Below are 114,818 nucleotides of genomic sequence, written 5' to 3' on the forward strand. Positions count from 1 at the left end.
ATGGTTTGAGCATTGCCGAATACCGAAAAGTCAATGTAGCGTGAGATTGAAACTGTCCAAAAAACGTCCGCATCCTCTTTTGACCCTTAACCCCAGAGTGACGCAGAACGTTGAGGCCATAGATAAGGCCGAAGGGGGGCGCGGTGCGATTAGCTAGATCCAAACAGCTAGATCGTTCGGATTTGGGCCGAGAAAGCAACGATCTAGTCGTTGAGAACTAGTCAATCGGGAAGCGGCGGGCCGGCCGGTCTAGCGCGGCACTGCAGACTTCGGATTCCCGCGGAAGCACCATGCCGTAGCGACTCCGAAGAGGGCGGCGGCTGTGGCGACAAAGAGAATGACCACCTCGTGCGCGTGGGTGTACGCAGGAGAGGCGAGCGGGTTGGTGGTGGGGTTGAACATGGCGTCCATGCCGGCGCTAGCAAGCTCGGGCGGCAGGTTGGACGCGTAGACGGCAGGCAAAATGGAGCCAGTGATGGCGACGGTAATGAGTGTGCCGAACTCGTAAGAGACTTCCTCAACGCCGGCGGCCATGCCGGAGCGCTCCAGCGGGGCAGCACCGATGATGGCGATGGAGGACACCGACATGATGAAGCTCGAGCCCGCACCCAGGATAAGAAAGCCGGCGAGGAAGAGCGGGAAACTGTCCGATTGGGATCCCCACCAGGACATGACGGCACCGAGGGCGTTGGCGAGAAAGCCGGAGCCAATGATGCTGAGGAACCCGATCCGATCGAGCAACGCCCCGCCTGCAATGGAGAACGGGAATGCCACCAGTGCGACTGCGGCGATGGAGAGGCCGGCGTGGAAGGGGGAGAAGCCGTCGACAAGCTGAAGGCGTTGGGTGGAAGTCATCTCCATGCCGATGAGAACGAACATGCCGCCCGTCGCTGCGAGGACGCCGCCGGCGAAGATGCGGCTGCGGAAGATGTCGAAGGTGAGAAGGGGGTCGTCGAGACGCTTCTGCCGCTGATGGAAAGCGACAGCTCCAACGACTGTTGCGATCACAGCACCGATGAGAAGCGCGTTTCCGGACCCGGTGCGGGTGGCTTCCTTGATGGTCATGGTCAGGCCCGACAACGCCAACAGGGCGTAGGCCGAGCTGATGAAGTCCCAATGTTTGGCGGGGTTGGCCTTATTCGGCGGGCCGAGGAGGACTGTACCGGCGAGTGCAACGGCGACGATGGGGACATTGATGAGGAAGACGGAGCCCCACCAGAAGAACTCGAGCAGGAGACCGCCGACAAGCGGGCCGGCAGCTGCGCCGATGATTGCTGTCGACGCCCAGATGCCGATGGCGACGTTGCGCTCGTGCTCCTCGATGAAGATCTGGTTGATCAACGCCAGTGTTGCCGGCATCATCGCAGCAGCCCCGGTGCCGAGCACCGCACGCGCCGCGACAAGCGCCCACGCGGAGGGGGCGAATGCGGCAGCGAGCGAGGCGAGACCGAAGATGACTAGGCCGATGAGGAACATTCTTTTGTGGCCGATCTTGTCGCCAAGCGTGCCCGTCCCCAGCAACAGTCCGGTGATGAGAAGGGGATAGGCGTTGATGATCCACAGCGATTCCAGCGGAGTGGCGCCGAGCTGCGCGTTCAGCGCTGGAAGCGCGGTGTACAGGATCGAGTTATCCAGCGCGACCATGACCAAGCCGAGGGAGATGACCGTGAAAAACGGCCAACTACTTGCGGTGGGGACACGATCGCGGGACACCCGGTTAACCTACCCCGCGAAACCGCGTCGGGCAAGTCGAGCCCCGAACCACCCGGAGCTTGTGGGCGCTTTGTCCAGTTCTACTGCAACAGCAGTTAGCCTGGATATGACCCTGACTGTTCGCAGTTTCGCAGATTCGCAGTTTCGCAGCAGAGACGTTAAGACGCTAAGGAGACTCCCATGGCTGGATTGCGCCGCCGCAGTATGGCGCTCATCGTTGCCGCACCCGCACTCGCATTGGCGGCCACGCCGTTGGCGCACGCTCACGACTCAGTGGTCGGCGCGACACCGGGCATTGAGGAAACGGTGACGGAGTTCCCCGAGGAATTGACGCTCGAGTTTTCCGGGAATCCGAAACCGGACTTCAACACTTTCGCGCTGTCGCGCATCTCCGACGACGAGGTACTGTTCAGCGGCGAGCCTGAGATAGACGGCCGCAACGTGAGCATCGATGTGCCGGACGGTCTGAACCCAGAGCCGGGCGACTACCGGATCGGCTTCCAGATCACGTCCTCCGACGGGCACGCGACAAAGGGCATGACTTCGTTCACCTATGCCCCCGACGGAATGCAGGCTGCCCAGGAAACCGAAGACGCGACCGTGCACCAGGAGGACTCTTCTGAAGTGGGGTCTGACGAGACATCGCAGAACTCCGATGAGGTGACCGACGGGGGCTACACCTGGCTGTGGCTACTCATGGGTGTCCTGCTGCTCGGTGGTGTGGGCATTGCTGCGATGGGCAAGCGCCAACAACATAAGAAAGCGGATAAGCGGATCCGCGACTTGGACTACAACGAAGCAAAAGAAGGCAACCAGTACAACCGCTCCGGCCACACCGGAGCCGGCTACACGGCAGGGGAAGGCACCCAGGGAGCCGGCACCGCCGAGCGTGAAACCGACGGAGAAGACGGTGTAGATCCGCGCAACTAGCAGGTCTGTGATCGGCCCGGGGTAAGATCGCACACGCGAAGCACCAAGACCAGTGCCAGCGGCCAGGTATGCCGCCGGTGCGCGAGCGCAAAGGAGCGCTGAAACAGATATGTCGAGCGGGATGTCCCCAGCCCCAGCTTTCGAGCCTTTCGAGGTTCCTGCCGGTACCCCGGTCGGGGCGGCAATGCGGGAGTTGAACCTACCGAATAAGGGTGAAGACGCCATTGTGGTCGTCCAGGATGAGGAAGGCACTCTCAAGGACCTTTCCCATGTGCCCGAGGAAACTGCAACCTTCATGCCGGTAGCGGCTAACACGGAACTGGGTCGCAGCGTCATCCGCCACTCCTGCGCGCACGTGCTGGCGCAGGCTGTCCAGGAGGAATTCCCCGACGCGAAGTTGGGTATCGGCCCCGCGATTAACGACGGCTTCTACTACGACTTCGACGTTAAGGAGCCGTTCACTCCTGAGGATCTGAAGACGCTGGAAAAGCGGATGAAGAAGATCATCAAACAGGGCCAGAAATTCGTCCGTGGTGTCTACGCCTCGACCGAGGAAGCAGCGGAAGACCTGAAGAACGAGCCGTACAAGCTTGAACTGATCCAGGACAAGGGCTCGGTCGATCCGAATTCTGACGAGGCCACTGAAGTTGGTGCCGGTGACCTGACCCACTACGACAACGTCAACCCGCGTACCGACGAGGTCGTCTGGCACGACCTGTGCCGCGGCCCCCACGTGCCCACCACGAAGTACATTCCAGCCTTTGCGTTGACCCGTTCGTCGGCAGCCTATTGGCGCGGCGACCAGTCCAACGCCGGTCTGCAGCGCATCTACGGCACTGCCTGGGAAACCAAGGAGAAGCTCGAGGAGTACCAGCACATGCTGGAGGAGGCGGAGAAGCGCGACCACCGCCGCCTCGGTGCCGAGATGGATCTGTTCTCCTTCCCGGACGAGGTCGGCTCCGGTCTGCCGGTCTTCCACCCGGACGGCGGCATTGTGCGCATGGAGATGGAAAACCACTCCCGCAAGCGCCACCTGGAGGCGGGCTACTCGTTTGTCAACACCCCGCACGTGACCAAGGGTGACCTGTTCCAGCAGTCTGGTCACCTGGACTGGTACGCCGACGGCATGTTCCCGCCAATGCAGCTCGACGGTGAGTGGGATGAGGACGGCAACTGCGTCAAGCAACCGGTGGACTACTACGCCAAGCCGATGAACTGCCCGTTCCACAACCTCATCTTCGACTCCCGCGGGCGGTCCTACCGCGAGCTGCCGCTGCGCCTATTCGAGTTCGGCACCGTCTACCGCTATGAGAAGTCCGGCGTGGTGCACGGCCTGACCCGTGCCCGCGGCTTCACGCAGGACGACGCGCACATCTACTGCACTGAGGACCAGCTGGAGCAAGAGCTGACTGACGTCCTCGGGTTCATCATTTCCCTGCTGCAGGACTACGGCCTGGATGACTTCTACCTGGAGCTTTCGACGAAGGATTCGGAGAAGTACATCGGCGACGACGACATCTGGGAGCGTTCGACGAACATCCTGGAGTCCGTGGCTACCAAGTCGGGCCTAGAGCTGGTGCCGGACCCGGCGGGTGCTGCCTTCTACGGTCCGAAGATTTCGGTGCAGGCGCGCGATGCGATCGGCCGCACCTGGCAGATGTCCACCGTTCAGCTGGACTTCAACCTGCCGGACCGCTTCAACTTGGAGTACACGAGCTCCGATGGCACCAAGCAGCGCCCGGTGATGATTCACCGCGCCCTGTTCGGTTCTATCGAGCGCTTCTTCGGCGTGCTCCTAGAGCACTACGCCGGCGCGTTCCCCGCCTGGTTGGCACCGCGCCAGGTGGTGGGCATCCCGGTGGCAGACGAGTTCGCGCCGCACTTGGATGCCGTCACTGACAAGCTGCGTAAACGCGGCATTCGCGCGAGTGTGGACCACTCGGATGACCGCATGCAGAAGAAGATCCGCAACCACACCACCGGCAAGGTGCCGTTCATGCTGCTCGCCGGCGCGCGCGATGTGGAGGCGGACGCGGTGAGCTTCCGTTTCCTCGACGGCAGCCAGGTCAACGGTGTGCCCGTGGATGAGGCGATCGAGCTGATCAGCCAGTGGGTAGACAGCCACAACAATGAGCAGCCGAACGAGGTGTCCATTGAGGCACAGCGACAATAACGGCCAAGCGTACGTCGACCAGGGCGTGGGCGAGCCGGACCGGCTCACGCGCCTGTGGGCACCGTACCGCTCGAACTACATCTCGAAGATCCCTGGCCAGCAGAAGCGACACGAAGACCCCTTCCTAGCTGCCCCGGAGGAATCGGATGAGGACGGGCTGATCATCGCCCGCGGGGAGACGGTGTACGCGCTGCTCAACCTGTACCCGTACAACGCCGGGCACCTCATGGTCGTGCCGTACCGCAAGATTGCGGATCTTGAGGAGCTGTCGGAAGAGGAGACGGCGGAGATGGCTGTCTTCGCCAAGTTGGCGGTGCGCACCCTTAAGCGCGTGTCCCAGCCGGAGGCGATCAATGTCGGACTCAACCTAGGCAAGGCCTCCGGTGGTTCGGTCGGTGACCACCTGCATCTCCATGTCGTACCTCGGTGGGCAGGGGACTCGAATTTCATGACCGTCATCGGTGGCACCAAAGTGTTGCCGCAGCTGCTCAAGGACACGCGCGCACTGCTTGCGGAGGCGTGGGCCGAAATCTGCGATGAGGACGCCCGTGCTTAGTGTGCATGGGAGGAAGACGGCGGCGCCGGTGGCTGAGCCCGTCGCAAAGCTTCTTCTGCGCATGGGCCTGAGTCCCAACGCCGTGACGCTGCTGGGAACGCTTGCCGCGATCGCCGTCACCGTCGTGCTCATTCCTGCGGATCAGTTGGTGTGGGCGGCGGTACTCATCGCGTTCTTCTCCGCCTTCGACATGGTCGACGGCACGATGGCGCGTCTGCGCGGAGGCGGTACCGCGTTTGGCGCGACGTTGGACGCGAGTTGCGACAGGCTTACCGACGGCGCACTGTTCGGCGCCATCTGCCTCTGGCTCATCTACGTCGACCAGGCGCACCCGGCGCATATCGTCGTTGCCCTTACTGTCCTCGTGCTCTCGCAAACCATTAGCTACATCAAGGCGCGCGCGGAAGCGGGCGGTTTGAAAGTCGACGGTGGCTTGGTGGAACGCCCCGAGCGGCTCATCGTGTCGCTGGTCGGACTGTTCTTAGAGGGGCTTGGTGTACCGCACGCGATTGAATGCGCGCTATGGCTGCTCATGGTTGGCTCCGTGTTCACGGTGGTGCAGCGGTTGATCATAGCCTCCCGCGATCCCCGCGCGCAGCAGCGCATTGCCGCGCCCGCCGGCACTCCGGAGGCAGCCAATGTCTAAAGAGAGCATCGGCGAAAAGCTCAGCGCCGCGGGTTACATCGCCGGGTGGAAACTCGTGCGCCGCATGCCGGATCCTCTGGCAGTCGCGGTGTTCAACGCGGGTGCGGATTACGCTTCCGGCAAGGGCACGGGGCCGGAGATGCTGCGCCGCAATCTCACCAGGGTTGTGGGGGCGGAGAATGTGACGCGGGAGTTGGTGCGGGCGTCGATACGCTCGTACGCGCGCTATTGGCGCGAAGCGTTCCGCTTGCCGGCGATCGCGGGGAATGAGGCACTCATGGCGCGGCTTGACGAAGACGTCACTGGCCGCGAGTACGTCGATGCCACCCTCGCGCGCGGCAAAGGCCTCATTCTCACGCTGCCGCATTCCGGGAACTGGGACATGGCGGGCATGTGGTTCGTGCAGCGCTACGGCGGCTTCACCACCGTCGCAGAAAGGCTCAAGCCCGAAGTGCTTTTCGACGCATTCGTGGACTACCGGCAGCAACTCGGATTCAACGTTCTCGCCGCCACAGGGGAAAAGGTGCCGCCGTACCAGCAGATGAAAGAGGTACTGGCTGCCGGCGGGGTGGTGTGCCTTATGGGGGAGCGCGACATGACGCCGCGGGGTGTGCCCGTGTCCTTCTTCGGTGAGCAGGCGACGTTCCCGGCAGGCCCGGCGAAGCTCGCTTTGGAGACCGGCGCCGGGCTGCATGTGGCGCACTCATGGTTCATGGGTACGGACCGTGATCCGCGCTGGGGGCTTTCGGGCTCCCCGGGGGTGGAGGTGACCACCGTCGAGGAGACAACGCAGCGCGTGGCGGATCTTTTCGCCGCGAACATCGCCGCCCACCCCCAGGACTGGCATGCGCTGCAGCCGGTCTTTCTTGCCGACAAGAAAACCCGCAAGCCTCGCACGTACGGGGAGTGAGGCCGGAATGCGAATTGGCATGGTGTGCCCGTATTCCTTCGACCACCCCGGCGGGGTGCAGGCGCACATTCTCGACCTCGCAGAGGTGTTCATCAGCCAGGGGCACGAGGTCGCTGTGCTCGGGCCGGGGACGGACCCGTCAGAAGTGCCGGACTACGTGACGCTCGGTGGGGGCACTGTGCCGCTGAGCTACAACGGCTCGGTGGCGCGCATCGCGTTCGGGCCGAAGACCTTCCGGGTCGTGCGGGACTTCCTTCGCGCCGGGGACTTCGACGTCCTTCACCTGCATGAGCCGAACGCCCCCAGCTACTCCCTCGCCGCGCTCATCGTGGCACGCGGCCCGGTGGTGGCGACGTACCACGCGTCGGCGGTGTCATCGACCTTATTGAAACTCGCCAGGCCGTTCCTGCGGCCCGCACTGGAGAAAATCGACGCGGGGATTTCCGTCAGCGAGATGTCCCGCCGTTGGCAAGTGGAGCAGCTTGGTGGGGACCCGTTGCTCATCCCCAACGGGGTGGAGAGCGCACGGTTCCGTGACGCGCAGCGACACAGTGACAGCGGCCCAGTGAACATTGTCTTTCTTGGGCGTCTCGACGAACCCCGCAAAGGGCTGGACGTTTTCCTCGATGCGGTTGCGAGGTTGCGGGCCATGGTGAACTGCGACTTCCGCGTCACCGTCGTCGGGGGAGGCACCCACCGCGAGGTTCCCGGTGTCGACTTCGCTGGACGGGTCACCGAGGAGGAGAAAGCGCAGATCCTCGGGGAGGCGGACATCTATGTCGCACCGAACACCGGTGGGGAGTCCTTCGGCATCGTCCTCGTGGAAGCAATGGCTGCAGGGTGTGCTGTTGTTGCCAGCGGCATTGAAGCGTTCGCTGCCGTCTGCGACACAGAATCTGACACCCCAGCGGGCCTTCTCTTCCCGGTGGGGGACTCTGATGCTCTTGCCGCCACCCTTGCCGGACTCATCCAAGACCCATCGGCGCGCGTACAGCTGGCCCGCGCCGGGCAGGCCCGCGCTCTTCGCTACGACTGGGATGTCGTCTCCCGCGAGGTGATGGAAGTGTATGAAACCGTGATGGGAGGGCAATCGTGGAACCATTGATCGCGGTTGTGTGCGTGATTGTTGCTGTCCTAGCGATTGTGTCCCTGTGGGCAGTGCTCACGGCCCGCCGTCTCGACCGGCTCCACATCCGTCTCGACCGCGCGCATGACGGCTTAGGGGCAGCTCTGGACCGCCGCATGGCGGTTGTCGCCGCCCTGTGCCCGCCGCTTGCGCCTGCAGCCCGGGAGGCGGAGAGCATCGGGTTTGCCCCAGCACAGTTTCATGACCGGCTTCTGGCGGAAAGGCGCGTGCTCGACCAGCTACCCACCCTGTCGTCCCGGGTGCAGGCGGCGGAACTCGCGCGCGCCGACGAACGCGTGGGTTTAGCGCTGCGCTTGTACAACGATGCTGTGTCAGCGGCGCGCGCCGTGCGCCTCAAACCGGGGGTGAGAGCGCTGCGGTTGGCCGGTACAGCACCAATGCCGGAATTTTGCCCGCAGCCTCCGAGAGAGGTTCACTCGGGCTAAGGTGTTTGTTCATGGACTTCGTAGTACCCACCATTGATGAGATCCTGAATCTGGAGCAGCTGGACTCCGACATCTTCCGCGGCACGGGCGTATTCACCGGTCTGCAGCGCACCTACGGTGGACAGGTCGCCGCGCAGTGCTTGTCCGCGGCCACGAAAACAGTGGAGGACGACAAGATCGTTCATTCCCTGCATGGGTACTTTGTCCGGCCCGGCCAGTCCGACAAGGACACCATCTTCGTTGTTGAGCGGGTGCGTGACGGCCGCAGCTTTGCCACCCGTGTTGTGCGCGCAATCCAGGACGGCAAGGCCATCTTCCACATGGAGGCCAGCTTCCACGTCACCGACAATGACGGCATTGAGCACTCCGACACGATGCGCACCGTCCCGGACCCGGAGAACGTGGTTCCGCTGGAGCAGGTGGACGGCCCGCTGAAATTCTTCAAGCTGTGGGCGAAGGACTGGGACGTGCGCATCGTGCCCGAGGACGAGTTCGACCACAACAAGTACACGCCCAGCCAGCAAGTCGTGTGGTTCCGCTCCAAGAAGGAGCTTCCCGACGACCAAACATTCCACATCTGCACCCTGGCCTATATGTCGGACCTGACGTTGTTGCACTCCGCGCTGGTTCCGCACCGTGATGCGCATGTGCAAATGGCGTCGCTGGACCACGCGATGTGGTTCTTGCGTCCTTTCCGCGCCGACGAGTGGATGCTCTACGACCAAGTCTCACCGTCAGCGCACGCTGGCCGCGCGTTGACCCAGGGCCGCATCTTCGACCGGGAAGGCAACCTAGTAGCAATGGTTGTGCAGGAAGGGCTCACGCGGACACTGGAGGAAGGCAAACCGGCCTTCAAGTAAGTGGCTGTGGCACCCCTCCGTATACTGAACAGCCGACACTTCATCACCGCGTAGAGGGGAGAGGCACATGGCAGGCCACTCAAAGTGGGCAACCACGAAGCACAAGAAGGCGGCTAACGACGCGAAGCGCTCCAAGCTGTGGGCGAAGCTGATCAAGGACATTGAGGTCGCGGCACGCACTGGCGGTGGTGACCCGGCGGGCAACCCGACCTTGGACGACATGATCAAGAAGGCCAAGAAGGCCTCCGTTCCCGGCGACAACATTGAGCGTGCACGCAAGCGCGGTTCCGGCGAAGAAGCTGGCGGTTCCGACTGGGAAGACATCACGTACGAGGGCTACGGGCCCAACGGCGTGGCCATGTTGATTCAGTGCCTGACGGACAACCGCAACCGTGCGGCCACTGAGGTCCGCACCGCCATGACGAAGAACGGCGGCAACCTGGGAGAGTCCGGTTCTGTGGCCTACATGTTCGCCCGCAAAGGCGTGAACACCGTGACCAAGGGCGAGCTGACTGAGGACGATGTCCTTCTGGCAGTGCTTGAGGCTGGTGCCGAGGAAGTCAACGACCTGGGTGAGTCTTTCGAGGTCGTCTCCGAGGCAAGTGACCTGCACGCCGTGCGCGACGCACTGCAGGAAGCTGGCATTGAGGTCGAGGAGACCGAGCAAGACTTCCGCTCTTCGGTCGAGGTCGATCTGGATCTCGATGGCGCGAAGAAGCTGGAGAAGCTTATCGACGCGTTGGAGGACTCCGACGATGTCCAGAACGTCTACACCAACATGACGCTTTCCGACGAGGTGGCGCAAGCTCTGGCCGCAGAGTAAGCAGAGTAAGCAGAGTACGTCGGTTCCCGGTTGTGTCCACACCGTGTGGTAGAACAAATGTGTGACTCCGAAGGTCGGGGTGGACAAGGGGAGCGATGAACCTCGAAGGCCTGCGTGTGATGGGCATTGACCCGGGCTTGACCCGGTGCGGCCTGTCTGTCATTCAGGCTGGGAAGGGACGCCAGGTCATTCCTGTGGCGGTGGGTGTTGTGCGCACCCCCTCCGATGCTGAACTGGCGCACCGTCTGCTGCGTCTGTCGCAGGCGGTGGAAGAGTGGATCGACGACTACCAGCCGGACGTGATCGCCATGGAGCGCATTTTCGAACGCGGCAACGTCTCCACAGTCATGCATACCGCCCATGCGGTGGGCGTGATGGTGCTGGCGGCGGCGAAGCGCGACATCCCCGTGCACATGTACACCCCGTCCGAGGTCAAGAAGGCTGTCTCGGGAAACGGGCGCGCGGACAAGAAGCAGATGACGTCCATGATCACCCGCATCCTCGGGCTGGGCGCGCCACCGAAACCAGCCGACGCCGCTGACGCGCTAGCAATCGCTGTGTGCCATTGCTGGCGCGCCCCGTTGCTCGCGCGCGGCAACGCCGCAGCGTTGGCTTTGAACTCCACCACAGGAAAGGCGTAGTGAACCCATGATCGATTCGCTCAACGGCGAGGTCATCTCCATCGGCTTGGACCACGCGGTCATCGAATGCGCTGGGGTGGGGTACCGTTTCCTGGCCCCGCCGCCGACGCTGGCCCGTCTAGTCCGCGGGGAGACCACCCGTGTGCTGACCACTTTGGTGGTCCGCGAAGACGACATGACGCTCTACGGGTTCACTGACGATGACGCGCGCAGCATGTTTCATCGACTCACCGCAGTCTCGGGGCTCGGACCCAAACTGGCCATCGCCGCTTTGTCTGTCTTCACCCCAGGTGAGTTGGCCGCCCACATCACTTCCGGGGACGCGAAGACGATCCAGTCGATTCCGGGTGTGGGCAAGAAGATGGCTGACCGCATGGTGCTCGAGCTCAAGGACAAGCTCCAGGGGCTCTACCCGGGGGCAGCTCAATCGGAGGCGCCGCAGGGCGCTGGGGAGGTGCCGCCGATAAGCGGAAGCTCGTTCGCGACGGAGCAGGTCGTGGAAGCTCTTGTCGGACTGGGCTTCCCGGAGAAGAGCGCGCGGGCTGCTGTCGATGCTGTCGCGGCAGAGAACGACGGTGCTGAATCTTCTGTCTTGCTGCGCGCTGCGCTGAACAGATTGGGGAAGAAGTAAATGTCGGATGTGGAAAAGACTGAGTTCGAACTTCCGCCGGAGCTCGCGCGCCAGGTCAATTCGCCTATCGACGCCACTGAGCACACCGAGGAACGCGACTTCGAGAAAGCACTGCGCCCGAAGTCGATTGATGAGTTCATCGGTCAGCCGAAAGTCCGCCAGCAGCTCGGTCTCGTGCTCGAAGGCGCGAAGAAGCGCAATGTCGTTCCCGACCACATTCTGCTGTCCGGCCCGCCCGGCCTGGGTAAAACGACGATGGCGATGATTGTTGCGCAGGAGCTGGGGACGTCGCTACGCATGACGTCTGGTCCCGCGCTGGAGCGTGCGGGCGATCTGGCGGCGATGTTGTCGAACCTCATGGAAGGCGACGTGCTCTTCATCGACGAGATTCACCGCATCGCCCGGCCCGCCGAAGAAATGCTCTACATGGCAATGGAGGATTTCCGCATTGACGTCATCGTCGGCAAAGGGCCGGGAGCAACATCGATCCCGCTGGATATTCCGCCGTTCACCCTCGTGGGCGCCACCACGCGAGCGGGCATGCTCACCGGGCCGCTGCGCGACCGCTTCGGGTTCACTGCGCAGATGGAGTTCTACGACGTAGACGACTTGACCCGGGTGATCACACGTGCGGCATCGATCCTCGGGGTGGACATCGACCGCGACGCCGCGGTGGAGATCGGCTCCCGCTCGCGCGGCACACCCCGTATTGCCAACCGTCTTCTGCGCCGCGTGCGCGACTGGGCTGAGGTCAACGGCGACGGCCGCGTCACGGTCGAGGCGGCCCAACAAGCTCTCGAGGTTTTCGACGTCGACGAGCTCGGACTCGATCGCCTTGACCGGGCCGTGCTGGAGACTTTGATCAAGTCTCATGGGGGTGGCCCGGTGGGCGTGTCCACGTTGGCGATTGCGGTCGGGGAGGAACCGTCGACAGTTGAAGAGGTCTGCGAACCGTACCTTGTTCGCGCTGGGTTAATGGCGCGCACAGGACGTGGGCGTGTGGCTACTGCCTCGGCCTGGCACCACCTTGGAATGACACCGCCGCCGGAAGCGCCGGGACAGCTCCATTTGTACTGACTGAGCTATGCCACAATGAGGAGCCATGGATTTAATTCTTCTGCTTCTTGTTTTCGCCCTGTTCGCGCTGCCCATGATTGTGATGTCGCGGGTGAACCGCAAACGCATCGCTGAGGCCAAACAACTGCAGGCGTCTGCGAAGCCGGGCGATCGCATCCTCACTGTCTCCGGTTTCTACGGAGAGATTGTCGGCGGCACCGAGCAAACTGTGGAAGTGGAACTCGCCCCGGGCGCTGTCGTGACCATGGACCGCGCCGGTGTGATGAAGATTATCGACGATGAAACAGTGCAGCCGGGCGCTGAGAATGCCGGTAGTGCTGACGGTTTTAGTGCTGACGATGGTGAGCACCCCGAGGGCTACGTGGACCCGGAGCAGGATCCGCGCCCGTAGCACCCGGCCGGAACCGGCTTATTCAAATCCGGGTCCATGCCGTACGATCACCTTTTGAAGATTTTTCCCCGCCATGCCCCGGGGCCGACCATGGCTTGCGGAGCACGGCGGGGTTGACGCAGCAGGTTATGAGGAGAGCACGTACGTGACTTCGAAGACTTCCAAGAAACGATCCTCCCGCGAGGGGGGATCGAAACGGGCGTGGCCGGCACGTGCGCTGGCGCTGTTCGCGCTCATTGTCGTGGCTACCTACGCCCTAGTGTTCTTCACTGGGGATAGGACGGCTTCTCCGAAGCTGGGTATCGACCTGCAGGGAGGTACCCGTGTCACACTGGTGCCTCAGGGCGAGCAACCCACGCAGGAGCAGCTCGATCAGGCCCGCACCATTTTGGAGAACCGCGTCAACGGTATGGGCGTGTCCGACGCATCTGTTGTCGTCGACGGCAACACCTTGGTGATCACGGTCGCTGGTGAGGACACCTCCGAAGTACGCAACATCGGCCAAACCTCCCAGCTGCTGTTCCGCCCGGTCGGCCAGCAAAGCCCGATGATCGATCAGGAAGCGTTCCCGGACGTTTTCGGTGAGATGGCCAACCGCTGGGTCGAATACCGCGTACTCACCCCGGAGGAGGCGGAGACTACCGTCAAGCAGTTCGCTGACGGCATGAATGAGCAGATCGAGGCCATGAAGAAGGCTCAAGAAGAGCAGGGCGAAGAGGTCCCGGAAGGGATGGAACTGCCAGAGCCGATCGAGGCCCCGGAGATCACCGCTCAGCCGAAGCCGGAACCGGACAACACCCTCGAGGCGTCTGACTTCCGCCAGGAGACTACGGAGATGCTCCGCGAGGACCGTCAGTCTGATGACCCGACGAAGCTGCAGGCCGCCACCATCCTCATGCAGGCTCTGTGCACGCCGAAGGGCGAAGATGGCACTGTCCCGGCCGATCCGCTGGCGGGTACCGACGATCCGACCAAGCCCCTGGTGGCCTGCGATTCCAGCGGCGGCCAACCGATGCTGCTCGAGGCCGTTCCACTGCTGCAGGGCGTGGAAGATCCCGAGGGACCGCGCCTGACCGGTAGCGAGATTGACACCAACCGTCCGATCACGGGCGGGTTCAACCCGCAGACAGGCCAGATGGAGATCAACTTCGCCTTCAAACAGGACGGTGAGTTCAACGGCTCGTCCACCTGGGCTGAACTGACTGGTGCCATGGTGGGCCAACAGGTCGCCATCACGCTCGACTCGCAGGTCATCTCGGCCCCGCAGATTCAGTCGCCGACGCCAGTCGGTTCCGCGACCTCCATCACCGGGCAGTTCACCGAGGAGGAAGCTGAAACTCTGGCGAACAACCTGCGCTACGGTGCATTGCCGCTGTCGTTTGCCGGTGAGAACGGCGAACCGGGTGGAACTGCAATGACGGTTCCGCCGTCACTGGGTGTCGCCTCCCTCAACGCAGGCATCATCGCAGGTCTCGTCGGCCTGTTGCTTGTGGCCGCCTACGTTTTCTACTACTACCGCCTGTTCGGTGTGATCTCACTGTTCACCCTGTTCGCCGCTGGCGCCTTGGTGTACGGCGCCCTCGTGCTGCTGGGGCGCTGGATCGGCTACACGCTCGACCTGTCGGGTGTGGCCGGTTTGGTCATCGGTATCGGTACCACCGCCGACTCCTTCGTGGTCCTCTACGAACGCATCAAGGATGAGGTCCGCCGCGGTAGAACTTTGCGTTCTGCAACCCTCAATGGCTGGGATCGTGCGAAGGACACTATTGTCACCGGTAACATCGTCACGCTCATTGGTGCCGTGGTGATTTACATCCTCGCTGTCGGTGAGGTCAAGGGATTCGCCTTCACCATGGGTCTGACCACGATCTTCGACCTGTTGGTGACCTTCCTGGTCACTGCACCGCTGATGATTCTCGCGTCCCGCAACCCGTTCTGGGCCAAGCCGTCCGTCAACGGTATGGGCAAAGCGTTCGAGGCAGCGAAATCCAAGAATGCCAACCCGAGGAAGTCCGTGCGCCGGGCAAAGCAGCCGGCACTCGTCGGCGCCGGTGCTCCGGTGACCGCAGGAGCCAACGAGGACCTGGAAGACAGCGATCTCAAGATCGTCGAAACATCCCAGGACACGACCGGAGTCCCGGTCAGCGACTCTGATCCCAGTACCGCACCGGCCTCCATCCGCACCGATGCTACGCGCGGCAGCACGCGCTTTACCGCCGGCAACGAAGAGGAGAAGTAACCATGACTACCTCCGTCAACGCTCACGACAACGGAGCTACTACCTCCGACTCTGCTGCCACGGCGGCAAAGACCACGCAGACGAAGCAGACCACGGCCACCAAGGGTATGGAGCGCCTGTATGAGGGATCCGGTGCGATCGACTTCGTCGGCCGTTCGAAGCTGTGGTACCTGATCACCGTCGCCCTGCTGGTCATCTCGATTGCGGCCATGCTCATTCGCGGTTTCAACCTGGGCATCGACTTCGAGGGCGGCACCAAGATGACGATGCCGGCCGGCGATCTTGTGGCTGAGGAAGTGGAGGAGACCTTCGTCGACGCCACGGGTGTCACCCCGGAGCTGACCCAGATCGTCGGTGCGGGTGACGCGCGCTCGCTGGAAATCAACTCCGAGCACCTTACTCAGGAGCAGATCGACGCCGCCCGCCTGGCCATCTACGAGCAGCACCAGCCGAAGGATGCTGCCGGCGAAGCGACCCCTGACGCCATTGGCGACTCGACTGTCTCCGAATCCTGGGGTTCCACGATCACTCAGCGCATGATCCTGTCGATGGTGATCTTCCTCATCGCAGCCGCCGCGTACGTGGCTATTCGTCTGCAGCGCAATATGGCGATCGCGGCCATGCTCGCCCTGCTTATCGACGGCATTATCATCATGGGCATCTACTCGCTCTTCGGCCTGGAAGTCACCCCGGCGATGATCATCGGTCTGCTGACCGTGCTGACCTTCTCGATCTACGACACTGTCATCGTCTTTGACAAGGTCAAGGAGAACACGGAAGGTGTCTTGGACTCGCGCAGGTCGACGTACGCCGAGGAAGCGAACCTGGCGGTCAATCAGACTGTCATGCGTTCTATCTCCACCTCTGTCATCTCGGCGCTGCCGATCATCGCCCTGATGGTTGTCGCCGTGTGGATGCTCGGCGTGGGCACCCTGCAAGACTTGGCGCTCATTCAGCTCATCGGCGTTGTGGAGGGCATTTTCTCCTCCCTGTTCCTGGCTACTCCGCTGCTGGTCAGCCTGACCAACATGAAGAGCAAGTACAAGCGGCACAACCAAGCGGTGGCTGACTACCGCGCCGGCAAGAACGGTGCGGAAGACGACGATGACGACAACGCTGATGTTGCTGGTGGAAAGCCCAAGCGCACGGTGACCTCTCCGGTGACGTCGGCTTCCTACAATGAGGTCGAGACCGATGCGGCACGCACAACCACCACGACGTGGAGGCCGAGCCAGCGCTAGTGTGCTGGTTTGTAGCCTAAGTTCAAACGCTATCGAGACAATGTCCGGAAGGAAGGGGAACTGCCCGTGAGGTGGAACCGTGGAAAGCAGGTCGCGGCTATACTTGCCGTGTCAGCGATGGTGTTGAGCGGGTGCAGTGAATCTGAAAAGGACTCCTCCGGCGCTGATGCTCTTGATTCCTTCGGCTACCAGCTGTCGGACCCGCTGGTGACCACGAACGCCGGGTCAAACGTCGGTGATTCCCTGAAGATGCAGCGCTTGTCTGGCCGCGTGTTTCCCGGAGTCTTCGTTCCCGGGCCGTCCGGTCAACGCATCCCGAACACCGACCTGATGGAGACGCAGGTTCTCCCTGGCCCGCAGCGCCAAGTCGTGTACACCCTGTCCGATCAGGCTGTGTTCTCAGACGGTGAGCCGGTGACGTGCGACGACTACACCCTTGCCTACACGGCTGGTGCCAACCCGCAGATTTTCTCCTCCCACATGCCGCAGATGCAGCAGGTGGAAAGTGTTGACTGCAAGCCGGGCGCGAAAGAATTCACGGTCGTGTTCCAGGAAGGCAAGGGTGGACGCTGGCGCGAACTCTTTGGCGCCGGAACGGTGCTGCCGGCGCACGCGATCGCGCGCAAGCTGGGGATGAGCAAAGCCGAACTGACTACCGCGCTGCAAGACATGAATGAAGACGTCCTCGCAAGGACGGCGGATGTGTGGCGCTACGGCTTCACCATGGCTGGGTTCGATCCAGAGCTGCAGGTGTCCTTCGGCCCGTACTCGATTGAGAGCGTGGGCGAGGGCGGTGAGGTCACCTTAGTCCCCAACGAGAACTACTACGGGGACGCACCGGAGATGGACCGCATCGTTGTCTGGCCGCCGTCGAAGGATTCGACAGAGTTGCAGAACGTCGGCGCTCTCATGGTCGCTGACCTCAATGACCACAACCCGGAGTGGTTCCACGCTGAGCCGCTGCCCGATGAGGGGGCGCACGCCGACGACGCGGTGGCCGGTGACAACCCCGACCACACTGAGCCGGCTAACGAGGATCAGTCCGTGGAGGACAGTGACGCTCCGGAAAGCCACCAGGAGCTGCAGACCGTGATCGGGGAGATGACGGACACGCTCGTGTTCGCCGACGCAGGCCCGTGGGCGACCAAGGAGAACCGTCAGGCGTTGTCGAAGTGCATTGATAATAAGGCGGTGGCGGAAGCGTCGTCACGCGTTGCCGGGATTGAAGTTCCCGTCTCGCCTGTGCACGTGCTCAACCACAACGATCCTTTGGCGCGCCGCCTGGGCGACATTGCGAACCGGCACATAGAGCAGAACATCGAGGAAGCGCAATCTGCATCGGGCCTCGAGCTGCGCGTGGGGTACGCGACGCCGAGCCCGCGCATGCAAGCCATGGTGGAAGAGATGCGGAAAGCGTGTGAACCCGCCGGCATCACTGTCACCGACGTGACGGGCCCCGGGAAAACCCGCGCCGACCTGATGAAGCTTGAGCCGGCCTGGAATGACCGCGCTGAATCTGAGCCGATTGACGCGTTCCTTGGTGCCGTGGACCCGATGAGCGAGTATGACACCTCCAACGCTCGCTCCGAAGAGCTGAGCGGCCTGCGCTCGGAAGAAGAGCGCCTCTGGGACGAGGTCCCATCGATTCCGCTGTCGGCGCAGCCGCGGACGTTCATTGTGAACAAGAACATCCAGAACGTCGTGGTCTACACTGGCCCTGTCGGGATTGGCTGGAACATGGACCGCTGGCTGGTCCCCGGTTCGGAATCCTGAACCCCCGCCTAGCCGTATTGAGCCCGCGCAATCCACGTAAGGACGCTGTCGCACCGTGAATACCCCTGCCAACAACCCTGAAGAAGCCCTCGCTAACGAGCACGGCAGTAAGCCGAAGTACCGCAGCGCGCGCGAGGCATTGGCTGACAAGATGCGCTACGTGCAGGACTTTCCCGAAGAGGGAGTGTTGTTCGAGGATTTGACGCCGGTGCTCGCAGACGGCGACGCGCTCCACATCGTCATCGAAGAGATGGCCCAGGCGTCCCAGAACCTCGGTGCCGACATGATTGGCGGTCTGGACGCCCGCGGTTTCCTGCTCGGCTCCGCGGTCGCCTATGAGATGGGGTTGGGTATCTTGGCCATCCGCAAGAAGGGCAAGCTGCCTCCGCCGGTGATCAGTGAGGAGTACTCGCTCGAGTACGGCGAAGCAGCGCTGGAGATTCCGGCGGAGGGCATGAATGTCGAGGGCAAGCGCATTGTGCTTGTCGACGATGTCTTGGCCACTGGTGGCACCCTCGTCGCCGCCCGCCACTTGATTGAGCGTGCTGGCGGCACTGTCGCCGGATGCGTGGTCGTGCTCGAGGTGTCCGGTTTGGGCGGACGTGAGCGCTTGGGCGATGTTCCGCTCGTGGTCATTAACAGCGGTGAGCCGGACGCAGCCTAGAATGTCCGTATGACGTCGACCGACAAGCCCCAACGCCGATCGGGCGCGTCCATGCGCAGCGTTTCCGCCCGCCTCGCGCGGTCGCTGACCGGTGGACGCCCGAAGACTAACCCGGTGCTGGAGCCTCTGTTCGCGATCCACAAGAAGTACCACCCTAAGGCCGACGCCGAGGTTCTCACCCGCGCCTACGACACAGCAGAACGCCTGCATGAGGGCGTGTCGCGCAAATCCGGTGACCCGTACATCACCCACCCGCTGGCAGTGGCCACCATCTGCGCGGAGATCGGTATGGACACCACCACCGTTGTCGCCGCACTGCTGCACGACACGGTGGAGGACACCGACTACTCGCTCGCGGATCTCACGGACGACTTCGGGCCTGAGGTCGCACGGCTTGTCGACGGTGTGACCAAGCTCGACAAAGTCGCCTTCGGCTCCGCCGCTGAGGCAGAGACAGTACGCAAGATGGTCGTGGCCATGGCCCATGACCCGCGCGTGCTGGTGATCAAGGTGGCCGACCGCCTGCACAACATGCGCACGATGCGTTTCCTTCCCCCGGAGAAGCAGCAGAAAAAGGCCCGCGAAACCTTGGAGGTCATCGCTCCGCTGGCGCATCGCCTGGGAATGGCAACGGTCAAGTGGGAGCTCGAAGACCTGGCTTTCGCCATCTTGTACCCGAAGAAGTACGAGGAGATCGTGCGCCTTGTCGCCGAGCGCGCCCCCTCGCGCGACCGGGCCCTGAAGGAGATCACCGCGGAGATTCAGACCGAGCTGAAATCCAACGGTGTCAGGGCCGACGTCATGGGCCGTCCGAAGCACTACTGGTCGATTTACCAGAAGATGGTGGTGCGCGGCCGCGACTTCAACGAGATCTTCGACCTGGTGGGCATCCGGATCTTGGTGGACAACGTCAGCGACTGCTATGCGGCGATCGGCGTGGTCCACTCCATGTACTCGGCGATGCCGGGACGGTTCAAGGACTACATCTCCAACCCGCGCTTTGGCGTGTACCAGTCGCTGCACACCACGGTGATGAACGATTCGGGCCGTCCCCTGGAGATCCAGGTGCGCACGCACGAGATGCACTATAACGCCGAGTTCGGCGTGGCCGCGCACTGGCGCTACAAGGAGACGAAGGGCTCGCACAAGGGCGACCAGGCCGAGCTGGACCAGATGACCTGGATGCGCCAGTTGCTCGACTGGCAGAAAGAAGCGGCCGACCCGAACGAGTTCCTCGACTCTCTACGCTACGACCTGACATCCGCCCAGATCTTCTGCTTCACCCCGAAAGGTGACGTGATCAACCTGCCATCGGGGTCCACTCCGGTAGACTTCGCCTACGCCGTCCATACGGAGGTCGGCCACCGCTGCATCGGCGCGAAGGTCAACGGCAAACTGGTCGCGCTCGAGTCGACACTGAAGTCAGGCGACCGCGTGGAGGTGTTCACCTCTAAGGACCCCAACGCCGGACCGTCGCGCGACTGGCAGGACTTCGTCGTCTCGCCGCGTGCGCGCAACAAGATCCGCCAGTGGTTTGCCAAGGAGCGCCGCGAGGTGCACCTGGAAGCCGGGCGTGACGCGCTCGCCGCTGAGGTGCAGCGCGGCGGTTTGCCGTTACACCGTCTGTTCACGACGGATTCCATGAACAAGGTTGCCGCTCAGCTGCACCACGACAGCATCGATTCGCTCTACGCAGCCATCGGTGCCGGCCAGGTCTCCGCCAAGCACGTTGTGAGCATGCTCGTCGAGATGTTCGGCGACGAGGATGACGCCGTCGATGCGCTCACCGCGCGCACCCCGATGTCAGAAATGACCAAGGCGCCCAGCAGCTCCGACGGGCCCGGCATTCTGGTGCAGGGATCCCCGGATGTCATGGCGAAACTTGCACGTTGCTGTCAGCCAGTGCCGGGGGACGAGATCTTCGGTTTTGTCACCCGCGGCGGGGGAGTCTCGGTGCACCGCTCCGATTGCACGAACGCCGACAAGCTTCGAGCGGAAGAAGCACGGCTTATCGACGTCGCCTGGGACCGCGGATCCCGCCACGGCGGCGTCTCCCTGGCCACGATGCAGTTGGAGGCGCTGGACAAGCAAGGCTTGCTCGCTGAGCTCACCCGTGTGCTCAACGACCAGAAGCTGCCTGTCGTCGCGTTCAACCATCGCTGCGACGACGACCACATCGCCACCGTGCGGTTCACATTCCAGGTCTCAGACACCAAACAGCTGGGCACCCTGATGAACCAGGTGCGCAATATCGAGGGCGTTTTCGACGTCTACCGCGTGACCGCCTAAAGCGCCCCCACCGCAATGAAAAAGACCGCCGGGAAATCCCGGCGGCCGGATGGCCTCATACTAGGCGCCGATCAAGGGTGATGCCCTAGAACTTGATGTCGAAGTTCTTGTCGAGGAACTTGATTAGAGCGCCGACGGCGGTAAGGAGTGCGGTGAACACACCGATCCAAGCCGAGATTTTCTTCGGGTCCCAGTTGCCGTCCTTATCGGAGGAACCCGCCTTCAGGTCCTCGCCGAACTTCTTGAACGAGGAGCCCTCTTCGTTACCTTCGGTGGTGGTGTCGTCGGTGGCCTCAACGGCGGTAGCGGGCTTGTCGCTGCTCGCGGCGAAAGCCGGAGCGGTCATGCCGGAGATGGAAACGGTTGCTGCGGTTGCAGCGGCGAGGAGGCCCTTGCGGATCTTCATGTGGATGCCTTTCAGAAGAAGCTCGTTATGACGGTTGTTACCTTACATATCGCGTATCAGGCGGGCAAGGTGGTTCACAGGGAATTCACCACATTTGGACGGATTCTGCTTTGGAACCGGGCAAATCTGTGTTTGAGCTCGAAAGTTACTGGTAGAGCGGTCCATTCCTTGTCCGGTCGGAGAAAAACCAACTGACATGGCGATTGTCTATGTGCTTGAAGGAATGGTGGATGTTTGCCGTGGGCGAGCTGGGAGCGTCGTAAAGCGAAAAGCAAAAGGAAATCCCCCGCCACTGTGATGATCATCACTGTGCGGGGGATCGCATATGTGGGGTGTTATCCGACCGTTGCGGAGGTGATCCGGACTTCCTCAGCCGGGGTGCCGTCGCCCGGGCTCATCATGCCCATCGCCTCTTCTTCATTCTCCGGCTCCTTCACGCCCTTCTCGGCGATCTTGTCCAGAGTCGCCAGGCCTTCGTCGCTGATGGTGCCGAAGTAGGTGTACGCCGGCGGGAGCGGAGAATCCTGGTAGTTGAGGAAGAACTGGGAACCATTCGAGCCCGGTCCGGAGTTGGCCATCGCGATGGTGCCGCGCTCGTAAAGGGAGGTCATGTTCTCGTTCTCGGCTGGGTCATCGACCGGGTACTCATCGGCGAACTTGAAGCCCGGTCCGCCGGAACCGGTGCCGGACGGGTCACCGCACTGCAGGACATGAATGCCTTCAGTGGTGATGCGGTGGCAGATGGTGTCGTTGTAGTAGCCCTCTTTTGCCAGGTATTCGATCGCGTTGACCGTGCACGGGGAGACGGAACGGTCCAGCGTCATGCCGATCGGGCCGGCAGACGTGTCCAGGGTGATGTCCACCGTGCCCTGGGTGGAGACGTTCTCCTGCTCCGGCAGGCCCTTGAAGAACTCGTCCGTGCCGTCCTCTTCGTAGGTGCAAGAGACTGTCTCTTCCAACGGCTCGGAGCGTTGGCGGGACAGGGCCACCGGGTCCATCTCCTGCTGTTCCTCGGTCTGCTCTTGTTCCTGCTCCTCGGCCGAGATCTCTTCGTCATCACTGCCCCAGGTTGCGGCCAAGTAGATGCCGCCACCGACAAGTGCAATCACCAGCAGCGACAGGGCCGCAATAGTCCAGGGGCGCTGCTGCTCCTTGCGGTCGCGCGCCTTGATCTCGCGGTCGAGCTCTTTCAGAGCATCCTTACCGCGCTGTGCATTGTTGGTCACGTGAACTCCCTTTAAGTAATGGGCCTAGGTGGTCGAATGCATAAAAAGACTAGTCGGTGGGTGCTTCGCGGGGGTGCGATGGGTCGCGAGTCGAGTGTTCAGCGATCGTGGCGGGATTGCGCGCCCTTATTTACTGTGGGGCGCATGGCTAAGGTGACATTCCGCAACGAACCGACCACGACTTCCGGTGAATTGCCCGCAGTGGGCTCCGCAATCCCGTCCTTCGAGCTCGTCGGCGGCGACATGGGCACTGTCCGCGACTCCGACTTCGCTGGCAAGAAACTAGTGCTCAACATCTTCCCGTCCCTGGACACTGGCGTCTGCGCTCAGTCCGTGCGCACGTTTAACAAAGTGGCCGCTGATGTCGACGACACCGTGGTCCTGTGCATTTCCAAGGACCTGCCGTTTGCACAGCAGCGATTCTGCGCGGCTGAGGGGATCGACAACGTTGTTGCCGCCTCCGCATTCCGCTCCACCTTCGGCGAGGACTACGGCGTGGTCATGCAGGGTTCGCCCATCGAGGGGCTGCTCGCGCGCTCCGTCGTGGTGACCGATGCGGACCACAACGTCGTGCACACCGAACTCGTCGGCGAGATCGCGAACGAGCCCGACTACGACGCGGCCAAGGAAGCGCTGGGCAAGTAATGCAGCTTTCTGGTTTCACTGCCGGGCCATTTCAGACCAATACCTACGTCGTGGTCGGCACGGCGGACGGGTCTGACCGGCCGGCGGCGTTTGTTGTGGACCCGGGGCTCGGCACCGTCGATAAGGTGCGCGAACTTTTGGGGCAGTTCGGTGCGCAGCTTGAGTGCGTTGTGCTCACCCACGGCCACATTGATCACACGCGCGAGTGCGCTGAGTTCGACGTGCCTGTCTACATCCACCCTGACGATGAAGTCATGCTCGACCCGAAGTGGGGCGCACCCGGCCAGTTCGCGCAGCTTTTCCGCACCGACGACATGAAGATGCCGGAAGATCTGCGCCACCTTGAGGCTGGCTCCACGATGACGTTTGCTGGGATCGACTTCCGGATCGTTCACGCGCCCGGCCACTCACCGGGGTCATCGATCCTTGTCAATGACGAGGAGAACGTGGCATTGACTGGCGACGTTCTTTTCGCCGGGACGATCGGCCGCACAGATCTACCACTCGGCGACCCGGCTGCAATGAATGAGTCTTTGGCGGGGCCCGTGTGGGACCTCGACGACTCGCTCACCCTTTTACCCGGCCATGGCGCAGCCACCACAATGGACAAGGAACGTCGGACGAACCCGTTTCTCATCGAGGCACGCTCCGCGCGCTAAGATCGACCGACGTGAGCAACACTGGCCAGCCCGAAAAGACCGAGAAGTTTCAGCCGCTGAGCGCCCCGAAGGGCGTGCCGGATTACGTCCCGCCGACGTCCGCCACGTTCCATGCGGTCCGCTCCGAGTTCGTCCGCCAGGCGCAGCTGGCTGGTTACCAGCACATCGAGTTGCCGATTTTTGAGGACACCACGCTCTTCGCGCGCGGTGTCGGCGAGTCCACCGATGTGGTTTCGAAGGAGATGTACACCTTCGCCGACCGCGGTGACCGCTCTGTCACACTGCGCCCGGAGGGCACAGCTGGCGTCATGCGTGCCGTCATCGAGCACAATCTCGACCGCGGCCAGCTGCCGGTCAAGCTCAACTACTACGGCCCGTTCTTCCGCTACGAGCGCCCGCAGGCCGGCCGCTACCGCCAGCTCCAGCAGGTCGGTGTGGAGGCGATCGGTGTTGATGATCCGCTTCTGGACGTCGAAGTGATCGCCCTGGCAGATCGCTGCTACCGCGCAGTGGGCCTGACCGGTTACCGCCTCGAGCTGACCAGCCTGGGGGATAGCACCTGCCGCCCGGCCTATCGCCAGAAACTGCAGGACTTCCTCCTGGACCTTCCGCTGGATGAGGAAACCCGTCACCGCGCGCAGATCAACCCCTTGCGTGTCCTGGACGACAAGCGCCCCGAGGTCCAGGAGATGACCGCGGACGCGCCGCTCATGCTCGACCACTTGAGTGATGAGTGCCGTGCGCATTTCGAGACGGTCAGCGGCTCGCTCGATGACCTCGGCATTGCCTACACCATCAACCCGCGCATGGTCCGCGGCCTGGACTACTACACCAAGACGTGCTTCGAGTTCGTTCACGACGGCCTTGGCGCACAGTCCGGCATCGGTGGCGGCGGGCGTTACGACGGCCTGATGGCCCAAATCGGCGGCCAAGACCTCTCCGGCATCGGCTTCGGCCTCGGCGTCGATCGCACTGTGCTCGCTCTGGAAGCTGAAAGAGTGAAGATCGAGGGCGTTGACCAGCGCGTTATTGCATACGGTGTGGGCATTGGCGAGCAGGCCCAGAAGCGCATGGCATTGCTTATCGATGAGCTCCGCGCCAACGGCATCTCCGCCGACATGTCCTACGGCGGGCGCGGCCTTAAGGGAGCGATGAAGGGAGCAGACCGCTCCGGCGCGGCTGCAGCCCTCGTGCTCGGCGAACGCGAGCTGGAAGCAGGAGAGATCACCGTCAAGAACCTCGAGGACCAAACTCAGAAGACCGTTGCCCTCGACGTTCACGAGATCATCGACGCGATCTTCGTCCCTAACGACACCGACGAGCAATAATTTGCCCCGGTTGACGCGGGGGTAGTGGGGGTGAGTAAGCCCATAGCTGCAGAATGCCTTGGAAGTGAATCGCCGATGTTAAGGTCAACCTAAGGTTTGATGAAAACTAAACCGATGGGTTCGCCGGCTAACAGAGGAGAAGCATATGGCAACGGTGATCTACGACAAGGCCACGAGGATTTATCCGAAGGCGGTCAAACCAAGCGTCGATAAGCTCGATCTTGAAATCGCGGACGGCGAGTTTCTTGTTCTCGTTGGGCCGTCTGGCTCCGGAAAATCCACCGCGCTGCGCATGCTCGCAGGCTTGGAGGAGACGAACGAGGGACGCATTCTGATCGGCGACCGCGATGTCACGAACGAGTCGCCGAAAGACCGCGACATCGCCATGGTCTTCCAGAACTACGCCCTGTACCCGCACATGACCGTGCGCGAGAACATGGGTTTTGCCCTGAAGATCGCGGGCATGGATAAAGGCGATATCGACCGCCGCGTCGAGGAAGCCGCGAAAACGCTCGACCTGACTGAGTACCTCGACCGCAAACCGAAGGCGCTGTCCGGTGGTCAGCGTCAGCGTGTGGCCATGGGGCGCGCCATCGTACGCGAGCCGCAGGTCTTCCTCATGGATGAGCCACTGTCCAACCTGGATGCGAAGCTGCGTGTGCAGACTCGTACCCAGATTGCCAGCCTCCAGCGCCGCATGGGTGTGACCACCATTTACGTCACTCACGACCAGACCGAGGCCTTGACCATGGGCGACCGGATCGCCGTGCTCAACTTCGGTGTGCTGCAGCAGGTGGGCACTCCGCGCGAGCTGTACGAGGAGCCCGTCAACGTCTTCGTCGCCGGCTTCATCGGTTCCCCGGCGATGAACCTGTCCACGTTCAATGTTGAAGGCAATGTGGCGCGACTCGGCGATGCATCCATCCCGCTCGCACCTGAGCACGTTCAGGCTCTCACGCCGGAGGACAACAACCAGATCATCATCGGGTTCCGCCCGGAGGCTCTGACCGTTGTTCCGGAGACCACCGAGCACACTGTGCCCGTTGAGGTCGATTTCATCGAGGAACTCGGCTCCGATTCCTTCATCTACGGTCACCTGGTCGGCGGCGAGTGGCGCGAAGAGGGCGTGGACGATTCCGCAGCCGGCCAGATTGTGGTGCGCGTGGCACCGATGTCCGGGATCAAAGACGGTGACATCATTCACGTCACCGTCAATGAGGGCGGTCTCCACGTGTTCTCTAAGGCCACCGGGAAAAGGATCTAGAACAAGCCGCGCTTTCCGCGCGGGGTGAAGTGACCATGTCAGAGAAAATGAGCATCCAGTCGCCGGCGTATGCCAAGGTGCTGCTTCGCCTGCCATGGTCCACCCCGCTGGAGAACTGGCCTTCTGAGCTGCTCGCTGCGCACCCGCGGGGCATCTCGCGGCATACGGTTCGACTGATTTCTGCCGGGGGAGCGGCTCTGGCCATCAAAGAGATCGGCGAGTCGGTGGCGTACCACGAGTACCGCACGCTGAAAAAGCTCCGTACTCTCGACATTCCGTGTGTGACTCCCGTCGCTGTCGTGGCTAACCGCACCAGCGCGTCGGGGGAAGAGCAACTCACACCGTGCCTGGTCACGGAGCACCTGGAATTCTCGTTGCCGTACCGCGACGTGTTCAGCCGGGCACTGGGTCCAGAGACGGTGAGCAAGCTGATTCGGGCACTTGCGGTGCTGCTCGTTCGCCTTCACCTGCTGAACTTCTATTGGGGCGACGTGTCGTTGTCGAACACCTTGTTCCGCCGCGACGCCGACGAGTTCTCCGCGTACCTCGTTGACGCTGAGACTGGCGAGTTTCACGAGCCGCTCTCGCGCGGACGCAGGCTTTACGACGTCGAGCTCGCCCGGGTCAACATCATCGGCGAACTCATGGACCTTCAAGCAGGTGGATACATCGACGCCGCTGTGGATGTCATCGCCCTCGGCAATGCCGTCGACGCGACCTACCACGAACTGTGGGGCCTCATGACGGAGGAGCTGGTTGTCGAAGGCGATGCCTTCGCCCAAATTGCCGAGCACGTGGAAAAGATTCACGCCCTCGGCTTCGACATCGGTGAGACCGAGATCAGCCATGAGAGTAGGACCGGGGCTGACAACGAGACCGTCGATGTCTACCGAGTGAGCATCGAACCGGCAGTGTTCTCCACCGGCTTCCACCGCCGCAAGCTCAAACAACTCACTGGGTTGGACGTCCAGGACAGGCAAGCGCAGCGATTGCTGGGTGAGATGGAGGTCTACCGGGCGCTCCACCACGACGGTGCTCTGTCCCAAGAGGAAGTCGCGCTCGACTGGTTGGTGAACCGGTACGACCCGATCGTCGCGCTCACGCCGCCCGCATTGCGCGCGAAGCTTGAGCCCGTCCAAGTATTTCACGAAATTCTGGACCACCGCTGGTTCGTCTCCGAAAATGAGTCGCGCTACGTTCCCCTCGACGAGGCAGCCCAATCCTACTTCCGCACCATCCTGCCCGCCCGGCCCGATGAGGCGCGCATTTACACTGCTGAAACCCAAGATCTTGAAACGACGATCGATAATGAATGAGGTGCATTCCATGCAATCGACCACCCGCGTACTGGCGGCTGTTGCCGCCGTCGGGTTGAGCGCGTCGCTGCTCACTGCCTGCGGGCAAAACAACGGCCCGAACGTGTATTACCTGAACTTCAAACCGGAGCAGGCCGAGGCATTCGAGGAGATCGCCGAGGAATACACCGCAGAGACCGGAGTGCCGGTCAAAGTAGTCACCGCCGCCTCCGGTTCCTACATGCAGACGCTCAAGGCCGAGATGGCCAAATCCAACGCGCCGACGCTGTTCCAGATCAACGGCCAAGAAGGATACGGCATCTGGAAGGACTACCTGGCCGACATGTCCGACTTCGAGATTGCCACATCGCTGCAGGATGACGCGCAGCCCATCACTGATCCGGACGGCAAGATCGTGGGCGTTCCCTTCGCGATGGAGGGCTTCGGCATTCTCTACAACGAAGAGATCATAGAAGCCTACTTCGCGCTTCCTGACGCGAAGGTCACCTCGATGGAGGAGCTCAATTCCTTCGACGACTTGAAGGCCGTGGCGGAAGACATGCAGGCGCGCAAAGACGAGCTGGGCATCGAGGGCGTGTTCGCAGCGACCTCGCTCGGAGCCGGTGAAGAGTGGCGGTGGACGAACCACCTTATGAACGGCCCGCTGCACTACGAGATCGAAGACCGCGGTGTCCAAGACTTCTCTGATCTGCGGGAGCTTGAGTTCACTTACGGCGAGAACTACCACAACCTGCTCGACTTGTACCTGGAAAACTCCACGGTCAACCCTAGCTTGGCGCCTGCCCGCGCAGTGTCCGACGCGATGGCGGAATTCGCCACCGGTAAGGCCGCGATGGTCCAAAACGGCAACTGGGCCTGGGGCCAGATTTCCGGGGAGGGCGGCAACACCGTCAAAGAGGACAAGATCAAGTTCATGCCCATGTACATGGGTCTGCCGAACGAGGAAAATGTCGGACTCAACGTGGGCACCGAGAACTTCCTGTCGGTCAACAACAAGGCCAGCGAAGAAGACCAGAAGGCCACGCAAGACTTCCTCGACTGGCTCTTCCTGTCCGAGCGCGGCAAGGAGCTCGTCGTCAACGAGCTGGGCTTCATCGCCCCGTTTGAGAACTACGGCATCGACGACGTTCCAGATGATCCGCTTGCACGCCAAGTGCAGGAAGCGCTTAACGACGACACCGTCGAGGCCCTCCCGTGGGACTTCCAGTATTCACCGAACCAGCAGTTCCGCGACCTGTACGGCCAGAACCTTGCGCAGTACGCCAACGGCAACATGTCGTGGGAGGACCTCGTGCGCAAACTCAAAGAGGACTGGACGTACGAGATGGACAACCAGATCGCCTTGATGGATTAGGCGGACCGGGAGCAACCAAGGGACCACACCATGCAAGAGACACTGAAGAAATATTTCCCCATCTTCGTGCTGCCGACACTGATCGCATTCGGCATCGCGTTCTTCGTGCCGTTCCTCGTCGGTACGGCGCTATCATTCACTGACTTCACCACTATTACCGATGCCACCTGGGTCGGCCTGGACAACTACGCGCGCGTTTTCTCCGAGCGTGAAGGGTTCGTTTCAGCTCTGCTCTTCACCATCCTGGTGGCGGTGGTGTCCATCATCACCGTCAACGTCATCGCATTCGCAATCGCGTGGACGCTGACGCGGAAACTGCGCGGCACCAACTTCTTCCGCACGGTGTTCTTCATGCCGAACCTGATCGGCGGCATCGTGCTCGGTTACACCTGGCAGTCGATGATCAATGCTGTGCTGGCGAATTACGAGACCACGATCGCCGCGGACTGGCGCTTCGGATACGCCGGCCTGATCATGCTGATGAACTGGCAGCTCATCGGGTACATGATGATCATCTACATCGCTGGGCTGCAGAACGTCCCGCCGGAACTCATCGAGGCCGCAGAGATCGACGGTGTGTCCAAATGGGAAGAACTGCGTCACGTGACCATTCCGCTGATGATGCCGTCAATCACCATCTGCTTGTTCCTGACGCTGTCGAACACGTTCAAGGTCTACGACCAGAACTTGGCGCTTACCGACGGCGCACCCGGAGGCGAGACCGAAATGGTCGCCCTCAACATTGTCAAGACCATGTTCAACCGCGTGGGCGCCGAAGGCGTGGGGCAGGCGAAGGCAGTCATCTTCGTCGTCGTAGTCGTCGCCATCGCAATGTTCCAGCTGCGCGCCACCCGCAGCAGGGAAGTGGAGGCTTAAACCATGACTACCAGCATCAACGCAACCGATAAAGCTGTCGAAGAAGAGACTGAAGCAGCCGGGGTGAAGGCGCCGTCGAAAAGCGACAAACGCGCCGCTGCCGACGAATCCACAGTGTCCGGCGGTGCGAAGGTCCTCATTTACGCAGTGCTGATCTTCCTGACCGTTGTGTTCCTCGGGCCGATCTTCTTCATCCTGTTGAACTCGTTCAAAGACCGTTTCGCCATTTCCACCAACCCGTTCGCGCTGCCGGTGGGTGAGCTGTGGGCTGGGCTGACCAACTACGTCACTGGTGTGCAGGGCGAAGGGTTTGGATGGGCGATCGTGTGGTCGTTCGTGATCACGATTAGCTCTGTCGTGGTGATCGTGTTCTTCTCCGCGATGACCGCCTACTACATCACCCGTGTGAAGACGTGGTGGACCAACGGCCTGTACTACGCCTTCGTGTTCTCGATGGTCATCCCGTTCCAGATGGTCATGTTCCCGACTGTCGTCATCGCCGACCGGCTCGGCTTGGCCAACCCGCTGGGCATGGTCGTGCTCTACCTCGGCTTCGGTGCCGGATTGTCCGTGTTCATGTTCTCCGGATTCGTGAAATCCATTCCGCTCGAGATTGAGGAGGCCGCCTACATCGATGGGTGCTCGCCGCTGGCGACGTTCTTCCGCGTTGTCCTTCCGATGCTCAAGCCCACGGCCATCACCGTGGCCATCCTCAACGCCATGTGGATCTGGAACGACTACCTCCTGCCGTACCTGGTCATCGGCCTGTCCACCCCGTACCGCACCATCCCGGTTGTCATCCAGCAGTTCATCGGATCCCAGGGCGACCGCGACCTCGGTGCGATGATGGCCATGCTGGTGCTGGCCATCACCCCGATCATCATCTTCTACGTCGCCGCACAGAAGCACATCATCGAAGGCGTCGCCGCAGGTGCTGTGAAGGGCTAGCTGCGAGAGCACATGCAGATCTTCCACCCCGACTCGAAGTTCATGGCGGCGTTCACGCTGCTCGCGGACATCGTGATCCTCAACATGCTGTTGGTGGTCACATCCTTACCGGTGGTGACCGGGGGTGCCGCGTGGCGCGCCGCGAACGCCGTGGTCGGGGACATGGTGCAGGGGCGGGGATCCCGTTATGGGCTCATGTTCATCCGGCACCTCACCGTGCGGTGGAAGAGCGTATCCCTCTACTGGATCCTGCTGCTTCTGGCGGGTGCGCTGCTGGTTTACCAGCAATTCGTGGTGTTCCAAGCTGGTATCGACGGTGCTGCACTCACCGTCATTCAAGGGCTTGCTCTCTCCGGGGCGATCATGATCGCCGGCATCACGGTGTGGTTCTTTGCCCTCGCCTCATTGCCTGCGGAGGAGGACCGGGATGGTTTCGTGGAACTGGCTACAGCTGCGATTCAGAACACGTTCCGGTTCCTCGGCCGCACAGTCATCGCTGTCCTTGTCGTGGCAGGAGCAGCGCTTGTCGCGATCAAACTGCCGGTTGCCCTATCAGTGCCACTGGCGTTCTTCTTCATTCCCGCCGTTGCGCTGTACCTCGTGCGACTCGTGCTGGCGCGCCCGCTCGGGCAGGAGCTCGCTGATTAAACCCGGGGGCCGGGGTGGCGGGCGCGAGCGCGTTCAGGGAGCCGCATTTTCGTGCCGTCCACGCGTCAAGTAACTCCTGTCCCATAAGTAACAACTGAACTGGGCGTTTGTGCAGCCGATTTCAACGGCACGAAAATCACAAAGCCTTTATATGTTCACGGCGGGGCGGGATGAACCGGGAGCGTTCGTTCCGGGGGCTGCGGTGAGGGGCCGGGGGCTAAGCGGCGTCGAAAAGCGCGGGCAAATTGGAGGCAGTAACCACGCACAGCGGCTGCTGGTTCGGGTTCCCGTGCTCGGTGATGATGACCAAGCGGGGGAGTGTGCGCTCGTTGCCGGGCGAGGTGAGCGCGTGAATGACCTCGACTGCAGTGGCAGTGCGCGGCATGAAGATCGCGTGGTCTTTGGGCTCATTGTGGGAGAGGATCTCTCCGACGGGCTTGGCGCTAATGGTGTCGTCTTCAGCCAGGTCCTCAGCGAGCCAGCGAGCGATGGTGTTTGTGGTGAGGACACCAATGCACTGGCGGTCGTCGTAAACGGGGAACTGGGAGATACCGGTGTCACGGATGACGCGCAGGGGCTCGTGAATGTCGTCATCGGGTGAGAACGTGATCACGTCCTGGTGGCCGAGGACGTCGATGGCCAGCGGGGGATCGAGAAGCTGGTCGCGGATCCGCTCGATCTCCGCGACCGTCTCCGCCAGCGGCTCGGCGATGGGGCGGAAGTCCTGCCACTCACCATGGCTAATGGCGTTGCGGAGGCTGGCGAACTCTTTCAGGTCGTTGGCCTGGGCGGGGGTGACAATGTTCTTCTTCTCCGCCTTGGAGACCATCCAGTTGAAGCTGTCCGACTTCTTCGCGTCCAAAGCGGTGCGGAGAAAGCTCTCAATGTCGTTGAAGGCGGCCATGAAGGGGACGGCACGGTTGGTGGGTTCGCTCATAACTACTCAGTGAAAGGGGTCTACTTGTAGGCGCCGCGGTTTAGGGTGTCGCACTGGGACATGGAGCCGGAGCTGTAGCCGGCGAGGAAGAGCTGCTGGCGCTGCTCGGATGAACCGTGGGTCCACGCGTCAGGGTTGACCTCGCGGCCCGACTGCTCCTGGATGTGGTCGTCGCCGATCGCGCGGGCGGTCTGGACTGCTTGCTTGACCTGCTCTTCAGTGATCGGTTCCAGCATGGCGTCCTCGCCCTTGTCGGCGCGGGATGCCCACACACCGGCGTAGCAGTCGGCTTGCAGCTCAATGGCGACCGCAGCAGAGTCTTCGCCTGGGTTGTTGTAGTCACTCAGGCCCAGGGTGCCTTCGAGGTTCTGAAGGTGGTGGCCCCACTCGTGGGCGACGACGTACATCTGTGACAGAGAGCCGTCAGAACCGCCCATGCGCTCGAGCTGGTTGTAAAAGCTCACGTCAATATAGATCGTCTTGTCCCGCGGGCAGTAGAACGGGCCGGTGTCAGCGCTGGCGAAACCGCAGCCGGTCTGTACGTCGCCTTCAAACATGCGCATGTTCGGCATGGAGTAGTCGATGCCCGCCTGCTCCGGCAGGACCCCGCCCCAAATGTTGTTCAAAGAATCTGCGGTGGCAGCAGCGCGGCACTCCGGAATCTCGTTGACAGCACCTTCGCGCTGGCACTGGGCCAGATCGAAGCCGTCGCCACCCTGCTCGCTGTGCTGGCCCTGGCCTTGCGGGGCGGGCGATGTACCGCCGCCACCGCCCCCGCCGCCCAGCAAGAGGAACAAAGCGACGAGGACCAGGGTGCCCAGTCCGCCGCCGCCAACCATGATGGGCATACCGCCACCGCCACGGCGGCCGCTGCCGCCGGAGGTGCTTACACCTTGACCCGTCGGGGTCACACCGCTCTTGAACGTCATACGTGAATTGTGCCACAGCATCGCGCCACTGCTGCCGTGAACTGCCACAGCACCGGGTCATAGTCGACGCGAACCGTGGAGAACAGCCGTTCGTGGGAGTGGTCGGGCCATTGGGTAGACTCGCGGGAGTTAAACGCAATCGTTCAAGCTCGAAACGTGGAAGGACGTGGAGTACACCGTGCTGCGCACTCACCTTGCGGGAGATCTCCGTAAAGACATGGACGGCCAGACCGTCACCCTCACCGGCTGGGTTGGTCGTCGCCGTGACCACGGCGGCGTGATCTTCATTGATTTGCGTGACCGTTCCGGTTACGCGCAGGTGGTCTTCCGTGAGTCTGATGTCGCTGAGGCCGCTCACGACCTGCGCAGCGAGTTCTGTGTCAAGGTCACCGGTGTGGTGGAACCGCGTCCGGAGGGCTCTGCAAACCCGAACCTGGCCTCTGGGGAGATCGAGGTCAACGCCACCGAGCTTGAGGTGCTGTCCAAGTCTGCGGCCTTGCCGTTCCAGGTCGAAGACTTCTCTTCCGGCGAGGTCGGCGAGGAAACCCGCCTGCGCTACCGCTACCTGGATCTGCGCCGTGAGCGCCAGGCCGAAGCCCTGCGTTTGCGCTCGAAGGCCAACAAGGCTGCCCGCGACGTGCTGAGCAAGCACGAGTTCGTGGAAATCGAAACCCCGACGCTGACGCGTTCCACCCCGGAAGGTGCCCGTGACTTCCTCGTCCCGGCCCGTCTGCGCCCGGGTTCCTGGTACGCGCTGCCGCAGTCGCCGCAGCTGTTCAAGCAGCTGCTCATGGTGGCCGGCATGGAGCGCTACTTCCAAATCGCGCGCTGCTACCGCGACGAGGACTTCCGCGCCGACCGCCAGCCGGAATTCACCCAGCTGGATATTGAGGCCAGCTTTGTCGACCAGGACGACATTATTGAGCTCGCCGAGGAAATCGTGGTGGAGCTGTGGAAGCTCATCGGCTACGAGATCCCCACACCGATTCCGCGCATGACCTACAAGGAAGCGATGGAGAAGTACGGCTCCGACAAGCCGGACCTGCGCTTCGACATCGAGCTGGTGGAGTGCACCGACTTCTTCAAGGACACCACCTTCCGCGTCTTCCAGAACGAGTACGTCGGCGCCGTCGTCATGGAGGGTGGTGCCTCCCAGCCGCGCCGCCAGCTCGACGCTTGGCAGGAATGGGCAAAGCAACGCGGCGCCAAGGGCCTGGCGTACATCCTCATCGGGGAGGACGGCGAGCTGTCTGGTCCCGTGGCAAAGAACATCACCGACGCTGAGCGCGAAGGCATTGCCGCGCACGTGGGCGCGAAGCCGGGCGACTGCATCTTCTTCGCCGCCGGCGACACGAAATCTTCGCGTGCGCTTCTCGGTGCCGCACGCGGTGAGATCGCCAACAAGCTCGGGCTTATCGACGATGACGCGTGGGCCTTCACCTGGGTCGTCGACGCCCCGATGTTCGAGCCCGCAGCGGACGCCACGGCATCCGGCGACGTCGCATTGGGCAACTCCCAGTGGACGGCCGTGCACCACGCCTTCACCTCGCCGAAGCCGGAGTACCTGGACAGCTTTGACAAGGAGCCGGGTGAGGCTCTGGCCTACGCCTACGACATTGTCTGCAACGGTAACGAGATCGGCGGCGGCTCGATCCGTATCCACAACCAGGATGTGCAAAAGCGCGTCTTCGACGTCATGGGCATTGGTGATGAGGAAGCGCAGGAGAAGTTCGGCTTCCTGCTCGACGCTTTCTCCTTCGGAGCCCCGCCCCACGGCGGCATCGCCTTCGGCTGGGACCGCATTGTCTCCCTGCTGGGCGGCTTCGACTCCATCCGCGACGTCATCGCTTTCCCGAAGTCCGGCGGCGGCGTCGACCCGCTGACGGACGCTCCGGGACCGATTCCGGCTGCACAGCGCAAGGAGACCGGAGTTGACTTCAAGCCGGAGAAGAAGCCGAATGAGGCTGCTGCGGGCGCGGACAACGAGGTGAAACTCGGCGACGAAGCGTCCCTCAATGAAGCAGGCACGCCCGGCCAGTAGCGAGGGCACACGCCATGTTGGACCAGCAGCAGATCATTGCCGTCGCCGAAGCGGTGCTCACGCAGCGTTACGGCGGGCAACAGCACCTGACTGAACCGGAGGAACTCTCTGGCGCCAGTGGCACGGTGGTGCTGCGACTGCGTGTGGCCAACAACCCCTTCCTGTCGTACCGCTCCGTCGTGGTCAAGTACTCGCCACAGACCGATGATCCGATCGATGACGCTGCTTTTCTGCGGGAAGTGGTGGCGTACCAGTTCACAACGTCGTTAAGCGAAGAAGCGCGTCCGGGGCCCGTGATGCTGGGCTACGACCTTGAGCAGCACGCGATCATTCTCACCGACTCTGGCGACGGCGACACGCTGGCTACCTTGCTGGAAAACTCGGACGAAGAGCAGCGCATTCGGCTGTTGCGCAACCTTGGCACGTCGCTGGGCAAGATGCACGCTGGCACGGCAGGCGCGGAGCTGAGCTTCAACACTCTGCTGGCCCGGATGGTACGCGCGAGGGACGGTGCCCGAGAGATTCAGGCGATGCGCGAATCGATGCTGGAAAACCGCATTCTCGACGGCTTGGAGATCGTCCGCCGCGCTGGGATTGATGTGCCCGCGGACGTCGCCGACATTGCCGGCACGGTGCAGGTGCACATGCTGCACGGCGAATCGCGCGCGTTCACGCCGTTCGATCTCTCGCCGGACAACATCATTTTCGCCGACCGCACCCAGTTCCTCGACTATGAGTGGGCCGGGTTCCGTGACGTCATCTTCGACGTAGCTGGTGTCATCGCGGGCTTCCCGCAGTACATTTCCGCCCGCCCGATCAGCGAGGCGGAGACGAAGGTGTTCCTGGAGGCGTGGATTGCCGAGGTCGCCGGCGTGTGGCCGGCCTTGCAGAACACTGAAACACTGCACTCCCGCATTACAGCTGCGCTGGTTGGCTGGGCGTTCTTCAGTGTCTCGCTGCTGTACCTGGACGGCGAAGAGCCGCGCGGAACGACGCGTTACGGCGGCGGCTGGAGCATGGCGGACAACGGCAACTACGAGCTCGTCCAGGATCCCGAGGCGCTGGAAGAAGACGTGGAGCGTGGCGCGAGTGTGTTGCGTTCCCCAGCCCACACCGACTTCACCGCGGTGGAGAAAGCGATCCGCCGCGACATCGGCGATGCTTTCTCTGCGTTGGCGTGGTACGCCGCAGCCGGCGACACACCGCGCAACGCCGTCATCGCTGATTTCGCCTCTCACGTCGCGGAGCGGTTGAAGTGACGCAGGGAGGGCTGTTCTCCGACCTCTCTGACGCCGCGGCGTCCGCAGGGGAGCGCGGCACTGCGTTCTTCGAGGCTGGGGCGTCTGCGCCGCTGGCAGCACGCATGCGCCCGCGCACGCTCGATGAGCTCGTCGGACAGGACCACTTGCTCGGTGAAGGCCGCCCGCTGCGCCGTCTCGTCGAGGGATCGGGTGAAGCGTCCGTGATTCTCTACGGACCGCCCGGCACGGGCAAGACTACGATCGCCTCCCTCATCGCGGCGGCGATGGGGCAGAACTTTGTCGGTTTGTCGGCGCTGTCGTCGGGTGTCAAGCAGGTGCGCGAGGTGCTGGACGGCGCTCGGCGCAATCTCGCCCGCGGCCAGCGCACAGTACTGTTCATTGACGAGGTCCACCGTTTCTCCAAAACACAGCAGGACGCGCTGTTGGCCGCGGTGGAAAACCGCACGGTGCTGCTTGTCGCGGCGACCACGGAGAACCCCTCATTCAGTGTGGTGGCGCCATTGCTATCGCGGTCGCTGTTGCTGCGGCTTGAGTCGCTTTCCGACGCTGATATTGCCTCCGTCGTCGACCGCGCCGTGTCCTCGGAACGAGGCCTGAATGGCTCGGTGACCTTAGAACCGGAGGCGCGGGAGCAGCTGGTGACGCTCGCCGGCGGTGACGCCCGCCGCGCGCTGACGTACCTTGAGGCGGCCGCAGAAGGGGCCGATGGGACGATCACCGCTGATGTGGTTTCCCGCAGCGTCGACCGCGCTGTGGTGCGCTACGACCGTGATGGCGATCAGCATTACGACGTCATCTCAGCCTTCATCAAGTCCATCCGTGGTTCCGATGTCGATGCGGCCTTGCACTACCTCGCCCGGATGATTGAGGCAGGGGAGGACCCGCGGTTCATTGCCCGCCGGCTGGTCATTCACGCCTCCGAGGACATTGGCATGGCCGACCCGTCCGCGCTGCAAGCAGCCACCGCTGCGGCCGAGGCGGTGCAGTTCATCGGCATGCCGGAGGGCCGGCTCCCGCTGGCGCAGGCCACGATTCATCTCGCGACAGCGCCGAAGTCGCCGTCGGTCATCAAAGCGATTGACGCCGCGCTTGCTGACGTCCGCGCTGGCAAATCCGGGACCGTCCCACCCCACCTGCGCGACGGCCATTATGAGGGGGCTAAAAAGATCGGGAACGCGGTGGGGTATGTGTATCCGCACGACGATCCACGCGGTGTGGTCAAGCAGCGCTACATTCCAGAGGGGCTGGATGAAGCGCGCTACTACGAGCCCACCGGGCACGGCGCCGAAAAGCGCATCCAGGACTACGCCGAGCGACTGCGAGGAATGGTCCGCGGGTAAAGTAGCTGGACGAGAAAAGTCCAACGACCCGCAAAGGACACGTCTGTGCAGACCCACGAAATCAGGGACCGCTTCACCCAGCACTTCGTCGACGCCGGCCACATCCCGGTGCCCAGTGCCTCGCTGATCCTCGACGACCCCACCCTGCTGTTCGTCAACGCAGGCATGGTGCCGTTCAAGCCGTACTTCCTCGGCCAGCAGACCCCGCCGTTCGACAGCGGCACGGCCACGTCCATCCAGAAATGCGTGCGCACTCTGGACATTGAGGAAGTGGGCATCACCACCCGCCACAACACGTTTTTCCAGATGGCGGGCAACTTCTCCTTCGGTCAGTACTTCAAAGAGGGAGCGATTGAGCTGGCGTGGTCGCTGCTGACCAATAGCCAGGCCGACGGTGGCTTCGGCCTGGACCCCGAGCGCCTGTGGGTGACGGTGTACACCGAGGACGATGAGGCTGCTGAGATCTGGGAGAACAAGATCGGCGTGCCGGCAGAGCGCATTCAGCGGATGGGCATGGAGGACAACTTCTGGTCCATGGGCGTGCCTGGCCCGTGCGGCCCGAGCTCCGAGATCTACTACGACCGCGGGCCCGAGCACGGCAAGGAAGGCGGTCCGATCGCTGACGACAACCGCTACATGGAGATCTGGAACCTGGTCTTCATGGAGTCCATCCGCGGCGAGGGCGACAAGAAGGGCGGCTTCGAGATTCTCGGTGAGCTGCCGAACAAGAACATCGATACCGGCCTGGGCATTGAGCGTCTCGCCTGCATCCTGCAGGGTGTGGACAACGTCTACGAGACTGACTTGCTGCACCCGGTCATTGAGGCGACGGAGAAGCTCACGGGCACCACGTACGGTGCGGGGGGTAAAGAAGGGGAGCTTTCCGACGTCCGCTTCCGCGTCATCGCCGATCATTCCCGCACCGCAATGATGATCATCCTGGACGGTGTCACGCCGTCGAACGAGGGGCGCGGCTACATCTTGCGCCGCTTGTTGCGCCGCATTGTCCGCTCGGCGCGCCTGCTCGGTGCGCAGGGCACCACCATCGAGACGTTCATGAACACGATCATGGACACGATGGCCCCGTCTTTCCCGGAGATTGAGCAGAACCGCGAGCGCATCCTGCGCGTGGCCGTCAACGAGGAAAAGGCCTTCCTGAAGACGCTGGAGTCCGGTACCCACCGTTTCGACGAAGCCGCGGCGACCGTCAAGGGTTCCGGCCAAACCGTTTTGCCGGGTGGGCAAGCGTTTGAGCTGCACGATACCTACGGCTTCCCGATTGACCTCACCCTTGAGATGGCCGCCGAAGCTGGCCTCGAGGTGGACATGGCTGCGTTCGATGCTGCGATGAAGGAGCAGCGCGACCGCGCCAAGGCTGATAGCAAGGCTAAGAAGACGGGAAATATCGACGAGTCGCTGTACCGCGAATGGGTCGACGCGCACCCCACCGAGTTCGTTGGCTTCGACACTCTTGACCATGACTCGAAGGTCATCGGGCTGGTCCGCGGCGGTGAGAAGGTCGGTGAGGTCGGCCAGGGTGATGAGGTCGAGGTCATCCTGGACATCACCCCGATGTATGCCGAGGGCGGCGGCCAGCTGGCTGACCGCGGCCGCATTGTCGTGGGCGACACCGTCCTGTCCGTGCACGACGTGCAGAAGGTGGGCAACAAGAAGCTCTGGGTCCACAAGGCGACCGTGGAAAACGGCGGGCTCGACCTGGGTCAAACAGTGCGCACGGAGGTGAACCCGACGTGGCGCCACGGCGCCCGTCAGGCGCACACCGCCACCCACCTCATCCACGCCGCGCTGCGCCAGGTGCTCGGCCCGACCGCTGTCCAGGCTGGGTCGATGAATAAGCCGGGCTACCTGCGCTTCGACTTCAACTACACCGATCAGCTCACCTCGGCGCAGCTCGACGAGATCGCAGTCATTGCCAACCAGGCGGTGGACGCCGATTTCGCTGTGAACACGTTTGAGACATCTCTTGAGCGCGCGAAAGAGATGGGAGCGATGGCGCTGTTCGGTGAGAACTACGGCGATGAGGTCCGCGTCGTGGAGATCGGCGGCCCGTTCTCCATCGAGCTGTGTGGCGGTACCCACGTGGAGCACTCGTCCCAGATCGGCCCGGTGGCTGTGCTGGGTGAATCTTCCGTCGGTTCCGGTGCGCGCCGTATTGAGGCCTACTCGGGCATGGACTCTTTCGCGTTCTTCTCCAAGGAAGCAGCACTCGCTAGCGGCCTGGCAGAGGAGCTGAAGACCCCGACCGACCAGCTTCCAGAGCGCATCGCCCAACTCACTGAGCGCCTGCGCGCGGCGGAGAAGGAGATCGAGAACCTACGCAAGAAGGAGCTGGCCAACCAGACCGGCGAACTGGTCAAGCAGGCGGAGACGATAGGAGACATCAAGTTCCTTGCCGTGAAGCTTCCGGACGGCCTTACTGGCGGCGACATGCGCACCATGGCCACCGACCTGCGCGGCCGCTTGGGCAGCGATCCGGCTGTCATCGTGCTGGCATCTAGCACCGACGGCAAGGTGCCGTTCGCGGTGGCGGCAACACCGGGTGCCGTCGATAAGGGCATCAAGGCTGGTCAGTATGTTGGCATGTTCGGTGGCTACGTCGGCGGCAAGGGCGGAGGAAAGCCGGACCTGGCGCAGGGATCCGGTTCCGACGCCTCCGGAATCGAGGCTGGATTCACGGCCCTGCGTGAAGAAATCGGAAAAGTATAAGCTAGGGTGCTGTTAGGTCACAGATCGATCACGACACTGACAACATAGGAAAGACGCTGCGTTCTCCGTAGTTTCCATAGCAATATTGAGGTCCACGACATGAAGATCCAGCCGGATACCCCCGGGGTCGACGATCCCGGTCCGGGGCGCCGCATCGGTATCGATGTGGGCACTGTTCGGATCGGTGTGGCTTCTTCTGACCGGGATGGTCTGTTGGCCACCCCGGTGGAGACTGTGGAGCGCGTGACCGGTTTCAAAGACCGCGATGGTGCGGACATTGACCGCTTACTCGACATCATTAGCGAATATGACGCTGTAGAGGTCGTCGTCGGATTGCCGCGCGATCTGAAGGGAAACGGTTCCTCAAGCGTCAAGCACGCCAAGGAGATTGCTTTCCGGATTGGTCGCCGCAACCCGGACGTTCCTGTCCGCTTCGCAGATGAGCGGCTCACCACCGTCGAGGCAACCAATGCGTTGCGCTTGTCTGGGGTGAACGCCCGCGACGGTCGTGCTGTGATTGATCAAGCAGCCGCTGTGGCTATTCTCCAATCGTGGCTGGACGGCCGCGCTAATCAGCTCAACCTCAAGGAGACGACAACGTGAGCTCGGCTAGGACTTCCCAAGGGCGCACCCGCGGCATCGCGGTGCTGGTGGCGTCTATTCTGCTCATCATCGGAGCGATCGTCTACATCGCCGTTGCACGCTCGATGTCTAACGGCGGCGACTTCCAAGGTGCCGGCAACGGTGTGGAGAAGGTCGTCGAGATCCCCGAGGGCACGACGCTAAGCCAAATGGGCCCAGCGTTGCAAGAGGAGGGCGTGGTCCGCTCTGACCAGTCTTTCCAAGCTGCGGCAATGTCGACCCCGGACGCCGACAGCATCCAGCCCGGTTTCTACCGTCTGCAGGAGAAGATGAGTGCTGAGGCTGCTGTTGCAGCACTGCTCGACCCCGCCAACAAGATCGACTTGCTGAAGATCCCGGGTGGTTCGACGTTGATGGATGTCCGCGTTGTCGGTGGAGAAACGCGCTTTGGTATTTACTCCAACATCTCCACAGTCACCTGCGGCCCAGACGGCGATGCCGAGGGCTGCGTGAGCGCTGAGCAGCTTCATGACGTCGCTGCCAACGCCGACCCTGCCTCCCTCGGCGTGCCTGAGTGGGCGATCCAGCCAGTCGAGGCGCGCAAGGGCGACCCGAAGCGTCTCGAGGGCCTCATCGCCCCGGGCGAATACATCGTCGACCCGAGCGCTGACGCCCAAACGATTCTCACTGATCTGGTCACTCGCTCGGCCGACAAGTACAACAGCACCGACATTGTCGGCCGTGCCCAGGCGATCGGCCTGAGCCCGTACGACCTGCTCGTCGCTGCCTCCCTCGTGGAGCGCGAGGCACCGGCAGGGGAGTTCGACAAGGTTGCCCGTGTCATCCTCAACCGCCTCGACGAGCCGATGCGCCTCGAGTTCGACTCCACCGTCAACTACGACCTGGAATCCGTGGAGCTGGCCACCGGCGACTCTGACCGCCAGAGGCAAACGCCGTGGAACACCTACGCTAAGGAAGGACTGCCGGAGACACCGATTGCCTCTCCGTCGGATGAAGCAATCCACGCGATGGAGCACCCGGCTGACGGCGAGTGGCTGTTCTTCGTCACGATCGACCACGACGGCACCACGATCTTCACCAACACCTTCGAGGAGCACCAAGCTGAAGTCCAGAAGGCCTACGACTCCGGCATCCTCGACTCCCAGCGTTAGACCATGAGCACTGCGATCACTGGCGGAAGCGAGGCTACGAGCAAGGCCGCCGTTTTGGGCAGCCCGATTGAGCATTCGCTCTCGCCGGTGCTTCACGGCGCAGGATACGACGCTGCGGAACTCACGGGCTGGTCTTACGAACGCATTGAGTGCACCGCCGAGCAACTGCCAGGCATTGTCGGCGGAGCAGACAGTTCCTACCGCGGATTCTCCGTGACCATGCCGGGCAAGTTCGCCGCACTCGAGTTCGCCGACGAGGCGACGGAGCGCGCGCGGGCGATCGGTTCCGCGAACACGCTCGTCCGCCTAGACGACGGTCGCTGGCGCGCCGACAACACTGACTGTGAGGGCATCGACGGAGCGCTCGACCAGCTCATCGGGCAGGCGCGCATCGGACACGCCATTGTCATCGGGGGTGGCGGGACCGCGCGGCCGGCGTTGTGGGCGTTGGCGCACCGCGGCGTCGATAAGCTCACCGTGCTCAACCGCACAAACCGCAGCGAAGAATTGCTGCCGCTGCTGCGGGAGACCGGTGCCAGCGCGGAGGCGGAGTTCCTGGACTTTGAGCGCGACCTCGAGCCGATTGCGCTCAGCGCAGACCTGATTGTGTCTACGGTTCCGGCTCACGTGATCGAACCGTGGGTCAAAGAGCTCGGCCACGCACCGGTACTCGACGTTATCTACGACCCGTGGCCCACACCGCTAGCCACGGAGGCGGCGTCGAACGGCCACCTCACCGTCGGTGGACTGACGATGCTCGCCTGCCAGTCCTATTCGCAGTTCGAGCAGTTCACCGGCATCCCCGCCCCGCGCGCGGACATGCACGAAGCGCTCATGCGCCACGTCGGGTGGATCTCACCAACCGGGGTCAAACGTCTCGGCGGTTAGATTCATGGTGGCGGGGGGAATTGTTGCGGGGGTCTGGTCAATTGCGCTCGTGCTTTACGACGTCTCACAGCGCCGCCTCCCAGACTTTCTCACCCTTCCAGCAGCCGCGCTGGCCTTGATCTTCTGCGTGTTCTATCCGCAAGGGGTGTGGGGGCTTGTGTGGCCGGCGCTGTACCTTCTCCTTGCTGTACGCGGCAGCTCTGACCGAAGCACTGATGCAGGCATCGGCGGCGGAGACATCAAGCTCGCGGTGCCGCTGGGGGTCGCCCTGGCCGGGGTGGGAGGTGCGCTCGCCGTGCTCGCCGCCATGCTGCTGGCAAGTGCGCTGACCATCGTGTTCTTGCTGATCAAGCGTCTGCCCGACACAGCGCACGGGCCGGCCATGCTGGCGGCCGCGTGGATAGTGGGGCTTGCATGCACGAACAGTTGGTCTTTATGAGACAATGCCTCCATGCTTCGTTGGACTACTGCAGGTGAATCCCACGGTCAGGCTCTGATCGCGATGATCGAGAATATGCCGGCCGGGGTGCCCGTCTCAAAAGAAGAGATCGGTTACCAGCTGGCCCGCCGGAGGCTCGGATACGGCCGCGGCGCACGCATGAAATTCGAGCAGGATGAACTGACCCTTCTCACCGGCATTATTCACGGCAAGACGATTGGCAGCCCGATCGCCGTCATGATCGGTAACACCGAGTGGCCAAAGTGGACGACGATCATGTCGGCCGAAGCACTCGACATGGAAGATCCCGAGGTGCAGAAAGCTATGAACTCCGGCCGGGGCGCGGCGCTGACCCGCCCGCGCCCGGGCCACGCGGACTTCTCCGGCATGGTCAAATATGGTTTCGACGCGGTTCGGCCGGTGTTGGAGCGCTCGTCGGCACGCGAAACAGCCTCGCGCGTGGCAGCAGCCGCGATCGCGCGCTCGTTCTTGCGGGAGGTGCTTGGCGTCGAGGTTTTCTCGCACGTCATCTCCATTGGCCAGTCGCAGCCGTACGACGGCCCGCTGCCCAACTTCGACGACCTGGAGCGGATCGACGCTTCCCCCGTCCGCGCCGCGGGTGAGGCTGCCGAGGAGTCCATGATCGCGCAGATTGAAGCCGCGAAGAAGGACGGCGACACTCTTGGCGGCATCGTCGAGGTCATCGTCGACGGCCTCCCGATCGGCCTGGGCTCGCACGTCTCTGGCGATACTCGCCTAGACGCGCAGCTCGCAGCAGCGCTGATGAGCATTCAGGCGATCAAGGGCGTCGAGGTCGGAGACGGTTTTGAGGAAGCCCGCCGCCGCGGCTCGGAAGCGCACGACGAGATGGTGCGCGACGTGCAGGGCGTGCACCGCACGACGAACCGTGCCGGCGGCCTAGAAGGCGGCATGACCAATGGCGAGGCGCTGCGCGTGCGCGCCGCAATGAAGCCGATCTCCACGGTGCCGCGCGCACTGAAGACGCTCGACATGGTCTCCGGCGATGAAGCCACTGCGATCCACCAGCGTTCTGATGTGTGCGCGGTGCCCGCTGCGGGCGTCGTCGCAGAAGCGATGGTCGCGCTCGTGCTCGCCCGCGCCACGCTGGAGAAGTTCGGCGGTGACAGTGTCGAAGAAACCAAGCGCAATGTCGAGGCCTACAAGCAGTACGTCTCGGAACGTCTCGCCTTCGGGGACGGTGAGAACAACAATGACTGATCCGACCGCTGATTCCCAGCGCCCGGCAAAGTTCCCCGCCACCGCTGGCACACCCACGCCCGGAAACATGCCGATGAGCAACGCCTCATCCGATCCGGCGGACATGAGCACGATGGATGAGCCCGTGGTGCATGCCTCTCCGCGCGTGGTCCTGGTCGGCCCGCCCGGAGCAGGCAAGTCGACAATTGGCCGGCGTCTGGCGCGCGCTATGAATCTGCCGCTGGTGGATTCTGATGAGCTCATTGCCAAAGGCGAAGGCAAGCCCACCGGCGAGGTGTTCTCAGACCTGGGGGAGGAGCGCTTCCGTGAAGTGGAAGCCGAGTACGTCGCGCGCTCTCTCGCCTCGGGCGGCGTGGTCAGCTTGGGCGGCGGTGCCGTGCTCACAGAGTCCACTCGCAGGTTGCTTGCAGCCCACAATGTGGTGTGGATCGACGTGTCTGTGGAGGAGGGCGTGCGCCGCACGGCGGGCAACGATTCCCGCCCGGTCCTCAAAGCAGACGACCCCGAGGCGCACTACCGCGCTCTATTAGAAGCCCGCGAACCGTACTACCGCGAGGTAGCTATGCACCGCGTGCGCACCGACTCGCGTCCGCCGCAGCGCCTCGTGGCCGAAATCCTCGCGCTCATCGAATCGCGCTAACAACCCCCCCGCTAGGAGCACCCCCATGGCTGTCATCGACGTCACCGGCCCCAACCCGTACCAGGTCCACATTGGCCGTGGGTTGAACGAGCAGATCGCCCAGCGTGCGCAGGAGACCGGCGCACGACAGGTGATGATCGTGCACCAAACGCCGCTGGCGGATACAGCCGAACAGCTGCGCACCCTGATCGAGGCCGCAGGCCTGAACGTCACACTCGCACCGATCCCGGATGCGGAAGACGGCAAGACCCTGCGCGTCGCAGGGGAGCTGTGGGACACGCTCGGCGCGCAGAACTTCTCGCGCCAGGACATTGTCATCGGCCTTGGTGGCGGGGCGACAACAGACCTCGCTGGCTTTGTCGCTGCGGCGTGGATGCGTGGCATCAAGGTCATTCAGGTGCCTACGACGCTGCTGGCCATGGTCGACGCTGCCGTGGGCGGCAAGACCGGTATTAACACCGACGCCGGTAAGAACTTAGTCGGCGCGTTCCACGAGCCGGACTCCGTGTACATCGACCTAGACCGCCTGGACACCCTCGCGCATGAGGAGTTCGTCGCCGGCTCCGCAGAGATCATCAAGACCGGTTTCATCGCTGACCCGGTCATCCTGGACATCTATGAAGAAGCGGCGCAGAGCCCGGAGGGTGACGTTCCGAAGGACCGCATCGCCGAGCTGATCGAGCGTTCCGTCGCCGTCAAGGCCCGCGTTGTCGGCGAAGACCTCAAGGAATCCCACCTGCGAGAGATCCTCAATTACGGCCACACGCTGGGCCACGCCGTCGAAAAGCGCGAAGATTACCGCTGGCGCCACGGCAACGCTGTCGCTGTCGGCATGATCTTCGTTGCAGTGCTGGCGCGCAACCGTGGGCTCATCGATCAAGGGGTCGTTGACCGCCACCGCAGGATCTGCGCATCGGTCGGTTTGCCCACCACGTACGATCAGGATGCCTTCGAGGAACTATATGAAGGCATGACGCACGACAAGAAGAATCGCGACGGCCGCATCCGCTTCGTCGTGCTCGAAGGTATTGGTGCCACGACGCGCCTAGAAGATGCGACCATGGAGGAGCTGCGCGCAGCCTATAGTGAGTTGGCATGAAGGTACTCGTGCTCAACGGCCCCAATCTCAACCGTCTTGGCAAGCGGCAGCCCGAGATTTACGGCTCCGTGACGCTCGCCGATATCGAGGAGCGACTGAAAACGCGCGCGGGCGATCGTGCCGAGATTTACTTCCGGCAGTCGAATCATGAGGGCGTGCTTATCGACGCGATTCATAACGCCGCCGACAACGACTGGCCCGTCATCATCAACCCGGGCGGGTACACCCACACCTCCGTGGCTCTGCGCGACGCGCTCGTGGAACTGCAGAACGGACCCGGCTTCGTCGAGGTGCACATCTCGAATGTGCACGCGCGCGAGCCGTTTAGGCAGCATTCCTTCCTCTCGCCAATCGCGACCGGAGTCATCGCTGGCCTGGGGGCTGACGGTTACGAGCTGGCGTTGGAATACTTCCTGAGGAGGGCATGATGGGTTTCGCCGATTCCCGTTTCCTGACCCGCCGCCGCAAACTCTCGGCGGAACTGGCTGGTCAGCGTATTGACTCGTTTTTGTTGACCCACCCGGTCAACGTGCGGTATTTCTCCGGTTTCTCCGGCTCCAACGGTGCGCTGCTGGTGAACAAGGACCTCTCCGCCAAGATCGCCACCGACGGCCGTTACACCATGCAGATCGCGGCCGAAGTTCCGGACATTGAGGCAGAGATCGTCTCCACGCCGGCGGAAACTCTGATCGCCGGTGTGGCTGACGGCTGGCGCGTGGGCTTCGATGCCGCGCACATGACCGTCGACGGGTTGAACCGCCTGCAGAAGGTCTGCCCGGAGGGCGTGACACTCGTCCCGGTCACTGGAGTCGTCGAGGACATTCGCCTGATCAAAGACGGCTTTGAGATTCGACGTTTGACGGAGGCCGCCGACATTGCGGTGGGCGCGCTGACCGCGCTTATCGACGCTGGCGAGCTCCGCGCCGGCCGCACCGAACGCGAGATTGCTGCCGACCTCGAATACCGGATGCGCCTCGGTGGGGCAGAACGACCTAGCTTCGACACCATCGTCGCCTCCGGCCCGAACTCTGCCCTGCCGCACTACAGCGCCGGCGACCGGGTGCTTGAGGACGGTGATCTGGTCACCATCGACTTTGGTGCGCACTACCGCGGCTTCAATTCCGACATGACGCGCACGTTCTGCATCGGCCACGCCACAGATTTCTCCCGCGAGATCTATGGGGTGGTGCTCGACGCGCAGATGGCCGGGGTGAAGGCAGCGACGCCGGGGAGGGGACTGGCTGACGTCGATAAGCACTGCCGCGACATCATCGCTGATGCCGGATACGGCGAGCACTTCGTGCATTCCACCGGCCACGGCATTGGCCTGGACGTCCACGAGGCACCGTACGCGCGTGTCAAGGGTGTGGGCACGCTTGAGGAGAACATGACGCTCACCGTCGAACCGGGCATTTACGTGCCGGATAGGGGCGGCGTGCGCATCGAAGACACCGTGGTGATCACCTCTGGCGCGCCGCGGATCATTACCGAGTTCCCCAAGGAACTCACAGTCATTTAGTATCTAGCCTTGTTCGTGTAGCATGGGCATGTTTTGACGGCCCCCACAAGGAGGATTTCACGTGGCAACTACCGCCGACTTCAAGAACGGCCTTGTCCTCAACGTTGATGGCAAGCTCCAGCAGATCATCGAGTTCCAGCACGTCAAGCCGGGCAAGGGCCCCGCATTCGTGCGCACGAAGCTCAAGGATGTGGTCACGGGCAAGACCGTGGACAAGACCTGGAACGCCGGCGTCAAGGTGGAGACCGCGACTGTCGACCGCCGCGACATGACCTACCTGTACAACGACGGCCAGAACTACGTGGTCATGGACGACAAGACCTACGAGCAGTACGAGCTGCCCGAGGACAAGTTCGGCGACGCCGCCCGCTTCCTGCTGGAAAACATGCGTGTGCAGGTCTCCTTCCACGAGGGTGAGGCGCTGTTCGCCGAACTGCCGATCTCTGTCGACCTGGGCATTCAGCACACCGACCCGGGCCTGCAGGGCGACCGCTCCACCGGCGGCACCAAGCCGGCCACCTTGGAAACCGGCGCTGAGATCCAGGTTCCGCTGTTCCTCGAGACCGGCAACGTGGTCAAGGTGGACACCCGCACCGGCGAGTACCTCTCCCGCGTGAACAACTAAGATGCCCGACTACAAACGTCACGGCGCCCGTTACCGTGCGCGCCGCCGCGCTGTGGACATCCTCTTCGAGGCAGAGACCCGCGACGTCGACCCAGTGGCGATCGTGGAGGACCGCGCCGCTCTGGCCGGCGATCCCACGAACGCCGTCGCGCCTGTGGCTGACTACACCCGCGAGATCATCGCGGGTGCGGCCGCCGCCTTGGACGAGATCGACAACGCGATCGAGCGCTTCCTGTCCGACAACTGGGAGCTCAACCGGATCCCCGCCGTCGACCGCGCCATCCTGCGCGTGGCCACCTGGGAGATTCTCTACAACGACGAGGTTGAGCCGCCCATTTCCATCGCTAACGCTATGGAAATGTCCACCGAGTACGCCGGCGACAATGCGTCACCGTACATCCACGCCGTGCTCGACGACATCATCCAGGCACACGCGTCCAATGCGCCCGAGATCGCCCAGGAAACAGACGAGTTCGGGCAGTTCACCGACACCGCTGAAGCCGCGGTAGTCACAGAGAACACGGGCTTGGCTGCGACGTCGCTTATCGACGCTAATGCTGCGGAGCCAGCTGTGCCTTCCGAGGCGGAAGAGCCTTCCACCTCCGCCGAGACATCGAAGGAGCAGCAGCCCACCGATGGCCAAAGTAACGATTGAGGAGGCAGAGTCCCTCCGCGTTGGGCCTGACTTCGAGATTGCCTCCGTCGATCCGGCATCCACGCCGGGGCTTTCCGACGGCAACGTCGACAGCGCCTACTCCGACTTCGACGAAGAAATCGCCGAACTGCAGGAGTGCCTCTACGCTAACGGCCGCGCCGGTAATGAGAATGCTGGCTCGGTCTTGCTCGTCCTCCAGGGCATGGACACATCCGGTAAGGGCGGCATTGTCCGCAACGTCGTCGGCGACGTGATGGACCCGCAGGGTGTGCACATCAAGGCCTTCGGTAAGCCGACGGAAGAAGAGCGCAAACACGATTTCTTGTGGCGCATCCGCCCACACCTGCCGGAGCCGGGCGTGGTGTCTGTCTTCGATCGTTCCCACTACGAAGACGTCTTGGTCCAGCGCGTGAAGAACATGGCCCCGCCTGAAGAGATCGAACGGCGATACGAGGCAATCGTCGACTTTGAGAACGAAGCCGCTGCGAACGGCACCAAGATCATCAAGGTCATGCCGCACATCTCCAAGGACTTCCAGAAGGAGAACCTGCGTAAGCGTCTCGAGCGCGAGGACAAGCACTGGAAGTACAACCCTGGCGACATCGACGACCGTCAGCTGTGGGACGAGTACCAGAAGGCCTACGAGATCGCGATGACGCGTACCTCCACCGACGTCGCACCGTGGTACTGCATCCCGTCCGACGACAAGGATTACTGCCGCACCGTAGTCAAAACTCTGCTGGCACGCGCATTGCGCGAGCTCGACTTGTCCTGGCCGGAACCGGACTTCGATATCGAGACCGAACTCACGCGCCTCGAGGAGTCTTAGAGCCCGCGTCACCGGGGCGTGATTTGCCGGGCGATGTCAGGAACGCGCTCGGAATCCGGGTGGTCATCGAGCAGCCGGAGGTAGTCGCGTAGTTCACGCTCATTGTCAGCGGTCCGGCACTCCAGGTGCGCGTTCCAGAACCGGACGAGCGTCTCCGCGGCGATGTCCACGGCGTCGGGCAAGTGCACGATCGGGTGCAGATATTCTTCGACGAGAGAAAACACCCAGCCCATCGGCGCGTGCGAGGGGAGTACGTCGACGACGTACTGAATGAACTGATGATACTCGGAGGCGTTGTCGCTCTTCCACTCGTAAGCGAGCCCCGTCCAGCAACTGGGTGGATACGCGGACAGCTCGTCCATCGCGCTGTCGGCGTCAAGCGCATAGAAAGCCCCCATGACCTCGAAGAAGTCAACATCGTGCAGCGCCATGTGTCTTCAGGGGGCTACAGCGCTAAAAACTGCGCGTGGTGGTCACGGACGTGGAGGTGGAGGTCGGTGTCGACTCATCAACGGTCGCGAAGAGCACACCGAAGCCAATCACGAACGCTAATCCGCCATTACGGCCGTCGTGGGGTGGCTGGTTCCACTGATTCGACATGCTGCACTCCTCCCGCGATCAGGTTCAGCGTACATGACCGCCGCTCAGTGCTACTGCTCGAGTTCAGAATCTCCGCTGCTGCGCTCGGTTTCGGCTTGTTCCACTTCGGCCTGCGCCGCTTCGATCTGCTCGGAGAGGACAACCATCGCGTTGTGCGCGCTGACCACCTTGTCTACCGCGTCTGTGACAGTTGCGCGCAGTTGCGGATCGTTCATGCCCGCTGCGCAATGCACTTCGGACTCGGTGCGCACGATAAGATTCTCGGACCGGTTGCCGACAATCGCACGCGCGCCCACCAACGTCGAATTGACCTCGTTGGCAGCCAGGTACAGCGTCGCTTCCGGCGTGTCGGCGGGGGTATCGGTGGCGGAGTCAGCCCGGGCGATGAAGACGGAGTCCAGCAGCACGATCATGATTTGCAGGTCCTCGTGCAGCCCCTGGGCAACGCGGCCGGTGGAGTCTGCCTCTACACCGATGCCCGCTTGAGCAGCGGCGTCCACAATACGGTCAATAGTGACAGTCGAAACGTTGTTGTCGCTCACGGTTACTCCTCCCATGTCACAGCGGTCGGGAATGATTCAGCCAAGAAGTCGAAGGCCTGCAATGTCGCGTCGATCGAGGTGACCACGAAGGACCCGAGCTGATCGTCGGAAAGCCCCTGGGAAACGTCCAGCGAACGGATGCCGGTAATGACCAGGGTGTTCTCTTCGCTCTGGAAGAAACGCAGCGTCGGCGCGAAACGCGTCTGGTTGTACTCGTTCACAGCGAAGAGCAGCGACGAGGCGTCCATCGGGGTGAACTCGCCGCGCCACACGGACTCGAACACCAGCCGGCCGTCGTCGAAGGCGAACACCATCGCCGCGTTGACGAAGCCGGTGCGCAGCACCGTACGGGTTGGTTCGCCGGGGCCAGCGTCAGCTTCTTCGATGCGGTACTCGAGGTTTTCAGCGTCGAGCACAGCCGCAATGTCATTCACCGTGATATCGCGGGGCGTATCGACGTCCCCGTCTTCACCATTAGTTGGTCGTGTCACAGTAGTTCCTCCTTGCCGAGTTCGTGGTCGAGTGCTTCCTGCAGGGTGGGGTAGCGGAAGTGGTGGCCGAGCTCATTCAATTTTGCCGGCTCAACGCGCTGGTCGGCCAGCGCGAGCTCGCGGGCGCCTTCTTCACCCAGGAGCACCTTTGGGCCGAGCGAGGGGATGCCCATCAGCTCGGGGCGGTTGAGTGTCAAGGTCAGCGCCTTCGACATCTCGGCGTTCGTCACCGGGTTCGGGGCGGTGGCGTTGACGGGGCCGGAGAGCTGATCGTCGAAAAGCGCGCGGATGTAGATGTCCGTCAGGTCGTCGATGGCAACCCACGACATCCAGAAGTCGCCGTCGCCGAAGCGCGCCGACAGGGCAGTCGACGCGGAGAAGCGCAGCACCGGCAGCAGTCCGCCTTCACCGGACAGGACGAGCCCGGTGCGAATGTTCACGGTGCGCACACCGGTGTCGTGGGCGTAGTCGGTGGCGGCTTCCCACTCAGCAACGACCTCGGCGAGGAACCCATCGCCCTGGCCGTCAGCTTCGGTGTGGACGCGGTCGCCGGCGTTGGTGCCGTAGAAGCCGACGGCTGAGGCGGATACAAACGTCTCCACACCGGCGTCCGCTGCGGCTTGGGCCAGCTTGCGCGTCGGGCCGATGCGCGAGGAATAGATCTTCGATTTATGGGTGTCGGTGAACCGGCCCATGATGGACTCGCCGGCAAGGTGGATGACGGCATCGATGCCGCTGAAAAGCGATGCGTCCGGGTTCTCCATGTCCCAGTGGCGCTGGCCCTCCTCTGCGTCGCCGCGCACAAGCTGAACGACGGTGTGGCCGGCGGTCGTCAGCTGCGCACTCAAGGCGGAACCGACGAGCCCGCGCGAGCCGGTCATCGCGATCGTCTTCGGAGCGACGTCGGCAATCTGCTCGAGCCGGTCTTGGAACGCGAGGTCTTCGACGAGCTGGCGTTGGCGGTAGGCGAAGGCCGCCTTGAGCATGGCCTCCGGCACGCGCGTGTCCACGGTGTCGGTGATGCGGGTGCCGCTGTCTGCCTGCTCGAAGAGGTGGGTGTGCTTCCATTGGGTCGCCTGTTTGACGGGGGTGTTCTCTGCCACGTCGACGAACTGGGAGCCCTCGATGTATTCCTCGGCAACGTGTTGCGCGATCCATTTCTGGCCGGCAGGCAGCTTGAGCACAGTGGTGCCGTCGCGCAGCGATTCAGCGCCGGAGACAACGCTCATCGGAAGAAAAGGCGGGGTCAGGCGCTGCACGGCGCCCGGGCGGGTATGCCACTCCCAGACGCGCTCAAGCGGCGCGGGCACGAGGTGGGTGGTGGTGATCGACAATGGGAACCTGCTTTACGCGTTTGAGTGATAATCTTGCGGGTGTCGTTCAAGAGCTGGTTTCCAGCTTAGACACGCACACAGAAACGCATCCTTTAAATTCCGCACAGAGAGGCGGGGAAGGAGGTTCGATGAGTGCCACACAGTTGCTCGACGCCAACGACGTGTCGCGCACGATTGCACGCATCGCGCATCAAATCATCGAGAAAACAGCGCTTGATGCACCCGACGCACCGTCGGTTGTTTTGCTGGGGATTCCGTCGGGGGGAGTGCCGCTGGCAAAGCGCATCTCCGCGGCGATCGCAGAGTTCGCCGGGGTCACCGTCCCGGTTGGCAGTTTAGATGTCACGCTGTACCGCGACGATCTGCGGGCACGTCCGCACCGTGCGCTGTTGCCCACCGACATTCCGGTCGACATCAACGACGCGATCGTGGTGCTTATCGACGATGTCTTGTACTCCGGCCGCACCATCCGCGCCGCCCTCGATGCCATTGCGGATATCGGGCGACCGCAGGTCATTCAGCTGGCGGTGCTTGTTGACCGCGGACACCGCGAGCTGCCGATCCGCGCGGATTACGTGGGCAAGAACATTCCCACCTCGCGCAGTGAGGATGTCGAAGTCACCCTCACGCCGATCGACGACTCCGACGGCGTCACCTTGATCAAGGACGGTGAATGATGAAGCACCTGATCAGCATCGCGGACTTGTCCCGCGAAGAAATCATCGGCCTGATGGATGAGGCGGACCGGTTCCGCGAAGCCCTCGACGGCCGCGAGATGAAAAAGCTGCCGACGCTGCGCGGGCGGACGGTGTTCACGCTGTTCTACGAGAACTCCACGCGCACACGCTCGTCTTTTGAGACAGCGGGCAAATGGATGAGCGCCGATGTCATCAACGTCTCTGCCTCTAGCTCGTCGGTGAAAAAGGGCGAGTCACTCAAGGACACCGCCCTGACCATCGAGGCGGTCGGCGCGGATGCGATCATCATGCGGCACCCGGCCTCCGGCGCGCCTAATCTGCTGCGCCAGTGGGTGCCGGATGCGAGCATCATCAACGCCGGCGACGGCCAACACCAGCACCCCACCCAGGCGCTTCTCGACGCTGTGACGATGCGCCAACACATCGGCGACCTAGAGGGCAAGAAAGTGCTCATCGTCGGCGACTGCTTGCACTCGCGCGTGGTGCGGTCGAACGTGGACTTGCTCTCGGCGCTTGGCGCGACGGTTGTGCTGGTCGCCCCGCCGACGCTCTTGCCGGCCGGTGTGGAGACCTGGCCGTGCAAGGTGTGCTACGACTTCGATGCCGAGTTGGAGGGCGGTGCTGACGGGGTCGCGCCCGATGTGGTGATGATGCTGCGCGTTCAGGCGGAGCGCATGCTCGGCGGGTTCTTCCCGTCCCACCGCGAATACGCCACCTTGTACGGGTTGTCGGAAGCTCGCGCTGACAAACTGGGTAGTGATGCCCTGATCATGCACCCCGGCCCGATGCTGCGCGGCATGGAGATCAACTTCGCCGTCGCCGACCGCCCCAACGCGGTGGTTCTGAACCAGGTGACCAACGGCGTGTACACCCGCATGGCGGTCCTATTCACCTTGCTGGCGAGCGGAGAGGAGATCTAGATGACCACGCTTGCGATCAACAACGTCCGCCCTTACGGCGAGGACACGACCAACATCCTCATCCGCGACGGTGTCATCGCGGAGATGGGGGATTCCCGCTTTGACGCCGCCGACACGATCGACGCTGATGGCCACGTGCTGCTGCCGGGGCTCGTCGATATGCACGTGCACCTGCGTGAGCCCGGCCGCGAGGACACCGAGACCATCGCTACCGGCTCCGATGCCGCCGCCAAGGGCGGTTTCACCGCCGTGTTCACCATGGCGAACACTCAGCCGGTCATTGACCAGCCTTTCCTCGCCGAAGCGGTATGGGAAAAGGGCCAGGCCTACGGTAAGTGCGACGTCTACCCGGTCGGCTCCATCACGCAGGGCCTGGAGGGCAAGCAGCTCACCGAGATCGGGCTGCTCGCCCGCAACCACGTCCGCATGTTTTCTGACGACGGCCGCTGCGTCAACGACCCGCAGCTGATGCGCCGCGCGATCGAGTACGCCAAGGCTCACGACGTCGTGCTGGCACAGCACGCTGAAGACCACCGAATGACCGAGGGCGCCAGTGCACACGAAGGCGCCAACGCCGCCCGCCTCGGCCTGCGCGGTTGGCCGCGTGTGGCCGAAGAGTCCATTGTCGCACGCGATCTCATCATGACCCGCGACTACGGCGGCCGCTACCACATCTGCCACGCCTCCACCGAGGGCACCGTGGCGCTGCTGCGCTGGGCTAAGGAACAGGGGATCGAGGCCACCGCCGAGGTCACACCGCACCACCTGCTGCTCACCGACGCCAAGCTGGAAACCTACGACGGCCTCTTCCGCGTCAATCCGCCGCTGCGCGAACACCGCGACACCATCGCGCTGCGCGACGCGCTTCTCGACGGCACCATCGACGTCATCGCTACCGACCACGCCCCCCACGGCTCCGAAGACAAGTGCGTGGAATTCGAGCACGCGAAGCCGGGGATGCTCGGGCTGGAGACGTCGTTAAGCATTGTGGCGCATGTATTTGTCGAGTCGGGCCTGGCTGACTGGCGCTTTGTCGCGCGCGTCATGAGCGAGCGGCCCGCCGAAATTCTCGGCCTATCCGACCAGGGCCGCCCCATTGCGGTTGGGGAGCCGGCGAACCTGACGCTCGTCGACCCGGACGCCGGATGGACCGCGCACGGCGCGGACATGGCCTCGAAGGCGAACAACACCCCCTACGAGAACATGAACTTCAACGCCTGCGTGAGCGCCACCATCCTCCGCGGCACCCCGACATTCCTGCGCTAACCAGCACTCAAGAGACAAAAGGAGCACTACAATGAGCACCACCCGCATCCCGGCCGTGCTGGTCCTTGCCGACGGAAAGACCTTCCCCGGTTTCGCCTTCGGTGCCAGCGACGCCGCAAACCCGGTCTTCGGCGAAGCCGTGTTCACCACGGCCATGACCGGCTACCAAGAGACCATGACCGACCCGTCGTACCACCGCCAGATTGTCGTGGCAGCCGCCCCGCAGATCGGCAACACCGGCTGGAACGACGAGGACAACGAATCCCACGACAACCGGATCTGGGTCGCCGGCTTGGTCATCCGTGACCTGTCGCGCACCGTGAGCAACTGGCGCGCGCAACGCAGCCTCGACGACGAGATGAAGTCCCAGAACATCCCCGGCATCTACGGTGTGGATACCCGCACTCTGGTGCGCCACCTGCGCAACTACGGCTCGATTGCTGCTGGGATCTTCCTTGGTGAGGAGGCAGGTGAGTCCGTCGATAAGCTTGTCGCGCGCGTGAACGAGCAACCATCGATGGAAGGCGCCGACCTCGCCGGCGAAGTTTCCACCGACGAGACCTATGTCATCCCAGCGGAGGGGGAGAAGCGCTTCACAGTTGTCGCCTATGACATGGGAATTAAGACCGCCACGCCGCGGCATTTCGCGCAGCGCGGGATCGAGACTGTCGTCGTGCCGGCCAACACGCCGGTCGACGAGGTACTTGGCCACAACCCCGACGGCGTGTTCATTTCCAACGGCCCGGGCGACCCGGCAACTGCCGACACGATGGTCGACGTCACGCGCGGCGTCATCGAGAAAGGCATTCCACTGTTCGGCATCTGCTTCGGCAACCAGATCCTCGGCCGCGCGCTGGGACTGGAGACCTACAAGCTCAAATTCGGCCACCGGGGTGTGAACATCCCGGTGAAAAACCACGTCACCGGCAAGATCGACATCACCTCGCAGAACCACGGCTTTGCCTTGCAGATGCCGGACGGATTCACAGCAGACGATGTCAAGGACAGCCGCACCTTCGACACTGACTTCGGCCCTGCCGTGGTCACCCACACCTGCTTGAACGACGATGTCGTCGAAGGTGTCGCCCTGGAAACCGGCATGGCCTACTCCGTGCAGTACCACCCCGAGTCCGCAGCCGGGCCGCACGACGCAAACCCGCTTTTTGACCAGTTCATCGGCCTGATGGAGAACCACTCGGCCAATGGGAAGGATGCTTAAATGAAACGCGAAGACATCAACCACGTCCTGGTCATCGGCTCCGGTCCGATCGTCATCGGCCAAGCCTGCGAATTCGACTACTCCGGCACCCAGGCTTGCCGCGTGCTCAAAGAAGAAGGCCTGCGCGTCACCCTGATCAACTCCAACCCGGCGACGATCATGACCGACCCGGAGTTCGCCGACCACACCTACGTCGAGCCGATCACGCCGGAATACATCGACATGATCCTCGCCCGTGAGGCGGAACAGGCCAACCCCGTCGACGCGATTCTCGCGACTCTCGGCGGCCAGACGGCGCTCAACGCCGCGATTCAACTGGACCGCCAGGGCATCCTGGACAAGCACGGCGTGGAGCTTATCGGTGCCAACATCGATGCGATCGAACGCGGCGAAGACCGCCAGATGTTCAAGGACATCGTGGAGAAGATCGGCGGTGAGTCCGCGCGCTCCCGAGTCTGCTTCAACATGGACGAGGTCCGCGACACTGTCGCTGAGCTGGGTCTACCCGTCGTCGTCCGCCCGTCGTTCACCATGGGCGGCCTCGGCTCTGGCCTGGCGTTCACCATGGAGGACCTCGAGCGCATCGCCGGCGACGGGTTGGAAGCATCCCCGGAAGCGAACGTCTTGATCGAGGAGTCCATCCTTGGCTGGAAAGAATTCGAGCTGGAGCTCATGCGCGACGGCGATGACAACGTTGTGGTCATCGCGTCGATCGAGAACGTCGACGCGCTCGGCGTGCACACGGGCGACTCTGTCACCGTCGCTCCAGCGCTGACGTTGACGGACCGCGAGTACCAGACGATGCGCGACCAAGGCATCGCGATCATCCGCGAAGTCGGCGTGGATACCGGCGGCTGCAACATCCAGTTCGCGGTCAACCCGGTCGACGGGCGCATCATCACCATCGAGATGAACCCGCGTGTGTCCCGTTCTTCGGCATTGGCGTCAAAGGCGACCGGTTTCCCGATTGCGAAGATCGCCTCCAAGCTCGCCATCGGCTACACGCTCGACGAGATCACCAATGACATCACCGGCGTCACCCCGGCCGCGTTCGAGCCGGCGCTCGACTACGTGATCGTGAAGATGCCGCGTTTCGCCTTCGAGAAATTCCCCGGCGCCGATGACACGCTGGGCACCTCCATGAAGGCAGTCGGCGAGGCCATGGGCATCGGCCGCAACTACATCCAGGGCCTGAACAAAGTCATGCGCTCCATGGAGGACAAGCCGAACGGTTTCTGGACGCGCCCGGATGCTTACTTCGCCGAAGGCCGCGAAAACGACCTCGCTGCGGTGCTCGATGACCTGCGCGTGCCCACCGATAAGCGCCTTTATGACGCAGAACTCGCGCTGCGGCTTGGCGCCTCCATCGACCAGGTCTACGAAGCATCCAGCATCGACCCGTGGTTCCTCGCCGAGCTCAAGGCGCTCGTCGACTTCCGGCAGACGCTTATCGACGCCCCCGTGCTCGACGCTGAGCTGCTGCGCGAGGCCAAGGTCTACGGGCTGTCCGACGCTCAGATCGCAGCCCTGCGCCCGGAGCTCGCCGGCGAAGACGGCGTGCGCTCCCTGCGCTGGTCCCTGGGCGTCCACCCCGTGTACAAGACCGTGGACACCTGCGCCGGCGAGTTCGAGGCGCAGACGCCGTACCTCTACTCCGCGTACGAGTACGACCCGAACGCCGAGTCCGAAGTCTCGTCTTCTGGCGCGGGCGCTGGCGACAATTCCCGCGAGAAGGTCATCATCTTGGGCTCCGGCCCGAACCGCATTGGCCAGGGCATCGAGTTCGACTATTCCTGCGTTCACGCAGCACTAGAGCTCTCGCGCGTCGGCTACGAAACGGTCATGGTCAACTGCAACCCGGAGACCGTGTCCACGGACTATGACACCGCCGACCGCCTCTACTTCGAACCGTTGACGTTCGAGGACGTCATGGAGATCTACCGCGCGGAGCGGGAAAGCGGCACTGTCGCCGGCGTGATTGTTCAGCTCGGTGGCCAGACCCCGCTCGGCCTTGCGCAGAAGCTTGCCGCCGCCGGCGTCCCGGTCGTGGGCACTACCCCCGAAGCCATCAACCTGGCCGAAGACCGTGGCGAATTCGGCAAGGTGCTCGAGGCCGGCAAGCTGCCCGCCCCGGCGTTCGGCACCGCGACCTCCTTCGAGGAGGCGCGTACGGTGGCTGGGTCGATCGGTTACCCGGTGCTGGTCCGTCCGTCCTACGTGCTCGGCGGCCGCGGCATGGAAATCGTGTACGACGAGGCCAGCCTGGAGGACTACATCAACCGTGCCACTGAGCTGACCCCGGATCACCCGGTGCTGGTGGACCGCTTCCTGGAGGGCGCGATCGAGATCGACGTCGACGTACTGTCCGACGGCACCGACATTTACCTCGGCGGCGTCATGGAGCACATTGAGGAAGCCGGCATTCACTCCGGCGACTCCGCCTGCGCGCTGCCGCCGATGACGATCGGCCCGGAGGACATTGAGAAGGTCCGCCGCTCCGCCGTCGCACTCGCCGAAGGCATCGGTGTCAAGGGTCTGATGAATGTGCAGTTCGCTCTGAAGGACGACATTCTCTACGTGATTGAGGCCAACCCGCGTGCGTCGCGCACGGTCCCGTTCGTCTCCAAGGCGACCGGCGTGCACATGGCGAAGGCTGCCTCGCGCATCATGATGGGCTCCACCATCGCTGAGCTTATCGACGAAGGTCTGCTTCCCCGCACCTACGACGGCGGGTCCTTGCCACTCGAGCACCCGATCGCAGTCAAGGAAGCAGTCTTGCCGTTCACCCGATTCCGCAGCCCAGAGGGCAAGGTCATGGACACCACTCTTGGCCCGGAGATGAAGTCCACCGGTGAGGTCATGGGCCTGGCACCCAGCTTCGGTGTGGCCTACGCCAAGGCCGAGGCGGCTGCTTTCGGCGCGCTGCCGAAGGAGGGCACGGTGTTTGTGTCGGTGGCCAACCGCGACAAGCGTGCGGTGATCTTCCCCATCCAGCGCCTGTTCACGATGGGCTTCCGGATCGTGGCCACCGGCGGTACCGCCCAGATGCTGCGCCGCAACGGGATTGACTGCGAGACCGCGCTGAAGGCCTCCGAGGTGCGTGACGGTGCCGACGGCAAGTCGATCGTCGACCGGATTTACGACGGTGAGATCGACATGATCCTCAACACCCCTGCCGGCTCCGGCAGCGCCCGCCAGGACGGCTACGAGATCCGCGCAGCCGCCGTGACCAGCAACGTGCCGCTGATGACAAACGTGCAGGGCATCGTCGCTGCGGTCCAGGGCATCGAAGCTCTGCGCGCCAACGAGATTACCGTGACCAGCCTGCAAGAACTCGAGCACACCCCCGCAACTACGGAGGCGAAGTAGTGGCGCGCGCACCTTTTGGTGAGCGGCTCGCCGCGGCAGGCGACGACTTCGGTCGGCTCTGCGTCGGCATCGACCCGCACGAGTCGCTCCTGCGTGACTGGGGCTTGAGCTGCGACGTCGACGGCCTGCGAGAGTTCTCGCGCCGGTGCGTGGACGCCTTCGTCGGCCACGTCGCGTTGATCAAGCCGCAAGTCGCCTTTTTCGAGCGCTTCGGCGCCGCGGGGTTCGCGGTGCTCGAGGAGACGTTGGAGCAGATCCGCGAAAGCGAGAGCTTGAGCTGCGCCGACGCGAAACGCGGCGACATTGGCTCGACGATGGAGGGCTACGCCTACGCCTGGCTCGACGACCGCTCGCCGCTGCGGGCCGACGCGGTGACACTCACCCCGTACCTCGGTGTCGGATCGCTCGAACCAGCGATTGAGATGGCGGGGCGTGAAGGCCGGGGCGTGTTCATCATGGCGGCGAACTCGAATCCGGAAGCCGAAGCTCTGCAGTCGCAAACGCTGTCCGGCACCGGCACGACGCTCGCGCAAACCATGGTCGATGAGTGCGCCGACTACAACCGCGGTATGCGCATCGGGCACGTCGGGGTGGTGGTGGGTGCGACCGTCGCAAAGCCTCCCGTGCTTGACGGACTCAATGCTCCCGTGCTCATGCCCGGCGTCGGCGCGCAGGGCGCAACGCTTGACGACGTCACCCGCATCGCCGGCGATAACCTGGCCTTTCCCAACGTTTCCCGCTCGGTTCTCAGCGCCGGACCCGACACCTCTGAACTGCGAAAACGTGCGAAAGCGCTGGTGGGGCGCGCGTAGTGGCGACCCTAGTTAACAGCTCAACTAAAACTGCTGGTAGGTTATAGGCGTTGACGCGGCCACATGCGCTGACATGGCAAAATGCAGTCGTGTCGATCGCGTCAGAAAATTCCCAGTGATACACTTGCCCGAAGTCGGCGGATTGCAGCGATGTAATTCGATGCGTCGGCGTTGGACAGGATCATCCCTGGTCCGTTTTCACCAGACCCAACAGACCCCAATAGACATGGAGGAACCCAGTGGCCCTTCCCGAACTGACCCCGGAACAGCGCCAGGAAGCACTCGCTAAGGCTGCCGAGGCACGCAAGCAGCGCGCCGAGCTCAAGGCATCCCTCAAGCGCGGCGACACCGACCTCAAGCAAGTCCTGGACAAGGCTGAGTCCGACGAGATCATCGGCAAGACCAAGGTCTCCGCACTCCTCGAGGCAATGCCGAAGGTGGGCAAGGTCAAGGCTCGCGAGATCATGGAGGAACTCGAGATCGCCCAGACCCGCCGTCTGCGCGGCCTCGGTGACCGTCAGCGCCGCGCTCTGCTCGAACGCTTCGGCTTCGACGCTTAAGGCACAGTCCGTGACAAACGTGAACGGGAAGGGCCGGCTGGTAGTTTTGGCTGGCCCTTCCGCCGTTGGTAAGTCAACCATCGTGCGGCGGCTGCGCGAGGCTGTCGAGGACCTATATTTCTCCGTTTCCATGACCACCCGCGACCCGCGGCCCGGGGAAGTGGACGGCAAGGACTACTTCTTTGTCACCCGGGAGGCGTTCCAGAACCGCATCGACTCCGGCGAGATGCTCGAGTGGGCTGAGATTCACGGCGGCCTGCAGCGATCCGGAACTCCGGCCCAGCCCGTGCGCGAGGCGCTGGCGGCTGGCCGGCCGGTTCTCGTTGAAGTCGACCTGGAAGGCGCCCGCAACATCAAGGCGATCATGCCGGAGGCAGTGACCGTCTTCCTGGCGCCCCCGTCTTGGGAGGTGCTTGTCGAGCGTCTTACCGGCCGCGCAACCGAGTCCGACGACGTCATTGCGCGTCGACTTGAAACGGCCCGCGCCGAGCTCGCCGCCCAAGACGAGTTCGACGACGTCATTATCAACAACGACCTGGATGACGCGGTCCAAGAGATCAATGATATTCTCTTGAGCGTCCGCCGTCCGAACAACGAATAGGTGTGAGCATGACCAACGACCTAGCTAATGCAGAAGTCAACGAGCACGTATACGACGCGCCCGAAGGCATCACCGCCCCGCCTATCGACGAACTGCTGACCAAGGTCTCCTCCAAGTATGCCCTGGTGATCTTCGCCGCTAAGCGCGCCCGCCAGATCAACAGCTACTACCAGGAGCAGGACGAGGGCGTGTTCGAGTTCATCGGCCCGCTGGTCACCCCGCAACAGGGTGAGAAGCCGCTGTCCATCGCTCTCCGCGAGATCGAAGCAGGCTTGCTGGAGCACGAAGAGGGCCAGTAAGCACCCACGTTTTATTGCGCGAGCTCATCGACGAACAACGTCGGAGCCCGCGCCTTTTACTATTTCGGCTGTTTTCGGGCGCGCCGGATTGCCCGGTGGCCGCTGCGCGGTCCGGGTCATACGTAAAGGTGTTTAACTAGCTATCGCCTGGCCGGCTCGCGCCTTTGGCGTTGGCGAGTCGCCAAAGAGGGTCGTCATCGCGCCGTACGGGTGGCGTTTGTTCGCCCGCGGGTGACCGGTCGGAGAGACCCAGGTGGGGCGCCCGTTATTGATGGCGATGCGGCCGCGTTTGTGGATGTGGTCGTCATCGTCGTTAATGCGATTGTGGTAGCTGCACAAAACGGTGAGGTTGTTCATGTTGGTGGGCCCGCCGTTCTTCCACGGGTCAACATGGTGGATCTCGCAGTGCTCAGCCGGCATGCGGCAATCCGGGCTCGCGCAGATGGGTTGCGTCGCCTTGGCCAACGTGCGTTGCTTCGGGCTGGCGAAGCGGCGGCTGCGGTAAAGGTTGACCGGGCCCTCCGTGGGGTGGAACAAGGCGACTTCGAGGCCGTGCACGCCGTTGGCGAAGTACGAGGCCAGGAAATCGGCGCCGGTGATCGTGGTGCCGTCGGTCAACCCAAGGACGATCTCATCCCCTTCACCTGCGATGATGCGTGACAGCTCCGGTGCAGGCACGAGAATCACCGGCCTGGGCGCTGCGTGAGGAACACCCGCACCGCTGCGCATGAGCTGCTCGAAGGCGGCGGCCATCTGGGGCCCGGCGGGGTGGCCGGCGTCGATATCTGCTCGTAGCGCGGCTTCGAGGTCGGCCATGACGTGCTCGCATGCGGTGATGACCGCGGTGCGCAGTCCGTTGCATGACGCGCTGACGCGGACGGACTTGCCCGGGCTCGGCTTTCTGGCTGGGACGATGCTTCTGGCGAGGCGGTGGAGCGCCTGGCACGTCGTCACGCTTGTCGACGCTTTAAGCAACCGCCCCCTAAACTCCGCGCGCTGCGCGTCCGACTCAAGATGGCTGATGCTGCGTTCAATCACGGCAAGCATGTCGAGGCTAATCGCAGCCTCGCGGGCCGCCGAAGCCGCGTCACGTTGATCCCGGGCCGCTTGAGTCGAGTGCGTGGGCCCGAAGTACGCACTGTGGACGAGTTGCCATTCGCCAACGCGCGCGGGGGACAAGCCCGCAGCGAGCGCGGCAGACCGGTCGAAGCCCGACAAGGCGTCTAACGGTGCCTCTGCCACAGCTTGTATTAGCGAAGTGAAGTTCATGTTTCTCAGGCTAACGACGCCTCAAGACCCGGTAAAGCGTGCGTTGCGCACTACAGTGTGCAACGCAAACGGTGTTAGGGATCGCAGGTTGCAGCTTCCTTCTACGCCCGGAAAGTGCATCTAGCCAGCGTAAATGTCGAATCAAGACGCTGGTTACCCTAATTTGGGGGTGCCGCCGATTTTGTTTGTTTTGATGAGTTTTCCGTTATGCGACACGCGTTCCCACCTGCCATTAGCTGATGGTTGCCTGAGCAATCAAATTTGTATGCAGAGCGCTTCCGGTCGCGCATCCTGCGGCACCGGATAAGATCATTTTCACCACCAAGGTTAGGTCTAGGGGTCTGAACACCGAGGTGGTAGCTAGCCAGAGTCAGCACTAACCGACGATGATCCGCCGCGCTGGGAAAGGACGGGGGAAATGAGAGATCGGGGGTTCTCCATCGTCATTGGGGTTATGTTGGCGCTAACTCTAGCTGGCTGCGGTTTGGAAGTTCAGAACTTGGGCATACCAGCCCAGGGAGACAACCAGACCGAGGGCGGTTTACCGGCCACAGGGGAACCGGAAGTGGAACGCCCAGCGTTCCACTTCCGGAGCGGAACTCTTGAGCTAGGGGACTTCGTTTACGAAGACATCAAAGATAACCTCTTTGACCCCTGCCAAGAGATTTCCGCTGAAGAATTTGCACAAATCGGATTCGAATCAACGGGGCAAAGCCGCTACTTGATCCACAACGGTGGTTGGGGTTGCGCACTAGAAGGGGGCGATCCAAACCTTATCTACTTGGTCGCAACCGCATCTTCAACGAAGGATGAAATTGTCGCAGGTGCGGAACGGGTATCAGTCGACATGTCTGATGTCGTAGACGACGCTGTCACGTACCGCGGATTCGACGACGAGGAAGAGTCTTGTATCGCAGCCGTAGATACCGTACGGGGGCAATTCTCGGTTCTAGCAGGACGGTTTGAAGGCTCGGTCACTTTTGAGGAGCTTTGCAATGAGGCAGTGACCGTTCTCGATCACTTATACGAGATCTAGATGGATCTACAGGGGGAGGAATCATGAATGTTGTTGTTGATGTAGCCTCGATCGAGTCAGCAGCCGAAACATTGAAAAATGCGAGCCGATCATTGGCTAAAGATACGAGGTTTTCGTCTTTCGGAGGAGCGGCAGCATATTCGCAGGTTTCGGGACTTGATCATGCTGGTTCGATGCACAACGCAATCAGTTCCGTCAGTGAGCCGGAGGCTACTAAGGCTTTGGCTGAGCTCCTTAAAAACGCTGCGGACATATTGCGGTTCAACTCGGCTGCGTTTCGAAACATGGACTTAATGAACGCCACTGCGTTCGACCAGGTCGATGGCGGTGCAGCGCGTGCGCGCACGGAGGAGAAGATCGATTCGCTCACCGTTGCTAAGCCGACTACGAGCCTGTTCGCGGCTTTGAACCCTTTTGCTGGACGTCCCTTCAGTCTGGAGACCCTATTTGGCCAGCTCATCGCGACGGATGTTGGTTCGATGACGGGTATCTCGGAGAACTGGCTCGGTACAGCCACATCCGTCGGGGACGCTGTGAGCGCTATTCCGCAGGCGCTCAGTCTGCTGGCATCGTCGTCGGAGACTCCCGCAATCCAGCGTGCCATGTCTCATCTCAGTTCGGTGGAAATCGCCGGCACCGCGTATTCGGCCAGGGCGGGGATATTGGCTTCGCATACTGCAGACCTTGTTCTTGTGACGGAATCCAATTCACTTCAAACGGCGTCGGCGTTAGCGGTGATGAGGGCGTCAGGGAGTCCAGGCCTGGCAAAGGCGTTCGAAGAGACGTTTCTTGAAACATTCTCCCCGAAACTGACGGCCGAATTGGTGCCGGTAACCCCCAGCTTTACGCAACTGCTCTTGCCTTTGGATTCTCCAAGCGGTGGCGGTTCCGGGGTGACGGCGCCGGACGTTCAGGCCGGTCGTGCTTTCGAGTCGATTCCGCTGCCCAAGGTGATGCAGGACGCGTTTGCGGACGCCGGCTACGGTGAACTTGCCCGTGCTACAACGCCAGCCGAGGTCATCTCTCAAGTCGGCCGCCCCAACCCCGACATGTTGCAATCTATCGCTGCCGGTGCGACTCCGACCCAGGCGGCGAGTGCGGCAGCGCCTTCACTTCCGCCTCTGCCGGCGGGCGCTGGGGCTTCTTTGCCGGGTAGCTTGTCGGCACCAGTCGGTGGCGCAATGACTGGTGGCGGGCCTGGCTTGGCAGTGGCACCGATGGGGAATCCGGGCCGTGCCGGCGGCGGGCCGGCAGCTGCTGCGTCAGGCTTTGGTGGCGTGCCGTTCGCTGGCGCGGGGGCCGGCACAGGAGCAGGCACTGGCGGAGCCCGGGGGACAGGTGGACTCGGCCGCATGGGTGCTGGCGGCTTCGGCACTGGCGGCTTTGGAGCCGGAGCAGGCGCAGGCGGGCTTGGTGCCGGATCGGGCTCCGGTGCGGGAGCCCTGGGAGCAGGTGCGGGTGCCGGAGCGGGAGGTCTTGGTCCCGGTGTGGGCGCTGGACCGGGCGCAGGAGCAGGTGCGGGTGCTGGCGGCGCGGGGTCGAACACCTTCATTGGCGGTCAGGGCAACCAAGCAGCACGTGGTGGTGCTGCGGGTGTGCCGGGGGCCTACGGCGGTGGAGCCAACCGCGGCCGGAAGGGCAAGAAGGGCCGGGTGCAGGCGGTCACGTCTGCTGTCGAGCGCGAAGGCAACCTCAAGGCGCTGCTCGGCGAGGCACCCGAAGTGGTGCCGGGCGTGATCGGCGCGTGGGTGCGCGAACCGCGCAGATAGCCGCGACCGGGCTGTGGCCAGGCGGATAGTTGCGGCCGGGCAGTGCGGGAGGAGCGACCAGATTATGGCCGCTACTGCAGGTAAGCTCGGACCACATGAGCGACCAGTCTGCAGAGATGATCTCCGAGCACACGCCCCTTAATGTCGTCGTTGGTGTTGCCGGAGGCATTGCGGCCTATAAGGCGTGCCACCTCGTCCGCGAGTTCACCGAAGCGGGGCATAGCGTGCGCGTCGTGCCTACCCCGGCCGCGCTGAGCTTCGTCGGCGCCGCAACGTTCGAGGCTCTTTCGGGCAACCCGGTGGATACAGGCGTGTTCGCGAAGGTGGATGAGGTCCAGCACGTCCGCGTGGGTAAGGAGGCCGACCTCATTGTCATCGCGCCGGCGACAGCGGACACCATCGCGCGCATCGCAGCAGGCAGGGCGGATGATCTGTTAACGGCAACAGTGCTCGTCGCCACGTGTCCGGTGGTGCTCGCCCCGGCAATGCACACGGAGATGTGGGAGAACCCGGCTACGCGCGACAACGTTGCGACGCTGCGCCGCCGCGGCGTGATCGTGCTCGAACCCGCCCACGGCCGGCTGACGGGCACGGACACTGGTGCGGGTCGCATGTTGGAGGCGGAGCAGATTGCGGAGATGGCGCGCACCGTCGTCAAGCGGGGGCGGTTTGAGCGCTCGCTGGAGGGCAAGAAGGTCGTCATCAGCGCCGGCGGGACGCAGGAGAATATTGATCCCGTGCGCTTCATCGGTAACCGGTCCTCGGGGCGCCAGGGGTTTGCGCTCGCGGACATCGCTGTACACCGTGGGGCGGACGTCACGATCGTCGCCGGTGCCACGGATGAGCTGTTCACCCCACCGGGCGCGAACATCGTCAGGGTGCGCTCCACCCGTGACATGGAACAGGCGGTCAATGACGCGGCGGAAGGCGCAGACATCGTCATCATGGCCGCCGCCGTTGCCGATTACCGCCCAGAGGAAGAGGCGACCAGCAAGCTGAAGAAGGGCCAGGCGGACGACTCGCTCAGCACCGTGAAGTTGGTGGAGAACCCGGACATTTTGAAGGGGCTCGTCGACAAGCACGTGCCTGCGACGATCGTGGGATTCGCGGCGGAGACAGACACCCCGCTCGAGCACGGCAAGGCGAAACTCGCGCGCAAGGGCGCGGACATGCTCATGGTCAATGACGTCAGTGGCGGCAAAGTGTTCGGTGAGAAGCGCAACAGCGGCTGGCTGCTGTCGAAGGACGGCGGCGTTGAGGAGGTCGCCGACGGCACAAAGCACGAGGTGGCGGCCGGTATTTGGGACGCGATAGAGAAGCTGTTGCCCAATTAGACCGCTTGGTCTATTCTTGGGCACCATGACTTTCCACCGCCTTTTCACCAGCGAGTCCGTGACCGAGGGCCACCCGGACAAGATTTGTGACGCCATTTCTGACACCATCCTCGACGACATGCTCGCCCAGGATCCGCATTCGCGTGTGGCGGTGGAAACGCTCGTGACCACCGGCCAGGTGCACGTGGTGGGCGAGGTGACCACCCAGGCCTACTCGAACATTGCGAAGCTGGTGCGCGACAAGCTCGTCGAGATCGGATTCACCTCTTCGGAGGTCGGATTCGACGGTCGCACGTGCGGTGTGAACATCGCGATCGGCGACCAGTCCGCGGAAATTTCCGACGGCGTGACAGATTCGCTCGAAGTCCGCTCCAACGAGTCGACCGAGGCGGAGGACAAGGCCGGTGCCGGCGACCAGGGCCTCATGTTCGGCTACGCCACCGACGAGACGCCCGAGTTCATGCCGCTGCCGATCTCCACGGCCCACCGCCTGTCGCGCCGCCTGACGCAGGTGCGCAAGGACGGCATTGTGCGCGGCTTGCGCCCGGACGGCAAGACGCAGGTCACCTACGCCTACGACGGTGACACACCCGTCTACCTGGACACTGTGGTCATCTCTACGCAGCACGATCCGGACTTCACGGGCCAGGAGCTTGTCGACGCACTGCGCACCCACGTCCTCGAGCACGTCCTCCGCGAAGCGGGCCTGGAAGACTTCTTAACCGACGAGACGAAGCTGCTGGTCAACCCGTCGGGATCCTTCGTGCTCGGCGGGCCGATGGGGGATGCTGGGCTGACCGGCCGAAAGATCATCGTGGACACCTACGGTGGCATGGCCCGCCACGGCGGCGGCGCGTTCTCCGGCAAGGACCCGTCAAAGGTGGACCGTTCGGCAGCGTATGCGATGCGCTGGGTGGCCAAGAACATCGTCGCCGCAGGCCTGGCCAAACGCGTCGAGGTCCAGGTCGCCTACGCGATCGGCCGGGCGACGCCGGTGGGTCTGTATGTGGAGACCTTCGGCACCGCTGCCGACGGACAGACCAGTGAGTCTATTCAGCAGGCTGTGGAAAAGGTCTTCGACCTGCGCCCCGCGGCGATCATCCGCGAGCTCGACCTGCTGCGCCCGATCTACGCGCCGACGGCGGCGTATGGCCACTTCGGCCGCACCGACGTGGACTTCCCGTGGGAGGCGCTGGACAAGGTCGACGACCTGAAGGCCGCCGCAGGAATCTAGTCGCGCGGTTCGCGCTCGTCGCGGGTTTCGCCCCATTGCCGCTTCTGCGCCTCCGATTTCCGGTGGTTGCGCAACGCGACAATGCCCACCACGATGCCGACGACAATCGGCAGCCAAATATTGCTGTGCTCGATGACCACTTTCACCCATTCGGGCAGCTCCGGCAGGTCCGGGATATCCAGGGAGAAGTCAAAGGTCGGCAGGTTCATCTGTGGCAGGTTCGGCACCGGCAGATCCATCTGCGGCGGCGAAGGTAGGGTGATGTCTGGTATCTCCCAGTCCGGAAGCAGCCGCGCCAGCAGCGGCCCGAGCAGCAGGATCAGCAGAGCCCAGCCACCTTTGCCCAGCCCCTCGAGGATAGGGATTGCGGTGCGCTTCAGGTCGCTCGACTCCATCGCTTGACGACGTTTCTCACCCCGACTCCCCGGCGGCGGATCGAACTCCACAACTGTGTCGCCTTCGCGGAAGTCGATCTGGAGGATCTCCCTGAAGGGGCTCACGACGACCTTCAGGTTGGGTTTGCTGCGGTCGACACCGAGGGTCGCCATGGGGCGCAGTTCGTCTGGCGCGCCTTGGGAGGGAGCGCGGACGAATAGGTGAAAGCGGTCGGATTCGAGTTGCTCGAAGCGGTGTTGGGGGCGGCCGTCGACAAGCACTTCGACGCGGGTGCGCGGATTGCGGAACCTCGATTGGGCGCGCTCAACGAGCGACGAGTCTGCGGTGAGCTGCGTGCCGCCGCTCTTTTCGTCGTCACTGCTGCTGGGCCAATCGGAGTGGATGTCCCGGAACTCCTGGTCGAAACCGGCGCGGACCTCAATGAGGCCGTATTCGGGGTGGCGCAAACTCCACGTTTCCATGGGTTAAGCCTCCTCGGGGCGCGCAGGCGCCTTTGGTGACAGCGTCGCGCCAATCGCCGCAGCCGCCGCGGTGAGGAGGAAACACCCGAACGCGTATATGAAGGTCCCGTCGTTGAAGTAGAGGATCTTGGCGATGGCGAAGCCCGCGCCGGTGAAGAAGGGCAGCGACCACGTGAACCGGTGGGTGTAGCCGTCGATAAGCCCGGCGATGGCGGCGGTGGCGAAGATGAACGCAATGACGAGCGCGACGCTGCCGAGGGGAATGAGCACGAGCGGCCCCACCACGTAGGCGGCCATCACGATGTAGGGGGTCGCTTTAGTCCAGCCAGTTCTCTCTTCGTCCATGGCCTCACACTCTAGGCGCTGCCGGGGGCCGGGCGTGAAGGTGCCTAAGACGCGGGGGTGAATTTGTTGGTGTAGGTCCTGCCGGCTTCCGGCTCGGGAATCATCTCGTCGAGGCTGACAGGGCGCAGGCCTTTCGCGCGCAGCCCGTCAATGATGCACGGGACGGCGTCGACGCTTTCTGTGTGGATGTCGTGCAGCAGAATGATCGAGCCAGGCTGGGATTGACCGACGGCGATATCGCACGACGTTGCTGCGTTGTGGTGCTGCCAGTCGTTGGTGTCCACATCCCACATTGCCAGCGAGAGACCGCGGCTGCCGGCGATGGAGGCCACACGGGCGTCCATGTCGCCATAGGGCGGGCGCAGCCAGCGCGGACCCCAGAACACGGCATCCTTGATGTCGGCGTTGGTCACGTCGAGCTCGTTCATAATGCCAGCGTCGGCGAGCGTGGACAGCGGCGGGTGGTTGCGCGAGTGGTTGGCGATGGTGTGCTTGTCGTTGAGCATGCGGCGCAATATGCCGGGTCGTAGTTCGGCACCCGTCCCGATGACAAAGAAGCTGGCCTTGGCGTCCATGTCGCGCAGAATGTTGAGCAGGCGGACGGTCTCGTCGGAAGGGCCGTCATCAAACGTGACCGCCACGCAGTCGGAGCAGTCCTCCGACGGGACATCGAGCTTCGGCATGGCCTCGCCGGATGGCTCTGGCACGACGCTCATCGACGGTGTTTGCAGCGTCTCGGTGTCGAGCGTGAGCGCGGGGTCAGCAGAGCTCGGGTCAGCCGCTGCGGGGGCGGCAGGCGCCGCTAGGGGAACTACACAGACGGCAGCCGCAAGCACGGAGAATAGAGAGCGTTTCATCATGTTCCGGGGCACAACAGGGTAGAGACAGTCAGCGCGCAACTGAATGCGCACTGCACACAGCTGCATTGAGTATGCGTCGGTGGTGTCCAGGGGTCAAGCTACGATGTGGGGCATGCCTAAGACGCTCGCCACGGACAACCCTGTTGCGCGTGTCTTGCCGCTTCTGGGTTTGCCGCATTTGGACCGGCCGTTTGATTACCTGGTGGCCGAATCAGACTCGGAAGCCGCGCAGCCGGGCGTGCGTGTGCGCATTCGTTTTGCGGGGCGGCTCGTGGATGCGCTGGTGCTCGAGCGCGCCGCCACCAGCGATCACGAGGGGAAACTGCGGTTCATTGGGCGTGTCGTCTCCCCGGAGGTGGTTTATCCAGAGCGCATGCGCTTGCTTATCGACGCATTAGCCGACCGATACGCCGCCACCCGGTCCGACCTCATCCGCACCGCTATCCCGCCGCGCCACACCAAAGCCGAGGAAACGGACACCACCACAGCGTGGGAAGAGCTGGGCGAGGCAGCCGAGCCGGACTTGAGCGCCTGGAGCGCCTACGAGCACGGGGAATCCTTTGTTGATGCCGTCATCGGCGGAACACTCGCGCGGGCGGCCTGGCAGATTGCGCCTGGCGACGATTGGGCTGCCGCGCTGGCGGCGCTGGCCACGAAGGTGGCGAAGGACGGCGGGGGAGTCCTCATTGTCGTGCCCGACCAGACGGACGTGGACACGGTCGATGCAGCCCTGCGCGAGCTGGTGGGGCCGCGGCAGATCACCACGCTCACGGCTTCGCTCGGCCCCCAGGCCCGGTACAGCCGGTTCCTGTCGGTGCTGCATGGGCAGGGCCGGATTGTGGTGGGGACGCGGTCGGCGGGGTTCGCGCCCGTCGAAAAGCTGCAACTAGCCGTCGTGATGTTCGACGGCGACGATTCTCTCGTCGACCCGCGCGCCCCGTACACCCACGCGCGAGAGGTGCTGACTACGCGCTCAGCGATCGAGAAGGTCTCGCTCATCATCGGTGGCCACGCACGCACGGCGGAGACGCAGTTGCTTGTGGAATCCGGGTGGGCGCACGACTTGGTGGCGCCGCGTGCGACGGTGCGGGCTCGGTCGCCGTTCATTCACGCTGCTGGCGACAGCGACTTCGCGTTGGAGAAAGACCCGCGCGCGGCCGCTGCCCGCATCCCGTCTGTCGCGTTCGAGGCCGCACGCAAGGCGCTGGCCGCCGACAAGCCGGTGTTGTTCCAAGTACCGCGCACCGGGTATGTGCAGTCCTTGGCGTGCGGAAATTGCCGCGAACCAGCTCGCTGCCGCGCGTGCAACGGACCGCTGGGCCTGCCCAGTGGCGGGGAAGCCGCCGCACCGACATGCCGCTGGTGTGGGCGGATGGACTCGTCGTACGTGTGCCCCGTGTGCGGCTCGCACCGCCTGAGGGCCGTCGTGCTGGGAACGCAGCGCACCGCGGAAGAACTCGGCCGCGCCTTCGCACCGGCCAAGGTGATCATGTCCTGGGGAGAGAAGATTCTCAAGGAGGTGCCGGGCGGGCCCGCCATCGTCGTCGCCACGCCGGGGGCAGAACCACGCGCCAGCGGAGGTTATGGTGCCGCTGTCCTGTTAGATACGTGGGCGTTGCTCGGCCGCCCGGACATGCGGGCGAGTGAGGAGGCGTTGGCGAAGTGGATGGGGGCGGCGGGGCTCGTCGATAAGCAAGGCGACGTTGTCGTTGTCGCAGACCCCGCGCTGCCCGTCGTCCAGCACCTCATCCGCTGGGATGCGCCCGGATATGCGGCCCACGAGCTGGAAGCGCGGCGTGAGGTGCGGTTCCCGCCCGCGGTGCACATGGCGGCGGTGGATTCGCCTAGGGAGTCGCTGACGGATTTCCTGGCGCACATCGATTTGCCGCCGCACGCGGAGGTGCTCGGCCCGGTTGACCTTGGTGACGAGACCTATCAACAGCGCGTGCTCATCCGCGCCCCGCTGTCGACGCGCACTGCGCTGGGCAAGGCGCTGCGGGCGGCGAACGCGAACCGCGCCACCCGCAAACAGGAGGCGCCGCTGCGCATCACCATCAATCCGATGGACATTGGTTAGACTCGCGCCCATGACAGTTCGCCCCATCAGGATCTTCGGGGATCCGGTGCTCAATTCCGAAGCCACCCGCATCGACACGTTCGACGAAGCGCTACGCACGCTGGTCAGTGACATGCTGGAGACGATGGATGCCGCCGGCGGCGTGGGCTTGGCTGCCAACCAGATCGGGCTGACCAAGCGCATTTTTGTCTACGACTGCAACGGCATGCGCGGCGCCCTGATCAATCCGGTGTGGGAGCCGATCGACGACTACGTGCAGATCGGCCCAGAGGGCTGTTTGTCCATCCCGGGCATTCAGGCTGAGGTGGAGCGGCACGAGAACGTCATCGCTCGCGGCCAAGATGAGTTCGGCCGTCCGGTGGCAATCCGCGGCAACGGCTTGCTGGCGCGCTGCATCCAGCACGAAACAGACCACCTGGACGGGGTGCTGTTCCTGCGGCGTTTGGAGCCGGAGGTGCGCAAGGAAGCCATGGCGGTTATCCGCGGTGCGGATTGGTACCAGGCACAGGGGGAGCTGGTTGAGGAAGGAGACAGGGCATGAGATTGATTTTCGCAGGCACACCCGAACCGGCCGTCGTCGCACTGCAGAAGCTCATCGCCTCCGATCACGAGGTCGTCGCAGTGCTCACCCGCCCGGACGCGAAGAAGGGCCGCGGCCGCACCCTGCATCCGTCGCCGGTCAAGGCGCTGGCTATGGAGCACGGCATCGAGGTGCTCACCCCAGAGACGCTTCGCGATAACGAGGAGGCGCATGCCCGACTGACGGAGCTGGCCCCTGACGCTATCCCCGTTGTCGCCTACGGCAATCTCATCCCAGAGGACTTTCTGACCATTCCCCGCCACGGCTGGATCAACCTGCACTTTTCGCTGCTGCCGCAGTGGCGCGGGGCCGCCCCCGTGCAGGCGGGGATTCTCCACGGCGACGAATTCAGCGGCGCCACGACGTTCCGGATCGACCAGGGCTTGGACACCGGCGACATCATCGGTCAACAGCGAGAAGAAATCCGCGCCACCGACACGGCGGATGACCTGCTGACGCGCCTGGCCTATGACGGTGCTGACCTGCTTGTCCGCACCATGGATGACCTGGAATCCGGCACCGCGATATTCACCCCGCAGGAGGGGGAGGCGACCTACGCGCCGAAGATCACGAAAGATGATGCCCGCATTGACTGGCAGTCCTCCGCGGCGGAGATTGACCGCGCCGTTCGCGCCCACACACCGGGCCCCGGAGCGTGGACAACGCTTGGCGACGCCCGCTACAAAGTCGGCCCCATCACCCCCTCCCACGAGCAACTCGCGCCGGGGCATGTGGCCATTTCCAAGGACGAAGTGCGTGTTGGCACCGGCGACGGGTCCGTTGTGCTGGGCATGATCCAGCCCCCGGGAAAGAAGATGATGCGGGCCACCGACTGGGCCCGCGGCCTCCACACCTCCGGCTCTGAAGACAGGTCTGGAGCTGGTGCGGAGGTGGTCTTCGAGTGAGCGGCGGATTCCGGTCGCGCACGAAGAGCGCGCAGCAGGGCAAGCCAGGGCAGTCCCAGTCCAGGCAGGGAAAGCCGAAGCAAAGGCACAACACGCAGAAGCGGCCGCAGGCGCACTCGCGCATTGGCGACGCTGCACGCGAGGCCGCGTTCGACGCGGTGCTGCGCGTGGAGACGGAGGACGCGTTCGGCAACCTGGTCCTGCCGCAAATCCTCCGTGAACGCAAAGTCAAAGGCCGCGATGCTGCTTTTGCCACCGAGCTGGCCTACGGCACGTTGCGGACGCTGGGGGTGCTCGACGCGGTCATCGCGGAATGCTCGTCGCGTCCCCTGACTGAGCTCGACCCAGCCGTGTTGACGGCGTTGCGATTGGGCACCTACCAGCTGCTGATGACGCGGGTGGATGACCACGCTGCCGTCGACACCTCAGTGCGCCTCGCGGAGGCCGCAGGCCAAGGCAAGGCGAAGGGCTTTGTCAACGGCATCTTGCGCACTGTCGCCCGCACGTCGGCGCATGAATGGATGGATAAGCTCGCGCCGTCCGACGAGCCGGCGGCGACCGCGTTTCGCACCGCGCACCCGGAATGGATCGCGCGCTCGTTCGCGCGGGTGTTACCCGCAGAAGAATTGGAAGCGGCGCTCAAAGCTGATTCGGAGCGGCCGAAAGTGCATCTCGTTGCGCGGCCGGGGGAGATGAGCGCGGAGGGGCTCGCACTGGTCACCGGTGGCGAGGAGGGGCGCTACAGCCCCTACGCTGTCTACCTCGACGGCGGTGACCCAGGATCACTCGAACCGGTGCGCGACCGCATGGCGGCGGTGCAAGACGAGGGTTCGCAGCTCATCGCCCGCGCGGTGACCGAAGTGCCCGTCGAGGCTGACGGCGGCGACCACGGCCGTTGGCTGGATCTGTGCGCAGGCCCAGGCGGCAAGGCCGCGCTCATGGGCTCCATCGCCGCGATCGACGGCGCAACGGTCGATGCGGTGGAGATCGGGGAGACCCGCGCTGAGTTGATCCGCAAGAGCACCGAAGGCTTGCCGGTGACGGTCCACGTCGCCGACGGGCGCAATCCCGGTCTCGAGGCGGGCTTTGACCGCGTGCTTGTGGACGCCCCGTGCTCCGGCCTAGGTGCCCTGCGCCGCCGCCCTGAAGCCCGGTGGCGCAAGAGCGAAGACGACGTTGCTGAGTTGAACACGCTGCAGGAAGAGCTGCTCGCCTCCGCCGTGAATCTGGCCAAGCCCGGTGGTGTGGTGGTGTATTCCACGTGTTCGCCGGATGCGCGGGAGACGCGGGGGATCGTCGAGAAGCAACTGGCGAAGGGGGACGTTGAAGAGCTGGACGCACGCGAGTTCCTTCCGGAGATGGGCGAGCTTGGTGAGCACCTCAGTGCGCAGATGTGGCCGCACCGACACGGCACGGACGCTATGTTTCTGTCCGTTCTCCGTAAGATGAAGTCATGATCTACATCGCCCCGTCGATCCTGGCCGCCGATTACGCCGCGCTCGGCGCGGACGTGGAAAAGGTACCCACCGCCGACTTGATCCACGTGGACATCATGGACGGCCACTTCGTGCCTAACCTGTCATTCGGGCCGGACGTGACCAAGGCCGTCAACCGCGTCACCGACCAGTTCCTGGACATCCACATGATGATCGAGGAGCCGGAGCGCTGGTTCGAGACCTACATCGATGCTGGCGGCGACCGTCTCGTCTTCCACATCGAGGCAACGAACGACCACATCAACGCAGCAAAGAAGCTGCATGACTTGGGCGTCGAGGCTGGATTCGCGATCAAGCCCGGCACGCCGATCGAGCCGTATCTCGGCGACCTCGAGCACTTCGAGGAAGTCATGATTATGAGCGTCGAGCCCGGTTTCGGCGGCCAAAAATTCATGCCGGAGGTCTTAAACAAGGTGGTCACGTTACGCGAGCACATCGCAAACGCTGGCTTATCGACGATCATTGGCATCGACGGCGGCATCGGCGAATCCACCATCAAGCAAGCCGCTGAGGCTGGCGTGGAGTCTTTCGTCGCGGGATCGGCGGTGTTCGGCGCGCACGACCCGGCAGAGGCAGTGGAGAAGCTGCGCGGGTTGGCGACCGAGGCCCGCCCGGCGGATGCTGTATGAGGCACTACACCCACACATTCACCGAACAGGAAGAAACAGCGCTGTGGGAAGCGCTCGACGCCGGTGCTGAAGTGCGGGGCACGACGAGCCCCAACCCGCCTGTCGGGTGCGTCATCTACCGCGAGGTTGAGCCGGTGATCGTGGACGACTGGGACCAGGCCGAGCCGGAGATCATCGCCACCGGGGGAACCGAACCTGTCGGCGGACGGCACGCGGAGATCGTCGCCCTCGACGCGGCGCGTGAAAAGGTCGGGGATGACGGGCTGAGGGGCGCGTGCATGCTGGTCACCCTTGAACCGTGCAACCACACCGGGCGGACAGGGCCGTGTGCGGAAGCGATCGTGGCGGCCGGTATCGCCAAAGTCGTCTACATCGAGCCGGATCCGAATTCGGAGGCATCCGGCGGTGCCGAGTACCTGCGCCGGCACGGGGTGGAAGTGCACCACAAGACCTACGACGTGACCGGACTTGCGCCATGGTTGACGGCGGTGCGCCACGGCCGGGTGTCGGTCACCGCCAAGTTCGCCGCTACCCTTGACGGGTTCGTGGCTGCGCCGGATGGGTCGAGCCAGTGGATCACCGGTCCGATCACCCGCGAGTGGGTCCATGAGGATCGCTCGCGGGTGGACGCGATCATCATCGGCACCGGAACGGCCCTGGCTGATAACCCGTCGTTGACTGCCCGGAAAGCTGACGGAACGTTAGCGGAGAGGCAGCCGCGCAGGGTGGTCGTCGGCACGCGTGAGGTACCGGAGGGCAACCTGACCCGGCTTGGGTTCGAGCAGTACGCCACCCCGCAGGAGGCGCTCGACGCGTTGTGGGAGACCGGGGCGCGGCACGTCATCGTAGAAGGCGGGCCGACGCTTATGCGCAGCGTGTTCGAGCTCGGCGTCGTCGACGCGATTCACGCATACGTCGCCCCGATGCTTTTCGGGGCTGGACGCAGCATGATCGATGGACCATTGGTGGGCACGCTTACGCAGGCGCAACGCTATGAGATCGACTACGTCGACTACACCAGCAACGACGACGTGCTCATTGCGCTTCGCCGTTGCGAAGAGTGCGAGGAAGAGGAGACTTGATGTTCACGGGCCTGGTGGAGGAAGTGGGAAGCGTCGAGAAGCTGGAGCGGCTCGATGAGGCCGTGCGACTCACGGTGCGCGGACCGAAAGTCACTGCTGATGCCCAGCCGGGCGACTCGATCGCCGTCGACGGCGTGTGTCTAACGGTCGTGGAGGCTGCAGGTGGCGTGTTCACCGCCGACGTCATGCAGGAAACGCTGAACCGCTCCCGCTTGGGCAGCTACGAGGTCGGCTCGAACGTCAACCTCGAGCGAGCCCTGGCGGCGGGGGCGCGAATGGGTGGCCACATCGTGCAGGGGCATGTCGACGGTGTCGGCGAGCTCATCTCCCGTGAAAGTTCAGAGCACTGGGACGTGCTGCGTTTCTCGCTGCCGGAGCAGCTCGCGCGCTACGTCGTGGAGAAGGGCTCGATCGCGCTCAACGGCACCTCGCTGACAGTCTCTGCGGTAAGCGCGGACTACGTGGAGGTCTCGCTCATCCCGACGACGTTGGCTGAAACGACATTCGGTGAGTTGGCCGTCGGCGAGCCGGTGAATATGGAAGTTGACGTGGTGGCCAAATACGTCGAAAAAATGGTGGCGGGCTACCATTAGTCCCCATGAGCGACACCCTGCGACTGGATTCTATTGATCACGCCGTGGCAGCCATCGCCCGCGGTGGGGCGGTCGTGGTTGTCGACGATGAAGACCGTGAGAACGAGGGTGACCTCATCTTCGCAGCAGATCACGCGACGCCTGAGCTCGTTGCGTTCATGGTGCGCTATTCCTCCGGCTACATCTGCGTGTCCATGGAGGACTCCCGCGCCAGTGAACTGAACCTGCCGCCGATGGTGGCGCAGAACGAAGACGCACGCGGCACGGCCTATGCCGTGACCGTGGATGCGGCGACGGGAACGACGGGGATTTCAGCCCGCTCGCGTGCGGAGACGATCCGCCGGCTCGCCGACCCGAGCTTTGGCCCGGAGGCGTTCACCCGACCCGGTCACATTGTTCCGTTGCGTGCCCGCGCTGGCGGGGTGCTCGCCCGCGACGGGCACACCGAGGCCGCTGTCGATCTTTCCCGCATGGCCGGCTGTGCGCCGGTGGGCGTGCTGTGCGAGATCGTGTCCGAAGACGACCCGACCGACATGGCGCGCGGGCCTGAACTCCGCCGCTTCGCCGACGAGCACGGCCTACCAATGATCTCGATCGCGCAGCTCATCCAGCACCGTCGCCGCACCGAGCCAATGGTCGAGCGAGCAGCTACGACAACATTGCCCACCGATTACGGCGTGTTCACGGCGTACGGTTACCGCGCGCTTGTCGACGGCACCGAGCACGTCGCCCTCGTCGTCGGCGACGTCACCGAGGCGGGCGGGGACGACGATGTGTTGGTCCGTGTCCACTCGGAGTGCCTGACGGGGGATGTGTTCTCCTCGACACGTTGCGACTGCGGCCCGCAGCTGCACGAGTCCATGCGCCGGATCCAAGCCGCCGGGCGCGGTGTGATCGTGTACGTGCGCGGGCATGAGGGCCGCGGCATCGGACTGGTGGCTAAACTGCAGGCCTACCGTCTGCAGGACGACGGGCTCGATACCGTCGATGCGAACTTGGAGCAGGGTTTGCCGATCGACGCGCGGGAATACTCCGTTGCCGGCCACATCCTCGCCGATCTCGGCGTAGCCTCGGCGGAGGTGCTGTCCAACAACCCGGACAAGGTGGAGGCCTTGAGCGGTTTTGGACCTGTCATTGCCGGGCGCACCCGCATTGAAATCGCCCCCTCCCACGACAACATCTATTACCTGCGCACAAAGCGCGACCGGATGGGCCATGACCTGCCGCTGGTCACCGAATGGGAACGCACGCACGGTGTGTGAAGCTCTGCTTCACACGGGTAAAAGAAGGGAAAGAAACCGTATGGCTACGACCGGAGCGCCCCAGCTCGCACAGTTGAATGCCGAGGGAATGTCGGTGGCGGTGGTGGTGACGAAGTGGAACGCAGGCATCGTCGATAAGCTGCGTGACCGCGCCGTGACCGCCGCACGCGACGCTGGTGCGAAGGTCGAAGTCTTTTCTGTCGCTGGCGCGCTGGAGCTGCCGGTTGTCGTGCAGGCGTGCGCGAAGCGTTTCGACGCCGTCGTCGCCCTCGGCTGCGTCATCCGCGGTGAAACGGCCCACTTCGATTATGTCTGCGATTCCGTGACGGAGGGCCTCACCCGGGTGGCGCTCGATGAGGAAGTGCCTGTGGGCAGCGGCGTGCTCACCGTCGACAATGAGCAGCAAGCACTTGACCGCGCCGGCGGCAAAGGCGCGAAGGAAGACAAGGGCGCAGAAGCTGTTGCTGCGGCGCTCGGTGCAGCTAAGACGCTGGCGCAGGTGCGCACATTCCCGCTTTTGGCCCGCGACTAGCGCGAGCACTAGGATGGCCAGTGAGATGAGCCCTGACACCAGTTCCGACAGCCCCGAGATGACCAGCCCTGACAAGCGGGCGCCGTTGAGCGATGAGGAACTCGCATACTTCAACGCCCTCGACCCCCATGCCGTGACCTCGACGAAGCCGTGGAAGTTCGAGGCAACGTCTCCGGCACTCAAGCGCATTGCGGTGATCGCCATCGTGGTGATCATGGCTGTGCACATCTTCATGGGGGCAGTCGTCGACATCGAGTTCACAGGCGCCGCTATCACGACACTGGACAAGCTCGCTTTCCCGGGCATCGGCCTGATTCTGTCCGCATTCACCTGGTGGGGCTTGTCGCGGCCACGTGTGCGGGCGAACGAGGACGGCGTGGAGGTGCGCAACATCATCGGCACACGCTTCTACCCGTGGGTGGTCATCTACGGTTTGGCATTCCCGCGCGGGTCGCGCATGGCGCGGTTGGAGTTGCCGGAGTTCGAATACGTGCCGCTGTGGGCGATCCAGTCCGCCGACAAAGAACGCGCTGTGGCTGCGGTGAAGGACTTCCGCGAGCTCGAAGCCCAGTACATGCCCGAGGACTAGATGGCTAACCCAGAGTCCTACCGCCCGGCACCGGGAACAATCCCCACTGATCCGGGCGTCTACAAATTCCGTGACGGCGCCGGCCGCGTCGTCTACGTGGGCAAGGCGAAGAACCTGCGCTCCCGGCTGAACAACTACTTCCAGCCGCCGCAAACGCTCCACCCGCGCACGCGTCAGATGGTCTTCACGGCTGCCAAGGTCGAGTGGACGGTCGTAGCCAGCGAGGTCGAGGCGCTGCAGCTCGAATACACGTGGATCAAACGGTACGACCCGTGGTTCAACGTCATGTACCGCGACGACAAGACCTACCCAATGCTCGCGGTGAGCGTAGGGGAGAAGTACCCGCGGGCGTTCTTCTACCGCGGTCCGCGGCGCAAAGGCGTGCGTTACTTCGGCCCCTTCTCGCATGCGTGGGCGGTGCGCGAAACCTTGGACCTGCTCACGCGCGTGTTCCCGATTCGCACGTGCTCCAACGGCGTGTTCAACCGGCACGAACAGCTAAGGCGGCCGTGCCTACTGGGGTACATCGACAAGTGCTCGGCGCCGTGCGTGTCGCGCGTGAGCGAGCCGGAGTACGACGACATTGTGAACGGCTTCATGGGCTTCATGTCCGGCCGCACCGATGCCGTAGTGAAGGGTCTCACCTCCCAGATGATGGAGGCGAGCGAGAACCTCGAGTTCGAAAAAGCCGCCCGGCTGCGCGACGATCTGGGCGCCGTGAACAAGGTGATGGAGAAGCAGACGGTCGTGCTGTCCATCGACACTGATGCGGATGTCATCGCCTTCGACACCGACGAGCTCGAGGCCGCCGTGCAGATCTTCACTGTCCGCGACGGCCGCATCCGTTCCCAACGGGGGTGGGTCGTGGAGAAGACCGGTGATGAGCCGGGCTCCATGGAGCGTCTCGACGAAGGCCAGGACGACCCCGCCCTGCCCGTCCTCATGCAGAACTTCCTCGTGCAGTACTACTCCGATGCCGTTGAGCGGATGGAGCAGGAGCAAGCTGAAGACGAGCGTTTGGCTGCGAAGAAGGTCCGCCGCCGCGGCGTGGACCAAGAGTCGCGCGCACAGGTGAAGCAGCCGATGCCGGTGCCGCGCGAGATCCTCGTGGAGGTCATGCCGGCGGAGGCGGAGGAGACCCAGGCTCTGCTGGAGAAGTTGCGCGGCGGGCCAGTGTCATTCCGCGTGCCGCAGCGCGGCGACAAGAAGTCTCTCATGGAGACCGTGCACCGCAACGCGAAGGAGTCACTGCGCCAGCACAAGCTCAAGCGCGTCGGCGACCTCACTGCGCGCTCCCAGGCGTTGCAGGACATTCAAGACGCGTTGATGATGGACGAGGCCCCGTTGCGCATTGAGTGCACCGATATCTCCCACATCCAGGGCACTGATGTCGTGGCGTCTCTCGTCGTCTTCGAAGACGGACTGCCCAAAAAGGCGGACTACCGCCGCTACCGCATCAAGGAAGCCGCGGGCGACGGGCGTTCGGATGACGTCGGCTCCATTGCGGAAGTCACCCGCCGCCGCTTCAAGCGCCACAACGAAGATAAGCTGGCCAACCCGGAAGAAAGCGACCAGGTCTTCGACGACGAAGAAGACTCAGCAGTGGAATCCACAGGCAACAAGCGCTTCGCCTACCCGCCGCAGCTGTTCATCGTCGACGGCGGCAAGCCGCAGGTCAACGCCGCCCAAGCGGTGTTCGATGAGTTGGGCATTGTAGACGTCACTCTCATCGGCCTGGCCAAGCGCCTCGAGGAAGTGTGGGTGCCCGACGACGACGAACCGCTCATCCTCCCGCGCAACTCCGAGGGCATGTACCTGCTGCAGCAGATCCGCGACGAAGCCCACCGCTTCGCCATTACCTACCACCGGCAGCAGCGGTCGAAGCGAATGCGGGCGTCTGCCCTCGACGGCATCCCCGGCCTCGGCCCAGCCCGCCGCAGCGACTTGGTGAAGCACTTCGGCAGTGTGAAGAACCTCAAAGCAGCCAGCGCCGAAGAGATTGAGGAAGTGCCGGGAATCGGCCCGAAACTGGCGGAGACGGTGTGGCAGCATTTGCGCAAGGATCCGTCGTCAAGCGAATAGCTTAAAATGGTGTCCATGGCATCTGAACTGCGACCAGTGATCATCACCGGCATGTCCGGCGGAGGGCTGTCCTCGGCGGCGCGCGTCTTCGAGGACAAGGGGTACTTCGTCTCCCAGAACCTGCCGCCGCAGCTGATCATCGAGCTGATGGACCTCGCGGCGGAGAAAAGCTCGCCCGTGGACAGGCTCGCCGTGGTGACAGATGTGCGCGCCCGCATCTTCAAGGGTTCGCTCATGGACGTCATCGACAAGGCGCACGAGCGCGGTTACAACCCCTTCGTGCTCTTCCTCGAGGCCCGCGATGATGTGCTGATCAGGCGGTTCGACAGTGTGCGCCGCACCCACCCGCTGCAGGACGACAATCCGCTGCATGTCGGGATCACCCGCGAGCGGGCAGAGTTGGCGCGCGTGCGTCAGGCAGCAGACGTGATCATTGACTCGTCCAACCTGTCCATCCACGATCTGCGGCGCGCCATCGAAGCGTCTGTCGGTGACCTGGATTCAACGAAGCAGCACGTGACCATTGAATCCTTCGGTTTCAAGCATGGCTCGCCGCGCGACGCGGACCTTGTGCTCGATGTGCGCTTTCTGCCGAACCCGTACTGGATCGAGGAGCTGCGTGATTTCCGCGGCATTGATGCCCCTGTCAGCGATTATGTGCTGTCGCGGCCAGGCGCTGATGAGTTCGTCGACGGTGTGGTGAACCTGCTCAGCTCCATGATGGCTGGTTACAAGCACGAGGGCAAAGACTTCGTCACCGTCGGTATTGGTTGCACCGGTGGGCATCACCGATCTGTCGCGGTGTCGGAAGAGATCGGTCGGCGGTTGAATGAGCGTGGCGATGTCGGTGTGTCCGTCATGCACCGCGACCTCAACCGGAACTAAACGCCACGCTAGGAAAGAGGAGATCACTCCCATGACCGAACATCGCGATGTTCTCAGCGTGGCCAGCCTAGGCGGCGGTCACGGCCTGCACCAGACTTTGCTCGCCGCGCGCGAGATTGCGGGGGCACAGCTTGGCGACGGCTGCAGCCCCGAGACCTGCCGCGTCAACGCGATCGTCACCGTCGCCGACGACGGCGGCTCCTCGGGTCGCCTGCGCCGCGAATTGTCCATTGTGCCGCCGGGCGACCTGCGCATGGCGATGGCCGCGCTGACACCGCCCACCGAAGAAGGCGCAGTGTGGAAGAAGGTGCTGCAGCATCGTTTCGGCGGAAACGGCGCCATGGCGGGGCACGCCGTGGGCAACCTGATGATCGCCGGCATGACCGAAGCCTCCGACGACATTCAGCTCGCCTTGGACACCGTGGGGTCATGGACAGACAGCACTGGGCGCGTTCTGCCGGTTGCGCTGCAGCCGCTCGACATCGAGGCTGAGGTCGCCGGGCTTGACGACGACTTCCGTGTCCTCCGCGCCGTGCGCGGGCAGGTGGCTGTGGCGACGACACCGGGCTCCGTCAGGCGTGTGCGCTTGATCCCAGAGGAGCCTGCGGCGAACCCTGCCGCGATCGACGCCATCATGAGCGCCGACGTGGTCACCATTGGTCCAGGCTCGTGGTTCTCGTCGGTGATCCCGCACCTGCTGGTTCCGGAGATCGTCGAGGCGCTACGCAATACTCCAGCCAAGGTCGTCGTCATCCTCAACCTGTCGCCGGAGCAGGGGGAGACCCCTGGCTTCACCACCGAACGCCACATCCATGTGTTCAACCAGCACGCCCCGGAGTTAAAGGTGGACTACTTCCTCGCCGACTCCAATATTCAGCTCTCGCCAGGAGAGCGTTCCTACCTTGAACGGGCGGCAGAAGGCGCCGGTGCTGCGATCACTTTCGCCGACATGTGCGAGCGCGACGAGGAAAACCAGTGCACGAACAGGCACGATCCGGAGAAACTTGCAGCTGCCATCACTTCGCTGCTGCGCGGAAACTAAGCTTTTGGGGAGATTGTCCCCATCCGACACGAAGAGAGGCGACACGGTGGCATTGACAGCACAGGTCAAAGATGAGCTGTTGGGTGTGAACCCCTCCAGCACTGACGCGCGCATTGCCGAAGCAACCGCGATGCTGCGCGTCGCCGGAGAATTCGACCAGGGGCTGCGCGGCATTGAGTTGCGCGCCGATTTCGCGGAACGCTCCGTCGCCGACCACTTGGCCGCCACCATCCGCGACGTGTGTGACGTGAAAGTCGACGTGACGTCCTCTTCGCCGGGGAGCCAATCCCGCGACGTGCGCTACGAGGTCAAGGTCAGCGACGGTGCCCGTGATGTCATCCGCCGCTTCCGATTGGTCACCGCATCCGGACACCCCGTGGTGGGCTTACCGCGCCACATCATCTCCGGCACCATCGCAGAGGTGGAAGCAGCGTGGCGCGGGGCCTTCCTGGCGCGCGGCTCGCTCACCGAACCCGGCCGCACCTCAGCGCTGGAGGTCGTCTGCCCGCGCCAGGAGACAGCACTGGCGTTGGTGGGGCTCGCCCGCCGCCTGTCCGTCGCTGCGAAGACGAAGGAGACGCGTGGCACCGAGCGCGTCTACCTGCGCGACGGCGACGCGATCGGGATTCTGCTCTCCCGCATGGGCGCACCCCGCGTGCGCCTCGAGTGGGACGAGAAGCGCAAGAAGCGCCAAGCGAAGCAGTCCGCTAGCCACCACGCCAATTTCGACGACGCGAACCAGCGCCGTTCGGCCCAAGCTGCTGCAGCCGCGGCTGCCCGCGTCGACCGAGCGATGTCGATCCTCGGCGACGACGTGCCGGAACACCTTGCCGACGCTGGCTATCTCCGCGTCAAACACCGTCACGCGTCGCTGGAGGAACTCGGCCGTCTCGCGGACCCGCAAATGACCAAAGATGCTGTCGCCGGCCGCATCCGCCGCCTGCTGTCGTTGGCCGACAAGCGGGCGAAAGAGCTGGGGATTCCCGACACAAATGCCGCCGTCGCTGAGGACAGTTAGAGCCGCGGAAAAGCACCTGCAGGGGTGCCTGCAATTCTCTACACTTGGGTGGTGAGGGCACGACGTGCCACGACACCAATCCGATAAAAGGAGAAATTCAGTGACCACCCGCATCGGCATTAACGGTTTCGGCCGCATCGGCCGCTCCGCATTCCGCATCATCCTGGAAAACTACGCGGACGAGCTCGAGGTTGTGAAGATCAACGATCTGACCGACAACGAGACCCTGGCTCACCTGATCAAGTACGACACCGCTTACGGCCAGCTGGGCCACGAGGTCGAGTACGACGACAACTCCCTGACCATCGACGGCAAGCGCATTGAGGTCACCGCTGAGAAGGACCCGGCGAACCTGGCATGGGGCGACGCTAACGTCGACATCGTCCTGGAATCCACCGGTATCTTCACCGACGGCGAGAAGGCGCAGGCACACATCGATGCTGGCGCCAAGAAGGTCATCATCTCCGCACCGGGCAAGAACGTCGACGGCACCTACGTGTGGGGTGTGAACCACACCGACTACAACGCTGACTCCAAGATCATCTCCGCCGCATCCTGCACCACCAACTCCCTGGCTCCGGTTGCCAAGGTGCTCAACGATGCATTCGGCATCCAGAACGGCCTGATGACCACCATCCACGCCTACACCGGCGACCAGCGCCTGCAGGACGCTCCGCACAAGGACCTGCGCCGCGCCCGCGCTGCTGCCCAGAACATCGTTCCGACCACCACCGGCGCTGCTAAGGCTGTCGCCCTGGTTCTGCCGGAGCTGGAAGGCAAGCTTGACGGCTTCGCGATGCGTGTGCCGACCATCACTGGTTCCGCCACGGACCTGACCGTCAACGTTGGCCGCGACGTCACGGTCGACGAGGTCAATGAGGCTGTCAAGAACGCTGTCCAGGACCCGGAGTTCGGTCGTGCGCTGGAGTACACCGAGGACCCGATCGTCTCCTCCGACATCATCGGCAACTCCCACGGCGCCATCTTCGACGCTGGCATGACCCGCGTGATCGACGGCAACCTGGTGAAGATCATCTCGTGGTACGACAACGAGTACTCCTACACCTCCCAGTACATCCGCATGACCAAGCACGTCGCTGACAACCTCTAAGCAGGGGCGCGCACCCCGTGCGTCCCTAGCTTGAAGCCCGGGGGAGTGCTCACTCCTTCCCGGGCTTTCACTTACGCTGACACACTTCAAGGAGATAGACAATCATGGCTGTACGTTCCATCGACGAGCTGCTCAAGGAGGGCGTCGACGGCCGCCACGTGCTCGTGCGCTCCGATTTCAACGTCCCGCTCGACGACGACGGCAACATCACCGACGCAGGGCGTATCGACGCATCTCTGCCCACCATCCAGGCGCTTATCGACGGTGGCGCCAAGGTCATCCTCACCGCCCACCTGGGCCGCCCGAAGGGTGAGGTGAACCCGAAGTACTCCCTCAAGCCGGTTGCTGAGGCTTTGTCCGAGCGCCTGGGCCAGTACGTCGCACTCGCATCTGATGTGACGGGCGAGGACGCGCATGAGCGTGCCAACGGCCTGTCCGAGGGCGATGTGCTGCTCGTCGAGAACGTGCGCTTCGATGCCCGCGAAACCTCCAAGGATGAGTCTGAGCGTGAGAGCTTCGCCGACGAGCTCGCAGCTCTCGCAGCTGATGACGGTGCGTTTGTTTCCGACGGTTTCGGTGTGGTGCACCGCGCGCAGGCCTCGGTGTACGACGTGGCCAAGCGTTTGCCTGCATACGCCGGCTACCTCGTCCAGGACGAAGTGGACAAGCTCGCCGCGATCAAGGACAATCCGACCGCCCCGTACATCGTCGTGCTCGGCGGCTCGAAGGTCTCTGACAAGCTCGGTGTGATCGAGGCACTCGCGGAGAAGGCCGATCACGTCATCATCGGTGGCGGCATGTGCTACACCTTCCTCACTGCTCAGGGGCACAACACCCAGGAGTCTCTGCTCCAGGAGGAGATGGTGGACACTTGCAAGGAGCTCATTGAGAAGTACGGCGACAAGATCGTCCTCCCGGTCGACCTGGTGGCCGCTTCCGAGTTCGACAACGACGCTGAGCGCAAGACCGTCGACCTCGACGGCATCCCGGAGGGCTGGCTCTCCCTCGACATCGGCCCCGAGACCGCTAAGAAGTACGCGGAGATCATCGCCGACTCTAAGACCGTGTTTTGGAACGGCCCGATGGGTGTCTTCGAGAAGCCGAACTTCGCCGACGGCACCCGCGCTGTCGCACAGGCGATGATTGACGCTACCGCCAATAACGGCTCTTTCACGGTCGTCGGCGGCGGCGACTCCGCAGCGTCGGTACGCGTGCTCGGGCTCGACGAGGACGGCTTCTCTCACATTTCCACCGGCGGCGGCGCTTCTCTCGAGCTCGTCGAGGGCAAGGAACTGCCCGGCGTCTCCGTCCTCGAGCAAAACTAAGCGGACCAACGGATAAGCCGAAAGGAAGATTTTCATGGCACGTAAGCCCCTTATCGCTGGCAACTGGAAAATGAACCACGACCACCTCGAGGCGATCTCCCAGGCGCAGCGTCTCGCCTTCGCACTGCCGAAGGACTACTACGAGGACGTTGATGTCGCACTGACCGTCCCGTTCACCGACCTGCGTTCCCTGCAGACGCTCGTCCAGGGCGACAACCTGCAGATCACTTACGGTGCGCAGGATGTATCCGCACACGAGTCCGGCGCCTACACCGGTGAGATCTCCGCGCCGATGCTGGCCAAGCTGGACTGCACGTGGGTTGTCGTCGGTCACTCCGAGCGCCGCGAATACCACGCCGAGTCCAATGAGCTCGTCTCCCAGAAGGCGAAGGCCGCACTGTCCCAGGGCGTCACGCCGATCATTTGCGTCGGTGAGCAGCTCGATGTGCGCGAGGCAGGGGACCACGTGAACTTCGTGGTCGAGCAGACCCGCGAGTCCCTGGCCGAGCTGGAGACCTCCCAGCTGTCTGAGATCGTCATTGCGTACGAGCCGGTCTGGGCTATCGGAACCGGGAAGAGCGCATCCGCTGAAGATGCTCAGGAGATCTGCAAAGCTATCCGCGGTCTGATCGCCGAACTCGCAGGGGATGAGGTCGCAGCCGGCATCCGTATCCTGTACGGCGGCTCGGTCAAGACCGACACGATCGCCGACATTATCGGCCAGCCGGATGTTGACGGCGGCCTGGTCGGCGGCGCATCGCTCGACGGCGAGGACTTTGCCAAGCTCGTTGCAGCCGCTGGCGACGCAGTCCGCGCCCAGGCATAAACGAATACCGAACACCAGCACCGTGCGCGCCGATTCAGGGCGTGGCACCGTGCTGGTGTAACATGTGAACGGTTAACCGCACCCAACTTCGGAGGCACACACCCCATGACGCTGGCTCTTCAGATCATCCTGGTCATCACCTCGCTTTTGATGACTATTTTGGTCCTGCTCCACAGGGGCAAAGGCGGCGGCTTGTCCTCCCTGTTCGGTGGCGGCGTTCAGGCGAACTTGTCCGGTTCGACTGTGGTGGAGAAGAACCTCAACCGCTACACCGTGGCAGTCGCGATCATCTGGATCGTCTGCATCATTGCGCTCCTTCTGATTCAGGCGTACGGGCTGTAAGCAGTCAGACAAGCACACGAACAAAGGCCGGGAATGATCCCGGCCTTTTCTGCTGTCTGCGCCTAGTTCGTGGATTCGCCGTAGGCGTCGTCGGTGACGAAGAGGGTGGTCTTGGCCAGCTCCGGGACGCGGCTGACGGGCCACTGCGGAGTCGGGGAGTCCTTCAGCAGGGCAGCGGTGGCCTCGGCTTTCTCGGAGCCAGAAACGAGGAGCCAGACCTCCTCGGCGCGTGAAATGCCCGGGTAAGTGAGGGTCAGGCGCTCGGCCGGCGGCTTCGGGGACTCGGTGACGGCGACGACGAGCTTTTCGGTCTCATCTTGCTGCTCCGAGTTGGGGAACAGCGAGTTGACGTGGCCATCGGGTCCCATGCCCATCAGGTGCAGGTCGAAGCCTTCGGGGGCGTGCCTGCGGATGGCATCCTCGTAGTTCGAGGCCGCTTCATCGAGCTGCCCGCTGCCCGGGCGGTACCCGTGAATGTGCGCCTCCGGAATATTGACGTGGTTGAGCAGCGCGTAACGCGCCTGGCCCTCGTTAGAGTCCGGGTCGTAGACGGGCACGTTGCGCTCATCGCCGAAGAACACGTGGACGCGTGTCCAATCGATCTTGGCGCGGACAAGGCGGGACAAAAGCTTGATGCCGGCGCCGCCGCCGGTGAACACTACGCGCGCGATCCCGTCCCTGTGCACCCCACCGGTGGGGGTAGACACGATGGTTTCGATGGTCTCGACGAACTGGGTAGATGCTTCGTCGATAAGCACATCGAGATTGGGGACGTTCCTGACGGTAGTCATTGTGATCGCTCCTTGAAAGCCTTGAAAAACAGCTCGTCTTCGACTCTAGACAACTTTAACGTTGGGCAGAGACTTGAGTGCTTGAGAGTACGCCCAGTCGGGGTCGAGGTGGCGCAGTTCCTCCGCGAGACAGTCAGCGTCGCTGCGCACGCTCATGGCCACGAACGCTTCCGCAACCCCTGGGATTTTCACACTCAGCGTCTTGTCGTCCTTGACTTCGACCTTCACTGGCCCGGAGTCACGGTGCAGGGTGAGACGGCGAACGGGGAACAAGCGTGACGGCTCTGAAGCCGACTGCTCGCTCGCGATACGCCGCACCTCAACGCCGAGAGAGGCGGAGAGCCAGCCGGCGGCGATATCGACACTCGGGTTGTCGTCCGGGCCGTCAATGTCGACGGAGGTGACCGGGTCACGCGGGTACGCGTCGAACGCGGAGGCCACCACACCGCGCCAGTGGGTGATGCGCGACCACAGCATGTCCGAGTCCCCGGGCGCGTAGCCGTTCTTCAGACGCAGCAGGGCGTTGCCGCTAACGTTTTCGCGGACGTTGGTAATGCGGCGGTGCGCGATGCGGCCGAGCGGGTGCTCACTCGGGCGCGCCGGCGCCGTCGACGGCCACCACGCGACAATCGGGGTGTCCGGTAAGAGCAAAGGCGTGACGACGGAATCGAGGTTCCGCGCGAGCTCGCCGTGCAGGTCCATCACGACGATCTCGGAGGCCCCGGCGTCCGCAGCCAGGATGGCCTGCGCATCGAGCGAGGATGGGCCGTCAACATTGCCGGTGATGAGCATGAGCACACGCGAGGGGTGCTCATGGGAAGCCACGCGCACCTGGTCGAGGATGGACTCGACATCATCGTTGATGTCGGCAACGACGATGAGGGTGAGCACGCGGCCAGTAGCCAACGAGTGGTTCTCTTGCGTGTCCAGGAGAAGCTTGGCGATGTCCCGGGTGGACGTATCGGAGAGGGTGACGTACATGGTGTTCCTTCTCTGGTTCTTTCCTGCTAGGGGCGGCGCCAGGTGCGGCCGGTAGCGTGCATCATCTCATCGGCGGATGACGGACCCCACGTGCCGGCGGGGTACTCGTCCGGGCGGCCGTTTTCAGCCCAGTAGTCCAGGATCGGGTCGAGGATCTCCCAGGAGCGCTCGACCTCGGCGGAGGTGGGGAAGAGGCCGGTTTCGTCGAGAAGCGCGTCGAGAATGAGGCGCTCGTAGGCTTCCGGCGACTCCTCGGTGAACGCTTCGGCGTAGGAGAAGTCCATGTTGACGTCGCGGACCTCCATCGTGGAGCCGGGCACTTTGGAGCCGAAGCGCAGCAGAATGCCCTCGTCCGGTTGGACACGGATGACCAGGGTGTTTGCGCCAAGCTGGCTGGTCAAGCCAGGATCGAACGGCTGGTGCGGGGCTTTCTTGAACACGAGGGCGATCTCCGTGACGCGCCGGCCCAAGCGCTTGCCTGTCCGGAGGTAGAACGGTACGCCCGCCCAGCGCCGCGAATTGATGCCCAGGGTGCAGGCAGCATATGTCTCGGTGGTGGATTCCGGGTCGAAGCCCTCTTCCTCGCGCAAGCCGACGACCTGCTCCGAGCCCTGCCAGCCGGCGGTGTACTGGCCGCGGGCCGTCGTCTCTTCAAACGGGCCAATGGGCTTGGTGGCACGCAGGATCTTCAGCTTCTCGTAGCGCAGCTGGCGCGGCGAGAAACTGACCGGCTCGTCCATAGCCACAAGCGCCAAAAGCTGCAGCAGGTGATTCTGGATCACGTCGCGGGCAGCGCCAATGCCGTCGTAGTAGCCGGCACGGCCGCCCAAACCGATGTCCTCGGCCATGGTGATCTGCACGTGGTCGACGTAGCGCGAGGACCAGATCGGCTCGAACAGCTGGTTGGCGAAGCGGAAGGCGAGGATGTTCTGAACGGTTTCCTTGCCCAGGTAGTGATCGATGCGGAACACCGCGCGTTCCGGGAAGACAGAGTTGATCGTCTCGTTGAGCTCCTTGGCCGATTCCAGGTTATGGCCGAACGGTTTCTCAATGATGACGCGGCGCCACTGCTCGTCCGTTCCGTGGGCCATGCCGGTGCGGTCAAGCTGACTAACCACGTTGGCGAAGTACTCGGGCGGCACAGAGAGGTAGAACGCCCAGTTGCCGGCGGTGCCACGCGTGGCGTCCATCTCTTTGAGGAGCTCGGCCATGTTGTCGAAGGCCTGATCGTCATCGAACGCGCCCTGGACAAAGTGCATGCCCTCAGCGAGCCGGTCCCAGACGTGCTCGTCGAAATCGGTGCGGGCACCTTCTTCGACCTGCTCGCGCACGTAAGACTCGAACTCTTCGTTCGACCACGGCCTGCGGCCAAAACCGACGAGAGTGAAGCCGGCGGGCAGAAGACCGCGGTAGGCCAGGTCGTAGATGGCGGGCAGAAGTTTGCGCTTAGCTAGGTCGCCGGTCACGCCGAAGATGACCATGCCGGACGGTCCCGCGATGCGGGGCAGGCGCCGGTCGGCGCGGTTACGAAGAGGATTGGACCATTCGGGTGCCGGTTCCGTCATGGCTGGCGGACCTTTCGTGAGATAAGCGGAAAGGTTGCTCCCCAGTAGAAGGGGAGCAACCGTTGAGCCGTGGTGCCGGCCCGGGCGACTTTCATTCATTAAACCTTAATCGCCAGGGCCGGATGAAGGTTTCGGTTATTTTAGATTCTCGAGCATGGAGTCGAGGAGTTCCTGCCATGCATCGACGAACTTGTCCACGCCTTCCTTCTCCAGCACGCGGACCACATCGGCGATGTCGATACCGACGGTTTCGAGCTGGTCGAAGACCTTCTGCGCGTCCCCAACTGTCCCGTTAAGCGTGTCGCCGGAGACGTTGTCGCCCTCAATCGCAGCGTCAATCGTCGGCTCTGGCATGGTGTTGACGGTGTCGGGGCCGGCAAGCTGCGTGACGTACATGTCTGCCGGGTAGGCAGGATTCTTCACGCCTGTCGACGCCCACAGCGGGCGCTGCTTGTTCGCACCGTCCGGCAATTCAGCCATGGCGGCGTCATCGAAGGAGTCGAGGAATAGCTGGTAGGCCAAGCGAGCGTTAGCGACGCCGGCTTTGCCCTTGAGCTCCTGCGCTGCGTCGGCGTGCTCGTCGCTGATGGCGTCGAGGCGGTTGTCCACCTCGGTGTCCATGCGGGAGACGAAGAAGGACGCTACGGAGTGGATCGTGGACACGTCGTGGCCGTTCGCCGCAGCCTGCTTGATGCCCTCCTTGTAGGCGTCGATGACCTGCTTGTAGCGCTCGACAGAGAAGATGAGCGTGACGTTGACGGAGATGCCCGCCGCCAGGGAAGCGGTGATGGCCGGCAGGGATGCGTCCGTTGCGGGAATCTTGATCATCACGTTCGGGCGGCCCACCATCTCCCACAGCTCGGCAGCATGGGAGACAGTTCGCGCCTCATCGTCGGCGTGGCGCGGGTCCACCTCGATGGACACGCGGCCGTCACGCCCGCCGGTGGACTCGTAGATGTCAAGGAAGAGGTCGCAGGCGTCCTGCACATCCTTGATGGACATGGCGTAGACGGCCTCATCTACGCCGGCTTTGCCTTCCTTGAGCTGCTGGATGTGCTCGTCGTAAGCGTTGCCCTTGGACATCGCGTTGGCAAAGATCGCAGGGTTGGTGGTCACGCCGACGATGGACTTCTCAGCCTTGATCTGCTCCAGGTTGCCGGAGGTGATGCGGTCGCGGGACAGGTCGTCCAACCACGTGGAGGTGCCCAGCTCGAAGAGACGGTCGATTGCGGTCATGGTTGTTCTCCTTAGTGGTGGTGGCTTAGATGTTGTCGCCGCGGACGCGGGTGCGCTGCGGGTCAGCGGCAGAGTCTGCGGGGCCTGCGGATTCGGCGCTGGCGGATGCAATGGATTCGCGCGCTGCTTCAATGACGGCGTCAGCGGTGATGCCGAAGCGCTTGAACAGCTCGTCACCGGGGGCGGACGCGCCGAAGTGCTCGAGCGAGACGTTGCGTCCGTGGTCACCGGTGAAGCGGAACCATGGCATGGACACACCAGCTTCGACGGAGACGCGGGCGCGCACCTGCGGCGGGATCACGGAGTCGATGTACTCGCGATCCTGCTGCAGGAACCACTCCATCGACGGCATGGACACGACACGGGCGGCGACACCGTCCTGTTCCAGCTGGCTAGCAGCTTGAACAGCGAGCTGCACCTCGGAACCGGTCGCGATGAGCAGGACGTCCGGGGTCTCCCTGGAGCCTTCAACGAGCACATAAGCGCCGCGGGCCACGCCCTCGAAAGCCTTCTCCTTGGTGCCCTCTAGAACGGGGAGGTTCTGACGGGACAGGGCGAATGCCTTCGGCTGCTCGTCAGCCTCGATGGCGGCCTTCCACGCAGCGGACGTCTCGTTCGCGTCGGCCGGGCGGATGACTGCCAGGTCCGGGATGGCGCGCAGGGCGGTCAGTGTTTCCACCGGCTGGTGGGTCGGTCCGTCCTCGCCAAGGCCGATGGAGTCGTGGGTGAACACGTAGTAGCCGTCGATGCCTGACAGAGCCGCGACGCGGATGGAGGGGTAGAGGTACTCGGAGAAGATCAGGAAGGTGCCGCCGTAGACGCGGGTGCCACCGTGCAGGGCAATACCGTTCATGATCGCGCCCATGGCGTGCTCACGGATACCGAAGTGCAGGTTACGGCCGTAGGGCTGCGCGGTGAACATGTCGGTGGAGATGGATTCCGGGCCGAAGGACGGCTCTCCCTTGATCAGGGTGTTGTTGGAGCCAGCCAGGTCGGCCGAGCCGCCCCACAGTTCCGGAAGCGTCGCGGCGACAGCCTGGATGGAGGCCTCGGATGCCTTGCGGGTAGCCAGGCCCTTCGCGTCGGGTTCCCAGGTAGGCATGTCGTCGGCCCAGCCCTCAGGCAGGCGGCGTTCGGTCACGCGGTCGTAGAGGGCCTTGTTGTCAGGGTTGGCGGAGGCCCATTCGTCGAAACGCTTTTGCCACTGCGCGTGCGCCTGTGCACCGCGCTGGGCCAGGCCGCGGGTGTGGTTGATCACCTTCTCCTCGACGCCGAACATGACCTCCGGGTCGAAGCCGAGCACCTTCTTGGTGGCCGCGACTTCCTCAGCACCGAGGGCGGCACCGTGCGCGGCACCAGTGTTCATCATGGTCGGGGCGGGGTAGCCAATGACCGTCTTGACGCGGATCATCGTCGGGCGAGAGGTGTCGGCCTTCGCCTCCTCGACGGCGGACAAGATGGCAGCGACGTCCTCGCCGGACTCAACGGTCAGGGTCTGCCAGCCGTAAGCCTCGTAGCGGGCCATGACATCCTCAGTGAAGGCGATCTGGGTGTCGTCCTCGATGGAGATGCGGTTGTCGTCCCAGAAGGCAATGAGGTTACCCAGCTTTTGCGTGCCCGCCAGAGAGGAAGCCTCAGAGGTCACGCCCTCCTGCAGGTCACCGTCGCCGGCGATGACGTAGATGAAGTGGTCAAAGGGGGACTCGCCCGGCGCGGCGGACGGGTCGAAGAGACCGCGCTCGCGGCGCGAGGCCATCGCCATACCCACTGCGGAGGCCAAACCCTGGCCCAGCGGGCCGGTGGTGATCTCCACACCGGCGGTGTGGTTGTACTCGGGGTGGCCCGGGGTCTTGGAACCCCAAGTACGCAGGGAAACCAAGTCCTCGATCTCAAGGCCGAAGCCGCCCAGGTACAGCTGGATGTACTGGGTCAGGGAAGAGTGACCGTTGGACAGCACGAAGCGGTCGCGGCCGACCCAGTGCGGGTCAGCTGGGTCGTGCACCATGACGCGCTGGTAGAGAGTGTATGCCAACGGCGCCAGCGACATGGCCGTTCCCGGGTGGCCGGAGCCGCAGTTCTCCACTGCGTCTGCGGCCAGCACGCGCACCGTGTCCACGGCGCGGGTGTCGGTGTCGGTCCAGTCCTCCGGGTAGCGGGCCACAGTCATGGCCTGCAGCTCCTCGGGCAGGTGTGCGGCGTTGTCAGAGTTCTCGGAAGTCACTATGTCCTCGCTTACCGGGGGTTCGGGGTGATTACTCCACACCACACTAGTGGCAATCATTGCGCCGGTCGCAGGTGGGACCGGGGTTCGCGCGCGGTTAGTCCAAGTAGCCGACCACCTCGACGTCGGTGTAGTGGTTCATCATCCGCTCGATCACGGCTTTGGAGGCGGCGGGGTCGACGTGGGGCAGCGAGTCAGCGTCGGCAAGCGGAATCACTTTGAACTCAGGCGTGTGCGGCATACCCATGTTGTATGTCGGCATGAACCGGATTGAATCCAGCGTCAAGGTGCCATCTTTGCGGCGGGTGATGGTGTATTCACCGATGCCGCCATACTTCGTCTCCTCCGCGAATTGTCCGTGCAGGATGTTTCCGTGACCCCACCAGACACCTAGGCCCGGCTCGTTGTCGGGGTAGCGCTGGAACGGTTCAATCACATGCGGGTGCCCGCCGAGCACAAAATCCGCTCCAGCATGGCGCGCGGTGTCGGCGGTGTCGATTTGGTACTGCACGGGGAAGGACTCGTATCCCTCGCCGGCGTGCATGATCACGATGAGCACGTCGACGTCTGGCCGCAACGCAGCAATGTCCGCACGCATGAGTTCGGGGCCAATGAGATTGACCGACCACTCAGCCCCTTCCGGCACCGGGATGCCGTTTGTACCGTAGGTGTAGGACAAGAACCCCACCTTCAAACCGTTGCGGTCGATCACGCGCGGCGTGGCACGGTCCTCAGGTGAGCTGTAACTGCCCACATACAGCATTCAGCGTTCACGGAGATTGCTTGTCGACGTTTGCAGCCCCTCCAACCCACGATCCAGCGAGTGGTTCGAAGCGTTGTTGACTATGTCCACGCCTGCCCCTGAGAGTGCGTCGACGACTTCCGGGGGTGAGTTGAAGGCTGGGTACCCGGAAAGCAAGAGTTCTTCTCCGGCGACGGGGACCTCCATGTTCGCCGTGGTGATGTCGGCGTTTTGCAGGTACGGGCGCACGGGGTCGAGCATTGGCGCAAAGTTGTAGCCGGTCCCGCCCGCACGGTTCGCCGCGTCGGCGTAAACCTCTTCATGGGGGAGGATGTCGCCAATGGAGCGGATCGTGATCGACGCCTCGATGTCGTCTTGCTCTGGAAGCGCCGCAGCGGTGTCCTCACCAGAGTCTGCCGGTATAGAAGGGGAGGACTGCACGGCTTGATCAACGAGGCTGCAGGAGCTCATTGTTGCGGCGGAAACCATGGTGATAGCGGAAACCACGGTGAATGTGACGCGGCGGGACATGCATTTCAATTTATCAGTATGTGATTTCCGCCCGCATGCTTTCCAGCGGTACGATATCCGGGTGTTTGCGGGGATCCCGGGAACTTCTGCGCTGACATTGCCGACTAGTTCTCTACTGGTTCGGCCCCGGGAGGAACCATCCCAGAGCGAATCCCCGCTGTGTGAAACGTGTGTTGTTGAGGAGTATTTGTTGGAGACCATCAAGGCGTATTTCGCGTTGACGAAGCCGAGGGTCATTGAGCTCTTGCTGGTCGCCGCCATCCCGGCAATGCTGCAGGCGGACCGTGGTGAGGTCCACGTTCTGCTCATCCTGGCTACCCTCTTCGGTGGCTGGATGGGGGCCGGTGCGGCGAACGCGTTCAACATGGTCGCCGACTACGACATTGACCAGAAGATGGGGCGCACCCGTGCCCGCCCGCTGGTCCGCCACACGGTGACGAAGGAACGCGCCCGAGTTTTCGCCTGGGCGCTGCTGATCCTGTCGGTGCTGTGGCTGGGGCTGGTGTGCAAGTCCTGGTTGGCCGCGTTCTTCATCATCCTGACCAACTGGTTCTACATCTTCGTCTACACCAAGTGGCTCAAGCGCAAGACCTGGCAGAACGTCATCTGGGGCGGCGCGGCCGGCTGCATGCCGGTCATGGTCGGCTGGGCTGTCATCCGCAGTAATGTTTCCGACGGTAGCCCGGACCGATGGTGGCAGGCGGTCGTGCTGTTTCTCATCATCTTCTTCTGGACACCGCCGCACACGTGGGCCCTGGCCATGAAGTACAAGGACGACTACGCCCGTGCGAACGTACCGATGCTACCTGTCGTCGCCAGCCCGGAAGAAACCACGAAGCAGATCCTCATCTACTCGTGGCTGACCGTGCTCATCTCGCTGGCACTCGTCCCGGCGACATCCTGGATTTACCTCGCAGTCGCTGCACTGTCCGGGGCGGCCTTCCTGCTCATGGCCACGCGCCTGCACAACGCCATCAAGCGTGGCGAAGACGTCAAGCCGCTCAAGCTGTTCATTTTGTCGAACAACTACTTGGCAGTGCTCTTCCTCGGACTGTCCGTCGACGCCATCCTCGGTTTACCGACGATCGCGGAACTCTTCCCCGCCTAAGCGCCGCTAATCGGCCACTTTCAATACGACGGAGCCGGTCGTGCTGCGGGATTGAAGGTCGTGGTGGGCGCGGGAAGCGTCGTCAAGCGCGTAGGGCTCGTGGACGCGGATGTTTAGCGCTCCCTCCTCAACCGCGCGCACGACGGCTTGCGCGCGCATCCGGAACTCGTCGTCGGTCGCGGTGTACGCGCCAAGCGACGGACGGGTGAGGAAGATCGAGCCGTGCTTGTTCAATAGCTGCGGGTCAAACGGCTCCACCGGGCCTGACGCGGCGCCGAAAAGGCAGACCAGGCCGCGTGGGCGGACCGCCTCGAGCGATTCCTGGAAGGTGTCTTTGCCCACGCCGTCATACACCACGTCGACCCCACGGCCAGCGTTTCGCCGCCGCACGGTTTCCGCCAAGCCCTCGCTGTAACGGAACACCTCGGTGGCACCAGCGGCGTAGGCGAGTTCTTCTTTCTCATCAGTGGACACCACGGAGTAGACCGTCGCGCCTTGGGCGTTAGCGAGCTGGGTCAACAGCAACCCCACCCCACCCGCGCCAGCCGTCACCAGCATAGAATCGCCCTGCTGGGTGTCGCGCACCCCGTAGAGCAGGTAGTGGGCGGTCATGCCCTGCAGCAGCATCGAAGCGGCAACCTCGGGTGAAATCGAGTCCGGTACGGCGACGAGGCGGGCGCGGTCCACGCAGACCTTTTCCGCGTAGGACCCTTCGGCGGAGTCCCAGGCGACAACAGTGCCGTCGGCGATCTCACCGCGCGGGTCGTGGATGACGCGGCCGCAGCCTTCCTTGCCCGGAATGAAGGGCAGCTCGCTGTGGTAGATGCCCTCGCGGAAATAGGTGTCAATGTAGTTGACACCCGCGTAGAGCACCTCCACGAGAACCTGATGGTCCTGTGGTGTGGGGTCCGCTGTCTCGACGAACGTGAGGACGTCGGGGCCGCCGTGCTGGGTGATCTGGATAGCCTTCATGGCTCCAGGCTACGTGCCGCCCGGCGCTGCGGGGCCGGTTCACCCCGTTTTAGACGGCGGCAGCGGTGCTTGGGTCGCTGGGGTCGCTAGGGTCGCTGGGGTTGCCGCTGGGGCCGCGGGCGTCCCGGTTCGCGAGCGTATTGTGCTGGTGCGGCTCAAGGAGGGGAAGCCGGCGGCTGCCGTGGCTGTACAGGAAAGCGCTGTAGGCCACCACCACAGAGGACATGATGATGTGCATGGGCACCGTCCAGCGCGGCACACCCAGGTAGAACTGGCCCAAACCGATGGCCCACTGCACGACGATCATGGCCACGAGCACCAACGCGGTGTTGAACGCGTCCTTCGGGGCGTTCTGGCGGCGCAGCATGTAGACAGCGATGAGTGTGAACACAAGGTAGATGTACATGCACGCCGCGTGCACGTACGCGAGTAGCTGCGTGTCGATAGCCAGGCGACCTTCCATTCCCACACCGGAATCGCCGGAGTGCGGGCCGGAACCGGTGACCATCGTGCCGGTCACCAAAACGAGGCACAGCGCGACCGCAGCGACGACGACCAAAGAACGGGTAGCGGGGGAGAAGCGCTCGGTGGGTGCGACATCGTCAGGCTCTTTAATGCGCATGTAGAGAACAGCAGCGATCCAGACGAGCAGCATCGACGGCAGGAAGTGAATGGCTACAGACCACCACCGCAGGTCCAGCAACACCGAGATGCCGCCGATCACGGCCTGCAAGACGACTCCAAGACCGGAGAGCACGGACAGCACGATGATCGAGTTGCGTCGACCAGCCTTCATGACAGCCCAGAACACGAGGATCGTCGTCGCGACCACCACGAACGTCAGGGTGCGGTTGCCGAACTCGATGACCTGCTGCACCCACGGTGCCGCACCCGGCACCGGGAACAACGAGCCCTCGTGGCACAGCGGCCACGTGTTGCAGCCCAACCCAGAACCGGTGACGCGCACGAGTGAGCCGGTGAAGGTGATCCCGCCCTGCGCGATGAGCATGATGAGAGCGAAGATGCGCTGAATCTTGACCGACGGCACGTCGCGGATCTTCTCACGGAATGTCCGATTGTCGTCCTGGGTTGTCGTGCTCACGTCGGGCCCTTCTCCTTTGCGGTACCAGTGCTGCTTTGATCATCTACTTTTCGCGGCGCCAATGTCTAATCTGGCCCGCTCTTTATCCGTCGAAACGGAACCACCGGATAGTTCCCAAAACCGCCAAAATTGTCCAAGCGGACAGCGACATCCACGCGGTGAGGTAGATAGTGCCGTTCAACGCGCCGGTCATCGCGCTCGCGAGCGCCACGGTGGGCACCATGTCCCACACCCCAGGCGAGCCGAGGAGACCGGCGTAGACGACCCACCCCAGTACGGCGAGCAGTAGCAACCAGATCAGGTTCGCGCTGGCAAGCACGCTTTCCGACGACTGCGTGCCCCCCAACAGCAACCCCAACGCCGTGAACGCAGTGACACCGATGAGCAGAGTAAGCAACCCCAGCAACGCGCCGCCAACGGAAACCCGCCATCCTAAGAACAGCGCGATTGCGCCGAGCACGAGAATCTGCACCACCACGGTAGACAGCACGCCGATGACCTTCCCTGCGATGATTGTCCACGCTGGCACGCCTGAGGCGCCCGTTCGTTTGAGTGCCCCGTAGCGGCGGTCAAACGCCAGCGCGATGGCTTGCCCGGTGAACCCGGCGCCGGCCGCGGCGATGGAGAAGACCATGGGGACTAGCTCATTGAGGGTGACATTGTCGCCTAAGACGGGCACGAACACGGCACCGATGAGGATGGCTGCCGGCACGATGAGGTTGAGCAGCAGTTGCTCTCCGTGGCGGAGCATGAGCTTCGACTCGATGCGGCCCTGCGCTGCCGCCATCGTCGCGGCGCTCGCCCGCTGCGGAGCCGGGGTGAAGGTGCCGGGTGGGAAATCGGTAGTGGTCATGGTGTCAGGCCCTCAACTCTCTTCCCGTGAGATCCAGAAATACGTCCTCCAAACTGCGGCGGCGAGTGCCCATGGAGCTGATCAGTACTCCCTGCCGCGCGGCTTCACTCGCTACGGCGGCGATGATCTCCGGCGTGGGTGCGGCAATGAGCTGGTACAACCCTGGCTCCACCTCTTGCAGGTCGGGGAGAGCAGCCACGTCGAGGCTGCCAACAGTGCGCACTTCGAGCGTTTCAGAAGCGCCCTCGGCAATGAGTTCGGTAGGGCTGCCTTCTGCGATGACCGCGCCTTTGTCGACGATCACCACGTTGTCGGCCAACTCTTCTGCCTCATCCATGAGGTGCGTGGTGAGGATGATGGTCACGCCGTCGCGGCGCAAAGCGCTGATGAGCCGCCACACGGTGCGCCGTGACTGGGCATCCATGCCGGCGGTCGGCTCGTCGAGAAAAACAAGCTCAGGGCGCCCGATGAGCGCCAGCGCAAGCGATAGGCGTTGCTGCTGGCCGCCCGAGAGCCGCCGGTACGTCGTCGATGCCACTGACCGCAGGCCGAGGACGTCCATGAGCCATTCGGGATCGAGGGGATCTGCGTTGTAGGAGGCGGTGAGATTGAGCATCTCCTTGACGCGGATGCCGGAGTAGGAACCGCCGCCTTGGAGCATGATGCCGATGCGCTCGCGCACCTTTTCTGGCTCTGTTTGCGGGTCCATCCCCAATACGTCGATCGAGCCGGAAGTAGGGGTGGTGAATCCTTCACACATCTCAATCGTGGTGGTCTTGCCAGCACCGTTCGGGCCGAGCAAGGCGAGCACTTCGCCGCGGCGAGCGGCAAAGGACATTCCATTGACAGCAGTGGTGCTGCCGAAAGTCTTCACCACGTTGCTCACACGCAGGGCAACCTCATCCGTACTCATTGCCGTCAGTGTAAGACTTTGCTGCCCCGGGCCTTTAACCACCCACACGCCATCAGCGCGAGAATCAGGGCCGAAACGATGAGCAATGAGTAGATAGTCACTACGGTCCCCGCTGGGAGGGCGAGCCCCCGCGGCAGTACGAGGAAACTGAAAACCGCCGAATACCCAGCTACAGCCACCCGGAAGAACCTGCGGTTGGCCCAGGCGGCAAGCGGCATGATGCCCCACAGCGGGTACCAGGGATGAACAACAGGGAAAAGAAGCACGAGGACGAGCGTGGCCACGCCTAACCCCCCAACGGGGTGAATCGTGCCCTTGAACGTCGCCCACAGCATGCGCACACAGAACGCGACTGCGACCACCAACCCCACGGTGCGAGCAATGGCGAGTGTCGCTTCAGAATGGTCGCCCAAGCCCAGTAGCTGGGCGAAGAATGCAGAGATCACGCCGATGTCGGTGGTTAGTGAGAGCCAGCTGCGTATCGACGCGGCACCGCCCTGGCCCGTCACCCAACCCAGCCCGATGCCAGTGGCCACGGTGACAGCGGCGATCGTGGTCACCATGATGAGCGTCTGCGCTGCAGCGGCTTTGGCGATGCCGGTCCAGCCACCCCACCGGCGCGCGAGCGACATGCCGACGAAGCCGAGCGCAAGGAAGCCGGGCACTTTCACCATGCCGGCGCACGTGATCAACGCACCCGAAACGACCAGCAGCACGACGCCCCGACGTTTCACCAGGCCAGCATTGAGCGCGTCAATGCCGCGCAGACCTAGTTCCAGACCGATGAGCAGGATGCCCATCATCACGGCCTCATTATGGATCCCGCCGACCAAGTGGAGAATCACCAAAGGGTTGAGCACGCCCATCCACACCGCCACCGCACCGGAAACGTTGCAGCGGCGAGCAAGCGCCACGACACCCCACGCTGCGGCCGCAACACCCGCTAGTGACACCAGCCGGTGACACACGACACCCCAGAACACCGAGTCGCCCGTGAGGATGGAGATTCCCGCCGAGATCCCCAGCGCCACCGGTCCGTAGGGGCTGGGCGATTCGGCCCAAATGAACGGCACGGAACGCGCCAGCGGGTTCTCTCGCCCGAGCAGCTCCACAGGCCCTGCGGAATAGGGGTCCATGCCCTGTGCGACGATCGACCCCTGCGCGAGATAGGAATAGATGTCCTGCGTGAACAGGGGAGCGGTGAACACCAGGGGCGTCACCCAGACCGCGAATGTGCGCAGCAGCACCGGCACCCCGACACGCGACGGTCCGCCGGCAGCGCCGACGAAGGTGCCCATGAGCAACCACGCCAGAACAACGAGGGCGACGCCCAGCAGCACAATGCTTGATGATGCCACCATCATCCGCCCCATCAACGCGCCGAACGGGAAAGAACCGTAGGCGTTGTTGACCACGGGTAGCGCTCCGCCGCCTAAGCCTCCGAGGCCCATGAGTAAAGTGCCGATGACGCCGAGCACGCGCAGGACTTCGAAGCGGTTACGCTCCCACACGCTAGGCTGGACGGAGGGAGTGCCTTCGATCATTCCCGCGTGTAGTTCGGCAGAGCGCGAACCCGGCCGGCCCAAGCGGGGTAGCTCGCCCGTGAAACGGGCAAGCGGTTGCTTGGCAGGAGCGGGACGGATTTTCACACCGGTCAGTGTACAAAACGGCTCCGACACCCGACCCCCGTTGCCGAGCGTGATCGATTTAAGGCACACTAGTGATGTCTAAAGGTGTTGTGAGTTCACGGAAAGGAGACGGCAATGGCAGTCACCCGTTCCACTGACGGCGAGACGCGCCGCCTGATCATGTCCGCGATGCTCACGTCGCGGCCTGTGACCGTCGCCGAACTGGCTGAGAAGGTGGGCATCACGCCCGCCGGCGTGCGCAGGCACCTAGACAAACTGCTTGCAGAAGGTCTGGCGGAACTCGCCGAGGCCGACACAACTGGCCCTGCCACCCGCGGCCGTCCGGCGAAGTATTACCAGCTCACCCGGGACGGTCGTGAACGCAACGGACACGGTTATGATGACCTCGCGCTGGCGGCGTTCGCTGAAGTGGAAGCCCTCGGCGGGCGTGACGCGGTGAAGAATCTCGCCCGGAAACGCGCGGAGAAGGTGCTGGGTGATGTTGCTGGTGAAGGGGACGTCGATAAGCGAACGCGTGATGTCGCAGCCGCTTTCGCAGCCCACGGCTACGCCGCGAACGCGGACAACGTAGGCTCGTCTCTGCAACTGTGCCAGCGTCACTGTCCCATTCATGCGGTCGCCGCCGAATACCCGGAGATATGTGAAGCCGAGCACGAGCTGATCGCGGAACTCGTTGGAGCCGCTGTGTCCCCGCTGGCGCTCATCGCCAACGGGGATGGCGTCTGCACAGCCCACATCAGCCGCGCTGACGGCACTGCAAGCAATGCCCAAGCTGGAGGAACCCACAAGGAAAGGAGCGGAGACGATGACTAGTACGACTCCCGCACCCGGCCTGGAAAAGCCGATGAATGACGATGAGATTATTGAGTCGATGGGCCCGTACAACTACGGGTGGCACGACTCTGACGAGGCTGGTGCGGCTGCCCGCCGCGGCCTCGACGAGCAGGTCGTGCGCGACATCTCCGCAGCCAAGAATGAGCCGGAGTGGATGCTCGAGCAGCGCTTGAAGGCACTGGACATCTACAACAAGAAGCCGCTGCCGACGTGGGGCCCGGATCTGTCCGGCATTGATTTCGACCAGATCAAGTACTTCGTCCGCTCCACCGAGAAGCAGGCCACCAGCTGGGAGGACCTGCCGGAGGACATCAAGAACACCTACGACAAGCTGGGCATCCCGGAGGCTGAGAAGCAGCGCCTCGTCGCAGGTGTCGCTGCGCAGTACGAGTCCGAGGTCGTCTACCACAAGATCCGCGAGGACTTGGAGGAGCAGGGCGTCATCTTCGTTGACACCGACACCGGTCTGCGCGAATACCCGGAGCTGTTCAAGGAGTACTTCGGCTCCGTCGTCCCGGCTGGCGACAACAAGTTCTCCGCGCTGAACGCTGCTGTGTGGTCCGGCGGTTCCTTCATCTACGTGCCGAAGGGTGTGCACGTGGAGATCCCGCTGCAGGCATACTTCCGCATCAACACCGAGAACATGGGCCAGTTTGAGCGCACGCTCATCGTCGTCGACGAGGACGCGTACGTCCACTACGTGGAGGGCTGCACCGCTCCGATCTACCAGTCCGACTCGCTGCACGCGGCCGTGGTGGAGATCATCGTGAAGAAGAATGCGCGCTGCCGCTACACCACGATCCAGAACTGGTCCACCAACGTCTACAACCTGGTCACCCAGCGTGCCCGCGCCGAAGAAGGCGCCACGATGGAGTGGGTCGACGGAAACATCGGCTCCAAGGTGAACATGAAGTACCCGGCTGTTTGGATGACCGGCCCGAACGCCCGCGGCGAAGTCCTCTCCGCGCAGTTCTGTGGCGAAGGCCAGACCCAGGACACCGGTGCCAAGGTCGTCCACATGGCGCCGAATACGTCCTCCAACATCGTGTCCAAGTCCGTCTCCCGCAACGGCGGCCGCGCAGCCTACCGCGGCCTGGTCCAGATCAACGCCAACGCGAAGAACTCCACCTCCAACATCGAGTGCGACGCACTGCTGGTGGACAACATCTCGCGCACCGACACCTACCCGTACAACGACATCCGCAACGACCACGTCACCCTGGGCCACGAGGCCAAGGTGTCCAAGGTCAGCGAAGAGCAGCTGTTCTACCTGATGTCGCGCGGCATCTCCGAGGAAGACGCGATGGCGATGATCGTCCGCGGCTTCATCGAGCCGATTGCCAAGGAACTCCCGATGGAGTACGCGCTCGAGCTCAACCGCCTCATTGAACTGCAGATGGAAGGATCGGTGGGTTAATTGACCGAGACCGTTACCAAGAAGGAACGCGTCGGCAACGCCACGTTCCACGACAACAAGGGTGACCTGTTCGCCTCCTACGACGTCAACGACTTTGAGGTGCCGCAGGGCCGCGACGAAATCTGGCGTTTCGTGTCCCTGCGCCGCCTGCGTGGGCTGCACAACGGCACCTTCCCGGACCAGGGTGAGGCGCAGGTCAACGTGTCCGGCCCGGCCGAGGTCACTGTCGAGCAGGTGTCGCCTGACGACGAGCGACTCAAGACCACGTCCGCCCCGGTCGACCGCATCGCTGCTCAGGCATGGACCTCCATGCCGCACGCGACGATTGTTTCCGTCCCGGCGAATGCCGAGCTGACCGAGCCAGTGGTCATCACCACCACCGGTGCAGGTCTGGACGTGACCACCTTCTCCGGCCTCCACATCGAGGTGGGCCAGAGCGCGACCGCTACCATCCTGGTGCAGTACGAAGGCTCCGGCACCCACGCCGACAACGTCAACTTCGTCATCGGTGACAACGCGCAGGTCAACGTCGTGGTCGACGAGCAGTGGAATAACGACGCCGTTCACGTTGGTGCGCAGAGCATCGTCTGCGGCCGCGACGCCGTGCTGCGCCACACCGTGGCCACTTTCGGCGGTGAGCTGGTCCGCAACACCCCGCGCGTGAAGTACGCAGGCTCCGGCGGTGACGTCGAGCTGACCGGTGTCTACTACGCCGACGACGGGCAGTACATTGAAAACCGCCTGCTGGTGGACCACAATCACCCGTACTGCCGCTCCAACGTGCTGTACAAGGGTGCACTGCAGGGCGGCAAGGACTCCAAGCTCCCTGACGCCCGCACCTGCTGGGTCGGCGACGTGCTCATCCGCTCCAACGCTTCCGGCACGGAGACCTACGAGGCCAACCGCAACATCGTTTTGACTGACGGCGCACGCGCTGACGCGATCCCGAACCTCGAGATCGAGACCGGTGACATCCCGGGCGCAGGCCACGCCGCCACCGTTGGCCGATTCGACGAGGAGCAGTTGTTCTACCTCAAGTCCCGCGGTATCCCCGACGGCGAGGCACGCCGCCTCATTGTCCGCGGCTTCTTCAACGAGGTTCTCAACCGCATCCCGGTTGAGAATGTGCGCGAAGAGTTGATTAACCGCGTCTCCGGCGAGCTCGAGAACGTCGAACTGTAAACCCTGACCCTTCCAATCTAGAAAGAGCACTATGTCCACGCTTGAAATCAAGAACCTTCACGCTTCGGTCCTCCCGCTCGAGGAGGGGCAGGAGCCGACCCCGATCCTCAAGGGCGTCAACCTGACCATCAACTCCGGTGAGACCCACGCCATCATGGGCCCGAACGGCTCCGGCAAGTCCACTCTGGCCTACACCCTGTCCGGCCACCCGTCCTACGAGGTGACTGACGGTGAGGTGCTTCTCGATGGCGAGAACATCCTCGACATGGAAGTCGACGAGCGCGCACGCGCCGGCCTCTTCCTGGCCATGCAGTACCCGGTCGAGGTCCCGGGCGTGTCCTCCTCGAACTTCATGCGCTCCGCCGTCACCGCCGTGCGCGGCGAGGCACCGAAGCTGCGCGAGTGGGTTCAGGAGCTCAACCAGGCCCGCGACGACCTGAAGATCGACCCGTCGTTTTCCGAGCGTGCTGTGAACGAAGGCTTCTCCGGTGGTGAGAAGAAGCGCCACGAGGTCATGCAGCTCGCCCTGATGAAGCCGAAGTTCGCTGTGATGGACGAGACCGACTCCGGCCTCGACGTCGACGCCCTGCGCATTGTCTCTGAGGGCATCAACCGCTACCAGCAGGAGACCGACGGCGGCATCCTGATGATCACCCACTACCAGCGCATCCTCAACTACGTGCGCCCGGACCACGTCCACATCTTCGCGGACGGCGTGATCAAGCACTCCGGCGGCTTTGAGCTGGCTGAGAAGCTCGAGTCCGAGGGATACGAGGCGTTCGTCTAAATGACGTTTCTTAACCCCGACGGCACGCTCGACGTGGGTGCGGTGCGCGCCGAGTTTCCGATTCTGCACCGCACGGTCCGCGACGACGTGCCGGTGGTCTATTTGGACTCCGGTGCGACCTCCCAGCGGCCTGAGCGCGTCTGGCGCGCAGAGGAAGAGTTCGTGCTGAACACCTTCGCCCCGGTGCACCGCGGTGCCTACCAGCTCGCAGAGGAGGCCACCGACGCTTACGAGTCCGCGCGCGAGAAGATCGCCGCGTTCGTTGGTGCGGAAGGCCACGAGATCGCGTTCACGAAGAACGCGACGGAAGCGCTCAACCTTGTCGCCTTCACGCTTGGCGACGATCGAGCCGGTGACCTTCAAATCACCTCCGACGACACGATCGTCATCACGGAGCTGGAGCACCACGCCAATCTGGTGCCGTGGCGGGAGCTTGCGCGCCGCACTGGTGCGACGTTGAAGTGGTACACGCTGACCGACGACGGCCGCATCGACCTCGATTCTCTCGAGCTCGACGAGACCGTCAAGGTTGTGGCGTTCACCCACCAGTCCAACGTGACAGGCGCAATTCCGGATGTCGCCGAAATTGTGCGCCGCTCAAAGGACGTGGGAGCGCTCACCGTGCTCGACGCGTGCCAGTCCGTGCCGCACCAGCCGGTGGATTTCCACGCCCTCGATGTCGACTTCGCGGCCTTTTCCGGCCACAAGATGTGCGGCCCGTCCGGCGTCGGCGTCGTCTACGGCAAGGGGGAGCTGCTGAATCAGCTTCCGCCGTTCCTCACCGGTGGCTCGATGATCGAGGTCGTGCGCATGGAGGGATCGACCTTTGCGCCTGCTCCGCAGCGCTTCGAGGCTGGCACGCAGATGACCAGTCAGGTTGTTGGGCTTGGCGCAGCTGTCGATTTTCTGAACGAAGTCGGCATGGAGAACATCCAGGCTCACGAGCACATGCTCACCGCCTACGCACTCGAGCGCATGCAGGAGATCGACGGGCTGCGTCTCGCCGGCCCGGCGACGCCGGAGATGCGCGGGGGAGCGGTGTCCTTCACTGTTGACGGGATTCACCCGCACGACATGGGCCAAGTCCTTGATTCCCGTGGCGTGTGCATCCGTGTGGGGCACCACTGTGCGTGGCCCGCTCACCGCGGCCTGAACGCCCAGTCCACGGCACGCGCGAGCTTCTACCTGTACAACACCACCGACGAGATCGACGCGCTTGTCAGCGCCATCGGTCACGCCAAGGAATTCTTCGGCTAGCCACGGCGTTCTAGGGAGCACTATGAACTTAGAAGCGATGTATCAAGAGGTCATCCTCGACCACTACAAGAACCCGCAGAACGCCGGCTTGCGCGACCCGTTCGACGCTGAGGTGCACCACGTCAACCCTTCCTGCGGCGATGAGCTGACCCTGCGCGTGCAGCTGTCCGAAGACGGGAACACCGTTGAGGACATCTCCTATGACGCGGTCGGGTGCTCGATCTCGCAGGCGTCGACAAGCGTGCTCACGGAGGAGGTCATCGGCCTGCCTGTCGCGGAGGCGATGAAGAAGCTCGACGCCTTCGAGCTGATGATCACCTCCAAGGGCGAGGAAGAAGGCGACCCAGGAATGATCGGCGATGGCATTGCCTTTGCCGGTGTAGCAAAGTTCCCCGCACGCGTGAAGTGCGCCCTGCTCGGCTGGAAGGCGTTCCAGGCCGCCACGAGCGATGCGCTGAACGAAAAGGAGTAGACATGACCAACCCCACCGACAACACGCTCAACAACGCTGTCGACGAGAACGGCGAGCTCGCCCCGACCGACATGGAGACCGCTCAGGCGGCGCAAGAGGCCCAGGAGGATCAGGAGAAGGACGGATCCTCCAGCTTCGACGGGCCCGGTGAGCGACCCGAGCAGACCGAAGAGCAGATTCAGATTGCCGCTGACGTCGCTGAGTACATGCACGACGTGATTGACCCCGAGCTGGGCATCAACGTCGTCGACTTGGGTCTCGTCTACGACCTGTGGATCGAGGAAGAGGGCGGAAAGAAGACAGCTGTGATCAGCATGACGCTGACCTCGCCGGCGTGCCCGCTGACCGACGTTATCGAAGAGCAAGTCGAAGCTGCCGCTGTCGGCTCCGGCACCGTCGATGCCATCGCTCTGCACTGGGTATGGATGCCGCCGTGGGGTCCGCACATGATCACCGAGGACGGCCGCGAGCAGCTGCGCGCCCTCGGGTTCGCCGTCTAGGTGATTTGACCGCGGGGGTAGAGTGACCCCTTGTGATTGTCACCAACGACCTTGAAGTCCGCGTCGGCGCGCGTACCCTGCTGAACGCCCCTGGCCAGCACCTGCGTGTGCAAGCCGGCGACCGGATCGGCTTGGTCGGGCGCAACGGCGCGGGTAAAACCACGACGATGCGCATCCTGTCGGGGGAGACCGAGCCCTACGGCGGCACGGTGACGCGCTCCGGGGAGATCGGGTACCTCCCGCAGGACTCCCGCGAGGGCAACATTGAACAGACTGCGCGTGATCGCGTGCTCTCGGCCCGCGGGCTCGACCGGATCCGCGCCTCCATGGACTGCCAGCAGGAAATCATGGAGGTCGAAGACGGCGACAAGCGCGATGCCGCGATTTCAAAATATTCACGCCTTGAGGAGCGCTACCAGGCCCTCGGCGGATACGAAGCCGACGCGGAGGCGGCGCAAATCTGCGACAACCTCGGCCTGCCGTCGCGCATTCTCGACCAGCCACTGAAAACCCTTTCGGGCGGTCAGCGCCGCCGCGTCGAGCTCGCACAAATCCTCTTTGCCGCCAATGACGGCGCAGGCAAGTCCACGACGACGTTGCTTCTCGACGAGCCGACCAACCACCTCGACGCCGACTCCATCACCTGGCTGCGCGACTTCCTGTCCAAGCACGAGGGCGGGTTGATCATGATCTCCCACGACGTCGAGCTGCTCGACCAAGTGTGCAACAAGGTGTGGTTCCTCGACGCTGTCCGCGGTGAGGCCGACGTGTACAACATGGGCTTCTCCAAGTACAAGGATGCCCGGGCCGAGGACGAAGCACGCCGCCGCCGCGAACGTGCCAACGCGGAGAAGAAGGCATCTGCTCTGCAGAAGCAAGCCGCCAAGCTGGGTGCGAAGGCGACGAAAGCCGCGGCTGCGAAGCAGATGCTCGCCCGCGCCGACCGCATGATGAATGAGCTTGACGACGTCCGAGTCGCCGACAAGGTCGCCTCCATCAGCTTCCCCGAGCCCGCACCCTGCGGAAAGACACCGCTGTTCGGTAAAGGCCTGACGAAGATGTACGGCTCGCTCGAGGTCTTCGCGGGCGTGGACCTGGCCATTGACAAGGGGTCGCGCGTGGTCGTGCTGGGCACCAACGGTGCCGGCAAGACGACGCTGCTCAAACTGCTCGCCGGTGTGGAGCGCACCGACGGCGAGGGCGGCCTTGTGACAGGCAACGGCCTGAAGATCGGTTATTTCGCTCAGGAGCACGACACGATCGACGGCGACAAGTCCGTCTGGGAAAACACCATCACGGCCTGCCCCGACGCCGGCCAGCAGGATCTGCGCGGCCTCCTCGGTGCGTTCATGTTCTCCGGCGACAAGCTCGACCAGCCGGCCGGCACGCTCTCTGGCGGCGAGAAGACGCGCCTGTCGCTCGCCACGCTCGTCTCCTCCCGTGCCAACGTATTGCTTCTCGACGAACCCACCAACAACCTCGACCCCCAATCCCGCGAACAGGTTCTCGACGCCTTGAAGACCTACACCGGCGCCGTCGTTCTGGTCACGCACGACCCCGGTGCCGTTAAAGCCCTCGAACCAGAGCGTGTCATCATCATGCCCGAAGGTGACGAGGACTTGTGGAGCGACGAGTACATGGAGATCGTCGAACTGGCATAGCTCTTATGACCGCTTGAACCGGTCGGCGAAGTTTTCCAGCACACGGTTGTTCGCGTCGTAGTCTCCGGTGTACGCGTCGGCGATCTGGCTCTCGAACGTGTCTGCAGCGGTGTAACCCAGGTGGGCGTACAGACGGAGACGCGACTCGAGGGCTTCCGCGCGCAGCTCGGGGTGGAATTGCGTGGCGTAGACGTTGGCCCCGACCCGGAACATTTGAGTCGGGCAGGCGGCGCCGGTGGCGAGGACGGTGACGCGGGGATCGTCGGGAAGCGTATGGATCGCCTCTTTGTGGCCAACGATCGTGTCGAAGCTGCGGGGGAGCCCCGCCAGGACCGGATCTGTTTCGCCGGCGTCAGTCACCTCGATCTGAACCAGACCTGCCTCCTCGGCGTAGGTGTCACTCAACGTCGCCCCGATGGCCGTGCCGATCGCGCCGATGCCGTAGCAGGCGCCCATGACAGGGAAGTCCCGGTCGATGCATTCAGCGATGAGCGTGCCGATCTCCCGCTCCACCCGCAGCTGCAGCGGCGACTTCATCAACTCCAGATTGTTGAACGGGCTGCCGCCGAGCAGCACGGCTGAATAGTCCTCCAGATGCACCGCGCCGAGCTCCTCCTGTTCCAATCGGCGCTGTTCGATCGCGTCAGCGTCCACCTGCATGGCAGTAGCGAAGCTGTCGCGCTCTTCGGCAGCGGCTTCGTCTTCAGGGCGGGTGCTCAGCAGGAGGAAAGGCAGGTGCGTGCTCACCAGTGTCAATCTAGTCTGCGCGCCGCCGAGGCAGAGAATTGCCCCATGCGTATAAACTCGTTGTCATGAACCCGATTCAATCTATCCGTGAAGCATGGAACGCCCTCAGCAAAGAGGAGAAGACAGCCGCCGGCGTGATCGGCGCGATCGACACCGCCGCGAAGGGCATCGCTCTGTGGGACCTCGCCCGCGCTGACTCGAAGAAGCTCCGCGGCCCGAAGTGGCTGTGGACGTCCGTTATCGGCGCTGTCAACACCATTGGTTGGCTGAGCTACTTCATCGTGGGCAAGAAGTACTAGAGCACACCACCTGCATAGAAACGGACGCGGCGCACTGGCTGCGTCCGTTTTTTCTGCCATGGGTACGTGTCTTCGGCGGCGGGCACCGTTTCAAGCAGAATGATCTGGGTGTCCGTGCCGGCTGACCCGCCGATGGTGAGCTGCCCATCGTGGGCGGTGACGTCTGTTTCGTAGCTTCGGCTCGCGTTCCACTTGCTTACAAGCGCTAGGGGGACCGTAGCGAACACCTTCCGCCCTCTGCGCAGAACAAGCTGTTGGTCGTCGATGTAAGAGGGGCGCACGCGTTCGCTTGCGACGAGACCCCACACGAACACAATGCCCCACAACGACAGCAGCAAAGCTATAAGCTGCACAGTGCCGCTGGGAAGAAGTAGGTGCACGGCAACGAGCTCGATAAGTAGTACGGCAGTGAGGAAACTCAGCATCTGCAGCCGGCCGGGCGGATGCGGCAGGGGCTTCGCTCCCTCGGGCACGTCCGTGCGGCC

Annotated in this window: 110 protein-coding genes and 1 pseudogene (1 of these 111 running past the window's edge); 84 read left to right on the top strand and 27 right to left on the bottom strand. The window is 63.4% G+C overall.

All coding sequences use genetic code 11. The features are described 5' to 3' along the window. Positions 1-249 precede the first annotated feature (249 nt). Positions 250-1,713 carry an MFS transporter gene (locus tag KBX17_RS04270; RefSeq protein ID WP_256003559.1) on the bottom strand — a complete coding sequence of 488 codons (1,464 nt, stop codon included), beginning with the start codon at positions 1,711-1,713 and terminating at the stop codon, positions 250-252. 180 nt (positions 1,714-1,893) lie between these two features. On the opposite strand from KBX17_RS04270, the gene KBX17_RS04275 reads away from it, so the two are divergent. The 18 genes from KBX17_RS04275 to KBX17_RS04360 all read left to right on the top strand — a co-directional run bounded on the left by KBX17_RS04275 (position 1,894) and on the right by KBX17_RS04360 (position 21,129). Next, positions 1,894-2,643, top strand: coding sequence for a copper resistance CopC family protein (locus KBX17_RS04275; protein ID WP_256003561.1), 750 nt, complete (start codon positions 1,894-1,896; stop codon positions 2,641-2,643). Between the two features lie 121 nt (positions 2,644-2,764). Beyond that, complete coding sequence (gene thrS / locus KBX17_RS04280; protein WP_370687581.1) at positions 2,765-4,816, top strand: threonine--tRNA ligase; 2,052 nt, start codon at positions 2,765-2,767, stop codon at positions 4,814-4,816. After that, the gene (locus KBX17_RS04285) at positions 4,773-5,372 is read left to right on the top strand and encodes an HIT domain-containing protein (protein ID WP_256003564.1); all 600 of its coding nucleotides are present in this window, start codon (positions 4,773-4,775) and stop codon (positions 5,370-5,372) included. Before thrS ends, KBX17_RS04285 begins: the two co-directional genes overlap by 44 nt. Continuing rightward, positions 5,365-6,018, top strand: a complete 654-nt coding sequence (gene pgsA / locus KBX17_RS04290; protein WP_256018653.1) for a phosphatidylinositol phosphate synthase — start codon at positions 5,365-5,367, stop codon at positions 6,016-6,018. Before KBX17_RS04285 ends, pgsA begins: the two co-directional genes overlap by 8 nt. After that, positions 6,011-6,928, top strand: a complete 918-nt coding sequence (locus tag KBX17_RS04295) for a phosphatidylinositol mannoside acyltransferase (protein WP_256003567.1) — start codon at positions 6,011-6,013, stop codon at positions 6,926-6,928. Before pgsA ends, KBX17_RS04295 begins: the two co-directional genes overlap by 8 nt. 7 nt (positions 6,929-6,935) lie before the next feature. Beyond that, entirely contained in the window at positions 6,936-8,033 is a 1,098-nt protein-coding gene (locus KBX17_RS04300) for a glycosyltransferase family 4 protein (RefSeq protein WP_256003568.1), read from the top strand. Next, complete coding sequence (locus tag KBX17_RS04305) at positions 8,021-8,500, top strand: hypothetical protein (RefSeq protein ID WP_256003570.1); 480 nt, start codon at positions 8,021-8,023, stop codon at positions 8,498-8,500. Before KBX17_RS04300 ends, KBX17_RS04305 begins: the two co-directional genes overlap by 13 nt. A gap of 11 nt (positions 8,501-8,511) precedes the next feature. After that, a complete protein-coding gene (tesB, locus tag KBX17_RS04310; protein ID WP_005289909.1) occupies positions 8,512-9,360 on the top strand; it encodes an acyl-CoA thioesterase II in 849 nt (282 codons plus the stop codon). A gap of 67 nt (positions 9,361-9,427) precedes the next feature. Further along, complete coding sequence (locus KBX17_RS04315; protein ID WP_256003572.1) at positions 9,428-10,183, top strand: YebC/PmpR family DNA-binding transcriptional regulator; 756 nt, start codon at positions 9,428-9,430, stop codon at positions 10,181-10,183. 95 nt (positions 10,184-10,278) lie between these two features. Then, the gene (ruvC, locus tag KBX17_RS04320; protein ID WP_005289914.1) at positions 10,279-10,824 is read left to right on the top strand and encodes a crossover junction endodeoxyribonuclease RuvC; all 546 of its coding nucleotides are present in this window, start codon (positions 10,279-10,281) and stop codon (positions 10,822-10,824) included. Between the two features lie 7 nt (positions 10,825-10,831). Continuing rightward, positions 10,832-11,455: a Holliday junction branch migration protein RuvA gene (ruvA, locus tag KBX17_RS04325; RefSeq protein WP_256003579.1), complete on the top strand. Its 624-nt coding sequence runs from the start codon at positions 10,832-10,834 to the stop codon at positions 11,453-11,455. After that, the gene (ruvB, locus tag KBX17_RS04330) at positions 11,456-12,532 is read left to right on the top strand and encodes a Holliday junction branch migration DNA helicase RuvB (RefSeq protein ID WP_005289918.1); all 1,077 of its coding nucleotides are present in this window, start codon (positions 11,456-11,458) and stop codon (positions 12,530-12,532) included. A 25-nt stretch (positions 12,533-12,557) separates the two neighbouring features. Next, a complete protein-coding gene (gene yajC, locus KBX17_RS04335) occupies positions 12,558-12,923 on the top strand; it encodes a preprotein translocase subunit YajC (RefSeq protein WP_005289919.1) in 366 nt (121 codons plus the stop codon). Between the two features lie 73 nt (positions 12,924-12,996). Then, positions 12,997-15,162 (top strand): protein translocase subunit SecD, encoded by a 2,166-nt coding sequence (secD, locus tag KBX17_RS04340; protein ID WP_255997548.1) that lies wholly within the window; start codon positions 12,997-12,999, stop codon positions 15,160-15,162. Positions 15,163-15,164: 2 nt separating this feature from the next. Then, positions 15,165-16,403 carry a protein translocase subunit SecF gene (gene secF, locus KBX17_RS04345; RefSeq protein WP_370686995.1) on the top strand — a complete coding sequence of 413 codons (1,239 nt, stop codon included), beginning with the start codon at positions 15,165-15,167 and terminating at the stop codon, positions 16,401-16,403. Between the two features lie 117 nt (positions 16,404-16,520). After that, on the top strand, positions 16,521-18,176 hold the full coding sequence (locus tag KBX17_RS04350) for an ABC transporter substrate-binding protein (protein ID WP_256018775.1): 1,656 nt from the start codon (positions 16,521-16,523) through the stop codon (positions 18,174-18,176). A gap of 55 nt (positions 18,177-18,231) precedes the next feature. Further along, positions 18,232-18,840: an adenine phosphoribosyltransferase gene (locus KBX17_RS04355; protein WP_005289928.1), complete on the top strand. Its 609-nt coding sequence runs from the start codon at positions 18,232-18,234 to the stop codon at positions 18,838-18,840. A gap of 9 nt (positions 18,841-18,849) precedes the next feature. Further along, positions 18,850-21,129, top strand: a complete 2,280-nt coding sequence (locus KBX17_RS04360; RefSeq protein ID WP_255997550.1) for a bifunctional (p)ppGpp synthetase/guanosine-3',5'-bis(diphosphate) 3'-pyrophosphohydrolase — start codon at positions 18,850-18,852, stop codon at positions 21,127-21,129. 85 nt (positions 21,130-21,214) lie between these two features. Here KBX17_RS04360 and KBX17_RS04365 read toward each other — a convergent pair whose 3' ends face one another. Continuing rightward, entirely contained in the window at positions 21,215-21,535 is a 321-nt protein-coding gene (locus KBX17_RS04365) for a hypothetical protein (RefSeq protein WP_255997551.1), read from the bottom strand. A 335-nt stretch (positions 21,536-21,870) separates the two neighbouring features. Then, positions 21,871-22,761, bottom strand: a complete 891-nt coding sequence (locus KBX17_RS04370; RefSeq protein WP_256003581.1) for a peptidylprolyl isomerase — start codon at positions 22,759-22,761, stop codon at positions 21,871-21,873. 144 nt (positions 22,762-22,905) lie between these two features. Here KBX17_RS04370 and tpx point away from each other — a divergent pair, with 144 nt between their 5' ends. From tpx to KBX17_RS04415, 9 genes are all read left to right on the top strand, one after another. Continuing rightward, on the top strand, positions 22,906-23,406 hold the full coding sequence (gene tpx / locus KBX17_RS04375) for a thiol peroxidase (protein ID WP_256003582.1): 501 nt from the start codon (positions 22,906-22,908) through the stop codon (positions 23,404-23,406). Then, positions 23,406-24,065: an MBL fold metallo-hydrolase gene (locus KBX17_RS04380; protein ID WP_256003588.1), complete on the top strand. Its 660-nt coding sequence runs from the start codon at positions 23,406-23,408 to the stop codon at positions 24,063-24,065. The genes tpx and KBX17_RS04380 overlap by 1 nt, the downstream gene beginning before the upstream one ends. Positions 24,066-24,076: 11 nt before the next feature. After that, positions 24,077-25,393: a histidine--tRNA ligase gene (gene hisS / locus KBX17_RS04385; RefSeq protein WP_256003590.1), complete on the top strand. Its 1,317-nt coding sequence runs from the start codon at positions 24,077-24,079 to the stop codon at positions 25,391-25,393. 145 nt (positions 25,394-25,538) lie between these two features. After that, positions 25,539-26,657, top strand: coding sequence for an ABC transporter ATP-binding protein (locus tag KBX17_RS04390; protein ID WP_255997558.1), 1,119 nt, complete (start codon positions 25,539-25,541; stop codon positions 26,655-26,657). A 35-nt stretch (positions 26,658-26,692) separates the two neighbouring features. Beyond that, the gene (locus tag KBX17_RS04395) at positions 26,693-27,973 is read left to right on the top strand and encodes a DUF4032 domain-containing protein (RefSeq protein ID WP_255997560.1); all 1,281 of its coding nucleotides are present in this window, start codon (positions 26,693-26,695) and stop codon (positions 27,971-27,973) included. Positions 27,974-27,983: 10 nt separating this feature from the next. Beyond that, positions 27,984-29,327, top strand: coding sequence for an ABC transporter substrate-binding protein (locus KBX17_RS04400; protein WP_255997562.1), 1,344 nt, complete (start codon positions 27,984-27,986; stop codon positions 29,325-29,327). Positions 29,328-29,357: 30 nt separating this feature from the next. Further along, positions 29,358-30,203, top strand: a complete 846-nt coding sequence (locus tag KBX17_RS04405; RefSeq protein WP_005289948.1) for a carbohydrate ABC transporter permease — start codon at positions 29,358-29,360, stop codon at positions 30,201-30,203. Between the two features lie 3 nt (positions 30,204-30,206). Next, complete coding sequence (locus KBX17_RS04410; protein ID WP_256003591.1) at positions 30,207-31,151, top strand: carbohydrate ABC transporter permease; 945 nt, start codon at positions 30,207-30,209, stop codon at positions 31,149-31,151. A 12-nt stretch (positions 31,152-31,163) separates the two neighbouring features. Further along, positions 31,164-31,799: a DUF624 domain-containing protein gene (locus tag KBX17_RS04415; RefSeq protein WP_005289951.1), complete on the top strand. Its 636-nt coding sequence runs from the start codon at positions 31,164-31,166 to the stop codon at positions 31,797-31,799. Positions 31,800-32,016: 217 nt separating this feature from the next. On the opposite strand, the gene KBX17_RS04420 is transcribed toward KBX17_RS04415, so the two are convergent. Both KBX17_RS04420 and KBX17_RS04425 read right to left on the bottom strand, forming a co-directional pair. Next, positions 32,017-32,736 (bottom strand): CBS domain-containing protein, encoded by a 720-nt coding sequence (locus tag KBX17_RS04420; protein ID WP_255995319.1) that lies wholly within the window; start codon positions 32,734-32,736, stop codon positions 32,017-32,019. 20 nt (positions 32,737-32,756) lie between these two features. Then, positions 32,757-33,665: a neutral zinc metallopeptidase gene (locus KBX17_RS04425; protein ID WP_256018655.1), complete on the bottom strand. Its 909-nt coding sequence runs from the start codon at positions 33,663-33,665 to the stop codon at positions 32,757-32,759. 178 nt (positions 33,666-33,843) lie between these two features. Here KBX17_RS04425 and aspS point away from each other — a divergent pair, with 178 nt between their 5' ends. The 16 genes from aspS to KBX17_RS04505 all read left to right on the top strand — a co-directional run bounded on the left by aspS (position 33,844) and on the right by KBX17_RS04505 (position 50,722). Beyond that, entirely contained in the window at positions 33,844-35,706 is a 1,863-nt protein-coding gene (gene aspS / locus KBX17_RS04430) for an aspartate--tRNA ligase (RefSeq protein ID WP_040424421.1), read from the top strand. Positions 35,707-35,720: 14 nt separating this feature from the next. Then, positions 35,721-36,965 (top strand): phosphotransferase, encoded by a 1,245-nt coding sequence (locus KBX17_RS04435; protein WP_256018657.1) that lies wholly within the window; start codon positions 35,721-35,723, stop codon positions 36,963-36,965. After that, positions 36,962-38,308 carry a replication-associated recombination protein A gene (locus tag KBX17_RS04440; RefSeq protein ID WP_005289962.1) on the top strand — a complete coding sequence of 449 codons (1,347 nt, stop codon included), beginning with the start codon at positions 36,962-36,964 and terminating at the stop codon, positions 38,306-38,308. The genes KBX17_RS04435 and KBX17_RS04440 overlap by 4 nt, the downstream gene beginning before the upstream one ends. A gap of 45 nt (positions 38,309-38,353) precedes the next feature. After that, entirely contained in the window at positions 38,354-41,035 is a 2,682-nt protein-coding gene (gene alaS, locus KBX17_RS04445) for an alanine--tRNA ligase (RefSeq protein ID WP_005289964.1), read from the top strand. Positions 41,036-41,134: 99 nt separating this feature from the next. Further along, a complete protein-coding gene (gene ruvX / locus KBX17_RS04450; RefSeq protein WP_005289965.1) occupies positions 41,135-41,638 on the top strand; it encodes a Holliday junction resolvase RuvX in 504 nt (167 codons plus the stop codon). Next, the gene (gene mltG, locus KBX17_RS04455; protein ID WP_005289967.1) at positions 41,635-42,789 is read left to right on the top strand and encodes an endolytic transglycosylase MltG; all 1,155 of its coding nucleotides are present in this window, start codon (positions 41,635-41,637) and stop codon (positions 42,787-42,789) included. The genes ruvX and mltG overlap by 4 nt, the downstream gene beginning before the upstream one ends. Before the next feature lie 3 nt (positions 42,790-42,792). Next, a complete protein-coding gene (locus tag KBX17_RS04460; protein WP_005289969.1) occupies positions 42,793-43,677 on the top strand; it encodes a shikimate dehydrogenase in 885 nt (294 codons plus the stop codon). A 4-nt stretch (positions 43,678-43,681) separates the two neighbouring features. Then, complete coding sequence (locus KBX17_RS04465) at positions 43,682-44,116, top strand: prepilin peptidase (RefSeq protein ID WP_005289971.1); 435 nt, start codon at positions 43,682-43,684, stop codon at positions 44,114-44,116. Between the two features lie 12 nt (positions 44,117-44,128). After that, complete coding sequence (gene aroC, locus KBX17_RS04470) at positions 44,129-45,355, top strand: chorismate synthase (RefSeq protein WP_005289973.1); 1,227 nt, start codon at positions 44,129-44,131, stop codon at positions 45,353-45,355. 103 nt (positions 45,356-45,458) lie between these two features. Beyond that, positions 45,459-45,995, top strand: a complete 537-nt coding sequence (locus KBX17_RS04475) for a shikimate kinase (protein ID WP_050748878.1) — start codon at positions 45,459-45,461, stop codon at positions 45,993-45,995. Positions 45,996-46,020: 25 nt separating this feature from the next. Next, a complete protein-coding gene (gene aroB / locus KBX17_RS04480) occupies positions 46,021-47,094 on the top strand; it encodes a 3-dehydroquinate synthase (RefSeq protein WP_256018658.1) in 1,074 nt (357 codons plus the stop codon). Then, a complete protein-coding gene (gene aroQ, locus KBX17_RS04485; RefSeq protein WP_255997582.1) occupies positions 47,091-47,522 on the top strand; it encodes a type II 3-dehydroquinate dehydratase in 432 nt (143 codons plus the stop codon). Before aroB ends, aroQ begins: the two co-directional genes overlap by 4 nt. Then, on the top strand, positions 47,522-48,613 hold the full coding sequence (locus KBX17_RS04490) for a Xaa-Pro peptidase family protein (RefSeq protein WP_255997584.1): 1,092 nt from the start codon (positions 47,522-47,524) through the stop codon (positions 48,611-48,613). Before aroQ ends, KBX17_RS04490 begins: the two co-directional genes overlap by 1 nt. Before the next feature lie 61 nt (positions 48,614-48,674). After that, complete coding sequence (gene efp / locus KBX17_RS04495) at positions 48,675-49,238, top strand: elongation factor P (protein WP_005289983.1); 564 nt, start codon at positions 48,675-48,677, stop codon at positions 49,236-49,238. A gap of 1 nt (position 49,239) precedes the next feature. Beyond that, positions 49,240-49,893: a transcription antitermination factor NusB gene (gene nusB / locus KBX17_RS04500; RefSeq protein ID WP_370686996.1), complete on the top strand. Its 654-nt coding sequence runs from the start codon at positions 49,240-49,242 to the stop codon at positions 49,891-49,893. After that, positions 49,874-50,722, top strand: a complete 849-nt coding sequence (locus tag KBX17_RS04505) for a PPK2 family polyphosphate kinase (RefSeq protein ID WP_255997587.1) — start codon at positions 49,874-49,876, stop codon at positions 50,720-50,722. Before nusB ends, KBX17_RS04505 begins: the two co-directional genes overlap by 20 nt. 8 nt (positions 50,723-50,730) lie before the next feature. Here the strand turns inward: KBX17_RS04505 and KBX17_RS04510 are convergent, their stop codons facing one another. The 5 genes from KBX17_RS04510 to KBX17_RS04530 are packed head-to-tail and all read right to left on the bottom strand — an operon-like array spanning position 50,731 to position 53,689. Next, positions 50,731-51,153 carry a hypothetical protein gene (locus KBX17_RS04510; protein WP_255997588.1) on the bottom strand — a complete coding sequence of 141 codons (423 nt, stop codon included), beginning with the start codon at positions 51,151-51,153 and terminating at the stop codon, positions 50,731-50,733. 22 nt (positions 51,154-51,175) lie between these two features. Beyond that, positions 51,176-51,322 (bottom strand): hypothetical protein, encoded by a 147-nt coding sequence (locus KBX17_RS04515; RefSeq protein ID WP_005289991.1) that lies wholly within the window; start codon positions 51,320-51,322, stop codon positions 51,176-51,178. A gap of 50 nt (positions 51,323-51,372) precedes the next feature. Next, the gene (locus KBX17_RS04520; RefSeq protein WP_050748810.1) at positions 51,373-51,864 is read right to left on the bottom strand and encodes a hypothetical protein; all 492 of its coding nucleotides are present in this window, start codon (positions 51,862-51,864) and stop codon (positions 51,373-51,375) included. Between the two features lie 2 nt (positions 51,865-51,866). Next, on the bottom strand, positions 51,867-52,355 hold the full coding sequence (locus KBX17_RS04525) for a YbjN domain-containing protein (RefSeq protein ID WP_255995333.1): 489 nt from the start codon (positions 52,353-52,355) through the stop codon (positions 51,867-51,869). Continuing rightward, positions 52,352-53,689: a TIGR01777 family oxidoreductase gene (locus KBX17_RS04530; protein ID WP_255995334.1), complete on the bottom strand. Its 1,338-nt coding sequence runs from the start codon at positions 53,687-53,689 to the stop codon at positions 52,352-52,354. Before KBX17_RS04530 ends, KBX17_RS04525 begins: the two co-directional genes overlap by 4 nt. Before the next feature lie 128 nt (positions 53,690-53,817). Here KBX17_RS04530 and pyrR point away from each other — a divergent pair, with 128 nt between their 5' ends. From pyrR to rpoZ, 9 genes are all read left to right on the top strand, one after another. Beyond that, entirely contained in the window at positions 53,818-54,366 is a 549-nt protein-coding gene (gene pyrR, locus KBX17_RS04535; RefSeq protein WP_005289999.1) for a bifunctional pyr operon transcriptional regulator/uracil phosphoribosyltransferase PyrR, read from the top strand. Further along, a complete protein-coding gene (locus KBX17_RS04540; RefSeq protein ID WP_255995367.1) occupies positions 54,366-55,307 on the top strand; it encodes an aspartate carbamoyltransferase catalytic subunit in 942 nt (313 codons plus the stop codon). The genes pyrR and KBX17_RS04540 overlap by 1 nt, the downstream gene beginning before the upstream one ends. After that, the gene (locus KBX17_RS04545; protein WP_255997592.1) at positions 55,308-56,573 is read left to right on the top strand and encodes a dihydroorotase; all 1,266 of its coding nucleotides are present in this window, start codon (positions 55,308-55,310) and stop codon (positions 56,571-56,573) included. A 31-nt stretch (positions 56,574-56,604) separates the two neighbouring features. Continuing rightward, positions 56,605-57,792 (top strand): glutamine-hydrolyzing carbamoyl-phosphate synthase small subunit, encoded by a 1,188-nt coding sequence (gene carA, locus KBX17_RS04550; RefSeq protein WP_256003635.1) that lies wholly within the window; start codon positions 56,605-56,607, stop codon positions 57,790-57,792. After that, positions 57,793-61,161 (top strand): carbamoyl-phosphate synthase large subunit, encoded by a 3,369-nt coding sequence (gene carB, locus KBX17_RS04555; protein ID WP_256018661.1) that lies wholly within the window; start codon positions 57,793-57,795, stop codon positions 61,159-61,161. Then, the gene (gene pyrF / locus KBX17_RS04560) at positions 61,161-61,973 is read left to right on the top strand and encodes an orotidine-5'-phosphate decarboxylase (RefSeq protein ID WP_256018662.1); all 813 of its coding nucleotides are present in this window, start codon (positions 61,161-61,163) and stop codon (positions 61,971-61,973) included. The genes carB and pyrF overlap by 1 nt, the downstream gene beginning before the upstream one ends. A gap of 239 nt (positions 61,974-62,212) precedes the next feature. Next, complete coding sequence (mihF, locus tag KBX17_RS04565; protein ID WP_005290010.1) at positions 62,213-62,533, top strand: integration host factor, actinobacterial type; 321 nt, start codon at positions 62,213-62,215, stop codon at positions 62,531-62,533. Positions 62,534-62,543: 10 nt separating this feature from the next. Further along, positions 62,544-63,134 carry a guanylate kinase gene (gmk, locus tag KBX17_RS04570; RefSeq protein ID WP_040423680.1) on the top strand — a complete coding sequence of 197 codons (591 nt, stop codon included), beginning with the start codon at positions 62,544-62,546 and terminating at the stop codon, positions 63,132-63,134. 8 nt (positions 63,135-63,142) lie between these two features. After that, positions 63,143-63,433, top strand: a complete 291-nt coding sequence (gene rpoZ, locus KBX17_RS04575; RefSeq protein ID WP_256018663.1) for a DNA-directed RNA polymerase subunit omega — start codon at positions 63,143-63,145, stop codon at positions 63,431-63,433. Positions 63,434-63,565: 132 nt separating this feature from the next. On the opposite strand, the gene KBX17_RS04580 is transcribed toward rpoZ, so the two are convergent. Beyond that, a complete protein-coding gene (locus KBX17_RS04580; RefSeq protein ID WP_256018665.1) occupies positions 63,566-64,702 on the bottom strand; it encodes an HNH endonuclease signature motif containing protein in 1,137 nt (378 codons plus the stop codon). A 418-nt stretch (positions 64,703-65,120) separates the two neighbouring features. Between KBX17_RS04580 and KBX17_RS04585 the strand changes: the two genes are divergently transcribed. From KBX17_RS04585 to metK, 4 genes are all read left to right on the top strand, one after another. After that, the gene (locus KBX17_RS04585) at positions 65,121-65,738 is read left to right on the top strand and encodes a DUF3558 family protein (protein WP_256018666.1); all 618 of its coding nucleotides are present in this window, start codon (positions 65,121-65,123) and stop codon (positions 65,736-65,738) included. A 284-nt stretch (positions 65,739-66,022) separates the two neighbouring features. Then, positions 66,023-67,507, top strand: a complete 1,485-nt coding sequence (locus tag KBX17_RS04590; RefSeq protein ID WP_256018782.1) for a hypothetical protein — start codon at positions 66,023-66,025, stop codon at positions 67,505-67,507. Positions 67,508-67,602: 95 nt separating this feature from the next. After that, on the top strand, positions 67,603-68,841 hold the full coding sequence (coaBC, locus tag KBX17_RS04595; protein WP_256018668.1) for a bifunctional phosphopantothenoylcysteine decarboxylase/phosphopantothenate--cysteine ligase CoaBC: 1,239 nt from the start codon (positions 67,603-67,605) through the stop codon (positions 68,839-68,841). Between the two features lie 25 nt (positions 68,842-68,866). Continuing rightward, positions 68,867-70,075 carry a methionine adenosyltransferase gene (metK, locus tag KBX17_RS04600; RefSeq protein ID WP_256018670.1) on the top strand — a complete coding sequence of 403 codons (1,209 nt, stop codon included), beginning with the start codon at positions 68,867-68,869 and terminating at the stop codon, positions 70,073-70,075. On the opposite strand, the gene KBX17_RS04605 is transcribed toward metK, so the two are convergent. From KBX17_RS04605 to KBX17_RS04615, 3 genes are read right to left on the bottom strand one after another with little or no spacing between them, the layout of a single operon-like run. Continuing rightward, positions 70,072-70,932: a hypothetical protein gene (locus KBX17_RS04605; protein WP_256018671.1), complete on the bottom strand. Its 861-nt coding sequence runs from the start codon at positions 70,930-70,932 to the stop codon at positions 70,072-70,074. The genes metK and KBX17_RS04605 overlap by 4 nt on opposite strands. A 3-nt stretch (positions 70,933-70,935) precedes the next feature. After that, entirely contained in the window at positions 70,936-71,277 is a 342-nt protein-coding gene (locus tag KBX17_RS04610; RefSeq protein WP_255997607.1) for a hypothetical protein, read from the bottom strand. Positions 71,278-71,321: 44 nt separating this feature from the next. Then, positions 71,322-72,137, bottom strand: a complete 816-nt coding sequence (locus tag KBX17_RS04615) for a polysaccharide deacetylase family protein (protein ID WP_255997609.1) — start codon at positions 72,135-72,137, stop codon at positions 71,322-71,324. Positions 72,138-72,249: 112 nt separating this feature from the next. Here KBX17_RS04615 and KBX17_RS04620 point away from each other — a divergent pair, with 112 nt between their 5' ends. From KBX17_RS04620 to secG, 18 genes are all read left to right on the top strand, one after another. After that, complete coding sequence (locus KBX17_RS04620; protein WP_256018673.1) at positions 72,250-74,214, top strand: primosomal protein N'; 1,965 nt, start codon at positions 72,250-72,252, stop codon at positions 74,212-74,214. Positions 74,215-74,224: 10 nt separating this feature from the next. After that, on the top strand, positions 74,225-74,755 hold the full coding sequence (gene def / locus KBX17_RS04625) for a peptide deformylase (protein WP_255995348.1): 531 nt from the start codon (positions 74,225-74,227) through the stop codon (positions 74,753-74,755). Continuing rightward, on the top strand, positions 74,752-75,699 hold the full coding sequence (gene fmt, locus KBX17_RS04630) for a methionyl-tRNA formyltransferase (RefSeq protein ID WP_255997613.1): 948 nt from the start codon (positions 74,752-74,754) through the stop codon (positions 75,697-75,699). Before def ends, fmt begins: the two co-directional genes overlap by 4 nt. Beyond that, a complete protein-coding gene (locus KBX17_RS04635; protein WP_256018675.1) occupies positions 75,696-77,156 on the top strand; it encodes a transcription antitermination factor NusB in 1,461 nt (486 codons plus the stop codon). Before fmt ends, KBX17_RS04635 begins: the two co-directional genes overlap by 4 nt. Next, positions 77,153-77,824, top strand: a complete 672-nt coding sequence (rpe, locus tag KBX17_RS04640) for a ribulose-phosphate 3-epimerase (protein ID WP_255995351.1) — start codon at positions 77,153-77,155, stop codon at positions 77,822-77,824. Before KBX17_RS04635 ends, rpe begins: the two co-directional genes overlap by 4 nt. After that, positions 77,821-78,906, top strand: a complete 1,086-nt coding sequence (gene ribD / locus KBX17_RS04645) for a bifunctional diaminohydroxyphosphoribosylaminopyrimidine deaminase/5-amino-6-(5-phosphoribosylamino)uracil reductase RibD (RefSeq protein WP_256018676.1) — start codon at positions 77,821-77,823, stop codon at positions 78,904-78,906. Before rpe ends, ribD begins: the two co-directional genes overlap by 4 nt. Beyond that, the gene (locus KBX17_RS04650; RefSeq protein ID WP_255997615.1) at positions 78,906-79,499 is read left to right on the top strand and encodes a riboflavin synthase; all 594 of its coding nucleotides are present in this window, start codon (positions 78,906-78,908) and stop codon (positions 79,497-79,499) included. The genes ribD and KBX17_RS04650 overlap by 1 nt, the downstream gene beginning before the upstream one ends. A 5-nt stretch (positions 79,500-79,504) precedes the next feature. Further along, on the top strand, positions 79,505-80,761 hold the full coding sequence (locus tag KBX17_RS04655; RefSeq protein ID WP_255995354.1) for a bifunctional 3,4-dihydroxy-2-butanone-4-phosphate synthase/GTP cyclohydrolase II: 1,257 nt from the start codon (positions 79,505-79,507) through the stop codon (positions 80,759-80,761). A gap of 40 nt (positions 80,762-80,801) precedes the next feature. Next, positions 80,802-81,293 carry a 6,7-dimethyl-8-ribityllumazine synthase gene (gene ribH / locus KBX17_RS04660; RefSeq protein WP_255997617.1) on the top strand — a complete coding sequence of 164 codons (492 nt, stop codon included), beginning with the start codon at positions 80,802-80,804 and terminating at the stop codon, positions 81,291-81,293. A gap of 25 nt (positions 81,294-81,318) precedes the next feature. Further along, entirely contained in the window at positions 81,319-81,882 is a 564-nt protein-coding gene (locus KBX17_RS04665; protein WP_255995356.1) for a PH domain-containing protein, read from the top strand. Further along, complete coding sequence (gene uvrC / locus KBX17_RS04670) at positions 81,883-83,964, top strand: excinuclease ABC subunit UvrC (protein WP_255997619.1); 2,082 nt, start codon at positions 81,883-81,885, stop codon at positions 83,962-83,964. It abuts the gene before it with no gap. 6 nt (positions 83,965-83,970) lie between these two features. Continuing rightward, entirely contained in the window at positions 83,971-84,849 is an 879-nt protein-coding gene (gene rapZ / locus KBX17_RS04675) for an RNase adapter RapZ (RefSeq protein ID WP_255997620.1), read from the top strand. Between the two features lie 31 nt (positions 84,850-84,880). Beyond that, positions 84,881-85,891 carry a uridine diphosphate-N-acetylglucosamine-binding protein YvcK gene (gene yvcK / locus KBX17_RS04680; protein ID WP_005290043.1) on the top strand — a complete coding sequence of 337 codons (1,011 nt, stop codon included), beginning with the start codon at positions 84,881-84,883 and terminating at the stop codon, positions 85,889-85,891. Positions 85,892-85,937: 46 nt separating this feature from the next. Next, positions 85,938-86,909 (top strand): DNA-binding protein WhiA, encoded by a 972-nt coding sequence (whiA, locus tag KBX17_RS04685; protein ID WP_256018681.1) that lies wholly within the window; start codon positions 85,938-85,940, stop codon positions 86,907-86,909. Between the two features lie 100 nt (positions 86,910-87,009). After that, positions 87,010-88,020 (top strand): type I glyceraldehyde-3-phosphate dehydrogenase, encoded by a 1,011-nt coding sequence (gap, locus tag KBX17_RS04690; RefSeq protein WP_255997622.1) that lies wholly within the window; start codon positions 87,010-87,012, stop codon positions 88,018-88,020. A 104-nt stretch (positions 88,021-88,124) separates the two neighbouring features. After that, positions 88,125-89,345: a phosphoglycerate kinase gene (gene pgk, locus KBX17_RS04695; protein ID WP_005290049.1), complete on the top strand. Its 1,221-nt coding sequence runs from the start codon at positions 88,125-88,127 to the stop codon at positions 89,343-89,345. Positions 89,346-89,379: 34 nt separating this feature from the next. After that, positions 89,380-90,171 (top strand): triose-phosphate isomerase, encoded by a 792-nt coding sequence (gene tpiA, locus KBX17_RS04700; protein ID WP_005290051.1) that lies wholly within the window; start codon positions 89,380-89,382, stop codon positions 90,169-90,171. Between the two features lie 105 nt (positions 90,172-90,276). Further along, positions 90,277-90,513, top strand: coding sequence for a preprotein translocase subunit SecG (gene secG, locus KBX17_RS04705; RefSeq protein ID WP_005290052.1), 237 nt, complete (start codon positions 90,277-90,279; stop codon positions 90,511-90,513). 62 nt (positions 90,514-90,575) lie between these two features. On the opposite strand, the gene pgl is transcribed toward secG, so the two are convergent. The 6 genes and pseudogenes from pgl to KBX17_RS04735 form a co-directional block, all read right to left on the bottom strand. Continuing rightward, the gene (gene pgl, locus KBX17_RS04710) at positions 90,576-91,304 is read right to left on the bottom strand and encodes a 6-phosphogluconolactonase (RefSeq protein WP_256018682.1); all 729 of its coding nucleotides are present in this window, start codon (positions 91,302-91,304) and stop codon (positions 90,576-90,578) included. A gap of 45 nt (positions 91,305-91,349) precedes the next feature. Next, entirely contained in the window at positions 91,350-92,285 is a 936-nt protein-coding gene (locus tag KBX17_RS04715; protein WP_256018684.1) for a glucose-6-phosphate dehydrogenase assembly protein OpcA, read from the bottom strand. A 26-nt stretch (positions 92,286-92,311) separates the two neighbouring features. Further along, positions 92,312-93,850 (bottom strand): glucose-6-phosphate dehydrogenase, encoded by a 1,539-nt coding sequence (gene zwf / locus KBX17_RS04720; protein ID WP_256018686.1) that lies wholly within the window; start codon positions 93,848-93,850, stop codon positions 92,312-92,314. Positions 93,851-93,985: 135 nt separating this feature from the next. Continuing rightward, positions 93,986-95,086 (bottom strand): transaldolase, encoded by a 1,101-nt coding sequence (gene tal / locus KBX17_RS04725; RefSeq protein WP_256018695.1) that lies wholly within the window; start codon positions 95,084-95,086, stop codon positions 93,986-93,988. A 25-nt stretch (positions 95,087-95,111) separates the two neighbouring features. Next, positions 95,112-97,253 (bottom strand): transketolase, encoded by a 2,142-nt coding sequence (tkt, locus tag KBX17_RS04730; protein ID WP_256018776.1) that lies wholly within the window; start codon positions 97,251-97,253, stop codon positions 95,112-95,114. A gap of 151 nt (positions 97,254-97,404) precedes the next feature. Then, positions 97,405-98,841 (bottom strand): annotated as a pseudogene (locus KBX17_RS04735) (CapA family protein). On the opposite strand from KBX17_RS04735, the gene KBX17_RS04740 reads away from it, so the two are divergent. Continuing rightward, positions 98,738-99,688 carry a heme o synthase gene (locus KBX17_RS04740; protein ID WP_256018777.1) on the top strand — a complete coding sequence of 317 codons (951 nt, stop codon included), beginning with the start codon at positions 98,738-98,740 and terminating at the stop codon, positions 99,686-99,688. The pseudogene KBX17_RS04735 and the gene KBX17_RS04740 sit on opposite strands and share 104 nt — an antisense overlap. A gap of 6 nt (positions 99,689-99,694) precedes the next feature. Here KBX17_RS04740 and KBX17_RS04745 read toward each other — a convergent pair whose 3' ends face one another. The 5 genes from KBX17_RS04745 to mptB form a co-directional block, all read right to left on the bottom strand. Continuing rightward, positions 99,695-100,660, bottom strand: a complete 966-nt coding sequence (locus KBX17_RS04745; RefSeq protein ID WP_256018697.1) for a quinone oxidoreductase — start codon at positions 100,658-100,660, stop codon at positions 99,695-99,697. Between the two features lie 49 nt (positions 100,661-100,709). Next, entirely contained in the window at positions 100,710-101,762 is a 1,053-nt protein-coding gene (locus KBX17_RS04750) for a heme A synthase (protein ID WP_256018699.1), read from the bottom strand. Between the two features lie 82 nt (positions 101,763-101,844). Then, on the bottom strand, positions 101,845-102,615 hold the full coding sequence (locus KBX17_RS04755; RefSeq protein ID WP_256018700.1) for an ABC transporter permease: 771 nt from the start codon (positions 102,613-102,615) through the stop codon (positions 101,845-101,847). 4 nt (positions 102,616-102,619) lie between these two features. Then, on the bottom strand, positions 102,620-103,528 hold the full coding sequence (locus KBX17_RS04760) for an ABC transporter ATP-binding protein (protein ID WP_256018702.1): 909 nt from the start codon (positions 103,526-103,528) through the stop codon (positions 102,620-102,622). Between the two features lie 5 nt (positions 103,529-103,533). Beyond that, a complete protein-coding gene (mptB, locus tag KBX17_RS04765; protein ID WP_370687583.1) occupies positions 103,534-105,072 on the bottom strand; it encodes a polyprenol phosphomannose-dependent alpha 1,6 mannosyltransferase MptB in 1,539 nt (512 codons plus the stop codon). 219 nt (positions 105,073-105,291) lie between these two features. Here mptB and KBX17_RS04770 point away from each other — a divergent pair, with 219 nt between their 5' ends. From KBX17_RS04770 to KBX17_RS04805, 8 genes are all read left to right on the top strand, one after another. Then, complete coding sequence (locus KBX17_RS04770; protein ID WP_256018705.1) at positions 105,292-105,990, top strand: metalloregulator ArsR/SmtB family transcription factor; 699 nt, start codon at positions 105,292-105,294, stop codon at positions 105,988-105,990. After that, positions 105,983-107,428: a Fe-S cluster assembly protein SufB gene (gene sufB / locus KBX17_RS04775; protein ID WP_040423696.1), complete on the top strand. Its 1,446-nt coding sequence runs from the start codon at positions 105,983-105,985 to the stop codon at positions 107,426-107,428. Before KBX17_RS04770 ends, sufB begins: the two co-directional genes overlap by 8 nt. Then, on the top strand, positions 107,429-108,610 hold the full coding sequence (sufD, locus tag KBX17_RS04780; protein ID WP_005290078.1) for a Fe-S cluster assembly protein SufD: 1,182 nt from the start codon (positions 107,429-107,431) through the stop codon (positions 108,608-108,610). A gap of 31 nt (positions 108,611-108,641) precedes the next feature. Next, on the top strand, positions 108,642-109,397 hold the full coding sequence (sufC, locus tag KBX17_RS04785; RefSeq protein WP_005290079.1) for a Fe-S cluster assembly ATPase SufC: 756 nt from the start codon (positions 108,642-108,644) through the stop codon (positions 109,395-109,397). Then, complete coding sequence (locus KBX17_RS04790; protein ID WP_256018707.1) at positions 109,398-110,654, top strand: cysteine desulfurase; 1,257 nt, start codon at positions 109,398-109,400, stop codon at positions 110,652-110,654. It abuts the gene before it with no gap. A gap of 22 nt (positions 110,655-110,676) precedes the next feature. Next, positions 110,677-111,126: a Fe-S cluster assembly sulfur transfer protein SufU gene (gene sufU, locus KBX17_RS04795; protein ID WP_005290083.1), complete on the top strand. Its 450-nt coding sequence runs from the start codon at positions 110,677-110,679 to the stop codon at positions 111,124-111,126. Between the two features lie 71 nt (positions 111,127-111,197). Further along, positions 111,198-111,626, top strand: a complete 429-nt coding sequence (locus KBX17_RS04800) for a metal-sulfur cluster assembly factor (protein ID WP_040424440.1) — start codon at positions 111,198-111,200, stop codon at positions 111,624-111,626. Between the two features lie 32 nt (positions 111,627-111,658). Further along, on the top strand, positions 111,659-113,287 hold the full coding sequence (locus KBX17_RS04805; protein WP_255994948.1) for an ABC-F family ATP-binding cassette domain-containing protein: 1,629 nt from the start codon (positions 111,659-111,661) through the stop codon (positions 113,285-113,287). A gap of 3 nt (positions 113,288-113,290) precedes the next feature. On the opposite strand, the gene KBX17_RS04810 is transcribed toward KBX17_RS04805, so the two are convergent. Continuing rightward, positions 113,291-114,034, bottom strand: a complete 744-nt coding sequence (locus tag KBX17_RS04810) for a glutamine amidotransferase (RefSeq protein WP_255994964.1) — start codon at positions 114,032-114,034, stop codon at positions 113,291-113,293. A 65-nt stretch (positions 114,035-114,099) separates the two neighbouring features. Between KBX17_RS04810 and KBX17_RS04815 the strand changes: the two genes are divergently transcribed. Then, complete coding sequence (locus KBX17_RS04815; protein ID WP_255994947.1) at positions 114,100-114,333, top strand: PLDc N-terminal domain-containing protein; 234 nt, start codon at positions 114,100-114,102, stop codon at positions 114,331-114,333. On the opposite strand, the gene KBX17_RS04820 is transcribed toward KBX17_RS04815, so the two are convergent. Further along, positions 114,330-114,818 carry the 3' portion of a hypothetical protein gene (locus KBX17_RS04820; protein WP_255994946.1) on the bottom strand. Its footprint extends 105 nt past the window's final position, so only the last 489 of its 594 coding nucleotides appear in the window; its start codon lies off the right edge, out of view; its stop codon occupies positions 114,330-114,332. The two genes, KBX17_RS04815 and KBX17_RS04820, sit on opposite strands and share 4 nt — an antisense overlap.

The sequence above is a fragment of the Corynebacterium sp. CCUG 65737 genome (assembly GCF_024454115.1).
GTDB classification, from domain to species: Bacteria; Actinomycetota; Actinomycetes; order Mycobacteriales; family Mycobacteriaceae; genus Corynebacterium; species Corynebacterium genitalium.

What these genes read in the sequence shown, in the direction of transcription:
- KBX17_RS04275 (WP_256003561.1), top strand. Translation starts at nt 1,894, where the DNA reads ATGGCTGGATTGCGCCGCCGCAGTATGGCGCTCATCGTTGCCGCACCC.
- thrS (WP_370687581.1), top strand. Translation starts at nt 2,765, where the DNA reads ATGTCCCCAGCCCCAGCTTTCGAGCCTTTCGAGGTTCCTGCCGGTACC.
- KBX17_RS04285 (WP_256003564.1), top strand. Translation starts at nt 4,773, where the DNA reads ATGAGCAGCCGAACGAGGTGTCCATTGAGGCACAGCGACAATAACGGC.
- KBX17_RS04295 (WP_256003567.1), top strand. Translation starts at nt 6,011, where the DNA reads ATGTCTAAAGAGAGCATCGGCGAAAAGCTCAGCGCCGCGGGTTACATC.
- KBX17_RS04300 (WP_256003568.1), top strand. Translation starts at nt 6,936, where the DNA reads ATGCGAATTGGCATGGTGTGCCCGTATTCCTTCGACCACCCCGGCGGG.
- tesB (WP_005289909.1), top strand. Translation starts at nt 8,512, where the DNA reads ATGGACTTCGTAGTACCCACCATTGATGAGATCCTGAATCTGGAGCAG.
- KBX17_RS04315 (WP_256003572.1), top strand. Translation starts at nt 9,428, where the DNA reads ATGGCAGGCCACTCAAAGTGGGCAACCACGAAGCACAAGAAGGCGGCT.
- ruvC (WP_005289914.1), top strand. Translation starts at nt 10,279, where the DNA reads ATGAACCTCGAAGGCCTGCGTGTGATGGGCATTGACCCGGGCTTGACC.
- ruvA (WP_256003579.1), top strand. Translation starts at nt 10,832, where the DNA reads ATGATCGATTCGCTCAACGGCGAGGTCATCTCCATCGGCTTGGACCAC.
- ruvB (WP_005289918.1), top strand. Translation starts at nt 11,456, where the DNA reads ATGTCGGATGTGGAAAAGACTGAGTTCGAACTTCCGCCGGAGCTCGCG.
- yajC (WP_005289919.1), top strand. Translation starts at nt 12,558, where the DNA reads ATGGATTTAATTCTTCTGCTTCTTGTTTTCGCCCTGTTCGCGCTGCCC.
- secD (WP_255997548.1), top strand. Translation starts at nt 12,997, where the DNA reads ATGCCCCGGGGCCGACCATGGCTTGCGGAGCACGGCGGGGTTGACGCA.
- secF (WP_370686995.1), top strand. Translation starts at nt 15,165, where the DNA reads ATGACTACCTCCGTCAACGCTCACGACAACGGAGCTACTACCTCCGAC.
- KBX17_RS04350 (WP_256018775.1), top strand. Translation starts at nt 16,521, where the DNA reads ATGGTGTTGAGCGGGTGCAGTGAATCTGAAAAGGACTCCTCCGGCGCT.
- KBX17_RS04360 (WP_255997550.1), top strand. Translation starts at nt 18,850, where the DNA reads ATGACGTCGACCGACAAGCCCCAACGCCGATCGGGCGCGTCCATGCGC.
- KBX17_RS04365 (WP_255997551.1), bottom strand. Translation starts at nt 21,535, where the DNA reads ATGAAGATCCGCAAGGGCCTCCTCGCCGCTGCAACCGCAGCAACCGTT.
- tpx (WP_256003582.1), top strand. Translation starts at nt 22,906, where the DNA reads ATGGCTAAGGTGACATTCCGCAACGAACCGACCACGACTTCCGGTGAA.
- KBX17_RS04380 (WP_256003588.1), top strand. Translation starts at nt 23,406, where the DNA reads ATGCAGCTTTCTGGTTTCACTGCCGGGCCATTTCAGACCAATACCTAC.
- KBX17_RS04390 (WP_255997558.1), top strand. Translation starts at nt 25,539, where the DNA reads ATGGCAACGGTGATCTACGACAAGGCCACGAGGATTTATCCGAAGGCG.
- KBX17_RS04395 (WP_255997560.1), top strand. Translation starts at nt 26,693, where the DNA reads ATGTCAGAGAAAATGAGCATCCAGTCGCCGGCGTATGCCAAGGTGCTG.
- KBX17_RS04400 (WP_255997562.1), top strand. Translation starts at nt 27,984, where the DNA reads ATGCAATCGACCACCCGCGTACTGGCGGCTGTTGCCGCCGTCGGGTTG.
- KBX17_RS04405 (WP_005289948.1), top strand. Translation starts at nt 29,358, where the DNA reads ATGCAAGAGACACTGAAGAAATATTTCCCCATCTTCGTGCTGCCGACA.
- KBX17_RS04410 (WP_256003591.1), top strand. Translation starts at nt 30,207, where the DNA reads ATGACTACCAGCATCAACGCAACCGATAAAGCTGTCGAAGAAGAGACT.
- KBX17_RS04415 (WP_005289951.1), top strand. Translation starts at nt 31,164, where the DNA reads ATGCAGATCTTCCACCCCGACTCGAAGTTCATGGCGGCGTTCACGCTG.
- KBX17_RS04420 (WP_255995319.1), bottom strand. Translation starts at nt 32,736, where the DNA reads ATGAGCGAACCCACCAACCGTGCCGTCCCCTTCATGGCCGCCTTCAAC.
- KBX17_RS04425 (WP_256018655.1), bottom strand. Translation starts at nt 33,665, where the DNA reads ATGACGTTCAAGAGCGGTGTGACCCCGACGGGTCAAGGTGTAAGCACC.
- KBX17_RS04435 (WP_256018657.1), top strand. Translation starts at nt 35,721, where the DNA reads ATGTTGGACCAGCAGCAGATCATTGCCGTCGCCGAAGCGGTGCTCACG.
- ruvX (WP_005289965.1), top strand. Translation starts at nt 41,135, where the DNA reads ATGAAGATCCAGCCGGATACCCCCGGGGTCGACGATCCCGGTCCGGGG.
- KBX17_RS04460 (WP_005289969.1), top strand. Translation starts at nt 42,793, where the DNA reads ATGAGCACTGCGATCACTGGCGGAAGCGAGGCTACGAGCAAGGCCGCC.
- KBX17_RS04465 (WP_005289971.1), top strand. Translation starts at nt 43,682, where the DNA reads ATGGTGGCGGGGGGAATTGTTGCGGGGGTCTGGTCAATTGCGCTCGTG.
- aroC (WP_005289973.1), top strand. Translation starts at nt 44,129, where the DNA reads ATGCTTCGTTGGACTACTGCAGGTGAATCCCACGGTCAGGCTCTGATC.
- KBX17_RS04475 (WP_050748878.1), top strand. Translation starts at nt 45,459, where the DNA reads ATGAGCACGATGGATGAGCCCGTGGTGCATGCCTCTCCGCGCGTGGTC.
- aroB (WP_256018658.1), top strand. Translation starts at nt 46,021, where the DNA reads ATGGCTGTCATCGACGTCACCGGCCCCAACCCGTACCAGGTCCACATT.
- aroQ (WP_255997582.1), top strand. Translation starts at nt 47,091, where the DNA reads ATGAAGGTACTCGTGCTCAACGGCCCCAATCTCAACCGTCTTGGCAAG.
- KBX17_RS04490 (WP_255997584.1), top strand. Translation starts at nt 47,522, where the DNA reads ATGGGTTTCGCCGATTCCCGTTTCCTGACCCGCCGCCGCAAACTCTCG.
- nusB (WP_370686996.1), top strand. Translation starts at nt 49,240, where the DNA reads ATGCCCGACTACAAACGTCACGGCGCCCGTTACCGTGCGCGCCGCCGC.
- KBX17_RS04505 (WP_255997587.1), top strand. Translation starts at nt 49,874, where the DNA reads ATGGCCAAAGTAACGATTGAGGAGGCAGAGTCCCTCCGCGTTGGGCCT.
- KBX17_RS04510 (WP_255997588.1), bottom strand. Translation starts at nt 51,153, where the DNA reads ATGGCGCTGCACGATGTTGACTTCTTCGAGGTCATGGGGGCTTTCTAT.
- KBX17_RS04515 (WP_005289991.1), bottom strand. Translation starts at nt 51,322, where the DNA reads ATGTCGAATCAGTGGAACCAGCCACCCCACGACGGCCGTAATGGCGGA.
- pyrR (WP_005289999.1), top strand. Translation starts at nt 53,818, where the DNA reads ATGAGTGCCACACAGTTGCTCGACGCCAACGACGTGTCGCGCACGATT.
- KBX17_RS04540 (WP_255995367.1), top strand. Translation starts at nt 54,366, where the DNA reads ATGAAGCACCTGATCAGCATCGCGGACTTGTCCCGCGAAGAAATCATC.
- KBX17_RS04545 (WP_255997592.1), top strand. Translation starts at nt 55,308, where the DNA reads ATGACCACGCTTGCGATCAACAACGTCCGCCCTTACGGCGAGGACACG.
- carA (WP_256003635.1), top strand. Translation starts at nt 56,605, where the DNA reads ATGAGCACCACCCGCATCCCGGCCGTGCTGGTCCTTGCCGACGGAAAG.
- carB (WP_256018661.1), top strand. Translation starts at nt 57,793, where the DNA reads ATGAAACGCGAAGACATCAACCACGTCCTGGTCATCGGCTCCGGTCCG.
- rpoZ (WP_256018663.1), top strand. Translation starts at nt 63,143, where the DNA reads ATGACCAACGACCTAGCTAATGCAGAAGTCAACGAGCACGTATACGAC.
- KBX17_RS04580 (WP_256018665.1), bottom strand. Translation starts at nt 64,702, where the DNA reads ATGAACTTCACTTCGCTAATACAAGCTGTGGCAGAGGCACCGTTAGAC.
- KBX17_RS04585 (WP_256018666.1), top strand. Translation starts at nt 65,121, where the DNA reads ATGAGAGATCGGGGGTTCTCCATCGTCATTGGGGTTATGTTGGCGCTA.
- KBX17_RS04590 (WP_256018782.1), top strand. Translation starts at nt 66,023, where the DNA reads ATGGACTTAATGAACGCCACTGCGTTCGACCAGGTCGATGGCGGTGCA.
- coaBC (WP_256018668.1), top strand. Translation starts at nt 67,603, where the DNA reads ATGAGCGACCAGTCTGCAGAGATGATCTCCGAGCACACGCCCCTTAAT.
- metK (WP_256018670.1), top strand. Translation starts at nt 68,867, where the DNA reads ATGACTTTCCACCGCCTTTTCACCAGCGAGTCCGTGACCGAGGGCCAC.
- KBX17_RS04605 (WP_256018671.1), bottom strand. Translation starts at nt 70,932, where the DNA reads ATGGAAACGTGGAGTTTGCGCCACCCCGAATACGGCCTCATTGAGGTC.
- KBX17_RS04610 (WP_255997607.1), bottom strand. Translation starts at nt 71,277, where the DNA reads ATGGACGAAGAGAGAACTGGCTGGACTAAAGCGACCCCCTACATCGTG.
- KBX17_RS04615 (WP_255997609.1), bottom strand. Translation starts at nt 72,137, where the DNA reads ATGATGAAACGCTCTCTATTCTCCGTGCTTGCGGCTGCCGTCTGTGTA.
- KBX17_RS04620 (WP_256018673.1), top strand. Translation starts at nt 72,250, where the DNA reads ATGCCTAAGACGCTCGCCACGGACAACCCTGTTGCGCGTGTCTTGCCG.
- def (WP_255995348.1), top strand. Translation starts at nt 74,225, where the DNA reads ATGACAGTTCGCCCCATCAGGATCTTCGGGGATCCGGTGCTCAATTCC.
- fmt (WP_255997613.1), top strand. Translation starts at nt 74,752, where the DNA reads ATGAGATTGATTTTCGCAGGCACACCCGAACCGGCCGTCGTCGCACTG.
- rpe (WP_255995351.1), top strand. Translation starts at nt 77,153, where the DNA reads ATGATCTACATCGCCCCGTCGATCCTGGCCGCCGATTACGCCGCGCTC.
- ribD (WP_256018676.1), top strand. Translation starts at nt 77,821, where the DNA reads ATGAGGCACTACACCCACACATTCACCGAACAGGAAGAAACAGCGCTG.
- KBX17_RS04650 (WP_255997615.1), top strand. Translation starts at nt 78,906, where the DNA reads ATGTTCACGGGCCTGGTGGAGGAAGTGGGAAGCGTCGAGAAGCTGGAG.
- KBX17_RS04655 (WP_255995354.1), top strand. Translation starts at nt 79,505, where the DNA reads ATGAGCGACACCCTGCGACTGGATTCTATTGATCACGCCGTGGCAGCC.
- ribH (WP_255997617.1), top strand. Translation starts at nt 80,802, where the DNA reads ATGGCTACGACCGGAGCGCCCCAGCTCGCACAGTTGAATGCCGAGGGA.
- KBX17_RS04665 (WP_255995356.1), top strand. Translation starts at nt 81,319, where the DNA reads ATGAGCCCTGACACCAGTTCCGACAGCCCCGAGATGACCAGCCCTGAC.
- uvrC (WP_255997619.1), top strand. Translation starts at nt 81,883, where the DNA reads ATGGCTAACCCAGAGTCCTACCGCCCGGCACCGGGAACAATCCCCACT.
- rapZ (WP_255997620.1), top strand. Translation starts at nt 83,971, where the DNA reads ATGGTGTCCATGGCATCTGAACTGCGACCAGTGATCATCACCGGCATG.
- yvcK (WP_005290043.1), top strand. Translation starts at nt 84,881, where the DNA reads ATGACCGAACATCGCGATGTTCTCAGCGTGGCCAGCCTAGGCGGCGGT.
- pgk (WP_005290049.1), top strand. Translation starts at nt 88,125, where the DNA reads ATGGCTGTACGTTCCATCGACGAGCTGCTCAAGGAGGGCGTCGACGGC.
- tpiA (WP_005290051.1), top strand. Translation starts at nt 89,380, where the DNA reads ATGGCACGTAAGCCCCTTATCGCTGGCAACTGGAAAATGAACCACGAC.
- secG (WP_005290052.1), top strand. Translation starts at nt 90,277, where the DNA reads ATGACGCTGGCTCTTCAGATCATCCTGGTCATCACCTCGCTTTTGATG.
- pgl (WP_256018682.1), bottom strand. Translation starts at nt 91,304, where the DNA reads ATGACTACCGTCAGGAACGTCCCCAATCTCGATGTGCTTATCGACGAA.
- KBX17_RS04715 (WP_256018684.1), bottom strand. Translation starts at nt 92,285, where the DNA reads ATGTACGTCACCCTCTCCGATACGTCCACCCGGGACATCGCCAAGCTT.
- zwf (WP_256018686.1), bottom strand. Translation starts at nt 93,850, where the DNA reads ATGACGGAACCGGCACCCGAATGGTCCAATCCTCTTCGTAACCGCGCC.
- tal (WP_256018695.1), bottom strand. Translation starts at nt 95,086, where the DNA reads ATGACCGCAATCGACCGTCTCTTCGAGCTGGGCACCTCCACGTGGTTG.
- tkt (WP_256018776.1), bottom strand. Translation starts at nt 97,253, where the DNA reads ATGACTGTGGCCCGCTACCCGGAGGACTGGACCGACACCGACACCCGC.
- KBX17_RS04745 (WP_256018697.1), bottom strand. Translation starts at nt 100,660, where the DNA reads ATGAAGGCTATCCAGATCACCCAGCACGGCGGCCCCGACGTCCTCACG.
- KBX17_RS04755 (WP_256018700.1), bottom strand. Translation starts at nt 102,615, where the DNA reads ATGACCACTACCGATTTCCCACCCGGCACCTTCACCCCGGCTCCGCAG.
- KBX17_RS04760 (WP_256018702.1), bottom strand. Translation starts at nt 103,528, where the DNA reads ATGAGTACGGATGAGGTTGCCCTGCGTGTGAGCAACGTGGTGAAGACT.
- mptB (WP_370687583.1), bottom strand. Translation starts at nt 105,072, where the DNA reads ATGATCGAAGGCACTCCCTCCGTCCAGCCTAGCGTGTGGGAGCGTAAC.
- KBX17_RS04770 (WP_256018705.1), top strand. Translation starts at nt 105,292, where the DNA reads ATGGCAGTCACCCGTTCCACTGACGGCGAGACGCGCCGCCTGATCATG.
- sufB (WP_040423696.1), top strand. Translation starts at nt 105,983, where the DNA reads ATGACTAGTACGACTCCCGCACCCGGCCTGGAAAAGCCGATGAATGAC.
- sufC (WP_005290079.1), top strand. Translation starts at nt 108,642, where the DNA reads ATGTCCACGCTTGAAATCAAGAACCTTCACGCTTCGGTCCTCCCGCTC.
- KBX17_RS04790 (WP_256018707.1), top strand. Translation starts at nt 109,398, where the DNA reads ATGACGTTTCTTAACCCCGACGGCACGCTCGACGTGGGTGCGGTGCGC.
- sufU (WP_005290083.1), top strand. Translation starts at nt 110,677, where the DNA reads ATGAACTTAGAAGCGATGTATCAAGAGGTCATCCTCGACCACTACAAG.
- KBX17_RS04800 (WP_040424440.1), top strand. Translation starts at nt 111,198, where the DNA reads ATGGAGACCGCTCAGGCGGCGCAAGAGGCCCAGGAGGATCAGGAGAAG.
- KBX17_RS04815 (WP_255994947.1), top strand. Translation starts at nt 114,100, where the DNA reads ATGAACCCGATTCAATCTATCCGTGAAGCATGGAACGCCCTCAGCAAA.